Consider the following 96,268-nt stretch of genomic DNA (forward strand, 5'->3'; position numbering starts at 1 on the left):
CGTCTTAAATTACGAAATTCTCACGGATGGGATGGATAGTGACGCTCCTGTCACTTTAAAAATCATAGACGCAGAAAGCAACTGCAAAGCAGAAGCCACCGGCCGAAAGGGAGAGCTTCGGATCCCGCAGGTCCATCTCTGGCAGCCTTATCCCGGCACTCCTTACCTGTACAAGGCGGAAGTTCATTACGGAGAGGACTGCTATACGGAAGAATTCGGTTTCCGTACCGTAGAGGTGAAGGGAACGCAGTTTCTGATCAACGGGGAGCCTTTTTATTTCAAGGGCTTCAGCAAGCATGAGGATTCATTTTTCCGCGGAAGAGGACTGGATCTCTGCCTCGATGTAAAGGATATTAATCTTCTACACTGGATCCATGCCAACTCCTTCCGCACCAGCCATTACCCTTACGCGGAGGAGATCTACCGGCTCTGTGACAGAGAAGGTATCGTTATTATTGACGAGACGCCCGCCGTGGGCATCGGTGCCGGAGAGAGCTGTGATCCTTATAAGACATTTCCCATAAGAGAGCATCACGAGCAGGTCCTGCGGGATCTGATCGCGCGAGACAAAAATCATCCCTGCATCGTCATGTGGTCCATGGGAAATGAGCCGGATACCGAGCATTTCCCGGAATCCGCCTATGATTACTGGCATTCCCTCTATGAATTTACCCACAGTCTGGATCCTCAGAACCGTCCCGTCACCTTTGTCTGCTGTCAGAATAATTACGAGAAGGACATCGTGACCCGGACCATGGATGTGGTCTGTCTCAACCGTTATTACGGATGGTACAATCTCTCCGGTGATCTGGAGGCTGCTTCCTACGCCTGGAATCTGGAACTGGATTTCTGGGAAAAGATCGGAAAACCCGTGATGATGACCGAATACGGCGCCGATACTCTCGCCGGGCTCCATAACTGTGCGCCGGAAATGTGGAGTGAAGAATTTCAGGTAGAACTTTATAAAATGTACAGCAAGGCCTTCGACGGAAGAGACTTTTTTATCGGGGAACAGGCATGGAACTTCGCCGATTATGCCACCCTGCAGGGCTGTATGCGCGCAGACGGCAACCGGAAAGGCATCTTTACCCGAGACCGCCGTCCGAAACTGATCGCCCATTATTTCCGGGACAGATGGGAGCATATTCCGAATTTCCATTACAAGGACAGCAATAATTTATAAGATATATCACGATAAAACAGCAGCGATACCTGACATATCACTGCTGTTCTTATAATATTCTTATTCCCTCAGATACCGTATCATTAATTTCGGCTATTTTTCTATTCGCAAGAAAAGTATGTATGGAATCGTCTTCCTGCCATCATTCTACGGTAATAATGTACTCCTTGTGGAACACCCCGCCTGTCTGCAAGATATTGCCATACTCCCGCTGCTCCAGACTGCCGTCAAAGGTCGTCCGGTCGCATCTACCGTACCAGGGCTCGATACAGATAAACGGCGCTCCCTTGCCTGCGGGAGACCACAGACCAAATAACGGTGCATCGAAGCTTACGGTAAGATACGGCTTTTTATCCGAGGTACACAGGCTCACTACAGAAGCCTGACGATTCTCTACGATCAGAGCATCCCTGTCAAACAGATGCTCTGTGATCTGCGCATAGCCGTTTCTCACCGGCAGTACATCCTTTTGCTGTCCCATGAGTCCTCGTCCGTCATCCGCCACCAGTCCGTAAGTCAGATCTTTGTCGGCATCAAACTTAAAATAATATTCCGACTGCTTTCCTTTTCCATTCACAGGACACATGAATGCGGGATGTCCGCCGATGGAAAAGTACAGTGTTTTTGTATCCGGATTTTCCACCTGCCAGATGACCTTTAGATTTCTTCCTTCTAATTCATAACCTACTTTTAAAATAAACTCGAACGGGTACTTCTCTTTGGTTTCTTCATTAGATCTCAGGGAAAACCATGCTTCCGTCGCCATCTGTACATCCACGGCAAACTCCATATCTCTGGCAAAACCGTGCTGTCCCATGGAATAGGTCTTTCCTTCATAATGATATTCCTTATTTTTCAGGCTTCCGACAAAGGGGAACAGTACCGGGGCAGTTCTCTTCCAGAATTTTGCGTCCGCATTCCACAGATACTCGGTATCTGTGGCCTTCCCCCGAATGCTTGCAAGCTCTGCGCCAAAGCTGTTGATCGTTACCTTTAAAGCTTCATTTTCCAATACTACCTGCATATTACATACCTCCCTCTCTTTTTCCCACATTATACCTCATAACAGTTCATCCGTGAACCTATTCGGGCGCAAAAATCATGCTCTATACTATCTGTTATCCTTTAACTCGGCCGTTTTCAGCCAGTGGCCGGACAAATATCTGCTCACGAAGCAGATCACGCGGAAGATCCAGTCCAGTACCATGGCGATCCAGACACCAATGGCTCCGTAGCCCATGTTCACACCGATGATATAACTGAAACCGATGCGGAACATGAACATAGAGAATATGGACAGCACCATGGTAAAGCGCACGTCATTGCAGGCACGAAGCATGTTCGGCAGTACAAAAGATGCTGGCCACAAAAACATTGCCATGCCATTGTGGATCATGACCAGAATGTAGGACAGCTGCGTAGTCTCCGGACTCAATCCGTAGCATTTCAGGATCCAGGGCAGACACAGCAGAATGATACTGTTTACCACGAACGTACAAACATACGTGATCTTCAATAATTTTTTCGTATAGTGCCGTACCTGTCCGGAATCTCCGGCGCCGACACAACGGCCAATTACCGTGATCATTGCCAGATTCATAGCCTGTCCCACGATACAGCCCATGCTGTCTAAGCTGTTCGCCACGCCGTTGGCAGCGATCTGCACGGTTCCGAAGCCAGCGATAATGCTCACCACGATAACGCGTCCCAGCTGGAAAATACCATTTTCAATACCACTGGGAATGCCAATATAAAAGATCTTATGGATCACCGGCCAGTCGATCCGGAATCTTTCTTTTAACAGATGCACTTCGTTGGACGGATTTTTCAATAAGTGATACAGGATAAAACCCGCCACACCACGGGAGATCAGGGAAGGGATCGCCACACCGGCCACGCCCAGTCCCAACACATAAACACCCAAAGCATTACCGCCGATGTTAATGATATTTTCCACCACGGAGACCTTCAGCGTGATCTGGGAATTTCCCATGGAGCGGAACAGCGCCGCACAGGAATTGTACAGGGCAAGGAACGGAAAGGACAGTGCCGAGATCATCATATAGATCACAGCATTATGAAATACGTCCGCTTCAATTTTACCGAAAAACAGGGAAATGATGCCATTACAGAACACCATGACCAAAATCGATATACCGATCGTAATGCATACCGATGAAACGATCAACTGTTTTGCAGATTTGCAGGCGTCCTCTTTTTTCCCGGCTCCGAGGAACTGGGAAGTCACCACCGCGCCACCGGTAGCCAATGCCGCCAACACACTGATGATCAGGTTATTGAACATGTCGATCAGGGATACGCCGGAAACCGCCGCTTCGCCCGCCGAAGAGATCATGACCGTATCCGCCATACCCACAGTGATTGCCAGTGCCTGTTCAAATAAGAGTGGAATGATCAGTTTTTTCAGATCATCTTTTGAAAATAGTTTTGTTTTGCTTGCTTCCATTTCTTTTTACCCGGTTATTTATCCATGCGATACAATTTCAGGGAATTGTCCCATGCTGCCTTGCGCACTTCTTCCTCTGTGATCCCCTTGATCTGCGCCATGGCAGCGATCACATAGGGAATGTTCAGAGAGCTGTTGCGTTTGCCGCGGTTCGGTTCCGGCGCCAGATATGGGCAGTCTGTCTCCAGCACGATGCGGTCCATAGGGATATATTCTACCGCTTCCTTCAGCTTCTTTGCATTTTTAAAAGTCAGCACGCCGCCGATTCCGAAGTAGAATCCCATATCCAGGAATATCTTCGCCGTCTCCTTCGTATAGGAATAGCAATGAATTACACCGCCGATCTCCTCTGCGTGCGCCTCCGTCATGAGGTCGACGGTATCCTTCGCCGCATCCCGGGAGTGAATGATAACAGGCTTTTTGATCTCTCGCGCCAGATCCAGCTGCCGCAGGAACCACTTCTTCTGTGTCTCATGGTCCGGCTCCGGCCAGTAATAATCCAGTCCGATCTCTCCCACCGCCAGGCATTTCTCTTTCTGGCACTGTTCCTTCAGCCAAGAATAAGATTCCTCCGTCAGTTCCGCGGTCTCGCTGGGATGTACGCCGATGGCTCCGTAGATGTAATCGTACTGCTCCATCAGTTCTAACACCTTCCGGCAGGATGCCAGGCTCGCACCCACATCCACCACCCGGGCAATGCCCTGCCCCGGCAGCGCCGCCAGAAGCTGTTCTCTGTCTTCATTAAATGCGTCATCGTCATAATGCGCATGGGTATCAAATATCGCAGTCATGTGAAATCTCCTTAATCAGGGTATCTATGCAAAAAAAGAACCGTCCCCGGAGCTCCTATGTCTCCAAAAACGATTCTCTCGAGTGCACCGCCAGGGGCTCGAACCCTGGACACCCTGATTAAGAGTCAGGTGCTCTACCAACTGAGCTAGCGGTGCATTTTCTTTGTCGTTGTTGTGTCTCCCGCAACGACAAGACATATGTTATCACATGATTTTAAATAATGCAAGTACTTTTTCAAAAAAAATTAAATATTTTTTTCGATTTTTTTATATAATAGGTGAAATTAGTGATTTTTGCGGGCTTCCTGACACTTTTTGCAATAGCCATAAAGCTCTAATTTGTGTCCGGTAACGGTAAAATCTCCGGTATCCTGTTCCAGATGTACGTGTGCAAAGGGGCAGCTGGGCAGCGGAATCCGCTTATGACATTCCAGGCAGACCGCATAATGGGTATGTTCCCCACGGTTCAATTCGTATACTACGGTACCGTCTCCCATGAACGTAGTCTTCTCTACCATTCCGTGTTCTTCAAATGTTGCCAGGATCCGGTAGATTGTGGATACAGCATAATCGCTGCCTTCGTGTTCTTTCTCAATACGATTGTAAATCTGCACGGCGCTGAGGGGTTCGGTCGCTTCCTCCAGTACCTGATACACGCATTTTCTCTGTTTGGTCCATTTCAATCCCTTAGGGTAGGAAATATCATTGTGTTCACATTTATGTTCTTCCATAGATATCTGTCCTTTAATATCGCGATCCGGGGCATCCGCAGTGCTGCTCAGCTCGGTAACGCCCTGCGTTCCCTCACTGGACGAGCGTTGCCCTATCAAAATTGGATCTGCCTCTTATGCCTGCAAGCAGTCAAAGAGTCAGCTCTCAATTTTGTCACTGCTTGTGCCTACAGCCAGTTTATCACAATTCCTGCTAAAACGCCAATCACATATAAAATTCCCACGATTTTCAGATTTTCCTTTTTATCCGGATTCACGCGGAACAACACCAGCAGTCCTACTCCCGCGCCCACCAGCAATCCGGACATCATGGCTCCAAGGCTGATCACACCACTGATATACAATTGCGTTATGGTCACAGATGCTGCACAGTTGGGAATCAGTCCCACCACTCCTGCCAGCACAGGTCCCAGTACGGGACGATTCAGGATCAGGCCGGCCAGAACATCTTCTCCCACAAAATGCAGTGCTGTGTTCAGAACAAATCCAATGACTATAATGAAAAAGGTAATCTGAAGCGTATGTTTTACCGCAGACAGAAAAATGCCATCCTCTTCACAATGGCAGTTCTCATGCTCACAGATTTCATGAATGTGCTCTTCCTCTTCATGATCATTTTCCTCATGCCCGTGAACGTGGTCATGAGGATGTATCTTCCTCTCCCGGACCAACAGATCGATCACAAATCCGGCTACCGCACCAATGGCCGCTTTCGCTCCCAGCACACCCAGTACAAAGCGGATATCCATTTTCTCCGAAATCAGGATCGGCAGCATCTCATCAGAAGTGGACAGATAAATGGCTATCAGTGTTCCCAGGGTGATCACCCTGCCTGCATATAAGTTGGATGCCGCTGCTGAGAATCCACACTGAGGCAGCACACCTGCCACACCACCGATCAACGGTCCCATTTTACCTGCCTTACGCACCATATGCGTGGTCTTCTCGCCAGCCTTATGCTCCAGATATTCCATAGCCAGATAGGTCAGGAACAAAAATGGTACCAGCTTTATACTATCTATTAAAGTATCTAAAATAACTTCCGACATGACTCTTACCTTTCCATACTTTCTTTATCAAATGAATACTTAATCATATATTTGTTCTAAATGCAAATGAGTTGCATTTGCATTTAGAACTATAACACATTTTTTCATATTGTCAATATTTTAATTATAAAAAATGCGCTATGCTATGATAAGCTACGAAAAGCAAGAGAATGCCCATCCGGGCAAAAGCCAGCCGGTATACCGTCTTATTATTGCACTTCGATCAATCTTCGATCAATCCTTTTTTCTTCCATGCTCCGCTCCGCCAGCGCAACATCATGCCGACCGCACGGCTGCATTCATCTGCTGTCAGACCGATATAAGCACCCACTACTGCCAGATGCAGCTGTATCCCCAACAGATACGTTCCTCCCGCTGCACACAAAAACATGAAAACAGCTCCGAGGATCACCGGAAATACAGCATCTCCACTGGTTTTCAGAGCATTCCCGTATACCAGATTTGTGACTCGTCCGGCTTCCAGGGCAATGTCAATAACCATCAGCTTCTGCACTAGTTCTACCATACTCTTATCCTGCGTGAAAAAAGAGATCAGGACCGGGGCACTGACTGCAAACAGAAATTCTGTTCCCATCGCCAGTACCGCTCCGATCGCCGCAGATTTTTTAGTCTGCTTATCACATATTTCATATTTTCCCGCACCCATATACCATCCGGTCATAATGGCATTCGCCTGTGCAAGCGCACTTCCCACACAGAAGGATAAATTTGTGATCTGTGCCGTATAGGAACGGGCTGCCACATTGATTCCCTCCGTATCCATCTGGTTCAGAAAACGGATCACCAGTGTCATCGCTATATTATAAATAGTATTCTCCAAAGCGGAAGGTAATCCGATCCGGATGATCTTTCGCAAAATCTCTCCGGAATTTACCCTCTCCGAATATTTTTTTGCAGGGATCAGCCGCCGTACAAAGATCACTATCAATATCAGATTCACTACTTTGGAGATCACTGTTGCGGATGCAACCCCCTGCACGCCGAGGTGGAATCGAAACAGAAACACGGCATTTAATATAAAGTTCAAAATATTACCTGTCACAGTTGCGATCAGAGGCTGTTTCGTATATCCAAACGCACGCAGATATCCTGCCAGTATGGGAATCATTGCGTTCAATATGCTTCCGCCTCCTACGATCCGCAGATATTGTACAGCAGGCTCCTTCAATGCCGGTGCAATACCTACCACATACAGAATCCCATCGGAACAGAAAAACAAAAACACAGACATCACAACACCCAGGATCCCATTAAACCATAATCCCAAAGTCTTTGCCTGACAGGCGATCCCCGGTCTGCCCGCACCGATATTCTGTGTCATCACAGCCAGCATTCCCATAGAAACTACCGAATACATAATAATAAATACACCGATATAAGTATTTGCTGTTCCGACTGCTCCGACTGCCTGATCTCCCACAGAAGAAAGCATTAAGGTATCCACCATTCCGGACAACATGTAAAAGATCGTCTCCAGACACAGTGGTACAAATAATTGAAATAATGACTTATTCTGTCCTTCCATCGTAGGTTTTATATCCTTTCTGCGGTTCCTAAAAATTTGCATTTTCATTTTACAACTATTCAGAATACTATTCCGAATAGTCTCTTCAATTTTTACATATTACTACTTTATCTTTCCTAAAACTTGCATTTTTACCACAGAAAATTGACTTATTTCTACTTTTATAGTAATCTGACCATAATATCCTCTGATCCACTTCACAGAAAGGCCTGCCTATGTACCCTGAATTAAGAGAAGAACGCATTCACGGAACAAAAGAATTTCCTTTTAGCTGTTATCACCTGCATGATATGCCTGCTTTTTTTCAGATTCCTGTCCACTGGCATCCGGAGGTCGAGATCATATATGTCCGCTCCGGCTCTTTTAATGTCATCATTGAAGGGGAAGAATACGAAGCGGCCGGCGGCTCCGTATTCTTTGTGAATCCCGGTGAGCTTCATTTTATGGGTTCCGCAATTCCGGGCGTAGACTATCATACCCTGTTGTTTCCACTGGAATTTATTTCCTTTCAGACGGACGATCTGTTGGAAACGGAGTTTTTCCTTCCCCTGCGTAACCATGAATTGCTTTTGCATCATAATCTTTCCCACGAAAAAAGCTGTCCTGACATCATTTCTCTCATCCGTGAGATCCTGTCTGTCAGACAGCTTCCAAATACATTGAGTGGGCTTTTCCGATTACGTATTTTATTGTTGTCACTTATACAAAAAATTGCTTCCTGTGGAACCATTAACCCGATGGGCTCCAAAAGGAACGATCCGATGCAGCGTGAGATACTGACTTATCTGCAGTATAACTACACGGAACCCCTTCGGTTGGAAACCCTGGCAGAGCAATTTCATTTATCCGAAAAATATTTGTCCCGCTATTTTAAACAGCACTTTCATCTGACTCTGACGCAATACCTGATGCATCTGAGACTGACCCATGCCTGCCATCTGTTAGAGAGTACCTCTCTGCCGGTTACAGAGGTTGCCCTGCAGTCCGGCTTTTCTAATGTAAGTCATTTTATCCGTAGCTTTCACGCTTCTTTTCGGATGTCGCCGCTGCAATACCGCAAGAAACGGGATCAGTCCTTCACATAAATTCTGATATTGGCCGGTGTTACCGGATAGGTTCCGGTGTCAATGGTTTTGGGTATACTCTGTCCTTCAAATACTGCCTCTATTTTTTCCAGTGTCATGGATCCCCAGCTCTCCGGACGCTGCGCAATTGCAGCATCTACATAGCCGGCCTTCATGAATTCTCCAACTTCATCCGTGAAGTCCACTGTTACCAGTTTTACCTTCTTCCCTTTGGACTTAAGATATCTGGCAAAAGCCAATCCCCATCCTACATTTGTAGCGCACAGTACAGAGATATCCGGATGCTCCGTAAGAAGCCGGTCAGTTAATTTTGTTGCTTCTTCAGCAGTAGGTTCTCCCGGACCGGTCATATCATAATAAGGAATTCTGTTTTCTTTCAGAACATCTACAACACCGTGGTATCTGTCCTCTACAGTCTCAATGAGGTTATCCTTCCACTTGATAATGCCAACGGCACCGTCGGCTCCCAAGGCTTCTCTCACAGCCTCTCCGGTACTCCGTCCGCACTGATAACTGTCAGTTCCGATGAGTGTGCGATAGGGAACACTATCAAATGCAGACAGGATGAAAATCACCTCCACACCCTTCTCTGCCATCTTCTGCAGCAATTTTTCCACTCTGAGATCCGCAATGGGTGAGATACAGATTCCATCATAACGCTCCTCCAACACCTTTTTCAGAAAATGCACCATTTCCAGAGTTCCTGCTTCTCCTCTTCCCTTAGGTGCAAATACCGTAATATCAAAATTCAGAATTTTGGCAGTGCGATAGGCCTGTTTCGTCGCCGGATACCAGAAAGGATCATCCAGATCCCATACCATGGCAATTTTCCTGCGCTGTACCGGTGCATAATCCACCGGTATATTAGCCAGGATTTCATTCAGCTGATTTAATTCGCTGTTCAATCGTTCGGATACATGCCCCATAAGGCTGGCATTCTGCTTCTGTTCTGCAGTAATTCCCGCCACGTTTTCCGAGGATGCCGATGCCTGACTGGAGATTGTTGCAATAGATTCCATGACTTCCAGTAGCTCTTCCTTCTTCCCATTGACTTCATCCATACGTTCTGTGAAAAAAAACTGCGCTTCTGCCAGTTCTTTCACACTGTGATTTATATTTTCAAAGGAAGAAATTGTATCCCCTACCGCGGTTTTCTGTGCTTCAAAAGCTGCATCGGATTCCTCCATGATCTCTTTCAGTTTTGTTAACGAACCTATAATCTCCTGAATGGATGCATTGATACTCTGACTTGCCTTATGACATTCCTCCGACAATTTTCGTACTTCATATGCCACATGAGCAAATCCTCTTCCGGCTTCCCCGGCTCTGGCAGCCTCGATGGATGCATTTAAAGACAGCAGATTCGTCTGCTTGGCAATACTATAGAGAACACTTGTGACAGATTCAATCTTTGCATTTTTATCCAGAAGCGTACGAATCTCTTCTGTGATCGTATCCATGGAACCTTTGAGTTTTTCCTGTGTTTTCCCCAGATGTTCCACTCTTTGTCTGCCAAGATCACTCTGTTGCTGCATCTGCTGAACCTGTGTCTGCATAGTTGCAGTCTCCTGATCCATATCCGTGATCTTCGCTGTGAATTCCTCGGCTATTTTCCGGCATTGCAATACATCTCTTTCCTGCCTTGAGGCACCTTCCGCAAGCACCTGTACGCCATGTCCCACCTTATCGGAGGACTCTGTCAGCCCCTCTGCCGCACCTTCAAATTGTTCGGATACCAATCCCAGATTATTGACAGTCTGTTTCAAGGATTGTAGCTGTTCCTTATATGATTCTTCTGTTTGTCCGCTGCTTACCGCTCTTTTGTTCCATAAAGGCATAGATTATCCCTCCAATGCTCTTCTCGCCAGTTCCAGGCATCCCATGATGCCCTGATCATCATGCAGTGACGCAGGTACTACATAATGCTCCGGATCCTCCAGTTCTTCTGTTATCACATAGCCATTGATATAGGTAATCAGCTTTTTGCGTATTAATGGGAATAGTTGCTCCTGATGCATGACACCGCCTCCGAGAATGATCATTTCCGGAGAAAGTACCATCACATAATTTGTCAATGCCTGCGCAAGGTAGTCTGCCTCCAGATCCCATACTTCCGGACAATCTGCCAGTTCCACTGCTTTTTTGCCCCATCTGGCTTCTATGGCAGGACCAGCCGCCATTCCTTCCAGACAATGATCCTTGTGATAGGGGCATTTTCCTTCATAATGGTCTGTATCCCGTTTTGTGATGAGGATATGTCCTGCCTCAGGATGAAGCATACCGTGCAGCAGCTTCCCGTCAATATACACGCCTGCTCCGATTCCGGTTCCCACGGTCAAATACATGACGCAATGTTTCCCTTTTGCCTGCCCGAAAGTAACCTCACCCAGTACTGAACCATTTACATCGGTATCAAATCCCATAGGACATTTTAACGCTGCTTTCATGCTTCCCAAAAAATCAAAGTTTGTCCATGCAAGTTTAGATGTGGTAGTAATATATCCATATTTTTCCGATGCTGGATCCAGTTCCACCGGTCCAAAACTTGCAATTCCCAATGCGTCTATCTGCTTGTCCTGAAAATATGCGATCAATTTCGGAATGGTCTCTTCCGGCGTCGTTGTAGCTATAGATACCTGCTCATAGATCTTTCCTGTTTCATCTCCGATGGCACAGACCATTTTTGTTCCGCCCGCTTCTAATGCTCCCAATTTCATAGTGATTCCTTCTTTCTTTTTATTTTTTATCTTCCGATCTATTCCCATAGGTTTTCTGATATAAATGCAGCCAGGGTGTATGCTCTGGCAATCTGGAGAAATCCTTTTGATCATAGATTTCCTGAATCTGTCCATTCCGTATCCGGATCAGACGGTCAGCCAGAGCCAGAGAATCGGCAAGATTCACCGCCAGGATCACCACTGCAATATTTTTTTTCAAAAACCGTTCCATCAGCTCCCAGATATGACTGCGCACGGACACTTCCGCATTTTTAAACGGCTGTACGCACAACACGACCTGCGGATGCTGCATCAGAATTCTCGTATATACCAGATCATACTTCTGCTGCCTGGTCAGGTTCCACACCGGAGTGTCAAATACGTCCTCCCCCAACAGATCTTTTTGTTCCTCCTGGATACTTCTCCGGATTCCAGACTGATTCCACACACCCCGGATTCGATGATCCATGGTAAAACATAGGTTATCAAAATAACTCATATGAGGAAACAGCATAGTCTCTGTGGGTAGCTCCTGGATTACCGCAATATCTCTGTTTTTCTCACTTTTTTGTGTCCCTTTCGTCAGATAAAAGCTTCCTTTCTCTGGAATCTCTCCTTGAAACAGCTCCACAAAATCAGCAATGCAACGATTATCCAGATCCTGCAATACAACGCATTCTCCCTGCCCGACCCGAATCGTAATATCTTTCAGATTACCATATTGTATCTTATCCATGATCAATACGGTCTGTCTGTCTGTATCTGCTTCCTGTCGTCTATGTTGAGATCTCACCCACCTGTCATATTCCTCCACACTCTGTAGCGGAAATGTATCAGGAATCGGATCACCTCTCTGAAACGTTTTGATGATCTGCCCGTTTACCATTAATGCCATACGATCACACAGATAGGTTGCTTCTTCAAAATGAGCCGTGATGTAAATGAAAGAAATTCCTCTTTCTGCGTACAGTCGTATGATCCTGTGCAATTCCTCCAGTTCGCTCTCGCTAATAAAAGTACTGACATTTTCCAATACGATCAGCTGACTTCCTGCCACCACCGCTTTCAAAACTTCTGTCACAAACTTTTGAAATATTGTCAGTTCGCTGACATAAGCCCCCGCCGGGATATTGATCCCGATTTCATCCAGAAAAGGCTGCAGCAGTCGTTCCAACATTCCCGGATGAATCAGATACTTATGAAATCCTCTCCGCAGGACAAAAATATTGTCTACCACGGTTAGATCCTCCGCCAGACTGCTTTTGTTGCGGATGATACTGATCCTGTTCGTCCGGTTATGCGACCTCTGCCACTGATTGACCAATTGCTCACGATAATATACATATCCGTAGTGAAGCGGCATATTTTGTTGCAACAGTTTGAGAAAAGCATCCATTCCATAACGATTGACCGGGATCAGACCGAATACCTCTCCCTTTCGTACCGTTATATTAAAATTATCCAGGAGAATTCTTCCCTGTTCCTTGTAGGTCACCTTCTCCATGCGCAGCACTTCCCTGATCAACAGTAGTTTTCCTGCCTTTCTTCCATATGAATCAGATTACGATCACTGTAGATTACAGGAATTCTTATCTTCACATCCGTGCCAATCTCCGGCATAGAATACACATGAATTCCATATTCTTCTCCAAATAGTAAATGGATACGGTTATTGACATTTACCAGTGCGATCCCGCCTTTTGTCTCGGATTCTCCCGTTGCGAGAATACCTCCGCTTTTTTGCAATCTTTCATTGATATCCGCTACTTTGCGTTCTTCCATGCCGTTGCCGTCATCCGAGATACACAGAAGCAGACAACTTTCCGTCATTTCCAGTAGGATCCGGATATGTCCCGTTCCCAGTTTGCACTCTGTCCCATGAATGATACTATTTTCCAGGATCGGCTGCAAGGTCAGTTTGGGGATACGACAGCTGTAAATCGCTGCTTTTTCCTCGGGATCACATTCAACGGAAAGCTGCAGTCTGTCGCCGAAACGATACTGCTGAATTTTAAAATAAGTCATACAGTTCTGCAATTCTTCTTCCACTGACACCAGATTTTCTACTTTGCTGATGGTATAGCGGAAAAAAGTGGCCAATGCCTCTGTCATATCTGCGACACTTACCAGTCCTGCAATCAGTGCCTCACTACGGATGCTCTCCAATGTATTATATAAAAAGTGGGGATTGATCTGATTTTGTAATGCCAGATACTGTGCCTGTCTCTTATTCAGGTTCAGCATCTCCTGTGACTGCATCAGATACTGCATTTTGCTGACCAGACTCTCCAGCTCCGGAGAAATGTGGATCCCATCTTCTCCCACCAGATTGCTGGTGGTATAACCGTCCAGAAATAATTCTATCCGCTTCTCGATACGCCGGTAAGGCAGCCATATCTCCACTACAGCATAGCAGATACCAAGCACCAACAGGCACCCTCCAAAGATCACCGGGAACCAGCCTGCCCCATTCCCCCTGATTTTTTCATAGATAAGATATCCCAAGAGCGCAGCCAGAAACAACACCATAAAACTCCACGCACACAATGTCCGAAAGTTCAGATAATGCATTTTTCCCTGCTTCATACGCTCTCCTCTCAACCGTACAGCTTCCGGTACTCTGCCGGATTTACGCCGGCAATCTTATGAAAAGTCTGGGTAAAATGCTTTCTGTCATTATATCCTACCCGCTCACAGATCTCGGTCACAGACAATCCTGTTTCTCTCAACAGCGTTTTAGCCTCATCCATTCTTACCCGCATCAGATATTTGGCAAACCCTTCTCCTGTTTCCTTCTTAAATAGGGCACTAAAATATGCTACACTGAAACCCACATGGTCACATACTTCTTCCAATGTAATATTTTCCGCATAATGTTTGTGAACATACTGCTTTGCCTGGCGGATCGGCCGGGAAGTCTCCCCCTGTCTGGCTTCCAGAGCTTCTGTCATCAGTTCTTCCTGCAGCGTTGACAGTTCATGAAACAATTCTTCCGCAGAGCCACAATGCATACACTTTTCTTCAAATATAGTGGGAGATGTAGCTCTTACACGCACAATAAAAAATCTTCCTGCTGACAGCACCGTTTCCTGAATTTCCCGTCCTCTGACATCCGGTACACTCATCACCGCATTTTTCAGTTCTTCTCCGCACTTGCTGGCTTCTGCCGGATCCAGAACTTCTATGGCATGTTCCATTTCTTTACAATATCGATCCAGAATATCCTGCATTGGTAATCCGGATGCCGGAGGTACTTCTTCCAGAAGTCTTCCCCAGCCTTCCACGATCCTCTCCCGAATCGCAAGCTCTGCTTTTCTTATGGATGCGGTCAATTGTTCCGCATCCACTGTCACACCGCCAATGGCAAGTGAAAATCTTACCGGTCCCAACATGGAACGGTTCGCTTCCAGTTGTCGCAAAAATTCCAAAAGCAAAGTTCTTATTTTATCCGTATCTTCTTTTATAAAATTAAGAATACCATACCCGGAATCTTTCACATAATCAAAAAGGCAGTCATTACAGTTTTTTGACAGGCAATGATAGAACAACTCTTTCGTTTTTTCACAGATCACAGTCTGTGCTGCCTTACTCATTTGTTCCGGATCATATCCTGCTTTCACCACTATGGCCTGATAACAATCAGCTTCCGCCTTAAAATAATAGTTCTCCTGCAGCTGCACTGCGGTTGGATTATAGGCATCTTCTACAAGATCCTTCAGCAACGCATATCTGAGGCGATTTACATCGCTCTCACTGACTCTCCGCTCAGCCATTTCCATACCCTGGGCAGATTTCTTTGCATCCAGCCGCTCACCAATTTTTCGCAGTGTTTCGTTCAATTCGTCCTGTTTAATAGGTTTTAAAAGGTAATTTCCCACACCAAGGGAAAGCGCATTTCGTGCATACTCGAAATGTGCATATCCACTGATAATGATGATTTCCAGTTCCGGACATATCTTTTTTGCATTTTTTATCAGCTCCAGCCCGTCCATTCCCGGCATGCGAATATCCGTGATCAGAATGTCCGGTCTATATTGCTGCAGCATATCCAGTGCCTGTATGGCATTTTCTGCCTGTGCCGCCATCTGCATTCCCAGTTTGTCCCACTCGACCAATGCCTGGACAAGCTTGCAGATCAGCTTCTCGTCATCTACGATCATTACCTTCCACATAATTTTATCCTCATTATTAGCCTTTTTTTCCATAAATATAGATTTATTTTAGCACTCGTTTAAATGCAATTCAACAGGAATATCCCATATTTCCGGATATTCCTGTTGAATTTTTATATTTATGGAAGAGAAAAGATTTTGCTTACTGCTGTTTGGTCAGAACAGATACTCCTGTATCGGTTACAGCACCACCGAGACTTTCACCATTGATGGCTTTTACAGCTGCTTTTACACCTTCATAACCCATAACATCGGGATTCTGAGCCATGGTACACAGCAGATATCCGTCATCGATCAGACCCAGGATAGCATCAGACTTATCAAAGCCTACACCGATTACGTTATCCTTACCGGAAGCCTTGATGGCGTTACCGGCGCCGGTGGTGGAACCTTCGTTACATCCGAAGATACCTACAACGCCCTGGGTAATATAGTTCTCTGCAATACTTTGGGATTTTGCTGCATCGCCTTCGCCGTACTGAGTCTCCAGAAGTTCGAAATCAGTTCCTTCAAATGCAGAACGGAAACCTTCTTCTCTCATAACGCAGGAATCGGTTGCTGCATTTACATTGATGATACCAATGGAACCACTGGTGACACCTGCATCTGCCAATGCTTTCTTCATCTCTTCACCTGCTGTCTTACCTGCAGCATTGTTGTCGGTAGAGAAAGTAGCTTCTGCGGATACGTTCGCAGGGGAATCTACGTAAATCAGCTTAACGCCTGCATCTGATGCCTCTCTCAGTGCGGAAGAAATCGCATCGGGACCGTTTGCTGCTACGATGATAGCCTGTGCACCTGCACTGACTGCGTTGTTTACACACTCGATCTGCTGAGCATCATCCTTGGTATTGGGAGCCATAAACTGAACTGTTACACCCAGCTCTGCTGCTGCCTTCTGTGCGCCCTCATTCAGAGTTACCCAGTGCTGATCCAGAGAATCCATGGTGATCAGAGCGATCAGAGTGGTTCCTGCGTCTGTTGCAGTTGAAGCCTGCTCTGTGGTGGTGGATGCTGCCGCACTGTTCTGTGCCTCACCGGTGGCTGCGGTTCCTGCGTTGTTGCTGCTGCCACATCCGGTCAGCATTGCTGTTGTCATGCATAATGCACAAGCTACTGATAATACCTTTTTCATTTTGTAAACCCTCCTTAAAAGTGTTCATTGATTTATCTTAGCATCTTAATTGATGTCTAATTCTTAGCCGGTTTCTTCTTAAATACACCATTCCTTACAACAACATCCAGAAGTACTGCAAACACTACGATGATACCGATAACCAGTCTCTGGATACCTACCTGGGCGCCAATCATATTCAGGCCATTCTCCAGTGTCTGCCATACGGAAGCACCTGCCAGAGTTCCCAACAGCAATCCGGTTCCTCCCAAAGGAGAAATACCACCGATAACGCCTGCGGCTACCGCATACATCTCGTACATGTTACCGGCTTCCATGTTACCCATTCCGGCCTGACCGCAGAGGATCAATCCTACCACAAAAGAACAGAATGCACTGACCAGATAGGTCTTGGTGGTGGTCTTTACTACGCTGACGCCGGACAGCTTTGCTGCATCCACATTGGAACCGATGGCATAAATATGTCTGCCGGTACGTGTTTTGGACAGCAGAAAGAAGAATACGATAAAGATAATAATTGCAATCCAGAAAGTATTGTAAACGCCCAATGTTTTACCATAGTAGAAAACATTCTGGAAAGTCTCTCCGGCATCTTTGCCGACACCGGATGCGATGGCATCCGTATTACGGTTGCCGTTTACCATGTAAGCAACACCTCTTGCTACAAACATGGTTCCCAGAGTAGCAATGAAGGGAGGCAGTTTCCACTTACCTACCAGAATACCATTCAGTACCCCGATGATCATGCAACATACAAAAGTAATCAGGATAGCTACTACAGGGTTCACACCCATGGTCATCAGTGTTGCTGCGATCATGGCACTCATACCTACCACAGATCCAATGGACAGATCGATATTACCGGTGATCAGCACATAACTCTGACCAATACCAATGATCAGATACTTTGACATGGATCGTAACAGGTTCATTACATTCTGACCGGAAAATACGGCCGGATTTATAATACCAAAAGCGATATAGATGATGATCAGACCGGCAAAAGCGGTAAGGGCTCCTCCCATTCCTCTGATCGCAAAAATTCTTTTCAACGGACTTTGCTTTTTCATAATGATATTTTCACCTTTCTTATGGTTATAATTTAAGCGTTAGCTGCGATCTTCTTCTCGAACTGGGTTGCCAGGGTCAGGATCTCATTCTGCGTTGTGTTTCTGGCATCCAATTCCCCAGTAATCCTTCCATCACACATTACAATGATACGATCGGCTATTCCCATGACTTCCGGCATCTCCGAAGATACGAACATTACGGCAATTCCCTGTTTTTTCAGTTCGTTCATGAGGTTATAGATTTCAACCTTTGCTGCCACGTCGATTCCTCTGGTGGGTTCATCGAAGATAACGACTTTTGAATTCCGTGCCAGCCATTTTCCTACGACTACCTTTTGCTGATTACCACCAGATAAGTTACCGGCATTGATGTCCACGTTCGGTGTTTTGATCTTCAGGTTTTCTACTGCCTCGTCACACATCTGATCTTCCTTCTTGCTGCTGACTACTCCCAGTTTGTTGCAGAGAATATCCAGATTAGGTAATGCAATATTGTGCCGGATGCTCAATTTGGTACACAATCCATCCTTTTTCCGGTCTTCCGGTGCCAGTACGATTCCTGCGCGGATTGCATCATTGGGATTTGTAATTTTTAATGTTTTCCCTTCCAGAATGATCTCTCCGCTGTCCTTTGGATCCACTCCGAAGATTGCTCTTGTCGTTTCTGTTCTTCCAGCACCCATCAGTCCGGCAAAGCCCACGATCTCGCCTTCATACAATGCGAAATTGATATCCCGCACCATGCGACCTGCGTTTAATCCCTTGACTTCCAGAATCTTTTCCCCTTTTTTACACGACTCTCTCGGGAACTGTTCCTTGATCTCTCGTCCTACCATATTGGCTATAATCTGGTCCATCGTGGTATCTTTGAAATTCATGGAAGTAATATACTGTCCGTCTCTCATGATGGTCACACGGTCTACAATATGCTGAAGCTCTTCCAGTCTGTGGGATATGTATACAATACCGCATCCCTTGGATCGCAGATCCTTAATAATGCGGAACAGATCATCTATTTCCTTTGCTGTCAGTGCGGATGTGGGTTCATCCATGATCAGGATTCTCGCATTGACCGACAATGCTTTGGCAATTTCGACCATCTGCTGTTTGGATACCGGCAGTTCTCCCACGACCTGCTTCGGGTCAATATCGATTTTCAGATCATTTAATATCCGGGAGGCTTCCGCTTCCATATCACCGTTTGCCAATACAATACCTTTTGTCTTCTCCCTGCCTAAGAACATGTTCTCTGCTACGGACAGGTGCTTACACATATTCAGTTCCTGATGGATAATAGCAACTCCGGCTTCCTGTGCCTGTTTCGGTGTCAGATCCCCATACTCCTTGCCAAAGATTTCCAGGCTTCCACTGTCTCTGGTATACACACCGCTCAGAATCTTCATCAGCGTACTCTTGCCGGCGCCATTCTCTCCCAACAGGGCCATGACTTCTCCGGATCGCAATTCAAACTGTACATGATCCAGTGCTTTTACTCCCGGGAAGCTTTTGCATATATCCTTCATGGATACTATGACTTCTTTTTCACTCATACCTTCTCTTCGTCCTTCCCTTCCATTAATAAATAGGCTAATTTTAGCTGTTTTTTGCGTTCCCCTTAACTTTATGTTAACAGTATAGCAAAAGCCCCCTTCAAAGATAAGGGGACTATCTTTCTTATTGAAGGGGGTTTTTTATGCACTATGAATATGAAATTCTAAATTACACCTTTGTACCTATACAAGTTTACGATTCTGTTTTTGTTTCTCTTCTTTTTATATCGGCAGTTTGTATACCAGTTTTTCTTTCCAGCTCTTCCATCATGACATTGCTGTTACGAAAGACACATAAAATCACTCCCACCATCAGGGAATTGGCCAGACAGTTCCCCAGCCCATAAGCCAGAAATGGAATGGATATGGTGTAGTAAATGCCAAATCCAAAATTCACCAGAACCGCATTGACGATCCGAAGCATGATGCTCAGACTGCACACACTGCCCAACAGCAATGCCGCACGATTACTCTGACGCAGAGCGACACGGAGTGCATAAAGCGCAAAAGCAAACAGTGCCACGATCACCAATACTCCCACAATGATACCAAACCACAGGAAAATGCTGTGAATAATGTAGGTTGTACAGCTCTCCTGTGACAGGGACCATGTCCCGTTATTTTGATCTGAGGTAAAAAGTAATGCCTCACTGATCTTTCCCCCACCCAACAATGAAAAGCCATGCTGTTCCTGCTGAATATTGCTGGCAATATAACCGGTCTCCCCTTTTCCCATCCGGTAAACCATCCGCCGCCAAATAGAGTAATCTCTTTTTTCCCGGCAGAATGCCCCGTTTGATGGCAAGGAACAAAATTACGATAGATAACAAGAAAGCTTCCATCATACCGGCAGAGCAGGTAATATCCTGCGATAACAGCAGCACCGCTGCCAGATACACCGCATCCAGAATCAGGATTACCTTCCAGCTTAAGGTTCGCATGCGATACAAAAGCAAGGCATACAGAACCGGAAGAAACATCCACAGCAGATAGACAGCTTCGTATCTGTCATGATAACTGCCACTCCACATATGTGTCCCCAGCATACTGCCTGCCAGCCCTGCAGCTATAAAAAGCGCCGTCAGCCCATAGCTGAAACGTACCAATTTCATATAGTTTCCATAGAGAAGTCCGAGAATCAGCAACAGTCCGATTCCGTTATACAGGATCGTATTACGCAGATAATTTTCCGCTCCCACCGTCTCCATATGGGAAAACAAGATTCCCTGCATGACAATTCCCACCAGTGTCAGTATCACCGTGATGCCAAACAACACTGTCGGAAACTTCGGCCTGTGGATCCGGTTCAATTCCCTGCCGGTCTGCAGCGGATCCCCCATCTGGCGTACCGCTTCCTGTGCGGCTGCCAGGGGTGTCATTCCCTCCCGGTGGTAGTCCTCCGTCTGTTCCTCAATGTGATTGCCAATCTCCCTGCGGATTGCGCATCTGGCATGGGGATTCTCGATCTGTTCTCCTATGGCATCCAGATAATCCCGGATGCTTCCGGCATTCCGCCAATCCGTATTCTCTTCCGCCGCCGGTTGTTCTGCCTCCTCATGCGCTGCCAGCACTACCCTTTTTTCTTCCTTTCCCATAATCAGCACCCTCTCTGAAGACTCAACACTCCGGAAACTGCAGTCTGGTATTCCTGCCATTCCTTCTTCTTTTCTTCCGCATGCTTTTTTCCTGCAGGAGTCAGCTGGTAGTATTTTCTCGTCTTGCCGGAAGTATTGTCCTCGTAAGACACCACATCTCCACGGCTCTCCAGCGAGTGCAGCAGAGGATACAGTGTCCCGGCCTTTAGTTCGAAGACATTGTTAGATCTCTCTCGCAGTGCCTCAATCATCTCATAGCCATACATGTCCTTGGTCTCCAATAGACGCAGGATCATCATTGCCATACTTCCCTGTACCAGATTCCTATCGATTGCCATATGTATACGCTCCTCTCTATATGGGCTTTCTACACACAATATATATCGTCAGTCTATATATGCCAAGGAAATTATTCTCACTTCTCTTTTGTGCTTTCTTTCGCACGGTATCGTATGCTATACTGTTCCCAGATATTTTCTTGATCATTTCTACAAAACCCAACATTATATAAAATAAAGGAGGTATACAATGAAAAAAATATGGATCGTCGGTTCCCTCGGTCACATGGGGCAGGCGTTGATCAGGTTGTTAGACATGATGGAATATGAATTATACGAGACCGACAAGGATGAGCTGGATATCACGGATGAACATGCAGTTTCCCTGTTCATGCACCGGAATCGTCCCGATGTCGTCATCAACTGTGCAGGATATCATCCTTCCGCCGGTGCAGCGCAGTCGGAGACGGATATGGCTTACAAGGTCAATGCCGTAGGTGCAAGGAATCTGGCGCAGTCTGCGGAAAGCATTCAGGCAAAACTCATCCAGATCTCTACGGATGATGTATTTTCCAGCGCATCCGACACACCCTATAATGAGTTCGATGATGTAAATCCTGTGGGCTTGTTTGCGAAATCCAAATATGCCGGAGAGAAATTCGTCATCCAACTGATGACCCGCTATGTCATTATCCGCAGTTCCTGGATCTACGGCATCGGCAAAGACTTTTTGAATGAAGTACTGGAAGCTGCCGCGGACTCCCAGGTATCTACTATGGAACTGCTAAATAACGACCGTGCGGTACCTACCTCCGCCGCAGAGCTTGCCCGGGTGGTGAAATTCTTCATCGACAACGATCATTACGGCATCTATCACGCCGTATGCAGTGGCGGTTCCTGCACACGCCTGGAATTTGCGAAAGAGATCCTGCGTCTTGCCGGAAAAGAGGACCGGCTTACCGTCACAGTAAAAGACGGCACCCCGGAGAAATATTCCGTACTGGATAATATGATGCTGCGTCTCACCGGCATCGAAGAACCCAGTGGCTGGAGAGAGACACTGGCTTCCTACATGAAAGAAACCGGAGGACTGGAATAGTGGAAAAACACAAAAAAGAAAAGAAAAAACTCGGTCTGTCCACCAAAATCTTTATCGCCCTGTTAACCGGTGCGGTATGTGGTGTACTGATCCATTATTATATGCCGGAAGGGTACTTCAGAGATACGATTCTGATCAACGGTATTCTCTATGTACTGGGAAATGGTTTTATCCGCCTGATGCAGATGCTGGTGGTCCCTCTGGTATTCTGCTCCCTGGTCTGCGGCGCAATGGCCATCGGTGATACGAAAACGTTGGGAACTGTGGGTGTGAAAACGATCCTGTTCTATCTGTGCACCACTGCCTTGGCGATCTGCGTGGCACTGGGTATTGCCAGTCTGATCAATCCCGGCGTCGGTTTAAATATTGCGTTGCCGGAGGATGCCACCGAAGTCGCAACCACCCAGGTAGATTTTGCGGAGACGTTGTTGAATATTATTCCGAAAAATATTTTTACCTCTCTGTCCGCCGGAGATATGCTGCCAATCATCTTCTTTGCTTTATTTGTTGGCATTCTTCTGGCTGCCATGGGCAACCGGGTCTCCACTGTGGCGAACTTTTTCAGTCAGTTCAATGACATTATGATGGAAATGACGATTGCAGTCATGAAAGCTGCCCCTGTCGGTGTCTTCTGCCTGATTGCGAAGACCTTCGCAGGCATCGGCTTCGACGCTTTTGTGCCTATGCTGAAATATATGGGAAGTGTCATTCTGGCGCTGGCAGTACAGTGTTTCGTGGTATATCAGGTCATGCTGTTTGTGTTCACCCGCTTGAATCCTTTTAAGTTCATTAAAAAGTTCTTCCCGGTTATGACCTTTGCCTTCTCCACTTCCACCAGTAATGCGACGATCCCTCTGTCTATCGACACTCTGTATAAAAAAATCGGTGTCTCCAAACAGATTTCGTCCTTTACGATTCCTCTGGGTGCCACCATTAACATGGACGGTACTTCCATTATGCAGGGCGTAGCAGTTGTTTTCATAGCACAGGCTTACGGTATTCCTCTGACCCCGGCTGCCATTGCTACCGTCATTGCCACCGCGACGATCGCTTCCATCGGCACTGCCGGTGTCCCCAGTGTCGGTCTGGTCACCCTGTCCATGGTACTGACCTCCGTGGGACTGCCTACCGAAGGCATTGCACTGATCATGGGTATCGACCGTATCCTGGATATGCTGCGTACCGCTGTCAATATCACCGGTGATGCCGTATGTACCACTATCGTGGCTAAGCAGCAGGGTGCCTTTAACGAGAATACTTTCCGGGCAGATAACTGATCACCTGTTTACAGCTTTCCAGATGGCTGTCACCGTATAAAAAAAAGAGTGAAACATTCTGTCTTGTGCTCAAGTGCACCGTCAGAAGTTTCACTTTTTTATAGCTCGCAGCTATTCTATTTCAGTTTATTGAGTTTTGCCCGGTTGGCAATAACGATCAGCCGCATATCCTGTGTCAGAGGTTCTTCCGGATCGATATTGGTATTTACATTTTTTCCTTCGATGATCGCCACCACGTTAATGGAATATTTTTTCCGCAGATTCAGCTCGATCAGGTTCTTCCCGATCCACTGCTGTTTGACTTCCATTTCCACCATAGACACATCCTGGGACAATTCGATAATGTCCATGAAACCGGAGCTTAACAGATTTTTGGCCAGGTGGATCCCTGACTCACTCTCGGGGAATACTACACGGTCTGCTCCTACTTTCGTAAGGATCTTGCAGTTTATCTCAGTGGCGCATTTGGCGATAACGGTCTTTACGCCCAGTTCTTTACACAGCATGGTTGCCATAACACTGGCTTCCAGATGATTTGCCATGGTCACAATGACCACATCAATATTCGCAATACCGATCTGTCTCAACGCTTCCGGATCTGTAACATCTGCACATTTACAGTATGGAATCTCTGAGATTGCCGCATTGACAACTGCCTCTCTATTGTCTACCGCCACCACCTCTGCGCCGTTCTCTGCCAACTCCTTCGCCACACTTCTTCCATATCTTCCAAGTCCAAATACTGCATAGGTCTGATTGATTCCCATAGTCTCTTCCTTCCTGTTGCTTCGATCTGCTTTATCCGACGCTGATCTCTTCTGTCGGGTTCTTCACAATATTTTTGTTCTTTTTCTGCGTGCTGAATGCCACTACCAGAGATATGGGGCCGACTCTTCCCAGATACATGGTCACGATAATAATCAGTTTTCCCCAAAGATTCAGCATGGAAGTCAGGTTCCTGCTTAATCCCACAGTAGCTGTGGCACTCACTGTTTCATACACAATATCTATCACATCCGCATCTGTCACTGCAGATAAAAGAATTGTGGACAACGACGCAATGATAAAAAACATACCTACAACCGCTACCGATTTATTCACCGCCTGCTTCGGAATATTTCTCCCAAAAAGCTCCGCATCCTCCTTATTACCTATAGTGGCAAACATAGATACCAGCAGCACTGCGATCGTAACTGTCTTCATTCCTCCTGCGGTTCCCACCGGAGAGCCGCCGATCAGCATCAAAAGCACCGAAATGATCGCAGAGGTATTGGTCAGATCCTCTTGTGGAATTGTGGCAAAACCTGCGGTTCGCGTAGTTACTGCCTGGAACAGGGATGCCCAGATCCGTTGCGGCACCGTGTAATCCTGCATCGTCAGAGGATTATTGTATTCAAAAATATAAAATGCCGCCGCTCCCACTACAATAAGTATTCCTGTCACCGTGAGTGCTATTTTACTGTGCAGTGTCAGCAGTCGGAAACATTTCAGCTTCTGGCTCCGGATATTTTTCAAAACCCGCAGTACATCCCACCAGACGATATAGCCCAAACCTCCCAATATGATCAACAGCATCGTGACCAGATTGACCATGGGCTGAAATACATAGCCGCACAGACTGTCTTCCGCCATAATATCCATTCCAGCGTTGCAGAAGGCAGATACGGCATTAAAAATCGAAATCCATATGCCTCTGAGTCCGTATCCCGGCACAAATACTGTCATGTACAAAAGAGCTCCGCATCCCTCCACCACCAGAGTACCTATGAGAACCTTGCGGAGGAATTTCACGATTCCGGAGATATTATTCAGATTAAATACATCCTGCAGCATCCACCGGTTACCCAGTCCCAGTCGTCTGTGCAGTCCCATCATCACACCGTACATGACCGTAATGACTCCCAGACCTCCCAACTGGATCAGAAACAGGATCACGATCTGTCCCCAGACGCTCCAGGTGGAATATGTGGGAACCGTCACCAGACCGGTCACACATATGGATGTGGTAGCCGTAAATAAAGCATCTATATAAGGAACCGCTTCTCCGGTAGCTGAACTGATGGGTAATGCCAGTAGGAAGCTACCCACTAATATGGCACACAGAAAGCTAAGCATGATCTTCTGTGTCGTAGACAACTGTATTATTTTTTTACTGTTCATAACACACTCCATTCCGCCGACGCTTTATCGATTATAACACACTTTTAGATAAAAAACTCCTATTGGAGACAGTTTGTTGCTGTATCCATCATAGGAGTTTTCTTCTGATCTTATTTTTCTTCCCTTATACCTTAAAGCGATATCCAACACCCCAGATGGTCTCGATATATTGAGGCTTTGCAGTATCTTTTTCAATCTTTTCACGGATCTTCTTGATGTGCACGGTAACAGTGGCAATATCACCGATAGAATCCATATCCCAGATCTCACGGAACAATTCTTCTTTGGTAAATACATGGTTCGGATGCTCCGCCAGGAACGTCAGCAGATCAAACTCTTTGGTCGTAAACGTCTTCTCCACCCCGTCCACATAGACACGTCTGGCAGTCTTATCAATACGGATACCACGGATCTCCACGATATCATTCTGCTGCTTCTGGTTGGTTCCCACCAGTCTCTCATAACGGGCCATGTGCGCCTTCACACGGGCTACCAGTTCACTGGGGCTGAAAGGTTTGGTCATATAGTCATCCGCACCCAACCCTAAGCCGCGGATCTTATCAATGTCGTCCTTCTTCGCAGATACCATGAGAATGGGAATATTTTTCTCCTCGCGGATCTTCTTACATACCTCGAAGCCGTCCATGCCGGGCAGCATAAGATCCAAAATGATCAGATCATAATCGCCTGCCAGTGCGGTCTTCAGTCCCTCATCTCCGGTATTGCAGATATCTACCTTGAAATCACTGAGCTCCAAATAATCCTTCTCAAGATCTGCAATTGCTACTTCATCTTCAATAATTAAAATCTTACTCATTATTTATCCTCCATTTACAGAATGTCCTTGCATCATCGGTTATCATGCTATTTCTGTTTTATTCCTTATTGATTCCTTATTCATTACTTGGTTCCACCCGGCTGCAGTTCAATGTATTTTCTCAGGACAAAATGCATACAGGTGCCTTCACCCTCTTTGGCTGTTGCCCATACATAGCCGCCGTGATCCTCGATGATCTTCTTCACAATAGAAAGTCCGATGCCGCTGCCGCCCTGGGCGGAATTGCGGGAAGCATCCGTGCGGTAGAACCGCTCAAAGATCTTCTGCAGATCCTTCTGCGCGATTCCCTTGCCGTTGTCCTCGATCTCTACCCGGATAGCATCCACTTCGTCGAGAATACGGATATCAATGTGCCCATTGGGTTTGTCCATATATTTTACGCTGTTACTGATAATATTATTGATGACCTTCTTCATCTGCTCCGGATCCGCGATGACTACTGTGTCAGGAGATACCAGATTCGAATAGTTCAGCTTGATACCCCGCTGCTCCAGATCCAGTCCGACTTCTTCCACACAGTCGCCGAAATAATCCGCCACGTTGATCCGGTGGAAATTGTACGGGATCCGGTTATTATCAATTCCGGAATAAGTGGTCAGCTCGTTGATCAGACGATCCATATCAATGGCTTTATTGTAGATGGTCTTGATGTATTTATCCATCTTCTCCGGCGTATCTGCCACACCGTCCATGATTCCTTCCACATAACCCTTAATGGCTGTGATAGGGGTCTTCAGATCATGGGAAATATTGCTGACCAGCTCTTTGTTCTGCTTCTCATGCTGGGTGTTCTCTTCCGTGGATTCCTTCAGCCGTAAACGCATGTCCTCATAATTGCGGTAGAGATCACCGATCTCACCCTTGGCATCTGTCTCCAGAACATAATCAAAGTTGCCTTCCTTTATCTTGCGCATTGCCACGTTCAATTCATTGATGGGTTCAAATACGCCCTTATGGATCCACTGGGTCAGCATCAGGCTGGTGAAGATCAGGATCACAATAATAGCCACGAACATGTCGATCAGCAGATGTCTCGAGATCAGCGAATTGACCTTCGTGACGATAAATACGCTGCCCGGTGTTCCATCCCGGAAAGTGAAATCAATCTGTTTTACATACTTCTCCAGTTCATTGTAGAAATATCCACTGTCATCCGACAGATTCTCGTCACCATAGGCAGGCAGTTTTTCAAAAATCTGCTGTGCGGCTTCTTCATTGCCGGCATAATACAGCTTATCACCTTTTCTTACAATAATGTAAGTAGACTTCCGCGATACCTCCTCATTGATATGATCCAGATATTCTTTATCTTCCAGCCTGCTGCTGTCTTCCTTCACCTGGTCCAGCAGCACATAATACGCCTGATCCGTGGTATTGGTGAATTCCCTGAAATTCTCCGACATCATGGAATAATCAATATCCGTCAGACTGAGACCCTGAGAAAAATTCATCAGGTAAATAGCAATCATCACGAACGCCATGATCGTCAGCAACAACGGAAGTAATATAATACTTATAAATGTTACACGAAGTCTGGTTTTAAATTTCATATTACTCTTGCCTTTCAGCAACCTGCAAACTTTCCGTGACTTTAGTGCTGTATATTTCTGTACACTGTGTAACACAAGTTTGCGCATGTTAATTTATACTTTACTTTCGCTCATTATAGCATGATTCCCACCTCCTGTGTATAAAGGAAGCAAGAATATCATTAAAAAAATATAAACAAAATTTTTTCATTTTTCTGTTGACATTATTCTCGCATCATGTATAATAAGCTTATAAGAAACAGTAATCATTACTATTATCGAGAAAGGAGCTTATCATGGCACTGAAACGAAGCAGACAACGGGAAATGATCAAATCCTTTCTCATGGGACGCAAGGATCATCCTACCGCTGATGTGATCTATTCTAATCTGAAGCAGCAGGATCCGAACTTAAGTCTCGGTACCGTCTACCGTAATTTGACACTTTTGTCAGACATGGGAGAGATCTTACGACTCCGGGTCGGTGACGGTGTTGACCATTTTGATGCCGATACTTCCGAACATTATCATTTCGTGTGTACGGAATGCGGAAGCGTTATTGATCTGGACATGGATAGTATTGATTCCATCATGGAGGCCGCCGGAGAGAGATTTGACGGCCGGATCCGGGGACATGTCACTTATTTCTACGGCTCTTGTCCCGCCTGCACCAGGGTTGCTACGGAGTCCTAGTTTTCTAAATGAAAACTGGCTTCGTTCCATAATATATTTGTGCTTATAAAGCACACGCAAAAAGAGAAAACTAAAAACAAAACATTTCATTAGAGAAAAGGAGAAAAAATTATGGCAAAGTATGTATGTCAGGTATGTGGTTATGTTTATGAAGGTGATGCGGCTCCCGCAGAGTGCCCCATCTGTCACGCTCCCGCTTCCAAGTTCACCAAGCAGGAGGAAGGCAAGACCTGGGCTGCTGAGCATGTAGTAGGTGTAGCAAAGGGTGCTCCCGAGGATATCATTGCTGATCTGCGTGCGAACTTCCAGGGTGAATGCTCTGAGGTTGGTATGTATCTGGCAATGGCAAGAGTTGCTCACAGAGAAGGTTATCCCGAGATCGGTCTGTACTGGGAGAAGGCTGCTTACGAAGAAGCTGAGCACGCTGCAAAATTCGCTGAGCTGTTAGGTGAAGTCGTAACCGATTCCACCAAGAAGAATCTGGAGATGAGAGTAGATGCCGAGAACGGCGCTACCGCAGGTAAATTTGATCTGGCTAAGAGAGCCAAGGCTCTGAACCTGGATGCTATCCATGACACCGTTCATGAGATGGCTCGTGATGAGGCTCGACATGGCAAGGCATTTGAGGGTCTGTTAAAGAGATACTTTGGCTAAGCTACAAGCCATGCAATAAAAAAGAATACTCTGCACCGTAGGAGCTTGCTCATAAAGGTGTGGAGTATTCTTTTTTATTATACGGCGACAGCCGTCCATGAGCAAGTCACGCAGTGACTGCGAATGGGTTGCATGGCGCCAGCCTTAGGAACGCGACAGCCCTTATACGGTTCCGGAGATCACCAGCGTGCTGACGCCGGGGTTGATCCCCCACGCTCCCGTAACGGGATCCTGGGTGTAAGTTGCTGCGGGTACGGTAATACCTCCTGCAGTTCCGGTAAATAATCCGGTAGTCGTATCATACGTATAGTTTGTTCCCTCTGCCCATGCAGTTCCATTAAAATTCACAGTCAGATTCTCCAATACGGGATTAAAGGTATCCGTGATCACGACACCGGTAGCTGCATCTGCTGCCGTATTCCCCAGATTCTGTATCAGGAACGTATACGTCAATGTTCCATTCTCTGTCACGGGTACGGGACTGACGGACTTTGTGATCGTAAGAAGCGGTCCGCTTACCGCATTTACTGTCTCGTTCACAGTAACAGGAGTGACCCCTGCCCCGGCAATCGTCGCCGTATTCGTAATGGAAGCCTCTGCTGCCAGCGGTGCATAAGAGTTCACCTCAGCCTCATAGGTAAGTGTCACATTACCTCCCGCAGGCACGGTAATTCCCGTGATTGTCAGAGGAGGGCCTGCCGTTACAGCCGGTGTTGCCTGTAAAATTCCGTTTGCATAGTATTTTACAGTCCCCGGAATATACGTCAGAGGTGTCAGTTCTCTGGTATTAAACAAATACTCTCCCAGATTATCCGTTACTGTAATTCCGTTAAATGCTGTAGTGCCTGAGTTCACAATGCTGATCACATACGTCACATTTTCATTCTGCCCGTAGGTATCCCGCACTGCTGTCTTGGTTGCAGACAATACCTCCGTGATCTCACCCACTGCTATATTGGAGTTTGTAATCTCATTTCCATAGCGAAGCTGTGCCTGATTTGTAAATCTAGCCATATATTTTTGTATCCTTTCATTGTATTTGGATTTACTATAATATATGACTGTTTTTAAGAAAGTTGACGGATTCTGTCACCGCATTTCTTGACTTTCCTCTTCCACCTCCGTATGATGGAATCACAAGCATTCACTTGCGCTGCCCCGGAAAACAATGAGGATTCAACATGAAGAAAAAAGTATTTAACATCATCCAGATCGGTGACAAAAGTAACCGTCTGAGCCGGCTCTTTGATATTTTTATTGCTATCGTTATCTGTGCAAATATTCTGGTGACTTTTCTGCAAACCTTTGATGAGCTTGCTTTTTTATTTCCGGTATTTCATGTGGTCGAGGTTCTCACTATTCTGATCTTCTGTGTAGAATATATCCTGCGGATCTGGACTGCGGACTATCTATATCCTGATAAAAACGAGTTCCGCTCCCGGCTGCGGTTTCTGATCTCCTTCGACGGCATTATCGACCTGTTGACAATTTTACCCTTTTTCTTCCTGTCCGGTATGGTCATCTTCCGGATGCTGCGGGTGGCAAGGATCTTCCATCTGTTCCGCCTGAATGCCCGGTATGATTCCTTCAATGTCATCACTACGGTATTGTATGAAAAACGTAATCAGATCATTTCCTCCGTGTTCATCGTACTGATCCTGATGCTCGCCAGCAGTCTGTGCATGTACAGCGTGGAGCATGATTCCCAGCCGGAAGTATTCCGCAATGCCTTCAGCGGCATCTGGTGGAGCATGTCAACGCTGCTCACCGTGGGCTACGGTGACATCTATCCCATCACCACGCTTGGCCGGATCATGGCGATCTGTATTGCCTATCTCGGTGTCGGTGCCGTGGCTATCCCCACCGGTATCATCAGTGCCGGCTTTGTGGAACAGTACCAGCGCAAAAGCAGTCTCTCTAATATTAAAGAAGCAGATATTCATGAGATCGCCGAGATATTCGTAGATAAACGTTTCGCCGGCAAATCCGTGGAAGAAATGGAAGAGGCAGAACAGGTCACGATCTTCCTCATTCTGCGGGAGGATCTGTCCATTCTGCCTCAAAAAGATACAATATTAAAGCTAAATGACATCATTGTCATTCGTGGGGAGAATTCCTAATTTGCCCCCGTCGCTGCAGTTTCCGTTTCCACAGTCTCCACAGCTTCCGTGGTTTCTGTTTCTGCAGTTTCTGTCGCTTCGATACTTTCTGTTTCTTCGGTAATCTCTTCCACCAGATCATCCAGTGTATAGTTGAATCCGGTGACCACGTTGGTGGCCACGACATACACTTTCATTTCAGAGGGAAATGCAATGTAATACTGGCTGGTCATGGAATTCAGATTACCGACATTAATGATCACGCTGCGATCTGCAGTCTCGTACTGAATGGTACGCTCCGGATCTGCCAGTCCGTACTGTGACATATCCGTCACATTTTCAATCACCTGATCTGCCTTTAACGGTGCCACCTTCAGGATCATAGCCTTGATACGCTCCTGGTTCAGATTAAGGGAATGATCGTCCGTATAGTACCATGTTTCATCCTTTTTTTCAAAGGCATAGGTCTCTCCCTCATATACATAACTGAAGCTGGTAATATCATCGGAGTTCACATCCAGCACCGTCTCCTGTGTATCCTCGGTGGTGGAAGTCGCAGACGATGCATTTTTATTATACTGTCGGATGCCCAGGAATGCTGCCGCCAGAACCACCAGTGCCAGCAGCATTCCGATCATCTGTCTTTGTTTCTTTTTCATATCTATATCTCACGCCTTTCAATTATTTCTTCCGTCTGCGGAACCAGATCACGAATCCTGCGATCACACAGCCGACAGGCAGTATCACGGTAACCAGCAGCCCCAGCAGCAGAATCTGTGCGGAATCCACTACCAGATTAGAGACCTCATAACTTTTTACCGGAATGGATACTGAGGTCTCATGATCTGCCATTCCACTGAATGTATTGGTGAACAGGGTCAGGTTCGCACCACTGACGACAGAATCTGCATCATCCGTGAACAGCTGCTCACAACCGTACACGACCAGTGTCGCATCTCCATCATCCAGTGTCTTTACTGCTTCCACCCCCAGTGCGAAGGGACCATTTACATCATTTTCACCCTGCGAGAAGTCCTGCGCATTGCTCACATCCTGTTTTGCAAAAGAACTGTCGGAGGTACTTAAGAACACATCATAAGTAATATCGCCGGTGACTGTCTCGTCGCTGCTCTCTTCCTCCGGAACAATAATTCCCTGAGAGTACGGCAGGAACAGGTATTTTCCGTAAGTACCGGAAGTATAACTGTCAGAGCTCTGGGTGGGCAGGATATAATAAGGGCTTCTGTAGTAGCCGTTGGAATCGTTCTCCACCACCAGTCCTTTGGCAATGCTCAGATTCATATAGCTTAAAATAGCATCAATATTCGGTGTCTCCTCATCGGTATAGCCGGTTACCAGGATGACTTTTCCACCGTTGTTCAGATAGTCGATCACCTTATCCTTATCATCGGATGAAAAATCACTGGTGGCACCGTTAATGAACAGACAGGCCGCATCGTCGGGGATAGCATCCAGATCCATCAGATTCACGGTCTCATAATCCACATTTTCCTTGTTTAGTGCGGATGTAAAAGTGTTGCTTAAACTCAGTTCATTATGTCCTGTTGTCATATATACCTTGGGCATATCATCATTTAACACATAATCCAGCGCACTGGTGATCTGTCCTTCGCCATCATAACCGGTGGTCGTGGTGTTATAACTGTAGGTCGAATAGTCAAAATCATAGGAAGACTCATAGACATCGTTGTAATCAATGACCTTGCTGCGCTTGTCACTGACCACGATCAGGCTGTTCGTGCTAATGTTGCCGGTGGTGTACTGGGCATAGAACATCGGGTTAACGGTGGGATCCACATATTCCACGGTGATATGATCCGACAGATCATCGTATCTCTGCAAAGTCTGCCCCAGTGTGGTATCCTGATTGTCCTGATTTACCAACACATAGATTGTCACATCATCCTGCATATTTTTCACATAGTCGACGGTCTGATCTGTCAGGGAATACAGCTTCTGGCTGGTCATGTCGATTGCTGTCCAGCTGGAAGGCATCTCGCCCATGATAATATTAACGACTACTACCAGCGCTACAGCTACAGCGATCATACCGGTACTGTAAGCACTGAAGCTTAAGTTCTTCACGGACATGCTGTAACGGCGTTTCTGAATGGACTGTACCGTCAGGAACAGAACCAGTGCCGTAACGGATACATAATATACGATAGAAGATACATCCAGTGTGCCATTTAACAGGTTGGAAAATGGTGTGTAAAGGTCAAAGCAACGCAGCAGCTTTGTCAACAGATTGCCGGTGCTGGAAATAATGGAACAGATAGAATCCATCATATATCCCAGGAACAATACTAAAAAAGTAAGTACTGCTGCGATGACTTGGCTCTCTGTCACGGAAGACAGGAACAGACCGATGGCAATGGCGGTCATCCCGAAGAGGAAATATGCCAGGATCGACAGATAGGCCTCTCCCATGGGAACACTGCCGTACTGCGCCATGATCAGCGGGTAAAAGCAGATGATCGCTACGGGAATGGCAAATATAGTTAACAGCGCCAGAAATTTTCCCATAACGATGCCGCCTACGGACACCGGTGCCGTCAGGATCAGCTGATCCGTCTTGCTCCGCTTTTCCTCCGCCAGGATACGCATGGTCAGGATCGGCACGGTCAGCATGAATAAAAAGGTAACGCTGGATACCACATACGCAAAATAAGGATATCCGTTCATCAGGTTATAAACGCTGAAATACAGTCCCAGGAAAAACAGGGTGACTGCAATAAATAAAAATCCGATAAAGGAACGGAAATAGGATTTCAATTCTCTCTTATAAATGGCTAGCATATGATTCCGCCTCCTTTGTAGTTACAGTTTCTTTTTTCTCTTCTTCGGGCTGTGCTTCCTCTTCCGAAGCTTCTGTCTGCTGTGCGGCAACATCTGACATTTCCAGCCTTTTTCTTTTTGAGAATAGTTTGTGCTTCTCCGGCTGTGTGGGTGCTACATCCTCGGTCAGTTCCAGGAAGATGTCTTCCAGAGACTTCTCCGCATGGGTCATCTCTAAAATAGGCAGCTTTGCATCTGCCAGTGCATAGAATACCTGCTCTCTGATATCTGCATTCTCTTTGGAGATCACTTTCAGCTTTGCAATATTTTTGGATGCCTCCGTGTTCTCTTCGATCCGGTCGATCTGTGAGATCTCCTGCAATGCACTCTTCACCGCAGCGATGCTTCCCTTTACTTCCAGATCCAGTTCCATGGAACCACTCATAAGCTTCTGCAGATTCTCCGGAGAATCACTGGCTACCAACTTACCGTGGGCTATAATCATAATATGGTCGCAGACCGCACTGACCTCCGACAGAATATGGGAGCTGAGGATCACGGTATGATTCTCCCCCAGCTTGCGGATCAGATCACGGATCTCGATGATCTGTTTCGGATCCAGACCTACCGTGGGCTCATCCAGAATGATAACCTCAGGGTAGCCAAGGATTGCCTGCGCCAGTCCGACTCTCTGCCTGTAACCTTTTGACAGATTCCTGATCAGACGCTGCTGCATATCGGTGATCTGTGTCATTTCCATGACCTCATCAATCTGCTGCTTCCGCTCTTTTTTCGGCACTTTTTTCAGTTCTGCCACGAAATCCAGGTATTCTCTGACAGTCATGTCAACATACAGCGGCGGAAGCTCCGGCAGATAACCGATGGCACGCTTTGCCTCCTCCGGATCTTTTTGGACATCTTTGCCATCGATCGTCACAGTACCCTCCGTGGCTGCCAGATAACCCGTGATGATGTTCATGGTCGTGGATTTACCTGCGCCGTTTGGACCAAGAAAGCCGTAAATCTGTCCCTTTTCCACACGGAAAGAGAGATGATCTACGGCAATATGGTCACCATATTTTTTTGTAAGATTGCTTACTTCTATCATATTTGCCTCCCGGATATGGTGTGATACCCCCACCTGATACCTATGGGTACCCAGAACTGATACCCCGAATTGCTTCGCAGCAAGCTGCTCCCGCAATTCTAAAAACATTCGGAATCCGCTGATTTGCTACGCAAATCGCTACTTCCTCATGTTTTACGGGTGTAAAATTCAACCGCTTTATCATGCAAGCATGAACAGCGGTTAACCTTTACACCCTTGTATCAGTATATGTCTCAAATGTCATGAAAAGGTGAAACATTTGTGAAAAATCTGTGAAGCCCCAACTCTTAAAGCTTCGTCACGGTCAGCGAAATGCTTAAATTTCCTGCCTCCGCCGCCAGATGCAGCGGCAGCTTCGCCACAGGAATATCTTCAAAAATGAATTCCGGATCACCGGATGCGGCCGACTGGAATAAGAAAAGTATCCCCTCCACATAGAGCACCACTTTTTTCTGATTGCTGTAAATTGTCAGGGAGACCAGTCCGTTCTTCTGACGATGCAGGGTGGAAAGTGCCGGATAGAGCACCGGTTCGCTGCTCCACTTCGCCTGATAATAGTAATACCGCTCCATCAGCGTTCTGCCATTCGCCGAAAGAAGTGCATCTTCTGCCGTTTCTCCGGATAATCCACGATATACCGGAAGATTTTCCGGTCTTATCCACAGGTCCCCAGTGAGGAATCCACGCTTTCTGCACAGGCTGTAAAACGTTCTCACTTCGGAGCAGTTCACCCCCTCTGCCCCGGTCCCGGTTCCTTCCAGCCGGATCACATTTACCCCCATCCGAACCAGCCGTTCCAGATCTCTTCGTACCTGCTCCACCCTCGTCCCGGCATCACTGATCTGCGGGGGAAGCCGGTAGACTACTTCATGTGGCAAAAACTCTTTTTCATTGAGAAAGATTCCCTTTTTTTCTACGACACGCACGTCATAAATGGTCAGTTCCTGCCGCCAATACATTTCCACTTCCCCGGTTATATCCTCAGCATGATCTGATTCTTCCTCGTTCTTTGTACCCCCCATATTTTCTCCATACTCCACGGTTCCGAACCTTCCCTGTGCCTTCACCAGATAGACATAGGGATCCCGCATGCCGTCCCAGAGATGCGGCCGCAACAGCAACGCCGTCATGGAATCCGCTTCTTCTAATGAGTATTCCCCATGAAAAACAAGGCGTTCGCCCTCCGCACCTTCCCAGATCTCAATCTGTAAAGCGGACAGCAAACGCCCTATCTTTTCCGGCAGGGCAAATTCCAGATAAGCCTTGCCATTTTCCAGTTTTGTTGTAATTCCAAGATCGTCTCTCATCTGCATTTCTCTTTCCTGCCTTTCGCATTCTGTTACTAAGAGTTTTTGCAGATAACATTTTATTTATGCCGGAAATCCATCTTTCCCGCACACTATTATTACATGGGACAAGACCTGCGGCCGGGCACTTCCTCTCCGGATACATAACCTGCATGAAATTCCATGTTGATGTCCCGAAGCTCCTTCTTCCCGTCGATGTATGCCTGATACATTTCCGCCAGTCCCGAAGTACAGCCATCACAGTTGGCTTCCATATATCCCAGAGACTCCGCAACGATCTGCTCCCGCTCTTCTTTTGTGGTATCCTTAATCAGATATCCTGCCATTTTCTTTTCCTCTCTTGTATTTCTTTTACAGCCAATGTATCACAGCAATCTGCCGGGTGCAAGTTTTTCTCTGCATTTAGAGTAATCGAAAATCTACGACCGAAGAATTCTCTCATAGATCTGCAAATCCTCATTCTTAAACACATTAAAGATCACATTTTTGACACTGCTGTCAGGAGTCTCCTCCAAATACTCCTGTACCGTCTGTACGGCAATCTGCGCCGCCTTGTCCTTCGGAAAGCAGAATACCCCAGTGGATATACCGCAGAACGCCACACTTTCCAGCCCGTATGCCGATGCCAGTTCCAGACAGGACAAGTAACAGGACCGAAGCAATGCGCAATGTTTCTCCGTCAGCTTTCCCTGCACAATAGGACCTACGGTATGCAGGACATAACGGCAGGGCAGATTGTAGGCTTTCGTGATCTTCGCCTGTCCGGTGGGTTCCTCATGCCCCTGTTCTCCCATTTTGCTTCTCCTATGCTCGTTTCTGCTCTTTTTACGCTCTCCTGTAATGAAATCATTATATCCCCCATCGCCGGGATCCGTAAAGCAGGCACAATAAAGTGCCCCGGTTACCCAAAAGATACTATTGGGACAAACATATAAACCTGCAATTGAAATATTTTTACGTTTTTGTAACAATAGGAACAGGAACCTTCGTTATGACTCATTGAAAGGCCTGGGAACAACAAATGATATATCTGATGATGATCGACGCCGAAGAAGACAAACAAAAGTTTGCGATTCTCTATGAAACCTATCGGCACCTTATGATGAAAGTAGCTCTGAATGTGCTGAAGGATACTTTTCTTGCGGAAGATGCCGTACATGAGGCGTTTATAAAAATTGCGAAAAACATGGAAAAAATAGGGGAAATCGACGCCACGGCGACGAAACGCTACCTGCTTACCATAACGAAAAATGCGACTATAGCTATTTACCGGAAGCGAAACCATCAATTTCAACGGGAAATCTATGTGGATGAGCTGGAAGAATGTAATGTCCCGGTGACTTATGCAGAGACGGATGTGGATGACGGAATACTGGACATCCTTAGGTGCCTGCCCGTAAAATACCGGGATGTATTTCTCCTCAAATACTCCGGCAATATGGACAACGATGAAATCGCAAAAGTATTAAACATCACCGAAGGAACGATCCGGCAGCGATTATCCCGGGGAAAGATTATGATACAGGAAGCTTTGAATAAACGGGAGGAAAATAATGAGATCCATGGAAATAACGGATGAATGGCTCTATCAGCATATGCCTGTGGTGGACAATGCCATGATAACAGCATTAGAAAATCAGGTTGATCGGGAATATGTATTTTCAAAACGTTTTGAACAAAAAATGCAAAAAGTGATCCGCCGGGAAGCCCATCCGGTGCTGACCGGTGCACAACAGCTCCTAAAACGCATGGCAATCTTTTTCACCGGTATCGTATGTGCCGGACTGGTTCTGACGTTAAGTGTGGATGCCTATCGGGATAAGTTTTTCATGACACTAAAGACCCTGCGCGAGGATGCTACGCAGTATAACTACTCTTCCGAGGAAAAAGATGCGGTACTCACTCCCACGATACCGACCTGCATCCCGGAGGGCTATACAGAGACAGACCGAAGAGACAGTCCTCTTTTTTGTGAAATTTTCTATGAAAACAATGCCGGAGAACAGCTCATCTGGGAGCAAATGCTAATTTCCTCAAATAATGCCCTGACACTCGTATTAGACAATGAATACGATGCCGAAGAGGAACATGTCATCGGCGGTCACATTGCCACGGTATATACTTATGTGGATGGTTACGCCATGGCTTATTATGAAGCTGACAATTATGTATACGTGATCACCGCAGATCACATGACCGCCGAGGAAATGTTTCAGCTCATTGCCAGTATGGATATCTGATTGTATAATAAAATAAAAAGGAGGCAAGAACCATGATGCGAAATAAAAAATTAAGAACCGTTTTCTGCGGCATTCTGATTTTTCTGCTCGTATTTGCCTTATTTTGCCTTGGAGACTACGGGATCCGCTATTATCATACTCCCATCAAAAAGGATTATGACTATACCGGAACCGGAATGCTGGTCAGTCTGACGGAACCGGATACCTTCGAACAGGTATCGGTGGAGATCCACGGGAAAGCCTTACATTATCTCTGGGGGAATCAGGAAGACGCCATAGCGGGAAATGTCTGGATGAACGGAGAGAGGCTTTTCGTGGAAGGTGCGGATGACATAGGATTCTATGCACCTTTTATCGATGAAGAACCCTATTACTCCTGCCTGACCGAATCTGTAACAAATATCCCGGGAAATATGTTTCTTATCTCCCGGGATCTGAAAACCGTATTCTGCGGTGTACTTATGGACGGGAAAGAATTTCTGCTGATAATACCGGCAGAAAATAAATCGGATGCCGACCGTACCCTGAAATCCGGTCTGGAACAGTCCCAGCCTCTTTCCCGTTGGCTGAGTGACTATCCCTTATTCCTGTAACTGTCCGTCCACAATACGCACGATACGTTTCGCAGACTGTGCTACGCCCAGGTCGTGGGTGATCATGACAATGGTGTTGCCCATATCGTTTAGTTCCCGGAACAGCTTCAGTACTTCCTTGCCGCTGGTCTGATCCAGAGCACCGGTAGGCTCATCCGCCAGAAGGATCGCCGGCTGTCCCACCAGTGCTCTGGCAATGGATACTCTCTGCTTCTGTCCGCCGGACAATTCGTTGGGCTTATGTCCGATACGATGATCCAGCCCCAGCAGTTTGATAGTATTTTTACACTTTTCTTCTGCTTCCTCATGAGTCATGCCACGCATCAGCAGGGGCATGATAATATTCTGCATGACATTATAGGTCGGGATCAGCTGATAGTTCTGGAAAATGAACCCGATCTTCTGGTTGCGTACCATGGTCAGATCGTCCTCCTTGGTCTTGTGGATTGCCATGCCATCCAGATAATATTCCCCACTGTCCATCACATCCATACAGCCGATCATATTCATTAACGTAGTCTTACCGGAACCGGAAGGGCCTAAGATTGCCACATATTCTCCCTTATTTACCTGAAAATTGATGTCCTTCAAAATCGGCAGACGCTCCTCTCCCAGCATATAGCCTTTATTTATATTTTTCATGGTGATCATTGCGTTTTCCATCATAATCCTTACACCTTTCGCACTACTCCTGATTTAAAGCTTCTACGGGGATCAGTCTCGATGCCTTATATGCCGGATAGAAGCCGAAGATGCTTCCGGTGAGGACACCAAACAACAGCGACAATACTGCACCCTGTACCGACAGGGACACTCTCACGTTGAACAGCTGCACGAATGGCGTAATTCCAAGAGCCACCAGCACCCCCAGTACGGCTCCTACCAGACTGGTAAAGCTTGCCTCCAATAAAAACTCCAACAGGATATCCTTCCGGGAACAGCCCAGTGCTTTCAAAATACCGATCTCGTTGGTACGCTCCTTGATGGATACAAACAGCACGTTCATAATACCGATACCGCCAACGATAAATACGATCACTGCCATGGAGATCAGCAGTAAGGTCAAAGTCTCATTGGAAGCGGAGGCTGCCTCCATCTTGCTTCCGGCATCGCTGATGGTAAATGTGGTATTGGGATAGCTCTCTTTTAAGGCACTCTCCACATCCGTCATTACGGTATCCACCTGATTCACATCCTCCGCAATGACCGTGATGGTTGGACTGATATTCGTACCGGTAATGTATTTGATGCCGGTTTCGTAAGGTATATAGATCGCCGTATCCGGACTGATGCCGGATGCCACAGTTCCCATCTCGGATAGTACCCCTGATACTATATAGGGGCGGCCATCAATATAGACTATACCGTCATAAGCATCGTAGGCGCTGCCAAAAATTTCCTTTGCCACGGTGGCACCCAGTACGCACACCTTTTCCTTGCTCTCGTTGTTTTCTTCTGTGAGGAAATCCCCGATGGCCATTTCCAGATTACTGATGGCAGCATAATTGTCCTCCACACCGGCAATGGTGTAATAGGAAGCAGAGGTCATATCGCCTCGCTCCACCGATGCTGTAGTGGAATAAGAGACCGTAGTTGCAGAGATTCCCGATACAAAAGTCGCCAGATCATCACAGTCTTCACTGGTCAATGTCACGGCTTCGCTCTCTTCCTCCTGTCCGAATCCGAAAAATCCGCCGAAATCCATGCCACCGCCGGGACCACCAGACGTACCGCCGCCGGAACCTCCTCCGGGTCCTCCGCCCATATTGGTGACGGTAACGCTTCCTCCACCGCCCGGCATTTCAAAGCTAAAACCACCACTGTCACTGCTGTCACAGGAAATATCAATAGCTCCGGCATTCAGATTCTTGAACTGCTCCGCCACTTCTTCTTTTCCACCGGTACCTATCGCCAGCACCAGCATTATGGTGGCGGATCCCACAACGATACCGATGGAAGTCAGGATCACTTTGAATTTATTCTGTGACAGGTTCAGCCACACCAGACGCAATATTTCGGATAATCTCATATTCTACTTCTTCCCTTCCATTGACCTTACTTTCCCACAGGTCTCCGCTCTACTTCGTAATGCTGCTTTCGATCAATACGGTATCTCCTTCTGCAATATCTCCGGAGATCTCCACATTAGAGCCATCTGACAGTCCTGTCGTTATTTCCTTTTTCACAATGCTGCCCTCTGCTGTCTTCACTTTTACATAAGTCTTGTCATCCTCTGTGATAATGGCTCTGCGTGAGACATACAGCACTTCTTCCGTTTGTTCCGTAACGAAAGTCACATCTGCGGTCATGCCCTGGAACAGTCCTGAAACATCCCCTTCTAATGTGACAGTTACGTCATAAGTTATGTTTCCACTGGAATCCGATGTCGCATCTCCGATAACCGTCACCTTTGCCGTAAAGATATCTTCCGGATATGCCGTCAATGCAATATTCGCCGCAGATCCCAGAGAGATATCCGTCATGTCATCTTCATCCACTGTTACCGTCATGGTCACTTCATCCATATCATACAAAGTGACCAGAGAGGTTCCGGTGCTGATCTTGTCTCCTGCTTCCAGTTCCACACTGGTGATCACACCGTTGTATCTGGCGCATACCGCGTTGCCATCGATATAGGTGCTGAACTCGTTCCATTTTTCCAGAGTCTCATCGTAGGTTTCCTGCTGATCGGACAGATCCTGTTCCAGATACCCCAGCGCAATATCGTAAGTCTCCTGTGCGGTATTGTAAGCCAGCGTCCGCAGTTTTTTTGTCTCGGCTGCGGTCAGTTTTCCCTGCTCCAGTTCCCGCTTTGCTTTATTATAAGCGGTCTCGGCAGTGGTTACATTTTCCTCCGCCTGCTCTACTCTCTGTTCCAGCTCTTCCTTCTGCTGCTCCAGGGAATCTGCCGTGGACTGTGCCTGCTCCGTCAGCTGCGCATAATAGACATATCCGTAAGTATCATCTGCTGCGTCCGTACTGTTCAGGCTGTATTTACAGTTCGACAATACCTGTGCCGCATCCTCATAGGCTGCCGTTACTTCCTCCAGCTGTGCCCGGTAATCTTCCAGGCTGCTCTTCGCCTGCTCCAGTGTGCTCTCCGCAGAATCTACCGTATTCTGAAGCTCCTGCAATGTAGTACTGTACTCGGTATCAATATAACTGCCGTAAGCAGTGCTGCTGTCATAAGTGTATTTTGCCTGTTGTTTTGACAGGGTCTGGTCGGCTTCCACCGCCTCCAGATCCGCTTTTGCTTTCTCTACGTTAGACTGCAGTTCGTCTTCCAGGTCGGAGACACTGTCTTCTTCCAGCAGGTACAGGGGATCTCCCTCGGACACCTGCTGCCCCACGGAGACCACTACCTCCGCCACGGTCAGGGTAGAATCGTCACCATTGCTGCCGGAGCTGCTGCCGCCCATATTAAAGATCTGACCAAACATGTCTAAGCCTCCCTGAGCTCCGCCGCCGGAAGCATTCATGCCGCCAAATCCACCGGAACCAGAGCTGCTGCCGGCAGTACTACCGGAGGAGCCGCCGGAGGAACTGCTGCCGGAAGTATCCGTTCTCTGCAGGGCACTCATATCCAGATCAAAGGTCTGATCCACCGTACCGATGTCCACGGAGCCGGTCTCCGTCACACCTTTGACCAGTGTCCCGTATTTTACGGTGGTCTCTTTATAAATGACTTCCGTATCGGAACCACCGGAGAGACCAATGGCACCAGCCACTACAGCGATCACACAGACACCACAGACACCTGTGGTGAGCTTGCGCCTTTTCGACCAGCTTTTCCACGATCTGATCCGGCTCATCCGATTTTTTATAGTTTTCTTGATCTTTTTCCCATTTTCATTCTGCTTCATAACTGTTCCCAATCATTCCTGTCTGTTTCTCAACATTTGTTCCATCCGCCTGATTTATTGTCCTCCGGGACCGCCCGGCATTCCGCCGCCGAAGCTGCCGGAATCACCACCCCCGGGACCACCCTGCGGCATTGCTCCTCCGGAAGGCATCTGCATATCCTCTGGCATCTCGAACTCCATATCACTGCCGACTGCGGTATCAGAACTGCTGCCGGAATCGGCAGTCTCCTCCGTACTCTTGACTTCTGCCTCGGAGCTGACCTTACTTGCCAGGTAGATGGTATCGCCCTCTTCCAGTCCTGACAGGATCTCAATGTCCACACCGTTGGTGATACCGGTCTCTACCTCTGCCAGTTCCCTTCCACCCAGTGCTGTCTTACGATAGACATAGGTCTTGCCGTTCTCTTCTACGATCGCCTTACGGGATACATAGAGGACATCTTCTTTTTCTTCGGTAACGAAGATCACATCTGCCGTCATGCCGCCGTAGAGCTGCTCCAGTTCACCTTCCACGCTGATCTCCACAGTGTAGCTTACCGTGTTGCTGTAATCGGAAGTAGCCGTGGTATTGATGGAGAGAATGCTTCCGGTATAGGAATCCTCCGGGTATGCCGTAAAGGTGATATCTACCGCATCTCCTACCTGCAGGTCCACGATATCCTCCTGGGTCACATCCACGGAGATTCTCATGTCATCCGACGTTGCATAGGAAAACAGAGCTCCTGTCGTCGTCAGACGGTCTCCCGCTTCGTAGCTGACCTCTGTGATCACACCATCTTCTGTGGCATACAGGATACCATCACTTCCGACAAAATCCTCAAACGCCTGTAACTGTTCTTCCCGTTTTTCTTTCGTCTCTTCCGCTTCCTGTAAGGTCTCCTTCAGATCTTCCACAGCAGCGTTGTAAGTGGTCTGGGCATTCTGCCCGGTGATCACCGCTTCCTGATAGGTCTCTTCTGTATCCAGCTTATCGATTTTTTGCTTTGCCTGTGCCGCTGCCAGCTGGTTCTGCAGATCGGTAATAGCACTTTCATTCTCCGATAAAGCATCCTCTGCCTGCGTCAACGCTGATTTTGCCTGCTGGTATTTGGATCTGGCACTGAGATAACCATTCTGGATCGTCATAAAATTCACTGTATTATCGGTTCCGGCGCCTTCATAACCTTCTTTTGCCGCTTCGTAGGTCTCCAATGCATCCTGATAATCTTCCTGGGCTTCTGTCAGCTTCTCCTGCAGAGAAGCTGTATTCGCCTGCTTCTGCTCCAGCTGTACCTGCAGAGATGCCACTTTGTTCGTCACGCTGGTCCCGGAAGTATTGCGGATGGATGCCGCATAGGAAGCACTGATCTTCTGGGTATCGTAGTCGGTCTGGGCTTCCAGCAGGGACAATTCATAGGTACTCTCTGCCGCCGCATAGTCTGCCTGCGCCTCCACTACCGCATTTTGCAACAGCGCCCGAACCGCCTCCACGCTGTCTTCCGTGAATTTCAGCAGTTCCTCGCCTTCGGTGACACGCTGCCCGCTGGCAGCATAGATCTCCTCTATCTTCAGATATTTCTGTACGGTATCATCGTCATCTTCCTCACTGTCATCCTCGTCATCGTCACTGACGTCCAGATTCAGATCGTAATCTATGGATTTTGTGTTGTATTCCAGAGAGCCGCTCTCCGTCACACCTACCTTTAAAGTACCACGCTCCACCGTCTCTTCTTTGTAGATCCACTGTTCTTTCTGAAGTAACGGTGCAATAAACACGGTATAGCAGGCTGCCAGGATCAGCAGAAGTAATGCGATCCCCGCCAGGATCAGTTTTTTCTGCTTTTTCGTGAGGGATTTCAGTTTATCAAAATGTGGGCTTTTTAATTTCATGACTGTGTCTGTCCTCCCTGCTGTTCATTTGCATTTTCCGTAGATTCCCCGTTGTCGGAGCCGCCTTTCGGCATGCCACCGTTTTCCGGCACTTCTCCGCTGCCCGGGACTCCTTCCGGCATGCCACCGTTTTCCGGCACTTCTCCGTTACCCGGGGCTCCTTCCGGCATCTCACCATTTTCCAGCTTTTCGCCGCCTCCGGGACCGCCCTGCGGCATCGCATCGCCGTCGGACACATCGTCAGGTCTGCCCTGCATACTCTGTCTCTGCTGTAACTGCTCGATCTCTTCCTCCGTCATGCCGAAGACTACGGTGACGGATTCGTTGGCACTTAAACTGTCCTCCTCATCTTCTACATTGATCTGTACCGTCACGCTGTAAGTGACACTGGTACGGCTGCTAGACGAGGATACCGGATCAATGGCTGTGATCACACCGGTATATCCGCTGCCTGCGGAGGACTGCACATAAGCACTGTCGCCTACAGTCAGTTTTGTAATATCCGACTGATCTACCGATACGGTGACCGTCAGCTCCTTCGGATTGCTGTAAACGAATACCACTGCATCGGAAGTCAGAGCCTGCTCCGCCCGCACCATGGTCCGCAGGATCGTACCATCCTCAGATGCATAGAAATATCCGTCCCCCACACTGCTTTCAAACAATTCCAGATTCTCCTTGGCATCTTCATAAGTACTTTCCAGAGCTGCCAGATCGGACTTAGCTTTTTCCACCGTAGTGTTATAATCGCTCTCTGCCCGTTCTGCGCCGGACAGGGAAGTCTCATAGGTCAGCTTTGCCTGCGCCTGCTGGATCTCATAATTTTCCTTCGCCTCCGTGACGGCCTGTTGGAGACTGGAAAGCTTTAACTGCAAAGTTTGTAATTCAAAAGCAGCATTAGTTAATGCATCCTCATATTTATCCTCTGCTTCCTCCAAATCTTTCAGATTTTGTTCCAGAATACTGTAAAGAGAAGCTAAAATGCTGGCGTTGGAAGTTCCGCCGCTCTGCATATTAGCGCCGGCTCCGCCACCGATCTGTACCGAACCTCCACCGCCTGTGACCTGCGACCAACTGATACCCCATTCGTCCATCTTGTCCGTCAGTGCTTTCAGGTTCTCATCATAGATTGCCTGATACTCATCCACTTTGAAATAACTCTTATAGGAACCGTCATTCACATAGGATTCATACTCTGCTATATCATCCTCGGCATCCTGTAATTCCTCTTCTGCCCTGGTCACAGCACTCTGCAGACTTGCTACGGTCTCATCATAGACTTCCTTCGCCTGCTGTCCGGTGAGGATGGCACTGTCTCTCGTATACTCCGCTGTGATCAGGTTCTGCTCATATTCGATAGCTCCGGTGCGATACGCAAGCTCCGCATCCTCCAGTGCTCTCTCCAGTTCCTTTCTCGCTTCCGCCACACTTTCTTCCGTCAGCTTCAAAATCTTATCCCCGGCAGTTACTTCTTCTCCAGACACGGCATATACTTCCTCTATCTCCAGATTGGTCGTCAGATTCTCCACATCGAAGGTCTCCTCCGTAATACCGACATTGGTAACACCTGACGCAGCAGTCATATCCTCCGTGAAGGTCAATCCCGACATATTAGCCGGCATGGAAAATTCTGATCGATTGCCGTTTCTATGTAATATCACCACTGCTGCCACCGAACCACCGCCCAGCGTGAGTACCAGTACCAGCGCAACGATGATCCACTTTTTACGCCCTTTTCCTTTTTTCTCTTTTTTGTTTTTCTTTTTGGAAAAAAATATCTGTTTGATCTCTTTGTTCTTCACGGCGAACCTCCGATTGCTATTCCGTCCAAATTCCGTTGTTTTCTCAAGTATAGTTGGATTTTGTATTGAAAAAGTGTTCACTCTGTGAAAAATCTGTGTCCTGTAGGAGCTTTTCCCCCTGCTTACGTCTATGCAATTACACAAATAAAGCACAAAAAGAAGGCCCTGTTGGAGACTGCTTTCGCAGAAGTCTCTAACATGACCTTCTATCATAAGCTTACGAATTCGTGCTATTACACTAATATGCCTGGTAAAACAAATCACCGCTTCGCAGCCATTTGTTTTCCCTATAGCTTATTTATTTTTTCGGGAAATACAGATATCCTCCAGATTCTGCGCGCCCTCCGGTCCGATGGGTCTGCCACCCGTGGTGATGCCCCATCCTGCACGGATCTTGATAATATCGTCAATCTGTCCCTGGGACAACAACGTCTTCTTCCCTAAGATGAAGTTGTTCATCATCAGGATCTTCGCATAATATTCCGTGGTCTCCATGCGGTAATAAGCCTGCATGAGATTGTCACCCCAAGTCAGCGCGCCATGGTTTGCTAACAGTACTGCATTGAATTCCCGGCAATAGGGAGCTACCGCTTCCGGCACTTCCTCTGTGCCCGGCAGAGCAAAATGCACTAGCGGCACACAGCCCAAGGACAGTACCCCTTCCATCAGCACCGGTTCTTCCAGACTGATGCCTGCGCAGGCAAACGCCGTTGCTGTAAGGGGATGTGCATGTACCACACCCTGTACCTTCGGGTTCTCCTTGAATACTCTGAGGTGCATCTTGATCTCGCTGGAAGGCTTGTGCGTTCCCTCCAACACATTCCCGTCCAGATCCAATTTTACCAGCATGTCCTCTGTCATAAATCCCTTAGAAACTCCCGTTGGTGTTGCCCAGATCTCATTATCTCCGACTTTACAGGAGATATTTCCGTCGTTCGCTGCCACGAAGCCGCCCTGATACATCCTGCGTCCTACCTCTAAGATCATCTGTTTTGCCTGTGCATCTGATATATATTCCATACTAATCTCCATTCCGCAGACGATTCCTTCCGTCGGAGGAATCCTCCTTTTCCGTTCCGGCATGCAATAATATATTACCTTATTGCCCTTCTCCTTGTCCAGCTGATACAATACTTTCTCAATCCGGGATAATGCTATTCCCGGACATTTTTCCTGCTGATATTCCCAACAATCTTTTATGTATGCTTCCTGCCATATTCTTTCGTAACTAATTATCTTTCCCTAGGTATTGTACCAAGTCGCTGGTGCGACAGCCAGCCCTAAGTACATCAAACTACCACTTTTTTACCTGTCAATACTGCATTATATCTTTAATCTCACCTTCCTTTAATTGCAGTCTTTTTTCGGTCTCCTTATATTTCACCACAGTATCCACATCCGAATATGCAGTAAAAACGGCACCAGTGATTCTTCCGTCTTTCCAGCTCATGGAAAGTTCCAGATTTCCTATCAGATGCATTCCCCGTACGGCGCCGGTCTTCCATGCAGCCGGCAATGCAGGGAGAAGCAGGATTCTCTCCTCATTGCTCTGAACCAGCATCCCATTCATGGCAGCACAGATCCCAAAATTGCCGTCAATCTGGAACGGAGGATGTTTGTCCAACAGATTAGGATAGGTCGAGACCTCCAACATCTTCCGGATGTTGTCATATGCTGCTTCAGCGTTCCACAGGCTGACATAGTGATTCGTGATCCATGCCCTACTCCATCCGGTATGTCCGCCGCCGTGGGACAGGCGGTATTCCAGGGTCTTGCGGCAAGCCTCAGCCAGTTCAGGGGTGCCGTCTGCAGTAATCTCTCCGGCGGGGTACAGCCCATACAGATGGGAAATATGGCGGTGTCCGGGTTCTGTTTCCTCGTATTCCTCCATCCATTCCATCAGGCGTCCGTCACTGCCGATCCTGTTGGGCGGCAGTCTGTCGTACATTTTGCGGATTGTTCCCATCAGTTCCTTTATGTCACCGGCTTCCGGAATCTCACAGGCTTCCGGTACCTGTTCTCCCAGTTCCTTCCAGGCTCCCAAGCATCCTTTGAACAGATCCCTCAGAATCTGATTGTCCATGGTTGCACCGATACAGCAGCATCCTTTTTGTCCATTCGGCAGGATATATGTATTCTCCGGTGAAACAGAAGGATTTGTCACCAGATATCCGTCTTTTTCTTCCAGATAATCCACAAAGAATAGTGCTGCCTCTGCCATGACAGGGAAAGCTTCCCGTAAAAATACCAGATTCTTTGTATAGCGGTAATGCATCCATAGGTGCGTACACAGCCATGCTGCTCCCATCACCCAATAAGTCCCGGGATACCATGTATCCTGTGGTGCGGTATCTCCATGAATATCCGTATTGTGATGCGCCACAAATCCCCGGCACCCATACATTTCTCTGGCGGTATATCTGCCGTTCTTCTGCACCTTTTTTAACAATTCAAATAAGGGAATATGACACTCTGACAGATTGCAGTTTTCCACATGCCAGTAGTTCATCTCTGTATTGATATTGATGGTATACTTACTGTCCCATGCCGGGAAAAATTCACAATTCCAAAGTCCCTGCAGTGTGGTCGGCAGCCCTCCCTCCCTGCTGGCAGCAATCGTAAGATAGCGTCCATAATCATAGAGCAGCTTCATCAATCCCACGTCTTCTGTCTGTTCTGCATGCTCCTGCTTCCCTTTCCGAAGTCTCTCAAGGCGCAGATCCGTAGGCAGATTCTCGTACCGCTCTGCGCCTTCTACTTCAAACACAAAACGGTCATATAAAGATTTATGATCTGCCACATGCTCTGCTTTAAGGGTATCATAAGACAGAAGCATCGCCGCCTTCAGGCGCTGATCCATTTTCTCTGCCAGAAGTGTCTGCATTGCCATCTGGTATAGGAACTCTGTTCTTGCAGAGCCAGTCAATTCTTCATCCAGCCCCACAGGCAGTTCCCTACCAGCTTTCAGATATGCCTCCGCATACCGATCCTTTTCTGGTATACTGTAGTGATAAGTGGAATCTGCAGTAAACCACAACACCACTTCCTCTGCCCCTTCTGCCTTCAGACATTCCCCCTGGGTCAAAATCCGTCCGCCAGTAGACACAGCACGCAGTTCCATGGCAAATTCATATCCGCCTCTTCCCAGATTGCCATAAAGTCTTATGCCATTCTCTCCAACCTTACAAGTTCCGTCAAACCAGCTTTCTCTTCGAAGCTTCGCTAAAAAATTCACTTTCCCCTTGCCCCTTGTGCGGAAGCGCATCACCAGACAGTCCGCCGGGTGAGAGGCAAATATTTCCCTCTCATATATACTGTCACCAACAGTGAACTCTGTCCGGCAGATTGCCGTTTCCAGATCCAGACATCTCTCATAATGTTTTGTTCCTTCACAGAGGATCATATCCCGCAGTTTACCGCTTTTCCGTTCTCTGCCGCCTTCGATCCCATCAAAGAAAAATTGTACATCCCCAAGTGTCTGATAAGGATGCATTCCTTCCGGGCAGGCCGATAATGCGGTCTCCATCAGATGCTCAGCCTCCGGAATTCTGCCGTCCCGAAGGAGCTGTCGTATCTTCGGCAGATTTTCTTTTGCATCGGGATTGTGACGGTTTACAGGTCCACCCAGCCAGATGCTCTCTTCATTTACCTGGAGCCGTTCTCTGTCCGTACCTCCGTAGACCATGGCACCGATTCTGCCATTTCCTATAGGAAGAGCTTCTTCCCATTCCGATGCCGGATGATCATACCATAACCTACTCATGCCATTTCTCCTTTTTTCCTGTTATTATATATTTTTTTGCACACATTTCCCTGATCCTGACTGTATTCTAACATGTTTTTCTTAACAGCAAAAGCATCCGCTTATCGCCGATGCTTTTGCTCCTGTTCTTATCAGCTGCCTTATTCTGTTACCACACCTTTTTGTAACATAATATTGGCATATAGTGCACTCTCTCCGGTTGCAATAATGGCATAGACCTTTTTTGCCTCCTCATAGAAGGCAAAGCGCTCGATCTGTCCAATGGCACTGCCACCTCGGGAATCGTGTTTTGCGATGATTTTTTCATAATTCTCCCAGATCGGCGTCTCCACCGGATCCCCAGGCATCACCTCCATCAGATTCAACGGATGCTCCACATAACTATCCAATGGAAACACCTGCAAAATGGCATCCAGAATCTCAGTCGTGCCATGTCCGTCCATCCGAATCACGATTGCATCCTTCCCCATGGACTCAGCCGGAAAATTACCGTCTGCGATAACCAGTCTGTCACTGTGTCCCATTTCACAAAGTACCTTTAATAACTCGGGAGATAATATCTTCGGAATTCCTTTTAACATGCGCTTACCCCTTTCATGACGTGATTTCTCCGTCCACATCCCATAGATCCTGCCAGTCGGTTGCTCCGGGCCACAGAAATACCTGACCTTTGATCAGGCGGCAATTCTTGTCTGCTTTCCGGATCATCTCCATCTCTTCCACTGTCAAGGGATCTTCTGTGATGCATTTCAGATTATCCACATATTGATATTCCTTTACTGAAAAAGGAATCGGAATCTGTCCTCTCTGTACCGCCCACTTTAGGCAGATCATAGCAGGATGTACGTGATGATGCTCTGCAATCTCCATAATCTCCGGCATCCGGGTATCTGCAATATCCTCTGCCGTCCGGTCTCTCTCCGGTCTGGAGGGCGATCCGATGGGACAATAACCGATGGGTTGAATCCCCTGTGACAGTGCATAGTCATACAATTGCGGCTGCTGAAATCCGGGATGCAATTCCATCTCTAAGAACATCGGCTGAATCCTGCACAACGGCAATACTGCCTGAAGTTTCGGTACTGTCATATTAGACATACCAATGTATTTTACCCTGCCTTCTTCCACTAGTGCCTCACACTGTCTCCAGGTATTCAGAAATTCCGTCACAGAAAACGGTCTGGAATCCGGATTACGGGAATCTCCGTCACAGCCGGGAGCATGATAATTGGGAAAAGGCCAGTGCACCAGATACAGATCCAGATAAGATACCCGCAGATCCTTCAGGCTCTTCTCACAGGACTCCTTCACTCTATTGTGCATATCATTCCATACTTTAGAGGTGATAAACAAATCCGCTCGATCCACGATTCCTTCTTTCAGGACACGCTCAATGCTCTCTCCGATACGATTCTCATTCTGGTATACGGAAGCACAGTCGATCATACGATATCCTGCCCGGATACCGCCATATACAGCTTCTGCAATCTGATCGCTGTTATATTTATCGGATCCGAAGGTTCCGAGTCCGATTGCCGGTACCTTAGATCCGTCCACCAGAGTCCTCTTTGGGATCCGGCTCTGTTCTATGATTTCTGCCATATGATAACCTTTCTTCCCTTAGTCTTCGGGAAATACCACTGCCACCTTGCCACAGTTTCCACTTGCCATCAGTCTGTAAGCTTCCCCTGCCTGCTCCAGAGGGAATTCGTCCGTGATCAGATCTTCCGGATGAATTCCCCAACGCACCAGTCTTTCTACCAGTTCTTCCATTCTCCACAGCGAGGTTACCCAGCTGCCGTAGATTGTCTTCTGACCATGAATAATGTCCGGACTGGGGTTAAAAGTACAGGTGCCTCCCTCTCCCACGAATGCGATCCTGCCCCATTCTCTGGTAGCACGGATTGCCAGCTGTCTTCCTGGATCACTGGCGCTGGCATCGAACGCTCTCTCCACACCATTGCCGTTTGTTACTTTCATGATCTGATCATAAGCCTCATCCGGTGCAAATACATAATCAGCCAGTCCCATCTTCTTCGCCAGTTCAATACGGTACGGATTCGTCTCCACGCCGATGAGCATATTGGCTCCCAGTGCTTTTGCCAACATCAGTGTTGCCAGACCGACAGGTCCCAGACCGGTTACCAATACTGCATCATTGCCGCTGACACCTACCTTTTCGATAGCCTCATATACGGTACCGAAACCACAGGCCACCTGTGCTCCATCCTTGTAGGTCAGCTCATCTGGCAATGCGATCAGATCCTTCTCATCTGCCAGAATATACTGTGCCATGCCACCGTTTCTCTGCCATCCGTATGCCTGACGGAATTTACTCTTGCAGGAAATATAGTAGCCTCTTCTGCAATCGTTACATACACCACATCCGGAAATGTGATAAATAATAACACGGTCGCCCTTCTTGAATCTCTTCAAGCCTTCGCCTTCCTCTACGATCAAACCACAAGGTTCATGACCTGCTACAGTTCCGGGAATATAGCCTTCCGGACCTTTTCCCACATGTTCTCTGTAGATGCAGCGGATATCACTGCCGCAGATAGTTGTAGCCATTGCCTTGACCACAACCTGTCCATGTCCCGGCTTCGGCATATCGAATTCTCTAAGTTCTACTGTGCTGTTGCCCGGAAGAATTGCTCCCATCATCTTTTTCTGTTTCATTTCCTGTCTGTCCATCTGTTAACCTCCTTAAAAATAAAATGTTATATGTTCTTCTGTCATATTTTCTCCCTGTGTGGGTTGCTGTGATACATCCATTCTAATCCCACAAATATACGACTAATAGACATATTTGCGACATAAGTTGTGTATTTTTGTCGTGTTATCGCACTTTTTTAATTGACTTTTTTCTTTACCGTTGCTACACTTAATATCATCGGATAGGTTACGGTAAATCCGGACAGCAGGAGGCTCCATGAATCAGACAACGAACAATACCATCTATGGTCTCGATGTGAAAACCACTATCGACAACACAACTTTTCTAATTCTGAATATTGCTTTCGAACACTTTTTCAAGCCACTGCCACGCCACAGCCACGGTAACAACAGCTATGAACTGCACTACATCCCTAATGGGCTCGGACAGGCAGTCATTGATGGCAGTTCTTATGAGCTTACGCCTGGCACACTATATATGACAGGCCCCCATGTGGAGCACGAGCAGATTCCAAGCCCTATGGATCCCATGACGGAATATTCTATCTATTTTCAGTTGCAGGAAGAAGATGCTCTCCTCGTTTTTTCCGGCAGCACTGCGGACAAATTTCTGAAAAAAAGATTCTGGATTGGTCCGGATACCCAGAATCTTGGTGTACTGATGGAGCAGCTCTTCTATGAATTAAAATATAAATATACCGGTTACATGATTCAGGTAGAGGCTCTGTTACAACAGTGTCTTGTAAAAGTTGTCCGTAATTACGAGGGAAACCGTTTCTCTAAACAGCACTTTGCTCCCTCCAATCTCATTGACGGTAAGACCTTGATCATCGAACGGGCCTTTCTCTATCATTACGAGACCATTACTCTGGAAAACCTGGCAAAGACTCTTGGGTTAAGTGTCCGCCAGACGGAACGGTTCCTGAAAAAATATTACGGCAAGACCTTTCAGCAGAAAAAACAGGAAGCCCGAATGTCTGCGGCAAAAATCTATCTGACAGACAAACGCCTGAGCATCACGCAGATTGCGGAGAAACTGAATTACTCCACATCCCAGCATTTCACCCAGGCGTTTAGACAACATTACGGCATCACTGCCAATGAATACCGCAGGCAGCTCCAGGATCCGGTGGATTAAATCCAGATCCTGCGCAGTTCTCCCTGTTTTAGATAATAACATGCATCGTATTGCAATACCGGGCAGGAAATTCTGACCTCCTGATCCTCATAAGCTTCCAGTTCTGCTTCCAGTATCTTCTTTTCCAGATCCCATGCAAGTCTTCGGATGCAGACTCTTGTTCTGGCCATCAGACCATCCACACTGCCCTGCTTCCACTCCTCCGGAAGTGCCGGCAGGAATTCGATCTCTCCCCGTTCGGAATACACCAGTGCTTCATGTATGATTCCTTGCAATCCCAGAATCGTATCCGTGCAATAGACCCCTCTGCAGCGATCCGTATTATGATCCGTCAGCAGGCTGCTGTAAAAAATATCACTTTGCACCAGCAGGCGCAAGATTTCTCCCAGGCTCCTGCCATCCTTCAGTCTGGCAGCCACCAGTCCCTTGTGGATCCAACCATGAGAGGCAGTATCATCTTTTCCGGCATTCCCGACATTCCGGTTCCTGATGGCCTGCCTGCAGCTTTCCGCAAGTCCCACATTATGCTGTGTCTCTACTCCGGGCCATGCGCAATAGAGATGGCTGATATGGCGGTGCTCATGATTGTCATGCATCTGTGGCAGTGACCATTCCTTTAATCCACCGGTCTCATCCATCTGGTATTCTGGCAGCTTTGCGGCAAGCTCCCTGCTGGCTGTCAGCCACTCTCCCGACCGTTCATCGCAGATCCTCTCTTCCAGTTCCCGGATCATGCGTAATACATCTGACGCCGCCGCAATGTCCATGGCTGCATTGGCAGTGATCGTACTGGAATAGCCGTTTGGATGATTCTCCGGAGAATAAGAGGGAATGATCAGGTATTTTTCTCCCTCCTCCAGAGCTGTCTTTCCTTTCTTATAATGAGGCTGTCCCTCTCTGTCGGTATAATATTCCGGGGTACACAACTGCTCCCAGAAATGAAACGTCTTCCACAGCAGGGGGCGCAGAATCTCCTGTTCCAGATCCAGGCTTTGTTTTCCGCAGACTTTGGCCAGATCCTCTGGCAGTGGGATCTGCCGGTTACCAAAGCACTGCCAGTACTCAAAGATCGGCACCATCAGCCAGGAAGCCCCGGCATTCCAGTACTGGAAAGGATAGTCAATATCATACTCTACCATAATTGCCCGATTACCGTCGGTATTCACCGGTGCCAGCAGGGCATCCCACATGCCGTAAACAGCTTTTGCATTCTCCTTCCAGTCCCCGATCTGGCGGAGGATAAAATACATATATCCCCAGGCCGCTTTTTCCATGTGCCCGGTATTCATACCAGAGACCTGAATATTCACATTGGCATCCATCGTATAGGCTCCGCTCCAGCCGGGATTCCATTCCCCTGTCCACAGTCCGCACAGCCTCGGTGCAGAATATCCGGCGCAGGCAGCCTGCACATATCTGCCTGTCTGGTAGATCCGTTCCATCAGTTTCTGCAACATCTGCGGCGTATTTTTCTGCCGCTGTAACAGTTCCGTATTGGTCTCCTTTTCTACGCCTTCCTCTCCGGAATCCGCTGTCTGTTCTCCCAGATGAAAACTTACTGTACCATAGGTCTCCCTCTGCTGTTCCTTCTGCAGTGCCAGCGCTCTCTCATAATTCCAGCTGCCTTCTTTTGTACGGTATTTCGCCACTGCGCTCTTCAGGTCTGCCAACACCGCATCGATGGTTTCCTGTGCTTTCACCCCCGGAAAATCTTCCATTTCTCCCATTTCAACCTGGGCAGCCGTCTTCGCCAAGATCCAGACTGCCTTTGCTCCCCGGATGTGGATTTCTTTGCTGCCTTCCGTCTGTTCCACATTTCTGCTTCCTCCTGTATGTAGAATCCGTACCATGGTCACATACCCCTTATCCTGCAGCTCGCTTTCCACAAATACCGGATAATGCGCTGCCTGTCCGAGATAAGTGCCCGCCTTGTCATAGACCAGTTCATATTTCATATTTACTTCCGGTCCGGTTCCCCACTTTTTTACTCCGAATTTTGGCAGCATCTCTGGCGGATCTATGGAAAGTATCAGTTCGGGAAGTGTCTCCTTTCCGCCTGCCAGATACTGTGTCACAACGCAGTCCTCTCTGGAGACAAATGTATGCCGACTGAAGTCCCCGGTCTTATCCCGATAGTCCATAATGACCTCCCCGGTCTCTCCTACCATCCGGCGGCTGTATGCTTCGAGCTCCTGCTGTGGTGTCGTGATCCGAAGCTGCATCCCCGGATGGTAGGCATACAGGTAAGTTCTTTTTCTGCCGTGTACATTCCAGGTAGCATCCATATGCAGCACTGCCTGTCTGGCCTCCTGCAGCTCACTTCCCACTTCCGGCGGAGTCATTCTGGGTTCTTCTGTCGGCATCAGCAGTTCTATATTCTGATAGGTCAGTACCTCTTCATAGGGATCACAGGAACAGATCACTCCGCTGTGTCCATTGCCTGCTACCAGTCTCTCCTGCCAGATTTCACCGGTTTTCAATTTTATTTTCTTTTCGTTCATTTGTCTTCTCCTCGTTTTGAATGCTTTGTATTCTATTTTGAAATATGTTATAATCTGCGTGTTATCTGAATATTACCTTACACGTGAGGAACCTGGTATGTATCAAGTAATCATCGTAGATGATGAACCCCGTATTCTGGAAGGGATCATTCATCTTTTTCCCTGGAACAACTTCGGCTTTGAAGTCGTTGCTTCCTTTACCAATGGGAAAGAAGCCCTGGAATATATCAATGCCCACCCACAGGTGGATATCGTTATGACCGATATCCAGATGCCTGTCATGACCGGTATCGAACTGTCTCAAAAACTGAAAAACGAAGATATCATCGTCATCTTTTTCAGCGCCTATCAGGATTTTGAATATGCCCGGGCAGCAATTATCAATCATGTCACGGACTACCTGATCAAACCAATGAAATATGACGCCATGTCTGCCTGCTTTGAACGCATCCGGAAAACCCTGGACGAACGGGAGAAGGGCCATTATCTGCCTTACGAAGCCAATGCAGACGAGGCGGATTATGTGACGATTGTGAAAAACTATATCAAATCTGATTATAAGACCGCAACATTGGAAGCAGCCGCTTCTCTGGTACACTACTCACCGGCTTATCTTTCTTCCGCTTTCAAGACGGATACCGGTGTCAGTTTCTCCCGTTATCTGCTACAGGTGAGGATGGAACAGGCCATGCAGATGCTGTCGGATCGTTCCGTCAAATTTTACGAGATTGCAGATGCCGTCGGCTATCTGAACCCCAAAAATCTCACCCGTAATTTCAAGGAATATTACGGAATCACACCACAGGAATTCCGTGCAGGGAAACAGCCGGAAGTAACTCCTGAGAACAGAGGATCGTTATCATGATGCACCGATTTTTCTTAAAACGCTTAAAAGTATGGAGTTCTCTCCTGTTAATCCCTACCGGTCTTTTGTTTATATGCATCATGATCCTTACCGCAACCTCCCAGCTACAGACCATCAAAGAGACCACCCAGTCCACTACGGATGATCTCTGTCTGAATCTGGAAAGTACCATGGATGTTTGCACTTCCCAACAGGAAATGATCACGCTGAATTCCCAGTTGCTCTTATCCATGCGCAAGATTCTCTACAACAGAGAGACTACTTACACCGACTATGTCTTCCTAAACAGTATAAAGACCTTCCTCGGCAGTATCTCCGCCTCCCATCCACTGGTGGACAGCCTTTATCTTTATCTGGATGACAATAATATCTTTTTCTCTTCTGACAAGACGATCCGTTTTCTGAGCAGCGATGTGGACGCCGGTTGGTATGATATCTATACCTCCCTTCCGGAAGATCAGGACACCTATATTGTCTCCAGGGAAATGAAGACATCCACCTCATCAACATCAGAAAATGTACTGACGGTATATAAGCGTTTTTCTTATCTGGATGGTGTCATGGTATCCAACCTTTCTCTGATAGAGCTGGAAAAAATGATGTCTGCAAAATCCACATCCTGGAAACACGGTATGTTTCTTCTGGACAGCGGGCAGAATCTTCTGGCTTCTCAGGGGTTTTCTTCTGTTCCCGACTTTTCTGAAGTGGATCTTTCCACACTGACGGATGGCTTTCACTGGGAAAAGGTAGATCATCATTTCTATCTTACTTATGTGATATATCAACCCACCTACCGGTATTATTCGGTGCAGCTGGTTCCTGTTTCCGCCATTATTCTCTATTGTGCACAGAATCTGCTGTTGCCACTGATCATGCTACTGTTTGCCCTGTTCATTATCTTCCTGTTCTCTTATCAGATCACAAGGGATAATTTCCGGCAGATCCAGTCAGTGATTGATCTGTTCGGTAATGCGGAAAAGGGGATCTACCCTACTGAAAAAGATTCTCCGGCAGACCAGCCGGATGACGAATACAGCTTGATCATGAACAATGTCATCCGCATATTCTTAAATACCACATTTTTAAACAGCCAGCTGGCAGAGCAGAAATACAAAAAACAGGCTGCGGAGCTCAGCGCCCTACAGTTACAGATCAACCCACATTTTATGGTCAACACCCTGCAGACTCTGGATTTTGAAGTCTACAAGATAGCAGGCGGTCCTTCCACCGCCAATACGATCATCAGCAATCTGTCAGATATTCTCTCCTACTCTTTGGCCAATCCACAGGTTTCGGTATCGATTCAGGATGAGATCACTTATATTCACAAATATGTGGAAATACAGAGGTTCCGCTTTCCCGACAGTTTTTATTACTTTGAAGAAATCGACAATTCTGTACTGCCGCATGCGTTTAAGCGTCTCCTGCTTCAGCCACTTTTAGAGAACAGTATCAGTCACGGGCTGCGTCCCGGCAATCGCCAGGGAATGGTAAAAATTAAGATTTTTAAACGGGATGATTGGATCCATATATCAATAACCGACAATGGTGTGGGAATTCCAAAAGACAAACTTCAGAAGCTGAGATCAGATCTTATGTCAGACGCTTCCATGCGTATCGGACTCGACAACGTGAACAAGCGTCTGACACTGACCTATGGTTCCGAGAGTGCTCTTCATATTTACAGTAAAGAAGGACTCGGAACCTGTGTGTTTTTCCGCATTCCGGTTCAAATTTAACCCTTCAGACCACTGGTGGCAATGCCTTCCACAAAATACTTCTGTGCAGCGAAGAACAGTATGATCAGCGGCAGAATGGACAGGAAGGACATTGCCATTACTTTATTCCACTGAACCACGGATTCTGCATCCAGAGACAGTCTCAAGGCCAGAGACAGGGTATATTTTTTCACAGAGTTAATGTAGATCAACACGTTTGTATAATCATTGTAAGTCCACATGAACTGAAACAGACCTGCGGAGAAAAGTGCCGGTTTCATCAGTGGCACAAGGATCTTCACGAATACCTTCAGATCACTGCAGCCGTCAAGATAAGCAGATTCATCCAGTTCTCTTGGCAGTCCGCGGATAAACTGGATCAGCATAAATACAAAGAACGAGTTCACAGACAGCAGGCCCTGTAAGTAAAACGGCCAGTAAGTATCCACCAGTCCCAGCTTATTAAACATTGCATAACGTGGGATCATAACTACCGCTCCGGGAAGCATCAGTGTGGCAATCAGAATACCAAACAGAATCTTTTTGCCGGGGAACTGGTATCTGGCAAATCCATAAGCGACAATCGCACTGGATAATACCGTAAATAACGTAGTGATGATCGTCATCACAAAGCTGTTTTTGAAAAATGTAGTATAAGTTATTTTGCTGTTCACATGCCAGCCGTCAATATAGCTCTGGAAGCTGAAGGATGACGGCAGCAGTTTGACAGATCCGAAGATCTCCGCATTGCTCTTGAAGGTTGCGAAGAACATCCAGATGATCGGATACAACATTGCCAGTCCGATCAGAAGTACTACTGTGTAGGTCACCCAGGATACGCTGTTTCTCTTTTTAAGCTTTTTTCTCATCTTAGGTTCCTCCTAAAAATCGTTTCCATCTTCGTAATATACCATCATGGAAGAGAATCGGAATAAAATCATCGTAACGATCATGATCATAATGAAGATCACCCAGGAAATTGCGCATGCATATCCCATTTTATAGAAAGAGAATGCCTCCGTGTACAACTTCATTCCCAACACGTAGGTAGACTTTAACGGGCCTCCGTTGGTAATGACCAGTGAGCTGGTAAAGCTTTGTAATGCAGTGATCGTCTGCATGATAATATTGAAAAATATAATAGAGGAAATCTGTGGCAATGTGATCTTAACGAATTTCTTCCAGCTGCTGGCTCCATCGATATCCGCTGCTTCATACAGATCCGCCGGTACATTTTTCAGGGCTGCCAGGAACATAACGAAGGAAGATCCAAACGTCCACAGTTGCAGTAGAATGATCGTCGGTAATGCTGTCTTGGGATCTCCCAGCCAGTGCAGGGTCGGCAGATGGATTGCTTTCAACAGGGAATTGATAATACCCTCCTCCTGGAACATCAGCTTCCAGAGAATGGCAATACCGATGCTGCCGCCGATCAGAGACGGGATATAATAAATTGTACGAATGAAATTGATTCCTTTCATGTTTTTATTCATAACCAGTGCTACGATCAGAGCCACTGTTAATTTTCCGGGTACAGTAAATATTGTGTATATCAAAGTAACTTTTACGGAATACCAGAATTCATTATCCGCCGTAAATAATTTCACATAGTTGGCCAATCCGATCCATTTCGGAGAGGACATGATATTATATTCTGTAAAGGAATAGAACAGGGATGCAACAAAAGGATATACCTGCAGTCCGATCAATCCGATCAGCCAGGGGGCAATGAATACCAGTCCGATCCACTGCTTCCTTTTTATTTTTTTCTTTTTCGGTGTCATGTAGAGTACCTCCGCCTCGTAAATGTCTGAGGTATCCCGAAATCCTTCAGGATACCCCAGTATCATTTCTGTGTAGTACGAATCCGAAACTGATCCGGGATTACTTGGATGACAGATAATTGTCCAGAAGGCTGATTGTTGACTTGGCAACGTCTTCAGGAGTACCCTGTCCGTAAGCAACCTGAGTAGCTGCATCCTGCAGAATCGCCGTTACTTCTTCCTCTGTGGTCAGCCCCAGATCATTGGTTCCTGTATAGGTCTGGATAATATCCACGCTATCCTTGGCGATGCCTTCCAGAATGCCCAGTTCTGTACATGCTTCCTGCCCTACACTGGTAGGAGGTACGGAACGGACTGTCTTCAGGATCTTGGCTGCATCTGCATTGTTGTAGAAGTAGTTTAAGAACATCATGGCTTCTTCCTGATGTTCGCTCGCACCGCTGACACACATATACTGAGGTGCATTGCAGTACCAGCCTTCATCTTTGGCATTTGTCATAACTGGAAGCTTGCCTGCCGCAAAGTTTCCATCGGGACATGCTGCCTGCAAAGTCTCTACTGTAGAGGAGTATCCGAATGCTGCCACATATTTCTGGTTGATCCAGTTAGGATCTGTTCCCAGATCTGCGCCGTATGCGATAACAGTAGACATAGGTGATGCAACGCCTTCATCATACAATGTCTTAATGTAGTTCAGTACCTCCACCAGATCTTTTTCCTCGAAACCTCTCTTCTTGGTCTCATTTACCAGAACTGTGCTGCCGGTCAACTGCTGTAAGTAAGGGCGGACGATCATGGTATTCAGCTCAGAACTTCCCATGGTCAGCAGATACATATCCTTGTCATACTCCTTGACCTTCTTGCCCATTTCTACAATATCGTCCCAAGTATAATCACTACTGAAGTCAACGCCGATCTCATCAGCTACCTTCTTGTTGTAGATCAGTGCATGTCCGGAAATACCGGTCGGTACACCATACTGATGTCCGTCGAACTGTCCGTTGTTCTTTAAAATAGATTCTTCGAAGGTAGACAGACCAAAGACATCTGAGAAATCTTTGAAGTCTGCAAAGTATCCTGCATTGGATTCTACATAGCCGGGCATCCAACCGGTTCCCATCTGGAAAATGTCAGCTACCGTACCGGATACCAACTGTGCTGTCAGCTTTTCCTGATAACCATCACTGCTGCCGTACTCCGCTTCTATCGTGATCCAGGGATATTCCTGCTCGAACTTGTCGATCACATCCAGTGTTGCCTGCGCTCTCTCATCACCGCCCCACCACATGAAGCGCAAAGTTACGGGATCATGGTTCTCTGCTGTTTCCGTACCAGCAGCTTCCTGCGTGGCTGTCGCCTGAGATGACTGTGTGCCGTCTGTCGTCTCTTCGGAAGCGCTGTTGCCGCATCCTGCAAGAGACGCTGTCATTGCCATAGTTACGAGTAATGCTGTTAATTTTAACTTCTTCATTTAGTACCCTCCTTCAATCACATTTATGTGTTTGCTTGATGAGTTCATTATAACGGATTTTGCCAAAAGGTATGAGACGCTCAGGTTCGCAAAAAGGCACTTTGTTTTTTTGTTTTGTCAAAAAACTCACTTATTTTTAGATTCTGTAAAAAGAAGTACGCTTCGTTATTTGTTTAACAGAAGTAATATTGCCTATACTCTGTAGCTGTCAAAAGAGCGGATCCTGATGATCCGCTCTTTTGCATCTGTCGTTATTCATCATATGGGTATTTCACACCCCACTGTGCCCGAAGTTCATCCATCTGCTTCATGATCGTAAGAGTCTCCGCATGAGGCATTTTCTCACACTCTCTTTGCCCGTTCCTGATTGCCTCCCGGCATACCAGCACTTCATATTCATAGCCATTGATCTGCGTGGGAATCGTGATTTTACGAATCAGCATTCCTCCCGGGCCATGCAGTTCCAGGTTTCTGGGATTGTTATTGCTCTCCCAGGAAATATACCCTTTCGTTCCACAGATTTTTACACAGTTTTTCTTTTTATCCACCATGGAACAGCGCAGTTGCGCAGCACTGCCATCCGCATAGGTCAGCTGGATCTCATCTGCAGCATCTACTCCGGTCGGATACTTCTCACAGGAAGATTGCGTCTTCACAATATGATCTCCAAAATACATGGAAGCCGTTGTCAGTACATACACTCCAAGATCCAATAGTGCTCCTCCGCACAGCATCGGATCATGCATCCTGGGATTTTCATAATTTTGTACGGAAAATTCCGCTTCCAAAATCTGCGGTGTACCTATCACCCCTTCCCTGAGCAACCCAGTTATGATCTCACGGCTTGGCATATAGCGTGTCCAGATTGCCTCTGTAATAAAGACCTTCTTTTCCTCTGCCATTGCAAATAATTCCTCAGCCTGTCTTGCATTGGCTGTAAACGCCTTCTCTACCAGAACATTTTTGCCATGTTCCATACAGAGCTTTGCCTGCTCATAATGCAAAGAATGTGGTGTTGCTATATAGATCAGGTCCACTTCCGGATCCGATGCCAGTTCCTCGTAACTGCTGTATGCTCTTGTGATATTCCATTTTCGTGCGAACTCCAATGCCTTCTCCTGCGAACGGGATGCCACAGCATAAGCACAGGCTTTTCCCTCCTTCTGCAGCTCATTCAGCGCTTCTGCCATGGATCCAGCAATATTTCCGGCACCTAAAATACCTACCTTCAGACAATTCTCCATAGGATTCCTCTCTCTGCTTCCTGTGATTTTATCGATACAAAGGGCCATACTGCCTGCATGCCGCATAATCCGCCGCCTGTGTATCCTGTGTTCCGAAGCTTGACCATGCATGAGGACGATAGATCTTGTCCCGGTCCACATTATGCATTGTCACCGGGATCCGCAACATGCTGGACAATGTGATCAGGTCTGCACCCACATGTCCATATACGGTCACGCCATGATTTGCCCCCCAGTTTGCCATAACACTATATACGTCAGTAAAAGCGCCCTCACCGGTCAGTCTTGGGCAAAACCAGGTGGTCGGCCAGGTAGGATCTGTTCTCTTATCAATCGCATGATGAATCACTTCCGGCAATTTTGCTGTCCATCCTTCGGCAATCTGCAAGACAGGCCCTATTCCCTCTATAATATTCAATCTTAGCATAGTTACAGGCATCTGTGCAATACACCGAAAGTGGCTGGAATATCCACCACCCCGGAAATATTCATAATCTGCCCTGCACCAGTCGGTAACATCCAGACATTCCCGGATATCCTCCTCTGTCATCTTCCAGAAAGGTTTCATGACATGGTCGCCCTGTTCGTCCACACACGCTCCAGTCCCATCCAACGCCGTTGCACCGGAATTGATCAGATGAATAAATCCGTTTGCCGCCACGCCGTCCGGCTTCTGACCTGTCACACGTTCACAAGCCTCCGGGCTCCAGTAGGTACGGACATCATGGAAGCAGGGAGCCGTTCCCGAAATCAGGTGTCCCAACAGCATCGAAATACCATTGCAGGTATCATTCTCCGTTGCAAAAGGAGTCGGTGCCTTGGGACCATTCCAGTCGAAAGTAGAAGCAAGGATTGCTTCCGTAAAGTCCGCATTCGGCAACCAGTCCGTCCACTGTCTCTGTCCCTGAAAACCTCCGGCCACAGCATTATGCCCCAAAGCCTCCTCATGCCAGCCAAGCTCGTCCAGTCGTGAATTGCCGAACAAAATATCCCGGATAATCAGTGTCATCTTCACAATAAACTCCCAGTCTTTTTTCGCAGGAATGATTTTTGACTTTGTGATGACTTCCGGCAGATCTTTTCCAAGATTTTTGTCGAACCCTTCCCTGCAGTTTGCTTTCACCCACTGTAATGCCTTCTCATATTCCTCCGGATCATAGATGCCGATGGCAATACGACGGAGAATTTCCACTTCATCTACCCATTCCGCACGGATCCCGAAATATTTCTGTAGCACATCCGGATCACAAAAGCTGCCTGCAATGCCCATGGCTACCGCTCCAATATTGACATATGCCTTATTTGTCATCCAGCCTACGGCCACAGCTCCCCTGGCGAAACGTAAGATTTTCTCCAACACATCTGCGGGAATTGTCGTATCCTTTGCATCCTGCACATCATGTCCATAGATGGAAAAAGCCGGAAGCCCACGCTGTGCATGTGCCGCCATAACTGCTGCCAGATACACCGCACCCGGGCGCTCCGTTCCGTTGAATCCCCAGACAGCTTTGATGGTGTTCGGATCCATATCGAAAGTCTCTGTTCCGTAACACCAACAGGGCGTCACAGACAAGGTTGCTACTACATTTTCCATCTGAAACTGTTCTGCCACCCGGGCCGCCTCCGCACCTCCTCCGATAGTGGTACAGCCGATCACACATTGTACCGGTGTTCCATCCGGATACTTCAAATTCTCAGAGATCAGTTTTGCGGCAATTTTTGCCATTTCACAGGTCTGATTCTCCAGGCTTTCACGAACGCCACCCCAACAATCCAAAATCCACTCCCCAGGTATCAAAAGCAAGCACTGTCGTAAAAGCAGCCATCCTTTACTCCTTTCCCCTATCTGTCCGTAGGAGTTCCATCCTGCGGATGCTTAAATTTCTTGTATCCCGGATGTTTTCCCGTTATGTGATAATAAGATCGCAGGTTGATCAGTTTGTCGATATTTTTCCGGTCAATGTCATAGCTTCCTCCCAGAAGGATTGCGTTGATCGTGATCTTCGCCCACAGTTCCAGACTTTCCATACGGTAATAAGCGGTGATCACATCACTTCCCACTGTCAATGCCCCGTGATTCTCAAGCAGCATTACATCATGTTCCTGCAAATAAGGCTCAATGGCATCTGGAACCTCTGTCGTGCTCGGTGTACCATATGGTGTCAGCGGAACCGCACCGATGGCTGCGATATCCTCGATCATGTTGTACATGTCCATCGGGCGATGTGCCACGGCAAATCCGGTAGCTGCCGGAGGATGTGCATATACGACTGCGCATACATCCTCCCTCTTTTCATAGCATCTTAGATGCATCTTGATCTCGCTAGACGGCCGCAGTCCTTCCGAGCCCTCCAAAACATTACCGGCAGCATCGATCCGGAGCAGTTTGTCCGAGGTGATGAAACTCTTACTCATCCCTGTTGGTGTTGCCAGGTAGGTTCCATCGTCCAGTCTGACAGACACATTGCCATCATTGGCCGCAACCCATCCCAGTTGCCACATTTTGTGACAGACATCGCAGATCTGATCTTTTATCCCTGTGATTTCCATGTCCATACCTCCTTGTATTATACTGTTGCATTTTTGTGGTGTCGTTGTTTATAATGATTACAGATTGGACAATATTGATATTCTGTGACCATATTTGTAAAAGAAAAGACCTGAAAGAGCAGTTTTACGAATGGGATTTTAAATAGTACGGTTCTTTTATGAAAGGATAGAATGATGAGATATCTGGCTTCCCATGAGAATACGACGAGAGGAACTTCTGACTTTCCGTTAGAACTCTATTATGTTGATATGCTGCATCCCCGTTACGAAATGCCCTTCCACTGGCATATGGAATGCGAACTTCTACTGGTTCTGCAAGGGGAATTTACGTTGTTGACAGATGGGCAGTCTTACACACTGCATCCTGGGGTTTCCGCCTTTCTTTCCTCCGGAGCCGTACATGGCGGAATCCCCAAAGACTGCGTCTATGAATGTCTGGTATTTGATCTGAACCATCTTATCAAAAATTACGGAGGACTGTTTCAGCAGAAATATGCCGGGCTCTTTTCTCCTGAGACCCAGATCAATGTTCTGTATCCGGCAGGCACTCCCTGCGGTCAGATCATCTCTGACCTGTTTGCTGCAATGAAAGATAAAAATAACGGCTATGAATTTTTCACCATAGGAATGCTGTGGCAACTGCTGGGACAGATTCTCCAGGAACATTTATTTACGGTACTGACTCCCTCTTCCAGACATTTTGTCCAGGATTCTGACCAGATCAAGCAGGTACTGGATTATATCCGCAGAAATTATGCCTCACAGTTAAGTCTTTCGGACCTTGCAAAAGTACTGCAGCTCTCTCCGGAACATTTTTGCCGTGTGTTTCGCTCGATCATTGGCAAATCGCCCATTGATTATCTGAATTATTACCGGGTAGAATGTGCCTGTGAGCTTCTGTGCACTTCTTCCGATAGTATCACAGAAATTGCGTATTCTTGCGGTTTCCACGACTTAAGCTATTTTAACCGCATTTTTCCGCCGCTATAAAAGTATCTCTCCGGGCCGTTATCGCAGACAGTATATTGGCAGCTATAAAAATTTGATCTGTTAAAAATAAAGAATACTCACCTAAAGCAACATCGTGGTATTTCTCCAGTTCTCCGTCCCCAGCGATCCCGTGTGCCAAATCAGAAGCCCGGTGTTTTTGGCATTTTCACCGCAGGATGAAATGACTCTTCGTATCTATACAAAAAAACGTCAAAATGCTATAATTAAATTTAAATTATTTTGCCAACACATACGAAGGAAGCATAGCACTATGACACGGAATAAAATTAAATTTTCTCATACCAAATGGCTGCTGCCGTTATGGATACTTCTTATCGGCAGTATTGTCTTATATATGATCGCTCATGCGGTACAGCAGAACGACTCCAGGCACATCCGCACTCTTGCGGAACTAAATGCTGTAACCTACGGTGATAACATGATCGCAGATCTGAATGCCGGTATCAATATCACGGATACACTGGAGCAGCTTCTGATCAGTACGGACGGCAGAATCGACAAATTTGATATCATTGCGGACAGAATGATGGCAGATTACGTCCGGAGCATCCAAGTGGCTCCCGGGGGCATCGTAACAGATATCTATCCCGCCGAAGGCAACGAAGCAGGTAAAATAGACCTGATCCATGACAAATACCGCGGAGAGACCGTAAATTACAGCATTGCTAATGATGTGCTTATCATACATGGTCCTTTCGAGCTGGAGCAGGGAGGACACGTCCTTTCGATCCGTAATCCAGTTTTTTTACAGGATGAGAAGGGAACTCCATATTTTTGGGGCATGACTATGGTTATCATCAAGGTTCCTGATATTTTTCAGCATTCCGCTGATGCCTTAACCAATTTCGGTTATCAATACCGGCTATCGAAGACCATCTCACCTCTGACCGATGAATATACCGTGGTAGACCAGTCGGAGGAGACTCTGATGGATCCCGTCTCTTATGATTTTACTCTGGGAGGCTGTAGCTGGAAGCTGGAAGTCATGCCCACCGGTGGCTGGAAGAATGGCACACTTTTACAACTGATAGTATTATGTGGCATTGCAGTGATCCTACTACTGGTGGTTCTAACGATATCTATACTATTCGTTGACGAGCAACGCAAAAAATTTCGCAGACTCTCTCTGACGGATTCTATGACCGGTCTCTTAAATCGTAACGGATTTAATTTGCAGCTGGAGGAGTATCTGGAGGGAAACAAGCAGAAAAACTGTGTCGGTATATTACTTGACGTAGATAATTTCAAATTCATCAATGATGTCTATGGTCATACTATCGGTGATCAGGTTCTATTGCATCTTTCACAATCCTTAGTGCAGGCTTTTCCGGATAATTCCATTATTGCCAGAAATGGCGGTGATGAGTTCTGTATTATCCTGAAAGATTGCAGTGCAGAAGAGGCTGCCCCAATGATAGACGCTTTCAGCAAGGCTTCCCGCTCTTTTTCTGCCAAGGGTGCCGAACACAACTATAGTATTTCCCTGGGCTATGCGGAATACCCTGCCAACGCAGAAAAAGTCTCTGACATTCTCCGTTATGCCGACATCGCTCTCTATGAGGTAAAATTACAGGGAAAACATGGTGCTCTGGCCTACCGGCCGGATTTCCACAATTCCAAGCGGACGCAGCTTGGTTTTTCGTTATCGGATATTTCCGACAACCTGCCGGGTGCCTTTTTTATCTACCGGGCTGACAAGGAGGATGAACGCATCCTGTATGCTAATCAGGAGATGCTTCAGCTGACAGGCTGCAAGGACTTGGATGATTTCATGCATTTTACGAAACATCAATTCCGTAATCTGGTACATCCTGAAGATCTGACACAGGTAGAAGAAAGCATCTGGCAGCAGATAGAATCCGGCATGAACGGATACAATGATTATGTCAAATACCGACTTGCTGTCAAAGATGGAACTTATAAGACGGTTCTGGATTATGGGCGTATCGTGGAGAGTGAACATTATGGCTCGGTTTTCTATGTATTGGTAGTGGATTGCGAATTTATCAAAACACACTACGATGATTAATCATAAAAATAAAAGAATAACAAACTTTCCTCCGGGGCATACTGGTTCCGGAGGAATTTTTATATGAAAGATCAGATTAAGTCTTACTTACAACGTTTGAATCACGGAGAAGCTCTGGAAAATGTCCAGACGGATTTCGTCCGGGAATGTAAGGATGTGGATCCTGCCGAGATTATGCATGCCGAGCAGGAGCTGCTGCGGGAGGGTACTTCCATCGAAGAATTGCAGCGGCTCTGTGATGTGCATTCCGCCCTGTTCCATGGTTCCACGACAGAAGAAAAAACTGCCAATGCCGAAAAAACAACAGCCCATTTTCCAGATGCCCAGAAACTACACTCTAAAGACATAAAGGACCAACGGCTCTCCGCCGCTGCCGCCCTGATTCAGATCTCCGGACATCCTCTGCAGACTTTTACGCTGGAAAATGCAGCACTGGAAAAGCTGATTGCTCGCGCGAGGCAGGCATTGGAAAATAATGGAATTACCGATGAACTGCTTGACGAGCTGCGCCAGATTGCTATCCACTATGCCCGGAAGGGAGACTTACTTTATCCACATTTGAAGGTGAAATATGGGATCAGCGGCCCCTCTGCAGTCATGTGGACAGTGGATGATGAGATCCGGGATGAACTGAATGCCCTTGCAAAACAAAAACACCAAAAAGAAACCGATGCATGGAAACAACGTTTGAATGCCGTATTGACCCGCATGGAAGAAATGATCTACAAGGAATCCAATATCCTCTTCCCCAACTGCGCACTGAATTTCTCGGAGGAGGAATGGTATCACATTTACAGGGATGCCAAAGATTATGCGGAATGCTTCGGTATCCGGGGTGATAGTTGGGAGGCTGCGGAAGCACATCTGACCGACACTGCCTCTACGGCTGACACCATGTCTGCGGAACACGCTTTTACAGGTAGTGAGACCAGAATCCACCTCCCCAGCGGCAGTCTGACCCTGTCGCAGCTGACCGCCATGTTGAATACGATTCCTTTGGAGATCTCTTTCGTAGATATCGATAATATCAATCGCTACTTCAACGAAGGCCCCAAGGTGTTCAAGCGTCCCGGTATGGCATTGGGCCGGGAGGTCTTCACCTGTCACCCGCCTAAGATCGAAGAACGGGTTCGCCGCATTATCGGAGAATTCCGTGCAGGGAATATGGACCAGGTACCGGTCTGGATGGACAAGGACGGCCGGACTTTCTTAGTGACTTATTATGCCGTCCGGGATAAGCAGGAGCAATATCTGGGAACGCTGGAACTGGTACAGGACATGGAGTTTGCAAAAGAGCACTTCCGCTAGGACAGTGCTCTTTTTACTTTATTATTCTACCGTCACGGACTTGGCCAGATTTCTAGGTTTGTCTACGTCGCAGCCTTTACCAATTGCGATATAATACGCTAAAAGCTGTAGCGGAATGATTGCAAGCGAATTAGCAAAATAAGGATCTGTCTCTGGAATATAAATGACATAGTCTGCTGCCTTTTCCATCAATTTATTACTTTCGAATGTAATTGCCATTACTTTTGCCCCTCTGGATCGTACCTCTGTCATATTACTGATCGTCTTCTGGTACAGCTTCGGTTGTGTGGCCAAAGCTATTATCAAACTTCCCTCTTCAATCAACGAAATTGTTCCATGTTTTAATTCTCCCGCCGGATATGCTTCTGAATGAATATAGGAAATTTCCTTTAATTTCAAGGATCCTTCCAGAGATATTGCATAATCTATTCCCCTTCCAATAAAAAAAATATCTTTAGACCCTGCATACCGATTTGCAAGATACTGTATTTTTTCTTTCTGTCCCAGCAATAGTTCAATTTGATCCGGCAGATGCTGCAAACATGTCAGCATAGACTCATACTGATTCTGCTTCATTATTACCTTCACTCGTGCAAATTTAAGTGCCAGAATATACAGTGCTGTCAGTTGTGCACTATATGCCTTAGTTGTTGCCACTGCAATTTCCGGTCCCGCCCAGGTATACATAACACTATTTGCTTCTCTGGCAATTGAACTTCCCACTACATTAACGATTCCAAGCACCTTAAATCCTTTTTTTTGCGTCTCTCGAAGTGCAGCCAGAGTATCCGCTGTCTCCCCGGATTGACTAATCACAATAACCATATCGCCCTTCTGCAAAATAGGGTCTCTATAACGAAATTCACTGGCAACATCTACATCCACTGGGATTTGCGCTAATCCTTCTATTATGTACTTTCCTGTCATACCAACATGATATGCCGATCCACATGCCACAATATGGATTTTCTCTACTTTGCATAATTCATCATCGCTAATTCCCAACTCATTAATAACAATTTCATTCCCTTTAATTCTAGGTAAAATCGTATTATTTACAGTAGCCGGCTGCTCGTAGATTTCTTTCAGCATGAAATACTCATATCCTGCTTTCTCTGCCGCATTGACATCCCATTCAACAGTAACAGGTTCTTTCACTAATTTCTCTTCATCTATTGAGTAAAAACACATACCTTCCTTTTTTAATTCTACTACTTCCTGATTATCTACATAATATACCGTTCTGGAATATTTTAAAATAGCAGGAACATCGGATGCAATAAAACAACCCTTATCGTTCTTTCCCACAATCATAGGACTATCTTTTCTAACTGCATAAATTGCTTCTGGATGATCCGCAAACATAATACCCAAAGCATAAGACCCCTCCACACGATGCAATACTTTTATGATAGTTTCCAAAGGATTTCCCTGGTAATAATAATCCAGTAAATGAGCTAATACTTCTGTGTCGGTATCAGAGATAAATTCATAACCCTTATTCTGCATTTTCTTTTTCAGAATTGAATAATTCTCTATAATTCCGTTATGTACCACTGCAATCGTGCCTGTTTTGTTCCTATGAGGGTGTGCGTTTTTCTCACTTGGCGCTCCATGAGTTGCCCACCGTGTATGTCCGATTCCGGAAAATCCTTTCAGCCTTTCTCCTCCACAGGTCAGATTTTCCAAAATCTTCAATCTTCCTACGGCCTTTTGCGTAATGATCTTCTCTCCGTCAAATACTGCAATTCCTGCGGAATCATATCCCCGATATTCCAATTTAGATAATCCATCCAGAATAATTGGTGCTGCCTGTTCCGTTCCAATGTATCCTACAATACCGCACATAGCTATCGATCCTTTCCCAAAATCTATTTTATTTCTTCCAGATAATGTACTGCATCCAGTTTATTCAGTTCAGAAATCACCTCCGGATGGTACATATTTTTCTTCAGATCAAGTTTTACAAACAACACAATGTCTTTGGCCTGCAAAGACTGTCTCTTTTGCTTTTCTACCGTTTCCAGCAAATATCCCTTGTTCTCTAAGAAGTTATAAAGTTGTTTCATCCCGTTTGTTTTATCAACTTCCATGTATAGCAGTAACATATGCTTATGTTCATCCATATAATGACTCCATCGGGTCATCACCGACAAAATAAATGTAATTGCCAAAAAACCGCAGACACTGCCTGCCATATAGCCGGAACCAATCAAAATTCCCAGGCATGCCGTTGTCCATAATACCGCTGCTGTTGTCAATCCTCTCACATAATTTTTTCCAGTAATCAGGATACTTCCAGCCCCAAGGAATCCAATGCCACTGATGACCTGTGCTGCCAGTCTTGCCGGGTCTCCATTCCCATATACCGTAAACAAATACTCATTCGTAATCATGACCATGGATGAACCCAGACATACCAAGGCAAATGTACGAATTCCTGCCGACTGTCCATGAGCTGCACGGTCCAGTCCAATCAGACCTCCGAACAGTGTTGCCAATGTCATTCTCAGGATAATTGATATTAAATTAAAATTTTCAAGATATTGTACAATCTCCATTATTCATAGCTCCTACCACATAAATGCCCCCTTTATTGGTATTACATAATAATTCTCCATTATATACACCACATGCCTCAATCTCTTCGTTCCTAAAAACAGATTCTCCAAAATCATATCTTCCCGTGATCTTTCGCTGTTTCAAATCAAAAATCCGCATACCATTGGGGAAATCTGCTCTGCCAAATCCAAAAGTATAATAGATTTTCCCGTGATATACCATTCCTGCCTGTGTTGCGCCAATATCATAATCTGTTACAAATTGATCCAGAATATCTTTTTTTGTAAGAATTACCTTTTCTTTTGTAATCTCCGGCAAAGGAAATGTCGTAATAATATACGCATTTTTACTGTCATATTCTCTGAGTTTTGTACGATATCTGGCTGACACTATATACAACACTTTCTTTTCATCATCTGGAAGAAAAGAAGGCCATCCCCAACAGGGAGCTTCATACAAATCCTTTGGTCCATAGGTATCGTTTCCGGATAAAATAATTGTCTGCCGAAGTACAGAACTATATCTTTCATTCTCTTTATGGATCTGTTCTACCACGCATCTGCCATAATATCCCTCCTCATCCCTGCCTCCATCATTCCCAGCTGTGATATAAATCGGAGGATATTGTTCTCCTCTTTCCGGTTTACTCAGGAAAAGTGCCTGATTTGCATGATTAATATAAGGATCTCCTGAACCCTCTCCGGTGTAAGACTCCGGTAAAAAGTGACCTACTATCTTTTTTTCTTTCAAATCCATCACATCACAACTTCCACCATGATAATATAAAAATGCTTCGTCTCTCCAAATTGCCATACCCTGTTGGCTTCTGGCAGATTTTTCATAACGTGTAAATATTGACCCTGTCACCTTTTCTACCATTTCGCATCTCCTTGTTCTTATTACCATTGTCTTTGTTTCAATTTTTTCATAACGTGATTTTCCATGCCAAAATAATCATACAATCTGTCAAATTCTTCTCCCATGCTTTCATATACACGATGATATTCCTCCTGTGGTGTATACACTTCAAAATCTCGGGACTGCATATTTGCTGATGCCGCAGATAATGCCGCATGTCTGACCGCTTCGGTCTGCGGTCCTTCTTCTGCTCCACTCCCATAACCACCTTTTACAGATGGTAATGCTGCTGCCGCATAAATTGCCATGCCTAATGCTGGAGCCTGTTCACATCTGTGGACTATAATCTTTTTCCCTGTTACATCCGCGTAAATCTGCATAAAAAGAGGGTTTTTCTGTGTAATTCCTCCACACGCATGAATTTCTTTCAGGGGAATCCCATATTGTTCTACTTCCTTGAAAATTCTTTTTACGCCAAAAGCACAGGCTTCCAAAAGTGCACGATAGATTTCTTCCGGCCTGGTTTCCAATCCTAATCCCAGAATCAATCCGCTCAATTCCTGATCTGCCAGACAAGATCTGTTTCCATTCCACCAATCAAGTGCAAGCAATCCGTTCTGTCCCGGTTTTAATTTTTCTGCCTGTTCCGACAACCAACTGAAAATGTCCTTTCCGGCTTCTCTCGCCTGCTCCTGACAATATCCGGGTACGCTGTTCTTAATAAACCATTCTAGGCAGTCCCCCGTAGAGGCCTGACCTGCCGCATACCCGATTAATTCCGGCAGATCACAGTAATCAGCTATACTGCATAATCCCTGTATTTCTTTTCTGCTTTTCCCTTGAAAAATAATACCGGTGGATGTTCCTACGACCAAAAGTACTTTTCCTGCATCGGTAATACCCAGTGCCGGTAGTCCGGCATGTGCATCCATTTGTGCTCCAGTTACAATAGTATCGGCACATAACTTCAATTCCTCCGCAGCCTCTTCCGTTAATGTTCCTGCCTTTTCCCACGGATATATATACAAGGCATTTTTTGCTCCCAACTTCTGCTCAGGAATATTCTCAAGTTCCGGAGCTATCTCTGCAAAAAGTCCGGCTTCTGGATATCCCTGCTTCTCTCTCCATAATCCCTTACACAATGCAAAGGAGGCACTACGGATCTGTTTTCCCGTAAGCTTACATAACAGCCAGTCTGCTGCTTCCAGAAAATAGGCAGCTCCATCATATACTTTCCTATCCTTTTCAAAGATCTCCAATACTTTAGGAATCAGACACTCTGCAGAAATTCTGTTTCCGTACACAGCCAGCAATTCCCTGTCATATTTTTTAAGCAGTTCCGTCAGTTGTTCTGCCCACGGTGATGCGGAATGATGTTTCCACAATTTTGTATAGGCATGAAAATGCCATCGATATTCTGCTTTTTCTGACAATGGTATTAGATTTCTATCTACTGGTAATACGGTACTTGCTGTGAAGTCAATACCCATTGCACCAATTTCTTTTGGATCTACACCAGACTGTTCTATCAATTTTCCTGTCAGCTGACGTAAAGCATACCAGTAGTCCATAGCATCTACCAATACCGTATCCGGCGGCAACTCTTTACTTCCCACATCCGTGGCACTCAAAATGCCTCTTTTATATGCTGTCACAGCCTCTGTAAGAATTTTACCATTGTTAAGGGCAACTAATACTCCTCTCGCAGACAGAGATCCAAAATCTAATCCGATCACATATTTTTTTCTCATACATTTTACCCTTCCGGAAGAATTTTTAACCCTTAACCCCACTGGTGGCAATTCCTTCTACAAAATATTTCTGACAGGAAATAAACAAAATAATAACAGGTACTATAGCAATAGTTGCTGCTGCCATTGTAAGATCATATCTTTGCAATTCATCCAGTAAATACCAGCGGATTGCTTGTGCAACTGTATATTTTTCCTGTTTGGTAATAAAGATCAATGGAGACAGATATTCGTTCCAGGATCCAATAAAAGCAAGAATAACCAACGTAATCATAGCAGGCTTGGTTAATGGCATTAATACCTGTAGGAATATCCGGAAATGTCCTGCACCATCGATTTTTGCAGCTTCCATTAAATCATTGGGTAATCCGATATAAAACTGACGCAACATAAAAATAGCCGTCGTTGAAAACCAGAACGGTAAAATACAGGACCACAGAGTATTATAAAGCCCCATGCTCTTAAACAACATAAATCTTGGAATAATCGTTACCTGTCCCGGAATCATCATAGAAGCCAGAAACATCATGAACACAAAATTTTTTCCCTTAAACTGAATTTTAGCAAAAGCATACGCTGCCAGAGACGCTATGGCAATCTGTCCGACCGTAGAAAAAAATACAATAATAATGGAATTGCCGTAGGATTTCATCATATTTACATTTTCTACGCACCATACCTGCTTGAAGTTCGACCACATGGGCTTTGCTGGAAGCCATTTAAAGGGATGGGCAAAAACCTCATTTGTAGTCTTAAGTGCTGATAATCCCATCCATATCAATGGCATTACAAACAGAATTGCTATAGCACTTATGATAATGGTTTTCACTATACAAATTACCAGTTTCCTTCTGTTAATTCTCGGCTGTTTTTCCATTTTTCCCATTTCAATTTCCTCCAATTTAGTAATGAACCCATTTCTTCTGACCTATAAAATTCACTATTGTTACTGCCAGAATAATAAAGAACAATACAACAGCTTCTGCTGATGCATAGCCGAATTTGTAATCCGAAAAGGCATTGCCGTAAATCAGTACTACCATAGAGGTATTTTCCTTTGCCTGCGTACCGGTAGTCATAATATTAATTGCAGAGAAAACCTTAAAAGCTGCAATCATACGAACTACCACAAGATAGAAGGTTGTCGGAGAGATCATAGGAAATGTGATTTTCCAGAACTTTCGAAAGCTATTGGCTCCATCAATATCAGCCGCTTCGTATAATTCTTTTGGTACGTTTTGTATTGCTGCCATATAAACGATTAATTCAAATCCGATGGCCGACCAAATCAGGATCAAGACAATAGGCACTCTGGAAAGAGAAGGATTCGTCAGCCACTTCATTGGCTCCGATATCATATTTACCTTCATCAGCATATCATTAATCGGCCCCTCCTCACGGAAAAGAAATTTGAATACGGCAGCCAGCGCTACAATACTTGAAATATATGGAATAAAAAAACACATTCTTAAAAATTTTCTTAAAAAGATTTTTCCGTTCAAGATATATGCCAGAATCAGTGAAATCACAATAGAAACTGGAACTGTTGTAATAGCATAAAAAAAGGTATTTTTTATAGCCTGAATAAAAAGCTTATCCTCCAGAAGATTTTTAAAATTTTCCAAACCTACCCATTGAATTCCTTTAAATCCTGACAAAAAATTCCATTTTGTGAATGCCAGAAATATGGAAAAAAAGAAAGGAAATGCTACTAAGACAAAAAATGAGATTAATGCGGGTGCAACAAACGCATATCCTATAAGTGTTTCTTTTTTCTTATACATATGTAATACTCCTCCGCCTTACTGTTACAAAAAGAGAGCGGTCTGTCGTAATACCAGCTCTCCGCTCTCTTTGCGACTAATGCCTTTATTTATCGTTCTGAATTGCTTCGTCCGCTGCTTCTGTTGCCGCTTTCATAGCATCTTCTGCCGTCATGGTATCATTAAATGCATACATTGCATTTTCCTGTACTGCACTGGTCACATCAGAATATGCTGTCATATGTGACTCTACGAAAGTAGGTTTGCTGGTGTCTCCAATCACACTCTTAAAGGAATTTATATCAATTATCTTGGCTGCTTCTTCCTCAGAGCCAAACACCAGTGATACCAGATCACTGATTTCTGTTCCCTTCCAAGTGGACATATGTCCTGCCAGAGTAAGGTATTTAGATCCATACGTTGCATACCACTTAGTAAATGCCCATGCTGCCTCTTCATTCTGACATCCTGTAGCAATACCTACATGAGAGAATATATTTGCTCCTGCCATATAGTTCTCCTGCCCCTTTTCTTCTACGGGATACGGTGCAAATCCGGTAATAAAATCGGTAGGAAAATTCTCGGTATCACGAATAAAACGAATCATGGTAGGAGATATCGCTGAGGCAGTTTCGCCCTGGGTAAACGGAGTTTGTACCTGAATACTGTCAGAGCGATATACTGACTTTGGATACCAGATTTTATCTTCCTTCTCTGCCTTCAACTCTCTTTTCAGGGAATTTACAATGATAGGATCATTAAAAGCACTCAGACCCGTAGAATCATCATAATAGCGGTCAATACCTTCTACCTGCTGTCTCGGAAAAGTAAAGGAATCAATCTGGTGAAAATCAGATCCTCCGTATACGACCGTCTTGCCATCTTCTACCTTCGTCATCTTGGCGCAGGCATCCAAATATTCGTCCCAGGTCCATTCCGTAGGAAGCTCCCCTAATCCTGCTTCATTCCAGTCAGTCATATTAATGGAAACAAAATATTTCAGTCCACCACAAGGCAGTGTATAAATATGATCTTCATACTTATATGCATCCGTTCCCCAGTTAGCAACCAGATCTATACCTTCCTTTTCCACCCTGTCGGTAATATCTTCAAACAGGTTATTAGACCAACGGTTCCATGTCTGCGTCAGGCCAAAAGAAGCCAATACATCTACCTCTCCAGACATAATTGCTGTATTTACGGACATATTTCCATCACTGTTATTAGAGTAACTATTTAGAGTAACTTCAATATTGGGATATGTCTTATTGAAATCTGCAATCATGTCATCCATTCCTGCATTTCCCTTAAAAGGAATCCAGAAATTTACTTTCCCTGACATATTAGTGTCATCCTCCAGAATCCAGGAAGTCAAATCCCCGTCTCCCGTTGTCTCACTCCCGCCTTCTTCTGCAACCGTACTCTCCTGTGCTGCAGCTTTTGTAGCTGCTACTGTCGCATCGGAAGTCTCCTCATTCGTTGTAGAGCCACATCCTGCCAGCATGCTTGCTACCATTGCTGTGCTTAACAGTACAGACATAATTTTTTTCTTCATAAATAATTTCCTCCATTCTCTTCCATTTCATAATATATGTTTAAAGTCTTTCCGACCTAAACCTCTCCTAAATATGCTTTCTGTTCTTTCAGTAACTGACGAAGTTTCTGCACATCCACCATTCTCACACTACATTGTTCTTTAATAGAAAGTGCTGCAGCAACACCTGCTGCCTGTCCTATAGCCATAACGGGGGGAGTCACACGGATTGCTCCTGCCGCCTCCGAGGACGCAGATATACTTCTTCCCGCTACCAATAGATTTTCTATCTTCTTCGGTACAAGACATCCATAAGGGACTCCGTAATACTCACCTTTTCTCATGGTCAGATATTCATTGCTTTTCGGTCCGAATCTCCCATGAATATCTACAGAATTAGCGCAGACCATTATGCTGTCTTCCGGCACTTCTCCTTCCAGAATATCATCTACCTCTAACCGATAATCACCTTCAACATGTCGACTTTCACGGATACCAATGGTAGATGCCGTTTCCGTCAGTTTTGCATTCTCACATCCGGGTACATATTTTTTAATCATTCGGAAAATCATGTCTGCCTGTTTTCTTCCTTCCCTTTCTGCATATGTAAGGGATTCATTATTTGTAGCGTCCACTCCATTAATCCGGGAAGTATTAACAAACCATTCGTCATCATCGACTCCTTTGAACAATCCAAGCGATGTTCTCTCAAAATCCCAGTCTCCATTTTCCCTTGCTTTCTCTACCCACCAATGGAAGCTCCGATAGTTTACACCATCTTTACGATAAAAATTATCCTTATTTGCTTCAATATCGGCCTCTAATTTTGCAGAATCCACATTAGATATATGGAAAAACATTGTTGCAGGCTGAACAATTCCCAGTTGATTGTTTCCATATTCGCAGGCTGCACCCGCCCTATATGCTACATCCGCATCACCGGTCGCATCAATTACTACTTTTGCGTTTATTTTTTCGAAACCAGCTTTTGAAAAAACAATTGCTCCTTTGATATTACATCCATGTAGTACAGGTTGTACAAAAGTAGTATGATACAAAACTTTTACCCTTGCTTCTTCGAGCATTTCATCCAATACCAGTTTTAAGGTTTCTGTCTTAAAGGGTGTTACATGATCATGTCCCTTTTCAATCCAAGAAGTGTACGCCGTCTTCTTTCGTACCTCAGAAGGATGAATCGCACCGCCTTTTTCTATCATACGGTCTACCACTTCTTCAAAGAGTCCACGAATTATCATATGTTCTCCGGATTTATCATAGCAAGTCATAAAAGGTCCTACCAGTCCCTGGGTCACCATTCCACCTGCACAATTTCCCTGTTCAACTAATAATACTTTCGCACCGCTTCTGGCGGCTGCTATTGCTGCACAGGTTCCTCCCGGACCGGCACCTGCTACCAGAATGTCCGTCTCTATTTCCTTTACAGGTTCTGTAAATTCAAATATTTTACTGCCCATTTAGCAGACCTCCTTTTGTATTTTCTTTTGTTATAAAAGCATTATAGCGCATAGTAGGTTTTATTTCAACATGTTTTTTAAATTTAATTGTTGAAACAAAAGTTTATTTGTGATATAGTTGTCGTAACAAAAATTTATAAGGAGGTGATTTTGTATGATATTTACTGTTACCTTAAATCCTGCTGTAGATAAAACGGTAGTAATTCCAGATTTTAAAGCAGGTACTGTAAATAGAATACAATGCATTCGTCAGGATGCTGGCGGCAAAGGATTAAATGTATCTAAATGTCTGGAAGCAATGAATGAACCCAGTACTGCGGTTCTGCTCTCCGGCGGTTCTTCCGGACAATATATTGAAGATTTTATTATGAAGCATCCCCTGATTCAGCCACTTGTAACCCATGTGGAAGGCGATACAAGAACGAATCTGAAGATTATTGATCCACTAAACCATTCAAATACGGATATTAATGAACCTGGGCCTCTTATTACTGAACAAAACTATTCTTTATTTAAAGATACTTTGTTTTCCAATATCAAAGAGGGTGACTGTCTTATATTGGCAGGCTCTATACCAAAAGGCCTTCCTGACATGGTATACGAGGAGCTGATCCGGTTTGCCAATGCTCAAAAGGTAAAAACTTTCCTTGATGCTGATGGTGAAGGTTTCCTCAAAGGTGTTCTGGCTCATCCCTATCTGATCAAGCCTAATATAGATGAGCTTTCTTCTTATTGTGGCCAGACTTTATCTTCTGATGAAGATGTAATTGACGCAGCCTTGAAACTGATACATCAGGGAATCCAAAAAGTAATGGTATCTATGGGAGATAATGGTGCCATTTATGTCGATGCGGATCATTGTTACCGGGCTTTCTGCCCTAAAGTAGACGTAGCCAGTACCGTAGGTGCAGGTGATTCCATGGTTGCTGCTCTCGCTTATTGTGAATCTCAAAAGCGTTCTGCACTGGATGCCTGCAGGCTTGCTGTCGCCTTCGGTTCTGCAAGTGTAACTATGGGTGGCACACAGGTTCCCCCTCTGGACACTGTAAATTCTCTATATGGACAAGTAAAAATTATGGAGGTATAATTTTAATGAAAACAAAAGCAGTCAGATTGTATGGTGCTAACGATTTAAGAACAGAAGAATTCGAACTTCCCGAAATCAAAGATGATGAAATTCTGGTAAAGATTGTTTCTGATAGTATCTGTATGTCCACTTACAAATGTGCTATTCAAGGTAAGGCGCACAAGCGTGTTCCCCAAAATGTAGATACCCATCCTACCATAATGGGGCACGAATTTGCCGGTGACATTATCAAAGTAGGTAAAAAATGGCAGAATCAGTTCAAACCGGGTATGCGCTTTGCCCAACAGCCTGCTTTGAATTATAAAGGAACCATGTGGTCTCCTGGATATTCCTATGAATTCTTTGGTGGTGATTGTACCTACTGCATTATTCCTAATGAGGTAATGGAATTGGGGTGTCTCATGGAATATCATGGGCGTGCTTATTATGAGGCTTCCCTGGCTGAGCCTATGTCCTGCTGCATAGGTGCTATGCATGCATGCTATCACTCAGAGCCGGGCAGTTATGTCCATGAAATGGGAATTAAAAAGGGCGGTTCCATGTGTGCTCTTGCCGCTGCCGGGCCTATGGGGCTTGGGCTGATTGATTATGCACTTCATATAGAGAACCATCCAAGCCTTCTTGTAGTAACAGATATCAATGAGGAACGTTTATCCCGTGCCAGGAAATTCTTCCCCACTGAAGAATATGCTAAAATAGGAATCACAATCCGGTTTGAGAATACTTCAGCTATTGCCGATGTCAGTGCTTATCTGCTGCAGTTTTCTCCTCTTGGTTATGATGATGTATTTTGTATGGCTCCCATTGCCAGTATTTGTGAATTATCCTCATCAATTTTAGGAAAAGACGGCTGTCTGAACTTTTTTGCAGGACCTACAGACAAACAATTTTCTGCATCCCTAAATTATTACAATGTACATTACAATGCTAATCATGTAATTGGTACTACAGGTGGTAATACGGATGATATTAAAGAATCATTACAAATGTCTGCGGCCGGATTGATTCATCCTTCTGTTATGGTTACTCATATTGGCGGATTAAATGTTGCTGCTGATACTACTTTAAATCTTCCCAAGATTCCCGGTGGTAAAAAGCTTATCTATACCCATATTGATATGCCTTTAACTGCTATTGAAGATTTTAAGTCTCTTGGGGAAAAAGATTTCAGATTTAGAGATTTGTATAATATCACACAAGCACACGGTGGATTATGGTGTCCAGAGGCAGAAGAATATCTTTTAGCCCACTGGGCATAAAAATAGGAGGTACTATTTTTGATAAGGCGCAGAGAGCAAATCGTTGCATTAATTAACGAGGAAGGACAAATTTCCTTTTCTAAATTAAAGGAATCTTTTCCCGATATTTCTGATATGACACTTCGTACTGACTTAAAATATCTGGATGAAATGGGAAAAGTAATCCGTATTCATGGAGGTGCCCGCAGTGTGGAGACATTAGCCGGCACCGATGGATTATATCTCGCCCGTGCTACCAGAAAACAATCGGAAAAATTAGAGATTGCGCAGAAAGCCGTGAACCTTCTTCCTCATAATGCAACCCTTTTCATTGATTCTGGATCTACAACAACATTATTTTGTCGTACGCTTCCGGATGCAGCCTATGAAATATATACCTGTGGTATCAGTTGTGCAACAGAACTATCCAGACTGTCACAGCCAAAAGTGCATTTATTAGGTGGAGAAATGAACCGCTATAGCTTAAGCGTCGCAGGTCCTCAGGCAGTATTGCAGGCACAGAATTATCATTTCGACATATGCATTCTGGGAACCACAAGTTTCAGCCCTGAATTTGGTTTTTCCTGTGAATCAGAAGCTGATTGCTTTTTAAAAAGAATTGCATTATCACATTCCCGTCATGTAATGGTTCTTATGGATTCCGGAAAATATGGTTTGATCAATACGCATCGTATCTGCACTGCAGAGCAGATTGACATTTTAGTCAGTGACCATCAACTGTCACAGGAACAGAAACAATTTTTCACAGCAAAGGGAATTTCTGTATACTAATTTATTTGTTAAGCAAGGCCGCTGCATTACTCATTATGTGCAGCGGCTTTCATTTCTTCCTGCGCTTCTTCCACATAAAGCTGCGCATTCTCCAGATTCCGCCGGATCTCTTCTTTGGTAACCTCCCGTTTTACTTTCCCAGGATTCCCAATAACCAGTGAATTATCCGGAATCTCCACATTCTGTGTCACCAACGCTCCGGCACCGATGATACAGTTTTTCCCAATCTTGCAGCCGTTCATCAGGATGGCTCCCATCCCGATCATGGTATTGTCACCGATCTTACAACCGTGGATAATCGCACCGTGCCCAATGGTCACATGATCTCCGATCTCCACCGGATATCCGCTGCCAAGATGCACTACCGCATTGTCCTGAATATTGCTCTCTCTGCCGATGACAATGGAGTCCCTGTCGCCTCGGACCACCGCATTGTACCAGATTCCGCTGTTTTCTCCAATCGTCACATCTCCCAGCACCACTGCTCCGGGCGCTATAAATGCTGTATCATGGATCTGCATATATTCTCTGCTCCTGTTCTGTTCTTATTTTGTTACAATACTCTTCTTCGTAACATATAGTTTATCACATTTTTTCTGAGCAATATCATATAATTTACAACATTTTTTCCGATCAAATCAATTGTATATTCAACATTTTTTCTGACCAATATTTTATGATTTAATACATTTTTTCCAATCAAAAAGGAACCTTCCTCCGAATTGTTCCTTTTACCGTCTTATGATTCTTTCCAATGCAGCCGGTGCAGCTCTCCATCCCTCTGCATGCTCTCGAATCCCTGCTGTCTCAGTGCCTCGTAGAGCACAATGGCTACGGAATTGGACAGGTTCAGTGAACGGATCTCGGGAAGCATAGGGATACGGATGCAGGTCTCTTCATGCTCTACGAGGATCTCTTCGGGGATTCCGGCGCTTTCCTTGCCGAACATGATGTAATCGTCCGGTCCGAATTTCACATCGGTGTAGGTCTGGTGTGCTTTCGTGGTTGCCATCCAGATCTTCGCTCCGGGATGCATTTCCCGGAACTCCTGAAAATTCATATACCTGGTGACATCCAGATGCTGCCAGTAGTCCATACCGGCTCTCTTGATCTCTTTTTCATTTAAACGGAAGCCTAACGGCTCGATCAGATGCAGGCTGGTGCCGGTAGCCACACAGGTTCTTCCAATATTTCCGGTGTTTGCCGGGATCTCCGGCTGGTGTAATATAATATGCATAATTCTCCTTTTCGTTCTATTGCTCAATTAATATATTACTTTATTACCTTTTTCCTTATCTAACTGATACAGGACTTTATCTATCTGAGAAAATGCAATTTCCGGGCACTTCTCCTGTTGATACTCCCAACAATCTTTTATGTACTTGAGATAGAGCTCTGTCAGCATGGGGATCTTCGTCATCGTTTTGGGATAATCCATAGCATAAAGCTCCCGATACGCCCTCTGATCAATAATGGGGAATATCTCTGGGTAATAAAAATGCAATACCGTACTCGCCATTGGAAGCTGCATTCCCTTCGTTTGCAGTAATTTTTCTACAACCCTCTCTGTCTTTTCATCCATCAGTACCTGTAACGGGGTTTTGATCTCCTTTAATGAAAAGATGGCATCTATCAATTCCTCTGTCACCTGCGGTCTGCGATTCATCTTCCACAGGACGATCTCGTTGATAATATCCCTATTTTCCCGATAATCACCGGCTTCTACTGCCGATATGCGGTTCCGGATATCTGTTCCGTTATCATATGTAAAACGACCAAGTACTCCCTGATAATCCATAGTCTTCACCTCAATTTATCTGTCTTCTTTTATATCAATTATAAGCTCACGAATTCGTGCTATCGCACTTTATATCCTGCTTTGCAGGATATTCCGCTAATGAGTCCAGAAGCTGGCTCAGGGACCCGGTATGCAATTAAGACTTGAATTCATTCCTGATTCCGTAAAAAATATAGTTTTTAATCCTTATACTCCAGTCCAAAATAATCCATGTATACCTTAAATCTATCCTGAGCAGTCAGACAGGTATCCATAAGATATCCCTGTTCGTTCTTCCATCCCTTCAGCCCCCGATAGTAGAATTCCTTTATATCATCCTCGATAATAAAAGGGGTAATTCCATTACGGAGGCACTCCTTAAACATAATTAATCTTCCAACACGGCCATTTCCATCCTGAAAAGGATGTATCTTCTCAAATTCATAATGAAATTGTATTATTTCCTTCAACGTCTTTTGTTTTGAAAGATTATATCTTTTTAATAAATTCCGCATTTCTCCGGATACATCGGCGGGCTTTGCGGTTGCGCTTCCTCCGACCTCATTTTCAAAACGTTTATATTCACCAACAGCAAACCACGTTTTTCTGCTATCTGACGTTCCTGATTTCAAAATATAATGTAACTGTTTAATAAATGCCTCACTCAGGGGATAGTTTGCCAACTCTATTATTTGATCAATGCATCGGAAATGATTGGCTGTTTCAACAATATCATCCACATTCACAACTTCATCCTGAATTCCAATCGTATTCGTTTCAAAAATATATCTGGTTTGATCATGGGTCAAGCGGCTGCCTTCCATATGATTCGAATTATATGTCAGTTCGATCTGAACCTTATGATATATTCCTCCCGGTATCCCTGCTTCCTTTTCCATTTTTAATCTGGTCAAAAGATCATTTGCTATTTTTTCCGCTCGTTTCTTTCTGACCGGCTTTACGGCATCCTCCGGAATCCTCCATGTTTTCCCATCAAGAATTACACCCGGAATTTTTCCATGGGCACAATAATTTCTTACACTTCTTTCTGATAAATTCCATTTTGCAGCTATTTCATTTACATTTACATATTTCATACACAACCTCCGTAAAACGGCTCACCGGAAATATTATATTACTATCGGCAATATATCTCAAGTTTTTTACTTTTAAAATCCATTTATATCTTGCCGATAAAAACAGATTAATAATTGAAGAATAGCACTCTTTCCAGTACAGGCTGGTGTAATATCATATGCATAATTTATCCTCTACAGCATAGTAACTATCCGACACCGCTTATGGACTGCGATTCCGGATAGTTACTTAAAAATGCTTGTAACTATTTATTATTTTGTTCTGCTCTTAATTTTTCTACGAAATGTCCCAGTCTGCCGATGGCAATCTTCAGCTTCTCCAGGGAGTACGCATAGGAGATTCTAAGATACCCCTCGCCACTGTCACCGAATGCGGTTCCGGGTACAGCAGCTACTTTTTCCTCCTCCAGGAAACGGGTGGCAAATTCTTCACTGGTCATGCCGAATTCCTTGATGCAGGGGAATACATAGAATGCGCCGTAAGGCTCAAAGCATTCCAGTCCCATTTCACGAAACGCATTCATCAGAAAGCGTCTTCTCTGATTATAGGCCGTGCGCATCTCCTCGATGTCGGGATCTCCGTTTTTCAATGCTTCCACTGCCGCATACTGGCTGGTGGTAGGTGCACACATAATGGCAAACTGATGGATCTTCGTCATCTGCTGGATGATAGCAGCCGGTCCGCAGCAATAGCCCAGTCTCCAACCGGTCATGGCATAAGCCTTGGAGAAACCGTTAATGTAAATGGTACGCTCCTTCATGCCGGGCAGGCTGACGATGGACACATGCTTCTCTTTATAAGTAAGCTCAGAATAGATCTCGTCAGACATAACAAAAATGTCATGTTCTTCGATAACTTTCGCAATGGCTTCCAGATCAGACTTCTCCATGATGGCACCGGTAGGGTTGTTCGGGAAAGGAAGGATCAACACTTTTGTCTTGTCCGTGATCGCTGCTTCCAGTTCCTCTGCAGTCAGGCGGAATTCATTCTCCGCCTTCAGATCAATGATCACCGGCGTTGCTCCTGCCAGGACCGCACAGGGCTCATAGGATACATAACTGGGCTGGGGGATCAGCACTTCGTCTCCCGGATTACACATGGCACGCAGTCCGATGTCGATAGCCTCGGAACCACCGACCGTTACCAGCACTTCGTGCTGCCAGTCATAGGTTACACCCTGTTTTCTCTGGATCGTGTTGCAGATCTCCTGACGCAGATCCTTCAGACCTGCATTGGAGGTGTAAAAGGTTCTTCCCTTTTCCAGGGAATAGATGCCCTCATCCCGGATGTGCCAGGGAGTGTCGAAGTCCGGTTCTCCCACACCGAGAGAGATTGCATCCTGCATCTCACTTACAATATCAAAAAATTTGCGGATACCCGATGGTTTGATATCCACTACTTTATCAGCTAATGGATTTCTCATGGGGTGATCATCTCTCTTTCATCTTCTTTTTTTACAGCAAATGCGGTTCCGTGATCCTTGTATTTCTTCAGGATGAAATGGGTCGCAGTGCTAAGTACGGAATCCAGTGTAGACAACTTGTCAGATACAAAATTGGATACCTCTCGCAGGGTCTTGCCTTCCAGAATGACCATCAGATCATAAGCTCCGGACATCAGATATACGCTGCGTACTTCGGGATATTTGTAGATACGCTCGGCAATGCTGTCAAACCCCTGTCCTCTCTGGGGAGTCACACGTACCTCAATCAGTGCGCTTACTTTCTCAATATCTGTTTTTTCCCAGTTGATCAGGGTATGATAACCGCAGATGATCCCTTCTGCTTCCAGTGCTGCCAGTTCATTTACCACATCGATCTCTTCCACTCCCAGGATCACTGCCAGTTCCTTCAGATCGATCCTGCTGTTCTTCTCTATGATCGCTAATAATTCTTCTCTCATGCCTCTATCTCCTTTTATTCTGTTTCTTTATAGATCTCATCTCTCTGAGGACGATCCATATAACGAACTTCGTCCTCATTCAGGATCAGTCGTTCATTACTGTCTGTAAATCTTCCTACGATCACTGCCGGAATTCCCTCTGCCGCCAGTGCTTCCACCACTGCGGTTCCCTCCGGGCTTGCAATGATCAGGCTGCCGCCGGATCTGAGTTCATACGGATTTACATTACAGAATTCACATACCTCCACTGTCTCCTGTCTGAGAGGAAGTTTCTTCATATCTATTGTCAGTCCAACACCTGCACCCTCTGCCATCTCCCACAGCGCTGCAAATACACCGCCTTCGGAAATATCATGCATGGTACAACCGCCGGACTTCACGGCGGTAGCGGCCTCCGGCAAAATAGAATAATACCGATCAAACGCCGCAGCTTCTTCCACCAGATACGCCGGGTATCTCGTCAGGAGTTCTTCCTGGTTCCGGGCCGCCAGATCCGCAGTGCCTTCCAGGCCGATCCATTTCGTAATGATAATATCCTGTCCCGCCAGCTTCTTCCGCACATCCATCTGCACCGCACCAGTCTTGCGGATGCCATATCCGGTCACCGTGGCCAGGGGCTGCCGTACCGCGGAACTTACTCTGGTCTGTCCGCCGATAATCTGTATGTTTAACTCTGCGGCAATACCTTCCGCTTCGGACATCAGTGCTTTCAATTCCGGTTCTTCCACGCTCTCCGGCAGGAAGATCACCAATTCCGCTGCCACGGGCTCTGCACCGGCAGTTGCCAGATTGTTGGCACATTTCTGGAAAAAGCGACGCATAGGCATCACGGATGGATCTTCTCTTTCCGCTTCCGCCAGATCGTTCTCACAGCAAAGCTCCACTACGCCCTCCTGAACACAGGTCACCAGCTGCCCCTCCGAAAAAGGCTCAAAAATAGCGCAGTCTGCCCCCAGACCTGCGCTATTTGCTATTTCCGATCTTTTATTCTTCAGTTGTCTGAGAACGGAACGTTTCAAGACGTTCACGGGTACCTTACCGCTGTTCATTGTCTCACCTTTAGTCGTCTACGATTTCTGTCTGCCCAGCAGCCGCTGCTGCTCTTGCATTTAACGCTGCTGCCACATTTTTCACATGGTCAATATTCGCTGTACTGATAGCTGCCATGATCTCTTCATACGCCTGGGGATCCGAGGTAGCGGTTCCCACAGTGGCACTGCGGGGCACCATCTTATAAGTACTGCTGTTGACCTGTTCTCTGCTGACCTCTACACCGTTTTCCATCGTGATCTTCCACAGTCTTGCCTTATAGCCGATATGCGCACTCTCTGTTACGATATAACCGATGGGTTGACCGGCATCCGCATAAATCTGATCCGCAGGGGGTGTGATCGTCTCCAGCACTTCACTTTCATAACGTACCGAATGTCCGGCAGCTCTGGTCTCCTTGCCATAGATGTTAAACGTGATCTGCTTGTCATGCGTATAGCCTTCTATGTAGATCGGTGCATCTGTATTATTTACAAACTTAAAATCTTTGCCGGAGCTCTCCGCGATCGCTGCATCTGCGGAAGGATCCACATAGCCTACGATCATGGAATGATTATAACGTTCCGTTACTTCCAGCTCCGCAAGTAATACTGCATTGTACAGGGTAGTGGATACCTGGCAGATACCGCCGCCCAGACTGTCTACCACTTTTCCGCTGACATAAGAACCCGCCATGTAATAGCCGTTCGCCACGGAAAAAGGAGATACCGTCTTATAAGTAGAAAATTCTTCTCCCGGATACAGAGTCGTTCCGTTGATCAGACTGCAGCCGTTCGCCACATTTGCACTTCTGGAGGATCCGGATGTCTTATAAGATGTGGTAAAGCTTCCCAATACATCCGTTACCTGTGCCAGTTCCTCAGCACTTCCCTTCGGCTCATCCACTACGATCTCCAAAGGAATGCTGCAGGCCTCATGATTCCATTCTTCTGTCAGATAGTCATATACCGCATCGATAGATTTCTCCACATCCAACACATATCCGGTCTGACCTTCCACTACGGTAAATTTACCGCCGTCCCGCTTCAGAGAGACGTTGATGGCTTCCTGATCATACTTAGTGCATCTGGTCAGCAGATCGTTGATCGCCTGTAAGTCAAAATCCAGTTCAATGGGATATACGTAATTTTCATGCTGCAGATCCATCAGGATCTTGTAACGCTCAATGACATTTCCATGTGTCCCCAGTTCCAATGCTTCCTGCACCAGCTCAGGATTTTTCCAGGTCACACCCAGATCTCCGGCTGTGGTGGTCACATCGTGATCATTTGCCGCAAGCAGTGTGATCTCCACATCCTTCAGACTTTCGATATGTTCTTCGATAACCGCTGTTGCTTCCTGTGCCGTCATTCCGGATAGTTCCACATCCCCGGCATAAATTCCTGTCTTAATAGTATCATCTGTCTTGGCCTGCGCTGTCATTCCGAACAGCATTGTCAAAGTCAATAACAGAATGCCGTAAAACCCCTTACGATACTTATTCATAATACTCCTCTGCCCTTCCTTCGGGCACATCTACTGTTCCATCCGCAGTTGAATTAGTAGAAAATAGATGTTATAGTAGGTACGATCATAGCAATCACAAGCAGCACGATGATAGCTGCGGAGATTCGCTGTTTTACTTTTTTATTATTCATATTAAACATGGTAAAAACCTCCATAAATGCTTCAAAAATCACTTTTACTCTGAAAGGATATTATATATGAGTTTAAAGTTTTTGGCAAGTTTATTCATATTTATTGTTTTCGTGTATACCATCCTTGTTGTGGCACAGAATACACGTCGTCAGCGAGCCCTTACCGAGAAGAAAGAGCAGGAATTCTGGGACCGGGAAAAAAAGGCCAACTCTGTCCGCAAAAAACCCCTTGATGGTCTGGATTATGTAAAGATTCCTCTGGAAAAACTTCCCATGAATGCTCTGTCGGAGGATGAAAAAGCCCGGGAATATAAGGAGCTTTTGACCTATCTATCCACACAGCCGGTCGTAAATCTCACAGGCTTCACCAACACCGACCTCAAGTTGGAATACGGCACTGCGAACATTACACCGCTGTCCCAGTATGATCAGAATTACACCGTACTGGTACGTACTCTGCAGCAATGGGCCGATCTGCTTCTGGAATCCGGTCTGACAGAAGATGCGGAAACGGTTCTCGCGTATGCCGTCTCCATCGGCACCGACGTCAGCCATACTTACTATGCGCTGGCTAAAATCTATGCCGGCCGGGAGGAATATGACAAAATTGCCGATCTGATCCTCCGTGCGGAAGAACTGCGTTCCGCTTTACGTAATTCTATCGTCCGTACTTTGCAAGAATCTTATCCGCAAGCCTGCTCGCATCACTGCGGGTAAGCTTTTCCACATCGACCTCCAAAGTTATCTTATGCTGCTCTGCCAGACGATATAACCGCTCTTTTTGCGGTTTCGTCGCGGGCGTATCTCTTTTTACCTGAAAATGTAATGGCTGCGGCTCAAACAGATTATTGTTTGCTTTCTTTTCGACGGATTCTGTCGATGCCTGTCCACCGGTTTCCTCCTGATAAAACAATTCTGCCAGCTTTCGGAACAACCGGTCCGTGGCTTTCGCATCCTCCAGAGCCCGGTGTGCATGATGCGGGATCTCATAATACTGACATAGATACCCCAGATTACGATGAGGCAGTTCCGGCAGATATTTCCGGGCGACCTGCAAAGTGTCCACCGCCGATCTCTCAAAAGTAATCTTCCGGTCCACTGCCGCTTTTTTCAAAAAAGAATAATCAAACAAAATTCTGTGTCCCAGCAACGGTAATTCTCCCATAAATTCTAATAATTGGGGGAAAACCTCATCCAGCTGAGGTGCATCCGCAAGGTCTTCGTCCCGGATTCCTGTCAGTTCTGTGATCCGTTCTTCCAATTTCCGCCCCGGATCCACAAACGTAGAAAATTCTTCCGCAATCTGTCCCTGCTCCACACGGATCGCACCGATCTCTATGATCCGATCTCTCTTGGGATTCAGGCCCGTGGTCTCCAAATCTATACTGACATAAGTGTCATACATACTATTTTCTTATCCTTCCACAGTACTTCTGATATATTCTGACTGCCTACCTCAATTCTTATGAACCGAGCTCCTCCTGTACTTATAATATCGGATACCCGATCACTTGTACCTTGGCTTCATAATTGAGCGGATTCCGCTCCTGATAATCAAACAACACGTAATGGGGTTCCGGATATCGGAACAGTTCTAAGTGTGTCATTCGGCTTAACTGTTTCCAGTCATACTGATCATAGGCAGAAAGATAATGTCTCTCATGCTCTTCTGTCTGATAAAAGCGGCGAATATCCTGTTTTTCCTCTTCCGTGATCTCTGCCGCAAACGCAGGCCTGCTCTTCAGATTCTCCCGAAGGTACATATCATAAGTCAGAAGTTCTCTGTAAATCTCACGATTGGCCGGATCTTTCATCGCTGCGAACTCCAATAAGATCTGATACCGGTAGGCTCTGGCGGGGCTGTTGGTAAAATATCCCTGTTCCTGATAATAATCCGCCAGTGCCTCATACATGGCAAAGGGACCGGGGTATGCTTTTTCCAGAACCGGCAGGGTATGGGTGAACTGCCCGCTATTGTAATACAGCTCCACCATTTCTTCGATCCGTTTCAGTCTCCGGATCTCGCCATAGCTGATCCAGTTGGTATACAGCACTTCATACGGCGGCTGTTCCAGATAACGGATTCCGTATTCCTGTGCATGCACATGCATATCGGAGCCTTTTAATACTTTCAGGAAACCCAGCTGCAGCTGCTCCGGCTGCATCCCGTAGACCCGGTCGAAGGATCTGCCGAAACTCTCATAATCCTCATAGGGCAGCCCGGCGATCAGATCCAGATGCTGATGAATATTCTGTCCTCTGTGAATGGCCGCAACAATTTTCTCCAGCTTGTCCACATCCATGACACGGTGAATAGCTCGTATTGTCTCCGGATTCGTAGACTGCACCCCGATCTCCAGCTGTGCCAGTCCCGGACGGAAGCGGTTCAACAATGCGATCTCTTCTTCGCGCAAAATGTCCGCAGAAATCTCGAAATGGAAGTTAGTGACACCATTGTCATGTTCGTAAATATACCGCCAGATCTCCATGGCATGTTTGTGGTCACAGTTAAAGGTACGGTCAATAAACTTCACCTGTTTCACGTTTTGGTCCAGAAAAAACTGAAGTTCTCTCTTTACGACACTTATGTCACGTAGTCTTACCTTCTTATCTATGGAGGACAGACAATAGCTACACCGGTAGGGACATCCTCTGCTGGTCTCATAATAGATGATCCGGTTCGTAAAGGGCTCCATATCCTCATAGAGAAAAGGAAGTGTAGTCAGATCTGTCAGGTCTCTGGGTGCCGTATAACCGGAAGCAAGACATAATCCCGGAATCTGTCCGAAACGTTCTACCATAGACTTTCCTGCAACCGTTCCCCTTCGGTCTGCTACCTGATGTTCTGTGCTGTCGGATTCGGGTTGTTGTTCAGACTGTCCGGCCGTTTCTGCCTCCCGCAGATATTGTTCCAGTACTTCCCGGAACGTGACTTCTCCTTCTCCCACCATGATTCCGGTAACCTGAGGGAACTCTCTTAAAAGCCCCGGACCGTCATAGGTAACCTCCGGTCCTCCCAGCCAGATCTCCGTATCCGGCAGGATCTTCGGCAGTTCCGTCAGAATTTCCCGGATCAGCTTCCAGTTCCAGATATAACAGGAAAATCCTATTACCTTTGGCTGACGCTTCCAGATCCCCTCCAGAATACTTTCCAGAGACTCATTGATGGTGAACTCCGCTAGTTCCACATGAGGCTCTAATTTTTCTCCCACACAGGCCCGCAGGCTGTATATGGCGGGATTGGAATGTATGAATTTTGCATTAATAGCTGTTAATAAGAATTTCATGGGACTATTATACTAAGAAAAAAGAATTGTGTCACCACAATTCCTCAGACTGTAGACAAAACGCTTTTGGTCAGCACTCCAGAAGCGTTTTTCTTGTTTTCGGTTCAAAAAGTGTGTACTTGATCAATAATAAACACTTTTGGGCTCCCCTTTTTCCCTTCCTGGCTATCATCTTTGCCAGTTTTTTCAGATTCATGCAGGCAAACGTAAGCCCGACTTTCATTTCCATCCGGGCTTTTCCTATCATCTGTGTATAGCGGAATCCGTGGTTTTCTTTTGCTGTTCCGAAGAGGCGCTCTACGGTCTCTTTCCGTTGCGCATACACTTCCTTCATCCCAATCGTATGCCGGATATCCTCACACTTTTCCATGTACGGCTCCCAGATATGCCGGGTCACTACCTTCACATGATCCCTGCTTTCTGTGCACTGCTTCAGATATAGACATCCTTCACAGACGATTCCGCAGCTCTTGTATTCCCGGTATCCGGAACGGTTCGTCGTATGATAAGCCAGCACCTGATCATTCGGGCATACATAGCAGTCAAAATATTCATCATACACATACTCAGCTTTTTTGAAAAAACCATCTTTGGTCATGGGGCGTTTATACGGTAGAAGCGGTGTGATACCATCATCCAGAAGTAACTTTGCTATCGCTGGTGTTTTGTATCCTGCATCGGCTACCAGTGTCTGAATGCCAATGTCTTTTATCTTATCATACAGGGATTTAAATGTCCGGCTGTCATGCTGGTTGCCGGGATTTACACTATAACCCAGAATCCATCCGTTTTTGTCACAGGCTGTCTGCACGGAATACGCAAAAACATTTTTATGTTCACCCTTTCGGAACCATCCGCTTTCCGGATCCGTTGTACTTTCCTTGACCGTTTTTTCTTCTTTTCCATCAGAGCTGCCACCACAGGAGGGGGGGATCTTTGGGATCTTCCTTCTTTTCTTTCAGAGGCTTTTTCCCATGCGCTTCCCGGTCTTCGTTGATTTCCTTCTTTAACTGCTCTTCGAAGAACAGTGCTTCCTCATCTGCAATCCGTTTCCGCATCTTTTTGCTGTTTGCCCGTGCTTTTACATGGGTGGCATCCACG

At 46.0% G+C, this 96,268-nt stretch carries 82 protein-coding genes, 1 tRNA gene and 2 pseudogenes (1 of these 85 cut by a window edge); 20 read left to right on the plus strand and 65 right to left on the minus strand.

Annotated elements, in window-relative coordinates; genetic code table 11:
- Window positions 1-1,183: the 3' portion of a beta-glucuronidase gene (gene uidA / locus OCV96_RS07540; RefSeq protein ID WP_262594082.1), read on the plus strand. 644 nt of this gene lie to the left of the window's left edge; the window shows 1,183 of its 1,827 coding nt (coding positions 645-1,827); its start codon lies beyond the left edge, outside the window; it ends in the stop codon at window positions 1,181-1,183.
- A 142-nt stretch (window positions 1,184-1,325) separates the two neighbouring features.
- On the opposite strand, the gene OCV96_RS07545 is transcribed toward uidA, so the two are convergent.
- The 7 genes from OCV96_RS07545 to OCV96_RS07575 form a co-directional block, all read right to left on the minus strand.
- Window positions 1,326-2,207 carry an aldose 1-epimerase family protein gene (locus OCV96_RS07545; RefSeq protein ID WP_262594083.1) on the minus strand — a complete coding sequence of 294 codons (882 nt, stop codon included), beginning with the start codon at window positions 2,205-2,207 and terminating at the stop codon, window positions 1,326-1,328.
- Between the two features lie 87 nt (window positions 2,208-2,294).
- On the minus strand, window positions 2,295-3,650 hold the full coding sequence (locus OCV96_RS07550) for an MATE family efflux transporter (RefSeq protein ID WP_262594084.1): 1,356 nt from the start codon (window positions 3,648-3,650) through the stop codon (window positions 2,295-2,297).
- Between the two features lie 14 nt (window positions 3,651-3,664).
- The gene (locus tag OCV96_RS07555; RefSeq protein ID WP_262594086.1) at window positions 3,665-4,441 is read right to left on the minus strand and encodes a TatD family hydrolase; all 777 of its coding nucleotides are present in this window, start codon (window positions 4,439-4,441) and stop codon (window positions 3,665-3,667) included.
- Window positions 4,442-4,524: 83 nt separating this feature from the next.
- Window positions 4,525-4,597, minus strand: a tRNA-Lys gene (locus tag OCV96_RS07560).
- Between the two features lie 128 nt (window positions 4,598-4,725).
- A complete protein-coding gene (locus OCV96_RS07565; protein ID WP_262594087.1) occupies window positions 4,726-5,271 on the minus strand; it encodes a Fur family transcriptional regulator in 546 nt (181 codons plus the stop codon).
- A gap of 68 nt (window positions 5,272-5,339) precedes the next feature.
- Window positions 5,340-6,221 carry a putative manganese transporter gene (locus OCV96_RS07570; protein WP_262594088.1) on the minus strand — a complete coding sequence of 294 codons (882 nt, stop codon included), beginning with the start codon at window positions 6,219-6,221 and terminating at the stop codon, window positions 5,340-5,342.
- Between the two features lie 223 nt (window positions 6,222-6,444).
- Window positions 6,445-7,767 carry an MATE family efflux transporter gene (locus OCV96_RS07575; RefSeq protein WP_262594089.1) on the minus strand — a complete coding sequence of 441 codons (1,323 nt, stop codon included), beginning with the start codon at window positions 7,765-7,767 and terminating at the stop codon, window positions 6,445-6,447.
- A 215-nt stretch (window positions 7,768-7,982) separates the two neighbouring features.
- Between OCV96_RS07575 and OCV96_RS07580 the strand changes: the two genes are divergently transcribed.
- On the plus strand, window positions 7,983-8,852 hold the full coding sequence (locus OCV96_RS07580) for an AraC family transcriptional regulator (RefSeq protein ID WP_262594091.1): 870 nt from the start codon (window positions 7,983-7,985) through the stop codon (window positions 8,850-8,852).
- On the opposite strand, the gene OCV96_RS07585 is transcribed toward OCV96_RS07580, so the two are convergent.
- From OCV96_RS07585 to OCV96_RS07635, 11 genes are all read right to left on the minus strand, one after another.
- Window positions 8,837-10,690: a substrate-binding domain-containing protein gene (locus OCV96_RS07585; protein WP_262594092.1), complete on the minus strand. Its 1,854-nt coding sequence runs from the start codon at window positions 10,688-10,690 to the stop codon at window positions 8,837-8,839. The genes OCV96_RS07580 and OCV96_RS07585 overlap by 16 nt on opposite strands.
- Before the next feature lie 3 nt (window positions 10,691-10,693).
- Window positions 10,694-11,569 (minus strand): ROK family protein, encoded by an 876-nt coding sequence (locus tag OCV96_RS07590; RefSeq protein WP_227063783.1) that lies wholly within the window; start codon window positions 11,567-11,569, stop codon window positions 10,694-10,696.
- A 19-nt stretch (window positions 11,570-11,588) separates the two neighbouring features.
- Window positions 11,589-13,094: a sugar ABC transporter ATP-binding protein gene (locus OCV96_RS07595; RefSeq protein ID WP_227733287.1), complete on the minus strand. Its 1,506-nt coding sequence runs from the start codon at window positions 13,092-13,094 to the stop codon at window positions 11,589-11,591.
- A complete protein-coding gene (locus OCV96_RS07600) occupies window positions 13,091-14,155 on the minus strand; it encodes a sensor histidine kinase (protein WP_227063777.1) in 1,065 nt (354 codons plus the stop codon). Before OCV96_RS07600 ends, OCV96_RS07595 begins: the two co-directional genes overlap by 4 nt.
- An 11-nt stretch (window positions 14,156-14,166) precedes the next feature.
- On the minus strand, window positions 14,167-15,741 hold the full coding sequence (locus OCV96_RS07605; RefSeq protein WP_227063775.1) for a response regulator transcription factor: 1,575 nt from the start codon (window positions 15,739-15,741) through the stop codon (window positions 14,167-14,169).
- A 142-nt stretch (window positions 15,742-15,883) separates the two neighbouring features.
- Window positions 15,884-16,876: an ABC transporter substrate-binding protein gene (locus OCV96_RS07610; RefSeq protein WP_330672186.1), complete on the minus strand. Its 993-nt coding sequence runs from the start codon at window positions 16,874-16,876 to the stop codon at window positions 15,884-15,886.
- 56 nt (window positions 16,877-16,932) lie between these two features.
- Complete coding sequence (locus tag OCV96_RS07615) at window positions 16,933-17,946, minus strand: ABC transporter permease (protein WP_227063772.1); 1,014 nt, start codon at window positions 17,944-17,946, stop codon at window positions 16,933-16,935.
- Window positions 17,947-17,978: 32 nt separating this feature from the next.
- On the minus strand, window positions 17,979-19,496 hold the full coding sequence (locus tag OCV96_RS07620) for a sugar ABC transporter ATP-binding protein (protein WP_227063771.1): 1,518 nt from the start codon (window positions 19,494-19,496) through the stop codon (window positions 17,979-17,981).
- A gap of 193 nt (window positions 19,497-19,689) precedes the next feature.
- Window positions 19,690-20,232: a hypothetical protein gene (locus OCV96_RS07625; protein ID WP_227063769.1), complete on the minus strand. Its 543-nt coding sequence runs from the start codon at window positions 20,230-20,232 to the stop codon at window positions 19,690-19,692.
- Window positions 20,144-21,091 (minus strand): permease prefix domain 1-containing protein, encoded by a 948-nt coding sequence (locus OCV96_RS07630; RefSeq protein ID WP_227733286.1) that lies wholly within the window; start codon window positions 21,089-21,091, stop codon window positions 20,144-20,146. The genes OCV96_RS07625 and OCV96_RS07630 overlap by 89 nt, the downstream gene beginning before the upstream one ends.
- A 2-nt stretch (window positions 21,092-21,093) precedes the next feature.
- A complete protein-coding gene (locus OCV96_RS07635; protein ID WP_227063764.1) occupies window positions 21,094-21,429 on the minus strand; it encodes a PadR family transcriptional regulator in 336 nt (111 codons plus the stop codon).
- A gap of 190 nt (window positions 21,430-21,619) precedes the next feature.
- On the opposite strand from OCV96_RS07635, the gene OCV96_RS07640 reads away from it, so the two are divergent.
- Both OCV96_RS07640 and OCV96_RS07645 read left to right on the plus strand, forming a co-directional pair.
- The gene (locus tag OCV96_RS07640) at window positions 21,620-22,468 is read left to right on the plus strand and encodes an SDR family oxidoreductase (protein ID WP_227063762.1); all 849 of its coding nucleotides are present in this window, start codon (window positions 21,620-21,622) and stop codon (window positions 22,466-22,468) included.
- Window positions 22,468-23,745 (plus strand): dicarboxylate/amino acid:cation symporter, encoded by a 1,278-nt coding sequence (locus tag OCV96_RS07645; protein WP_227733285.1) that lies wholly within the window; start codon window positions 22,468-22,470, stop codon window positions 23,743-23,745. The genes OCV96_RS07640 and OCV96_RS07645 overlap by 1 nt, the downstream gene beginning before the upstream one ends.
- Before the next feature lie 116 nt (window positions 23,746-23,861).
- Here the strand turns inward: OCV96_RS07645 and OCV96_RS07650 are convergent, their stop codons facing one another.
- The 4 genes from OCV96_RS07650 to OCV96_RS07665 all read right to left on the minus strand — a co-directional run bounded on the left by OCV96_RS07650 (window position 23,862) and on the right by OCV96_RS07665 (window position 28,293).
- Entirely contained in the window at window positions 23,862-24,512 is a 651-nt protein-coding gene (locus OCV96_RS07650; RefSeq protein WP_022154058.1) for a potassium channel family protein, read from the minus strand.
- A gap of 31 nt (window positions 24,513-24,543) precedes the next feature.
- A complete protein-coding gene (locus OCV96_RS07655; protein ID WP_118539038.1) occupies window positions 24,544-25,905 on the minus strand; it encodes a TrkH family potassium uptake protein in 1,362 nt (453 codons plus the stop codon).
- 124 nt (window positions 25,906-26,029) lie between these two features.
- On the minus strand, window positions 26,030-26,722 hold the full coding sequence (locus tag OCV96_RS07660; RefSeq protein ID WP_022154060.1) for a response regulator transcription factor: 693 nt from the start codon (window positions 26,720-26,722) through the stop codon (window positions 26,030-26,032).
- 83 nt (window positions 26,723-26,805) lie between these two features.
- The gene (locus tag OCV96_RS07665) at window positions 26,806-28,293 is read right to left on the minus strand and encodes a sensor histidine kinase (protein ID WP_262594096.1); all 1,488 of its coding nucleotides are present in this window, start codon (window positions 28,291-28,293) and stop codon (window positions 26,806-26,808) included.
- Between the two features lie 275 nt (window positions 28,294-28,568).
- Here OCV96_RS07665 and OCV96_RS07670 point away from each other — a divergent pair, with 275 nt between their 5' ends.
- Window positions 28,569-28,964, plus strand: a complete 396-nt coding sequence (locus OCV96_RS07670) for a Fur family transcriptional regulator (RefSeq protein WP_119623285.1) — start codon at window positions 28,569-28,571, stop codon at window positions 28,962-28,964.
- A gap of 111 nt (window positions 28,965-29,075) precedes the next feature.
- Window positions 29,076-29,618, plus strand: a complete 543-nt coding sequence (locus OCV96_RS07675) for an NADH peroxidase (protein ID WP_022154063.1) — start codon at window positions 29,076-29,078, stop codon at window positions 29,616-29,618.
- A gap of 162 nt (window positions 29,619-29,780) precedes the next feature.
- On the opposite strand, the gene OCV96_RS07680 is transcribed toward OCV96_RS07675, so the two are convergent.
- Window positions 29,781-30,632: a DUF11 domain-containing protein gene (locus OCV96_RS07680; protein WP_022154064.1), complete on the minus strand. Its 852-nt coding sequence runs from the start codon at window positions 30,630-30,632 to the stop codon at window positions 29,781-29,783.
- A 167-nt stretch (window positions 30,633-30,799) separates the two neighbouring features.
- Here OCV96_RS07680 and OCV96_RS07685 point away from each other — a divergent pair, with 167 nt between their 5' ends.
- A complete protein-coding gene (locus tag OCV96_RS07685) occupies window positions 30,800-31,738 on the plus strand; it encodes an ion transporter (RefSeq protein WP_262594097.1) in 939 nt (312 codons plus the stop codon).
- Here OCV96_RS07685 and OCV96_RS07690 read toward each other — a convergent pair.
- The 6 genes and pseudogenes from OCV96_RS07690 to OCV96_RS07715 all read right to left on the minus strand — a co-directional run.
- Window positions 31,735-32,376 carry a DUF4340 domain-containing protein gene (locus OCV96_RS07690; RefSeq protein ID WP_262594098.1) on the minus strand — a complete coding sequence of 214 codons (642 nt, stop codon included), beginning with the start codon at window positions 32,374-32,376 and terminating at the stop codon, window positions 31,735-31,737. The genes OCV96_RS07685 and OCV96_RS07690 overlap by 4 nt on opposite strands.
- A gap of 22 nt (window positions 32,377-32,398) precedes the next feature.
- A complete protein-coding gene (locus OCV96_RS07695; RefSeq protein ID WP_262594099.1) occupies window positions 32,399-34,537 on the minus strand; it encodes an ABC transporter permease in 2,139 nt (712 codons plus the stop codon).
- On the minus strand, window positions 34,521-35,624 hold the full coding sequence (locus tag OCV96_RS07700; protein ID WP_262594100.1) for an ABC transporter ATP-binding protein: 1,104 nt from the start codon (window positions 35,622-35,624) through the stop codon (window positions 34,521-34,523). The genes OCV96_RS07695 and OCV96_RS07700 overlap by 17 nt, the downstream gene beginning before the upstream one ends.
- Window positions 35,625-35,911: 287 nt before the next feature.
- Window positions 35,912-36,937 carry a glycoside hydrolase family 2 protein gene (locus OCV96_RS07705; RefSeq protein ID WP_262594102.1) on the minus strand — a complete coding sequence of 342 codons (1,026 nt, stop codon included), beginning with the start codon at window positions 36,935-36,937 and terminating at the stop codon, window positions 35,912-35,914.
- A gap of 92 nt (window positions 36,938-37,029) precedes the next feature.
- The gene (locus tag OCV96_RS07710) at window positions 37,030-37,257 is read right to left on the minus strand and encodes a purine biosynthesis protein PurH (protein ID WP_227733278.1); all 228 of its coding nucleotides are present in this window, start codon (window positions 37,255-37,257) and stop codon (window positions 37,030-37,032) included.
- 93 nt (window positions 37,258-37,350) lie between these two features.
- Window positions 37,351-37,725, minus strand: a pseudogene (locus tag OCV96_RS07715) (macro domain-containing protein); the annotation flags it as partial.
- 227 nt (window positions 37,726-37,952) lie between these two features.
- Between OCV96_RS07715 and OCV96_RS07720 the strand changes: the two are divergent.
- From OCV96_RS07720 to OCV96_RS07730, 3 genes are read left to right on the plus strand one after another with little or no spacing between them, the layout of a single operon-like run.
- Window positions 37,953-38,510, plus strand: coding sequence for an RNA polymerase sigma factor (locus tag OCV96_RS07720; protein ID WP_262594103.1), 558 nt, complete (start codon window positions 37,953-37,955; stop codon window positions 38,508-38,510).
- Entirely contained in the window at window positions 38,485-39,171 is a 687-nt protein-coding gene (locus OCV96_RS07725; RefSeq protein ID WP_262594104.1) for a DUF4367 domain-containing protein, read from the plus strand. Before OCV96_RS07720 ends, OCV96_RS07725 begins: the two co-directional genes overlap by 26 nt.
- A 32-nt stretch (window positions 39,172-39,203) precedes the next feature.
- Window positions 39,204-39,764, plus strand: coding sequence for a hypothetical protein (locus tag OCV96_RS07730; protein WP_262594107.1), 561 nt, complete (start codon window positions 39,204-39,206; stop codon window positions 39,762-39,764).
- On the opposite strand, the gene OCV96_RS07735 is transcribed toward OCV96_RS07730, so the two are convergent.
- The 10 genes from OCV96_RS07735 to OCV96_RS07780 all read right to left on the minus strand — a co-directional run bounded on the left by OCV96_RS07735 (window position 39,753) and on the right by OCV96_RS07780 (window position 53,755).
- Window positions 39,753-40,427: an ATP-binding cassette domain-containing protein gene (locus tag OCV96_RS07735; protein ID WP_227733299.1), complete on the minus strand. Its 675-nt coding sequence runs from the start codon at window positions 40,425-40,427 to the stop codon at window positions 39,753-39,755. The two genes, OCV96_RS07730 and OCV96_RS07735, sit on opposite strands and share 12 nt — an antisense overlap.
- A gap of 22 nt (window positions 40,428-40,449) precedes the next feature.
- Window positions 40,450-41,793 (minus strand): ABC transporter permease, encoded by a 1,344-nt coding sequence (locus OCV96_RS07740; RefSeq protein ID WP_262594109.1) that lies wholly within the window; start codon window positions 41,791-41,793, stop codon window positions 40,450-40,452.
- Between the two features lie 49 nt (window positions 41,794-41,842).
- The gene (locus tag OCV96_RS07745; protein ID WP_262594110.1) at window positions 41,843-43,627 is read right to left on the minus strand and encodes an efflux RND transporter periplasmic adaptor subunit; all 1,785 of its coding nucleotides are present in this window, start codon (window positions 43,625-43,627) and stop codon (window positions 41,843-41,845) included.
- Between the two features lie 54 nt (window positions 43,628-43,681).
- Window positions 43,682-45,496: an HlyD family efflux transporter periplasmic adaptor subunit gene (locus tag OCV96_RS07750; RefSeq protein ID WP_262594111.1), complete on the minus strand. Its 1,815-nt coding sequence runs from the start codon at window positions 45,494-45,496 to the stop codon at window positions 43,682-43,684.
- Window positions 45,493-47,298 carry an HlyD family efflux transporter periplasmic adaptor subunit gene (locus OCV96_RS07755; protein ID WP_262594112.1) on the minus strand — a complete coding sequence of 602 codons (1,806 nt, stop codon included), beginning with the start codon at window positions 47,296-47,298 and terminating at the stop codon, window positions 45,493-45,495. The genes OCV96_RS07750 and OCV96_RS07755 overlap by 4 nt, the downstream gene beginning before the upstream one ends.
- 294 nt (window positions 47,299-47,592) lie before the next feature.
- The gene (locus OCV96_RS07760; RefSeq protein WP_262594113.1) at window positions 47,593-48,318 is read right to left on the minus strand and encodes a class II aldolase/adducin family protein; all 726 of its coding nucleotides are present in this window, start codon (window positions 48,316-48,318) and stop codon (window positions 47,593-47,595) included.
- 292 nt (window positions 48,319-48,610) lie between these two features.
- Window positions 48,611-51,061, minus strand: coding sequence for a glycoside hydrolase family 95 protein (locus OCV96_RS07765; protein ID WP_262594114.1), 2,451 nt, complete (start codon window positions 51,059-51,061; stop codon window positions 48,611-48,613).
- 140 nt (window positions 51,062-51,201) lie between these two features.
- Entirely contained in the window at window positions 51,202-51,642 is a 441-nt protein-coding gene (locus tag OCV96_RS07770; RefSeq protein WP_117465199.1) for an RbsD/FucU family protein, read from the minus strand.
- A gap of 13 nt (window positions 51,643-51,655) precedes the next feature.
- Window positions 51,656-52,663: an aldo/keto reductase gene (locus OCV96_RS07775; RefSeq protein WP_227062546.1), complete on the minus strand. Its 1,008-nt coding sequence runs from the start codon at window positions 52,661-52,663 to the stop codon at window positions 51,656-51,658.
- 18 nt (window positions 52,664-52,681) lie between these two features.
- Window positions 52,682-53,755 carry a zinc-dependent alcohol dehydrogenase family protein gene (locus OCV96_RS07780; RefSeq protein WP_262594115.1) on the minus strand — a complete coding sequence of 358 codons (1,074 nt, stop codon included), beginning with the start codon at window positions 53,753-53,755 and terminating at the stop codon, window positions 52,682-52,684.
- A gap of 238 nt (window positions 53,756-53,993) precedes the next feature.
- Between OCV96_RS07780 and OCV96_RS07785 the strand changes: the two genes are divergently transcribed.
- Entirely contained in the window at window positions 53,994-54,875 is an 882-nt protein-coding gene (locus tag OCV96_RS07785; protein ID WP_262594116.1) for an AraC family transcriptional regulator, read from the plus strand.
- On the opposite strand, the gene OCV96_RS07790 is transcribed toward OCV96_RS07785, so the two are convergent.
- Window positions 54,872-57,376, minus strand: coding sequence for a glycoside hydrolase family 95 protein (locus tag OCV96_RS07790; protein ID WP_262594117.1), 2,505 nt, complete (start codon window positions 57,374-57,376; stop codon window positions 54,872-54,874). The genes OCV96_RS07785 and OCV96_RS07790 overlap by 4 nt on opposite strands.
- A 97-nt stretch (window positions 57,377-57,473) precedes the next feature.
- Between OCV96_RS07790 and OCV96_RS07795 the strand changes: the two genes are divergently transcribed.
- Complete coding sequence (locus OCV96_RS07795) at window positions 57,474-58,241, plus strand: response regulator transcription factor (protein ID WP_118501609.1); 768 nt, start codon at window positions 57,474-57,476, stop codon at window positions 58,239-58,241.
- Window positions 58,238-59,980 (plus strand): sensor histidine kinase, encoded by a 1,743-nt coding sequence (locus OCV96_RS07800; protein ID WP_117465192.1) that lies wholly within the window; start codon window positions 58,238-58,240, stop codon window positions 59,978-59,980. The genes OCV96_RS07795 and OCV96_RS07800 overlap by 4 nt, the downstream gene beginning before the upstream one ends.
- Here OCV96_RS07800 and OCV96_RS07805 read toward each other — a convergent pair.
- The 6 genes from OCV96_RS07805 to OCV96_RS07830 form a co-directional block, all read right to left on the minus strand.
- Entirely contained in the window at window positions 59,977-60,828 is an 852-nt protein-coding gene (locus OCV96_RS07805) for a carbohydrate ABC transporter permease (protein WP_117465191.1), read from the minus strand. The genes OCV96_RS07800 and OCV96_RS07805 overlap by 4 nt on opposite strands.
- Before the next feature lie 12 nt (window positions 60,829-60,840).
- The gene (locus OCV96_RS07810; protein WP_117465190.1) at window positions 60,841-61,743 is read right to left on the minus strand and encodes a carbohydrate ABC transporter permease; all 903 of its coding nucleotides are present in this window, start codon (window positions 61,741-61,743) and stop codon (window positions 60,841-60,843) included.
- 100 nt (window positions 61,744-61,843) lie between these two features.
- Entirely contained in the window at window positions 61,844-63,214 is a 1,371-nt protein-coding gene (locus OCV96_RS07815; RefSeq protein ID WP_262594118.1) for an ABC transporter substrate-binding protein, read from the minus strand.
- 251 nt (window positions 63,215-63,465) lie between these two features.
- Complete coding sequence (locus OCV96_RS07820; protein ID WP_262594119.1) at window positions 63,466-64,458, minus strand: Gfo/Idh/MocA family protein; 993 nt, start codon at window positions 64,456-64,458, stop codon at window positions 63,466-63,468.
- Window positions 64,459-64,486: 28 nt separating this feature from the next.
- Window positions 64,487-66,235 (minus strand): L-fucose isomerase, encoded by a 1,749-nt coding sequence (locus OCV96_RS07825; RefSeq protein ID WP_262594120.1) that lies wholly within the window; start codon window positions 66,233-66,235, stop codon window positions 64,487-64,489.
- A gap of 65 nt (window positions 66,236-66,300) precedes the next feature.
- Window positions 66,301-67,014 carry a class II aldolase/adducin family protein gene (locus OCV96_RS07830; RefSeq protein ID WP_412428889.1) on the minus strand — a complete coding sequence of 238 codons (714 nt, stop codon included), beginning with the start codon at window positions 67,012-67,014 and terminating at the stop codon, window positions 66,301-66,303.
- A gap of 165 nt (window positions 67,015-67,179) precedes the next feature.
- Between OCV96_RS07830 and OCV96_RS07835 the strand changes: the two genes are divergently transcribed.
- The 3 genes from OCV96_RS07835 to OCV96_RS07845 all read left to right on the plus strand — a co-directional run bounded on the left by OCV96_RS07835 (window position 67,180) and on the right by OCV96_RS07845 (window position 71,356).
- Entirely contained in the window at window positions 67,180-67,998 is an 819-nt protein-coding gene (locus tag OCV96_RS07835) for an AraC family transcriptional regulator (protein WP_262594122.1), read from the plus strand.
- Between the two features lie 271 nt (window positions 67,999-68,269).
- A complete protein-coding gene (locus tag OCV96_RS07840) occupies window positions 68,270-70,048 on the plus strand; it encodes a sensor domain-containing diguanylate cyclase (protein ID WP_262594124.1) in 1,779 nt (592 codons plus the stop codon).
- 63 nt (window positions 70,049-70,111) lie between these two features.
- Window positions 70,112-71,356: a DUF438 domain-containing protein gene (locus tag OCV96_RS07845; RefSeq protein ID WP_262594125.1), complete on the plus strand. Its 1,245-nt coding sequence runs from the start codon at window positions 70,112-70,114 to the stop codon at window positions 71,354-71,356.
- Between the two features lie 21 nt (window positions 71,357-71,377).
- On the opposite strand, the gene glmS is transcribed toward OCV96_RS07845, so the two are convergent.
- From glmS to OCV96_RS07885, 8 genes are all read right to left on the minus strand, one after another.
- Window positions 71,378-73,204 (minus strand): glutamine--fructose-6-phosphate transaminase (isomerizing), encoded by a 1,827-nt coding sequence (gene glmS, locus OCV96_RS07850; RefSeq protein ID WP_262594126.1) that lies wholly within the window; start codon window positions 73,202-73,204, stop codon window positions 71,378-71,380.
- Window positions 73,205-73,227: 23 nt separating this feature from the next.
- On the minus strand, window positions 73,228-73,917 hold the full coding sequence (locus OCV96_RS07855; protein ID WP_119623257.1) for an MgtC/SapB family protein: 690 nt from the start codon (window positions 73,915-73,917) through the stop codon (window positions 73,228-73,230).
- Window positions 73,895-74,731 carry a hypothetical protein gene (locus tag OCV96_RS07860; protein ID WP_172594661.1) on the minus strand — a complete coding sequence of 279 codons (837 nt, stop codon included), beginning with the start codon at window positions 74,729-74,731 and terminating at the stop codon, window positions 73,895-73,897. Before OCV96_RS07860 ends, OCV96_RS07855 begins: the two co-directional genes overlap by 23 nt.
- 86 nt (window positions 74,732-74,817) lie before the next feature.
- Window positions 74,818-76,527 carry a ribulokinase gene (locus OCV96_RS07865; protein ID WP_262594128.1) on the minus strand — a complete coding sequence of 570 codons (1,710 nt, stop codon included), beginning with the start codon at window positions 76,525-76,527 and terminating at the stop codon, window positions 74,818-74,820.
- Window positions 76,528-76,552: 25 nt separating this feature from the next.
- Complete coding sequence (locus OCV96_RS07870; RefSeq protein WP_262594130.1) at window positions 76,553-77,413, minus strand: carbohydrate ABC transporter permease; 861 nt, start codon at window positions 77,411-77,413, stop codon at window positions 76,553-76,555.
- Window positions 77,414-77,429: 16 nt separating this feature from the next.
- The gene (locus tag OCV96_RS07875; RefSeq protein WP_119623254.1) at window positions 77,430-78,311 is read right to left on the minus strand and encodes a carbohydrate ABC transporter permease; all 882 of its coding nucleotides are present in this window, start codon (window positions 78,309-78,311) and stop codon (window positions 77,430-77,432) included.
- An 85-nt stretch (window positions 78,312-78,396) separates the two neighbouring features.
- Window positions 78,397-79,845, minus strand: coding sequence for an extracellular solute-binding protein (locus tag OCV96_RS07880; RefSeq protein ID WP_119623253.1), 1,449 nt, complete (start codon window positions 79,843-79,845; stop codon window positions 78,397-78,399).
- A gap of 56 nt (window positions 79,846-79,901) precedes the next feature.
- A complete protein-coding gene (locus OCV96_RS07885; RefSeq protein WP_262594132.1) occupies window positions 79,902-81,299 on the minus strand; it encodes an FAD-dependent oxidoreductase in 1,398 nt (465 codons plus the stop codon).
- Between the two features lie 154 nt (window positions 81,300-81,453).
- Between OCV96_RS07885 and pfkB the strand changes: the two genes are divergently transcribed.
- From pfkB to OCV96_RS07900, 3 genes are read left to right on the plus strand one after another with little or no spacing between them, the layout of a single operon-like run.
- Window positions 81,454-82,386, plus strand: a complete 933-nt coding sequence (gene pfkB / locus OCV96_RS07890) for a 1-phosphofructokinase (RefSeq protein ID WP_119623251.1) — start codon at window positions 81,454-81,456, stop codon at window positions 82,384-82,386.
- A gap of 5 nt (window positions 82,387-82,391) precedes the next feature.
- Window positions 82,392-83,645: a zinc-binding dehydrogenase gene (locus OCV96_RS07895; protein ID WP_119623250.1), complete on the plus strand. Its 1,254-nt coding sequence runs from the start codon at window positions 82,392-82,394 to the stop codon at window positions 83,643-83,645.
- Window positions 83,646-83,663: 18 nt separating this feature from the next.
- Window positions 83,664-84,416, plus strand: a complete 753-nt coding sequence (locus tag OCV96_RS07900) for a DeoR/GlpR family DNA-binding transcription regulator (RefSeq protein WP_119623249.1) — start codon at window positions 83,664-83,666, stop codon at window positions 84,414-84,416.
- Window positions 84,417-84,442: 26 nt separating this feature from the next.
- Here the strand turns inward: OCV96_RS07900 and OCV96_RS07905 are convergent, their stop codons facing one another.
- From OCV96_RS07905 to OCV96_RS07940, 8 genes are all read right to left on the minus strand, one after another.
- Window positions 84,443-84,937: a gamma carbonic anhydrase family protein gene (locus OCV96_RS07905; RefSeq protein ID WP_262594135.1), complete on the minus strand. Its 495-nt coding sequence runs from the start codon at window positions 84,935-84,937 to the stop codon at window positions 84,443-84,445.
- A 218-nt stretch (window positions 84,938-85,155) separates the two neighbouring features.
- Complete coding sequence (locus OCV96_RS07910) at window positions 85,156-85,653, minus strand: tRNA (cytidine(34)-2'-O)-methyltransferase (RefSeq protein ID WP_154496578.1); 498 nt, start codon at window positions 85,651-85,653, stop codon at window positions 85,156-85,158.
- Between the two features lie 27 nt (window positions 85,654-85,680).
- The gene (locus OCV96_RS07915) at window positions 85,681-86,214 is read right to left on the minus strand and encodes a hypothetical protein (protein WP_262594136.1); all 534 of its coding nucleotides are present in this window, start codon (window positions 86,212-86,214) and stop codon (window positions 85,681-85,683) included.
- A gap of 179 nt (window positions 86,215-86,393) precedes the next feature.
- On the minus strand, window positions 86,394-87,290 hold the full coding sequence (locus OCV96_RS07920; RefSeq protein WP_262594137.1) for a Fic family protein: 897 nt from the start codon (window positions 87,288-87,290) through the stop codon (window positions 86,394-86,396).
- A gap of 245 nt (window positions 87,291-87,535) precedes the next feature.
- A complete protein-coding gene (locus OCV96_RS07925; protein WP_118538879.1) occupies window positions 87,536-88,714 on the minus strand; it encodes an aminotransferase class I/II-fold pyridoxal phosphate-dependent enzyme in 1,179 nt (392 codons plus the stop codon).
- On the minus strand, window positions 88,711-89,193 hold the full coding sequence (locus OCV96_RS07930; RefSeq protein ID WP_118730750.1) for an Lrp/AsnC family transcriptional regulator: 483 nt from the start codon (window positions 89,191-89,193) through the stop codon (window positions 88,711-88,713). The genes OCV96_RS07925 and OCV96_RS07930 overlap by 4 nt, the downstream gene beginning before the upstream one ends.
- Before the next feature lie 14 nt (window positions 89,194-89,207).
- The gene (locus OCV96_RS07935) at window positions 89,208-90,242 is read right to left on the minus strand and encodes an AIR synthase-related protein (RefSeq protein WP_262594141.1); all 1,035 of its coding nucleotides are present in this window, start codon (window positions 90,240-90,242) and stop codon (window positions 89,208-89,210) included.
- A gap of 10 nt (window positions 90,243-90,252) precedes the next feature.
- Window positions 90,253-91,728 carry a VanW family protein gene (locus tag OCV96_RS07940; protein ID WP_117465178.1) on the minus strand — a complete coding sequence of 492 codons (1,476 nt, stop codon included), beginning with the start codon at window positions 91,726-91,728 and terminating at the stop codon, window positions 90,253-90,255.
- A 218-nt stretch (window positions 91,729-91,946) separates the two neighbouring features.
- On the opposite strand from OCV96_RS07940, the gene OCV96_RS07945 reads away from it, so the two are divergent.
- Window positions 91,947-92,597 carry a hypothetical protein gene (locus OCV96_RS07945; protein ID WP_227062486.1) on the plus strand — a complete coding sequence of 217 codons (651 nt, stop codon included), beginning with the start codon at window positions 91,947-91,949 and terminating at the stop codon, window positions 92,595-92,597.
- On the opposite strand, the gene OCV96_RS07950 is transcribed toward OCV96_RS07945, so the two are convergent.
- From OCV96_RS07950 to OCV96_RS07960, 3 genes and pseudogenes are all read right to left on the minus strand, one after another.
- Window positions 92,539-93,285 carry a 3'-5' exonuclease gene (locus OCV96_RS07950; protein ID WP_227062484.1) on the minus strand — a complete coding sequence of 249 codons (747 nt, stop codon included), beginning with the start codon at window positions 93,283-93,285 and terminating at the stop codon, window positions 92,539-92,541. The genes OCV96_RS07945 and OCV96_RS07950 overlap by 59 nt on opposite strands.
- 82 nt (window positions 93,286-93,367) lie before the next feature.
- Entirely contained in the window at window positions 93,368-95,167 is a 1,800-nt protein-coding gene (locus OCV96_RS07955) for a B12-binding domain-containing radical SAM protein (RefSeq protein WP_262594146.1), read from the minus strand.
- Between the two features lie 44 nt (window positions 95,168-95,211).
- Window positions 95,212-96,268, minus strand: a pseudogene (locus OCV96_RS07960) (IS1182 family transposase); the annotation flags it as partial.

It is taken from the genome of Waltera acetigignens (assembly GCF_025567015.1).
Lineage (GTDB): Bacteria > Bacillota > Clostridia > Lachnospirales > Lachnospiraceae > Acetatifactor > Acetatifactor acetigignens.

Bases quoted from the DNA above. Each gene is read 5' to 3' on its own strand.
- OCV96_RS07545 (WP_262594083.1), bottom strand. From the start codon at position 2,207: ATGCAGGTAGTATTGGAAAATGAAGCTTTAAAGGTAACGATCAACAGC.
- OCV96_RS07550 (WP_262594084.1), bottom strand. From the start codon at position 3,650: ATGGAAGCAAGCAAAACAAAACTATTTTCAAAAGATGATCTGAAAAAA.
- OCV96_RS07555 (WP_262594086.1), bottom strand. From the start codon at position 4,441: ATGACTGCGATATTTGATACCCATGCGCATTATGACGATGACGCATTT.
- OCV96_RS07570 (WP_262594088.1), bottom strand. From the start codon at position 6,221: ATGTCGGAAGTTATTTTAGATACTTTAATAGATAGTATAAAGCTGGTA.
- OCV96_RS07575 (WP_262594089.1), bottom strand. From the start codon at position 7,767: ATGGAAGGACAGAATAAGTCATTATTTCAATTATTTGTACCACTGTGT.
- OCV96_RS07580 (WP_262594091.1), top strand. From the start codon at position 7,983: ATGTACCCTGAATTAAGAGAAGAACGCATTCACGGAACAAAAGAATTT.
- OCV96_RS07585 (WP_262594092.1), bottom strand. From the start codon at position 10,690: ATGCCTTTATGGAACAAAAGAGCGGTAAGCAGCGGACAAACAGAAGAA.
- OCV96_RS07590 (WP_227063783.1), bottom strand. From the start codon at position 11,569: ATGAAATTGGGAGCATTAGAAGCGGGCGGAACAAAAATGGTCTGTGCC.
- OCV96_RS07600 (WP_227063777.1), bottom strand. From the start codon at position 14,155: ATGAAGCAGGGAAAAATGCATTATCTGAACTTTCGGACATTGTGTGCG.
- OCV96_RS07605 (WP_227063775.1), bottom strand. From the start codon at position 15,741: ATGTGGAAGGTAATGATCGTAGATGACGAGAAGCTGATCTGCAAGCTT.
- OCV96_RS07610 (WP_330672186.1), bottom strand. From the start codon at position 16,876: ATGAAAAAGGTATTATCAGTAGCTTGTGCATTATGCATGACAACAGCA.
- OCV96_RS07615 (WP_227063772.1), bottom strand. From the start codon at position 17,946: ATGAAAAAGCAAAGTCCGTTGAAAAGAATTTTTGCGATCAGAGGAATG.
- OCV96_RS07620 (WP_227063771.1), bottom strand. From the start codon at position 19,496: ATGAGTGAAAAAGAAGTCATAGTATCCATGAAGGATATATGCAAAAGC.
- OCV96_RS07625 (WP_227063769.1), bottom strand. From the start codon at position 20,232: ATGGGAAAAGGGGAGACCGGTTATATTGCCAGCAATATTCAGCAGGAA.
- OCV96_RS07630 (WP_227733286.1), bottom strand. From the start codon at position 21,091: ATGGGAAAGGAAGAAAAAAGGGTAGTGCTGGCAGCGCATGAGGAGGCA.
- OCV96_RS07635 (WP_227063764.1), bottom strand. From the start codon at position 21,429: ATGGCAATCGATAGGAATCTGGTACAGGGAAGTATGGCAATGATGATC.
- OCV96_RS07640 (WP_227063762.1), top strand. From the start codon at position 21,620: ATGAAAAAAATATGGATCGTCGGTTCCCTCGGTCACATGGGGCAGGCG.
- OCV96_RS07650 (WP_022154058.1), bottom strand. From the start codon at position 24,512: ATGGGAATCAATCAGACCTATGCAGTATTTGGACTTGGAAGATATGGA.
- OCV96_RS07655 (WP_118539038.1), bottom strand. From the start codon at position 25,905: ATGAACAGTAAAAAAATAATACAGTTGTCTACGACACAGAAGATCATG.
- OCV96_RS07660 (WP_022154060.1), bottom strand. From the start codon at position 26,722: ATGAGTAAGATTTTAATTATTGAAGATGAAGTAGCAATTGCAGATCTT.
- OCV96_RS07665 (WP_262594096.1), bottom strand. From the start codon at position 28,293: ATGAAATTTAAAACCAGACTTCGTGTAACATTTATAAGTATTATATTA.
- OCV96_RS07670 (WP_119623285.1), top strand. From the start codon at position 28,569: ATGGCACTGAAACGAAGCAGACAACGGGAAATGATCAAATCCTTTCTC.
- OCV96_RS07675 (WP_022154063.1), top strand. From the start codon at position 29,076: ATGGCAAAGTATGTATGTCAGGTATGTGGTTATGTTTATGAAGGTGAT.
- OCV96_RS07680 (WP_022154064.1), bottom strand. From the start codon at position 30,632: ATGGCTAGATTTACAAATCAGGCACAGCTTCGCTATGGAAATGAGATT.
- OCV96_RS07685 (WP_262594097.1), top strand. From the start codon at position 30,800: ATGAAGAAAAAAGTATTTAACATCATCCAGATCGGTGACAAAAGTAAC.
- OCV96_RS07690 (WP_262594098.1), bottom strand. From the start codon at position 32,376: ATGAAAAAGAAACAAAGACAGATGATCGGAATGCTGCTGGCACTGGTG.
- OCV96_RS07695 (WP_262594099.1), bottom strand. From the start codon at position 34,537: ATGCTAGCCATTTATAAGAGAGAATTGAAATCCTATTTCCGTTCCTTT.
- OCV96_RS07700 (WP_262594100.1), bottom strand. From the start codon at position 35,624: ATGATAGAAGTAAGCAATCTTACAAAAAAATATGGTGACCATATTGCC.
- OCV96_RS07705 (WP_262594102.1), bottom strand. From the start codon at position 36,937: ATGCAGATGAGAGACGATCTTGGAATTACAACAAAACTGGAAAATGGC.
- OCV96_RS07710 (WP_227733278.1), bottom strand. From the start codon at position 37,257: ATGGCAGGATATCTGATTAAGGATACCACAAAAGAAGAGCGGGAGCAG.
- OCV96_RS07720 (WP_262594103.1), top strand. From the start codon at position 37,953: ATGATATATCTGATGATGATCGACGCCGAAGAAGACAAACAAAAGTTT.
- OCV96_RS07725 (WP_262594104.1), top strand. From the start codon at position 38,485: ATGAGATCCATGGAAATAACGGATGAATGGCTCTATCAGCATATGCCT.
- OCV96_RS07730 (WP_262594107.1), top strand. From the start codon at position 39,204: ATGATGCGAAATAAAAAATTAAGAACCGTTTTCTGCGGCATTCTGATT.
- OCV96_RS07735 (WP_227733299.1), bottom strand. From the start codon at position 40,427: ATGGAAAACGCAATGATCACCATGAAAAATATAAATAAAGGCTATATG.
- OCV96_RS07740 (WP_262594109.1), bottom strand. From the start codon at position 41,793: ATGAGATTATCCGAAATATTGCGTCTGGTGTGGCTGAACCTGTCACAG.
- OCV96_RS07745 (WP_262594110.1), bottom strand. From the start codon at position 43,627: ATGAAGCAGAATGAAAATGGGAAAAAGATCAAGAAAACTATAAAAAAT.
- OCV96_RS07750 (WP_262594111.1), bottom strand. From the start codon at position 45,496: ATGAAATTAAAAAGCCCACATTTTGATAAACTGAAATCCCTCACGAAA.
- OCV96_RS07760 (WP_262594113.1), bottom strand. From the start codon at position 48,318: ATGGAATATATATCAGATGCACAGGCAAAACAGATGATCTTAGAGGTA.
- OCV96_RS07765 (WP_262594114.1), bottom strand. From the start codon at position 51,061: ATGAGTAGGTTATGGTATGATCATCCGGCATCGGAATGGGAAGAAGCT.
- OCV96_RS07770 (WP_117465199.1), bottom strand. From the start codon at position 51,642: ATGTTAAAAGGAATTCCGAAGATATTATCTCCCGAGTTATTAAAGGTA.
- OCV96_RS07775 (WP_227062546.1), bottom strand. From the start codon at position 52,663: ATGGCAGAAATCATAGAACAGAGCCGGATCCCAAAGAGGACTCTGGTG.
- OCV96_RS07780 (WP_262594115.1), bottom strand. From the start codon at position 53,755: ATGGACAGACAGGAAATGAAACAGAAAAAGATGATGGGAGCAATTCTT.
- OCV96_RS07785 (WP_262594116.1), top strand. From the start codon at position 53,994: ATGAATCAGACAACGAACAATACCATCTATGGTCTCGATGTGAAAACC.
- OCV96_RS07790 (WP_262594117.1), bottom strand. From the start codon at position 57,376: ATGAACGAAAAGAAAATAAAATTGAAAACCGGTGAAATCTGGCAGGAG.
- OCV96_RS07795 (WP_118501609.1), top strand. From the start codon at position 57,474: ATGTATCAAGTAATCATCGTAGATGATGAACCCCGTATTCTGGAAGGG.
- OCV96_RS07800 (WP_117465192.1), top strand. From the start codon at position 58,238: ATGATGCACCGATTTTTCTTAAAACGCTTAAAAGTATGGAGTTCTCTC.
- OCV96_RS07805 (WP_117465191.1), bottom strand. From the start codon at position 60,828: ATGAGAAAAAAGCTTAAAAAGAGAAACAGCGTATCCTGGGTGACCTAC.
- OCV96_RS07810 (WP_117465190.1), bottom strand. From the start codon at position 61,743: ATGACACCGAAAAAGAAAAAAATAAAAAGGAAGCAGTGGATCGGACTG.
- OCV96_RS07815 (WP_262594118.1), bottom strand. From the start codon at position 63,214: ATGAAGAAGTTAAAATTAACAGCATTACTCGTAACTATGGCAATGACA.
- OCV96_RS07820 (WP_262594119.1), bottom strand. From the start codon at position 64,458: ATGGAGAATTGTCTGAAGGTAGGTATTTTAGGTGCCGGAAATATTGCT.
- OCV96_RS07830 (WP_412428889.1), bottom strand. From the start codon at position 67,014: ATGGACATGGAAATCACAGGGATAAAAGATCAGATCTGCGATGTCTGT.
- OCV96_RS07835 (WP_262594122.1), top strand. From the start codon at position 67,180: ATGATGAGATATCTGGCTTCCCATGAGAATACGACGAGAGGAACTTCT.
- OCV96_RS07840 (WP_262594124.1), top strand. From the start codon at position 68,270: ATGACACGGAATAAAATTAAATTTTCTCATACCAAATGGCTGCTGCCG.
- OCV96_RS07845 (WP_262594125.1), top strand. From the start codon at position 70,112: ATGAAAGATCAGATTAAGTCTTACTTACAACGTTTGAATCACGGAGAA.
- glmS (WP_262594126.1), bottom strand. From the start codon at position 73,204: ATGTGCGGTATTGTAGGATACATTGGAACGGAACAGGCAGCACCAATT.
- OCV96_RS07855 (WP_119623257.1), bottom strand. From the start codon at position 73,917: ATGGAGATTGTACAATATCTTGAAAATTTTAATTTAATATCAATTATC.
- OCV96_RS07860 (WP_172594661.1), bottom strand. From the start codon at position 74,731: ATGGCAATTTGGAGAGACGAAGCATTTTTATATTATCATGGTGGAAGT.
- OCV96_RS07865 (WP_262594128.1), bottom strand. From the start codon at position 76,527: ATGAGAAAAAAATATGTGATCGGATTAGATTTTGGATCTCTGTCTGCG.
- OCV96_RS07870 (WP_262594130.1), bottom strand. From the start codon at position 77,413: ATGGGAAAAATGGAAAAACAGCCGAGAATTAACAGAAGGAAACTGGTA.
- OCV96_RS07875 (WP_119623254.1), bottom strand. From the start codon at position 78,311: ATGTATAAGAAAAAAGAAACACTTATAGGATATGCGTTTGTTGCACCC.
- OCV96_RS07880 (WP_119623253.1), bottom strand. From the start codon at position 79,845: ATGAAGAAAAAAATTATGTCTGTACTGTTAAGCACAGCAATGGTAGCA.
- OCV96_RS07885 (WP_262594132.1), bottom strand. From the start codon at position 81,299: ATGGGCAGTAAAATATTTGAATTTACAGAACCTGTAAAGGAAATAGAG.
- pfkB (WP_119623251.1), top strand. From the start codon at position 81,454: ATGATATTTACTGTTACCTTAAATCCTGCTGTAGATAAAACGGTAGTA.
- OCV96_RS07895 (WP_119623250.1), top strand. From the start codon at position 82,392: ATGAAAACAAAAGCAGTCAGATTGTATGGTGCTAACGATTTAAGAACA.
- OCV96_RS07905 (WP_262594135.1), bottom strand. From the start codon at position 84,937: ATGCAGATCCATGATACAGCATTTATAGCGCCCGGAGCAGTGGTGCTG.
- OCV96_RS07910 (WP_154496578.1), bottom strand. From the start codon at position 85,653: ATGCATATTATATTACACCAGCCGGAGATCCCGGCAAACACCGGAAAT.
- OCV96_RS07915 (WP_262594136.1), bottom strand. From the start codon at position 86,214: ATGGATTATCAGGGAGTACTTGGTCGTTTTACATATGATAACGGAACA.
- OCV96_RS07920 (WP_262594137.1), bottom strand. From the start codon at position 87,290: ATGAAATATGTAAATGTAAATGAAATAGCTGCAAAATGGAATTTATCA.
- OCV96_RS07925 (WP_118538879.1), bottom strand. From the start codon at position 88,714: ATGAGAAATCCATTAGCTGATAAAGTAGTGGATATCAAACCATCGGGT.
- OCV96_RS07930 (WP_118730750.1), bottom strand. From the start codon at position 89,193: ATGAGAGAAGAATTATTAGCGATCATAGAGAAGAACAGCAGGATCGAT.
- OCV96_RS07935 (WP_262594141.1), bottom strand. From the start codon at position 90,242: ATGAACAGCGGTAAGGTACCCGTGAACGTCTTGAAACGTTCCGTTCTC.
- OCV96_RS07940 (WP_117465178.1), bottom strand. From the start codon at position 91,728: ATGAATAAGTATCGTAAGGGGTTTTACGGCATTCTGTTATTGACTTTG.
- OCV96_RS07945 (WP_227062486.1), top strand. From the start codon at position 91,947: ATGAGTTTAAAGTTTTTGGCAAGTTTATTCATATTTATTGTTTTCGTG.
- OCV96_RS07950 (WP_227062484.1), bottom strand. From the start codon at position 93,285: ATGTATGACACTTATGTCAGTATAGATTTGGAGACCACGGGCCTGAAT.
- OCV96_RS07955 (WP_262594146.1), bottom strand. From the start codon at position 95,167: ATGAAATTCTTATTAACAGCTATTAATGCAAAATTCATACATTCCAAT.